Origin of the sequence: uncultured Brevundimonas sp. (assembly GCF_963977465.1) — a bacterium.
Taxonomy (GTDB): Bacteria; Pseudomonadota; Alphaproteobacteria; order Caulobacterales; family Caulobacteraceae; genus Brevundimonas.
This window is the reverse complement of record NZ_CAXBOQ010000008.1, coordinates 1-97,709: the sequence shown is the minus strand read 5'-3', so window position 1 is coordinate 97,709 and position 97,709 is coordinate 1. Positions and strand designations below refer to the sequence as shown.

Here is a 97,709-nt window from a genome sequence, read left to right as displayed (position 1 = left end):
GGAAGCCGCAGCGGAAGCCGAAGCCGAGGGCGGCGCTGGATTCCATCTCGAAGGTGAAGCTGGCGTCGTTGAGGCGCAGCCGGCCGATGGCGGCGCGCAGGTCCTCGAAATCGGCGGCGTCGACCGGGAACAGGCCGCAGAACACCACCGACTGCACGTCCTTGAAGCCCTTGAGCGGTTCGGCCGTGGGCTTCTTCTCGTCGGTGATGGTGTCGCCGACGGCGGCGTCGGCCACCTCCTTGATCTGGCCGGTGAAGAAGCCGATCTCGCCGGGGCCGAGCTGGTCGACCGGGGTGTTCTTGGGCAGGAAGACGCCGACGCGATCGATCAGATGGGTCGAGCCGTGCTGCATCATCTTGATGCGCTGGCCGGCCTTGAGCGTGCCGTCGAAGATGCGCACCAGCACGACCACGCCCAGATAGGGGTCGTACCAGGCGTCGACCAGCAGCGCCTTGAGCGGCGCATTGGGATCACCCTTGGGGGCCGGCAGGCGGGTGACGATAGCCTCCAGCACCTCCTCGATGCCGATGCCCGACTTGGCGGAGCACAGCACGGCGTCGGAGGCGTCGAGGCCGATCACATCCTCGATCTGCTGACGCACCCGCTCGGGCTCGGCCGCGGGCAGGTCGATCTTGTTCAGGACCGGGACGATTTCGTGGTTGTTGTCGATGGCCTGGTAGACATTGGCCAGGGTCTGGGCCTCGACGCCCTGCGACGCATCGACCACCAGCAGGCTGCCCTCGCAGGCCGCCAGCGAGCGCGAGACCTCATAGGCAAAGTCGACGTGACCGGGCGTGTCCATCAGGTTCAGGACGTAATCCAGCCCGTCCTTCGCCGTATAGTTCAGCCGCACCGTCTGCGCCTTGATGGTGATGCCCCGCTCTTTCTCGATATCCATCGAATCCAGAACCTGCGAGCTCATTTCCCGCGCGGTCAGCCCACCGGTGAATTGAATCAACCGGTCAGAAAGCGTTGATTTTCCGTGGTCTATGTGGGCGACGACGGAGAAGTTGCGAATTCGATCAATCGGGGGAGTCGGCATGGTCGCGCCGGTAGCACGGTGGGCCGCAAACGCCAATCCAGCCTGTGCCTGCGCAACTCCGCGCCGGCCGGGCGGTCAGCGCCAGATTACTTCGGCGTAAGAGAGCGCCTGATCGTTTGAGGCACCGCCCCGGACAGGCTATGAGCGGCCTCGCTAGACGTCTCTGTTGACCGGAGGCACGACAGGCTCGCCAGCTCACCCTGGCGGGTCCCGACAGGGAATTTTTGATTTTGGCCAACTCCAGAACGGCACTGCGCGCGGGACTGATCGTCGCGGCAGTTCTCAGCCTCGCTGCCTGCGGTGGCGACAAGACAGCCGAAACCGAAACCAAAGCCGGTGAAGGCGGCAGCAGCCAGACGGTCACCGTGGCCACCGCCGTGCTCGAAAACCTGCCGCGCACCGTCACCGCCTCCGGGACCATCTCGGCCTGGGAAGAGGTACCGGTCGGGGCCGAGACCGGCGGGCTGACCGCCACCGGGGTCTATGTCGATGAGGGGGCCTATGTCCGTCAGGGCCAGCGTCTGGTGCAGATGAACGACGACCTGCTGCGGGCCCAGTTGCGTCAACGTCAGGCGGCGCTGGAGACGGCACGAGCCAATGCGGCGCGCGACCAGGCGGCGCTGGGCCGGGCCCAGGACCTGAAGGAACGGGGCTACCTCAGCCAGGCCTCGCTGGACACGGCGCTGGCCAACCAGCGCGCTTCCAGCGCCAATGTGTCCGCCGCCGAGGCTTCACTGTCCGAGACCCAGACGCGTCTGTCGCAGGCCACGATCAAGGCGCCCGTCTCCGGCCTGGTCATCAGCCGCAGCGTCACGCGGGGCCAGATCATCTCGGCCGGGAGCGAGCTGTTCCGCATCGTCCGCGACGGCCGGCTGGAACTGGATGCCCAGGTGCCGGAGACCGATCTCGGTGCGATCCGCGCCGGACAGGGTGCCGTCGTCTCCTCGGATCAGGTGGGCGAGACCACCGGCCGCGTTCGCATCGTCACCCCCGAGGTCAATCCCCAGACGCGATTGGGTATCGCCCGTATCACCGTGACCGGCGGCGGCTTCCGACCCGGCATGTTCGCCCGTGCCCTTATCGACGTCGGGTCACAGCCCGCGGTGACCGTGCCGACGGCGGCGGTCCTGTACCGGGAGAATCGCTCGGGCGTCTTCATCCTCAGCAGTGACGGCCGCGCCCGCTTCCGGCCCGTGGTCATCGTGACGCGCAGCGCCGAGCGGACCGCCGTCACCGGCGTCGAGGCCGGGGCCCGCATCATCGTTTCCGGTGCCGGCTTCCTCGGCGAGGGCGATCGTGTGCGGGTCGCTCCGGCGACCCCTGCGGCGGCTGCACCGGCCGTCAAGGCCAACTGAGCATGAACAACATCTCCGCCTGGTCCATCCGGAACCCGATCCCGGTCATCCTGCTGTTTCTGGTCCTGACCATCGCGGGCGTGGTCGGATTCAGCACCATGGGGATCAACAACAACCCGGACGTCGAAGCCCCGATCATCTACGTCGGGGCCGGCCGTCCGGGTGCCGCACCGAGCGAGCTCGAGACGCAGGTCACGCGCCTGATCGAGGACGCCGTCGTCGGCCTGGGTGGCGTCAAGTCGATCGATTCGACGGTGGGCGACGGCTATTCAACGACGATTATCGAGTTCGAGCTGAGCACTGACGTCGAGCGGGCCACCAACGATGTGCGCAACGCCATGGCGCGGCTGCGCTCATCCCTGCCGCAGGACATGCAGGAGCCGACGGTCCAGAGGATCGACATCACCGGCGACAGCCTGATCACCTATGTGGTGCAGTCCCCGTCGTTAAGCCCGGAGCAGCTGAGCTGGTTCGTCGACAACGACGTCAGTCGGGCGCTGCTGGCGATTCCGGGGATCGGCGAGGTCAACCGCCGCGGCGGCGTCGACCGCGAAATCCGGGTCGAGATCGATCCCGACCGTCTGGCGGCGCGCGGCGTCACCGCGGCCCAGGTCAGCCAGTCGCTGGTCTCGGCCAACAGCGACCTGCCGGGCGGCCGTGTGACCGTGGCCGGGTCGGAGCGCGCCATCCGCGTGCCCGGTGCCGCGGATTCGCTGGAGGAGTTGCGCGACACCCGGATCACCCTGGCCGGCGGCAACAGCGTGCGGCTGGGCGACATCGGCAGGGTCGAGGACTCCTGGTCCGAGCCCCGCTCGTTCGCGCGCCACAACGGGCAGCAGGTCGTCACCTTCAACATGCTGCGGTCGCGCGGGGCCAGCGAAGTCAAGGTCGCAGAGCGGGTGCGGGAGGTCGTGGCCGAACTGGACGAAGCCCACCCGGAGGTGTCGATCCAGCAAATCACCTCGAACGTCGAAAATATCGAGGAGAGCTATCTCGCCTCGGTCGAAGCCCTGCTGATCGGGGCCGCGCTGGCGGTTCTGGTGGTGTTCCTGTTCCTGAGGGACCTGCGGGCGACGGCCATCGCCGCCGTGGCCCTGCCGCTGTCGCTGATCCCGGCCTTCGCGGTGCTGGCGGCGACCGGCCAGACCCTGAATGGCGTCACCCTGCTGGCGCTGTCGCTGGTCATCGGCATTCTGGTCGACGACGCCATCGTCGAGATCGAGAACATCGTCCGGCACATGCGCGACGGCAAGTCGCCCTATGACGCCGCGATAGAGGCAGCCGACGAGATCGGTCTGGCCGTGGTCGCCACCACCGCCACCATCATCGCCGTGTTCGCCCCGGTCGGTTTCATGCCCGGCATCATCGGCCAGTTCTTCATCGCCTTCGCCCTGGCGGCGTGCGTGGCGGTGTTCTTCTCGCTGGTCGTGGCGCGGATGCTGACGCCACTGATGGGCGCCTATCTGCTGCGTCATTCGAGCAAGCACCACGACGCCGACCCCTTCTGGATGGCCCCCTATCTGCGGGCACTGCGGATCTCGCTGGGGCACCGCTGGAAGGTGTTCGCGGCCGGCATCGTCATCTTCGCCGGCTCGATTTTCCTGGGCATGCAGGTGCCGGCGGAGCCGTTCCCGGCCGGCGATCAGGGCCGCGCCTCGTTCAGCGTCGAACTGCCGCCGGGCGCGACGCTGCAGGAAACCGACGCGATCGTCGAACGGGTGACGCAGGTGCTGACCCAGCGCCCCGAGGTCGAGTCGGTCTACAGTTCGATCAGCGTGGCCAGCGCCACGGTCATCGCCGACATGGTCGACAAGGGCGACCGCCGGTTGGGCCAGCAGGAATTCATCCGCCTGATGGTCGACCAGTTTCGTGACGTCCCCGGCGCGCGGATCGGCGCGGGCCGGGGCGGCGGCGGCGGCCCGGGCGACGGAACCCGCTTCAGCCTGTCGCTGCTGAGCGACAACGGCCCGGCGCTGGAGAGTGCGACGCGCGCGGTCGAAAACGAGATGCGCAACGTTCCCGGCCTGGCCAATGTGGTCAACACTGCCTCGATCGCACGGCCGGAAATCCTGGTTACGCCCAAGGCCGATCAGGCGGCCCTGATGGGCGTTTCGACCGGGGCCATCTCGCAGACAGTGCGGGTGGCGACCCTGGGGGATGTCGAGCAGAACCTGCCCAAATACAATCTCGGCGACCGGCAGATCCCGATCCGGTTGATGCTGAGCGAGGCGGCGCGCCAGGACCTGTCGGTGATCGAGACCCTGCGGGTGCCCACGTCGAGCGGGGCCGCTGTGCCCCTGGGCGCGGTGGCCGACATCACCTTCGGGGCCGGACCGTCCGAGATCAGTCGCCGCAATCGATCGCGCGTGGGCACGATTACCGCCGAACTGGACGGCATCACCGTCGGCGAGGCCGCCCAGCGCGTGCGGGCGCTGGAGTCGGTCAAGAACCTGCCGCCCGGCGTGCGCGAGGTGCCGTCCGGCGACAGCGAATTCCTGGCCGAGATGGTCTCCGGCTTCTCGATCGCCTTCGGGTCAGGTCTGCTGCTGATGTACGCGGTGCTGGTGTTGCTGTTCCGCAGCTTTGCCCTGCCGGTGACCATCATGGCCGCCCTGCCGCTAGCCATCGGCGGTGCCTTTATCGGCCTGCTGCTGGTCGGATCCGCCTTCTCGATCTCGTCGCTGATCGGGATTCTGATGCTGATGGGCATCGCGGCCAAGAACTCGATCCTGCTGGTCGACTATGTGATCATGGCCCGCAAGGGCGGCATGACCCGTTATGAGGCGCTGCTCGACGCGGCCCACAAGCGGGCGCGGCCGATCATCATGACCACCGTGGCCATGGGTGCCGGCATGATGCCGATCGCCGTCGGCCTCGGGGCCGACGTCGCTTTCCGTCAGCCAATGGCTATCGCCGTGATCGGCGGGCTGATCACCTCGACCTTCCTGTCGCTGCTCTACATCCCCGCCATCTTCACCATCGTCGACGACATCGCCGGCTTCTTTGTCCGGCGTATGCACAAGATGTTCGAGAGCCAGCGCCACACGCCGGAGAGCCCGAAGGTGCCGGCTGATCAGGTGGGGATGTAAACGGGTCAGATGGCCCGTTCTCCCGGTCGGCGGACGTTAGCCGTTGATTGCGCGCCGCTGAAGCAGGCGCAATCGCCCCATGCGTCTGTGCTATGGCAGCACTGCCTGTACCGCCCTGCTCGTGTGGGCACTATCGGCGTCGCTTTGATCGAAGCCTGCGGAAGACCTGTCGAGCAGAGCGCCTTCGACCTGTGAGCAGGCTGCAACCCTGCCAGGTTCGCGGCAGCCGACAACACCCCACCGTTCAACGCACATCCGCAGTCTGACTAATACTTCGGACAAGAAAAAGCCGGCCGGGGTTGCCCCCGGCCGGCCTTGTCGTTGCCTCGCGGCGTCTGGTCTAGAACTTGGCGCGCAGGGTCACGCCGTAGGTGCGCGGCTGGCCCAGGAAAGCATCATAGCTCTGGGTATCCGCCGCCGGGTTGTAGTAGGTGCCGTTGGGCTGGACCGTCTTCTGGAATGCCGAGCCCTGCAGTGGCGCATTGTAGGCGACCTGAACGTATTCCTCGTCGGTCAGGTTCTGGCCCCAGATTTCAACCGTCCAGCGCTCGTCGTCCGTGCCCAGCATGATACGGCCGTTGAGGAGCGTGAATGCATCCTGCTGCTTGTACGGCAGGAGGTCGGAACCGGTGTTGTATTCGGTCGAATATTTGGCGGCCAGGCTCATGCCGATGCGCAGGCCGTTACCGATCGACCGATCGAAATTCACGGACCCGGTTGCCGACCATTCCGGAGCGAACGAGGCGCGCGCACCCGGCAGCAGCGACAGCTGCGGGAAATTGCCCGGAGATGACAGGTCAGCCGCAGTGAAGTTGCCGTATTTCGCGTCGGTGTAGGTGACGCCACCCTGGAGGCTCAGGCCGTCGATCGGCGTGAACCACAGGAAGTCGGCATCGACACCGCGCGTGGTCAGCTCCGGGATCGACTCCACCACGAAGGCGGTGCCGAGGAAGGTGTTGAGCTGGAAGTCGGTGAAGGTCTGGTCGAAATAGGTCGCGTTCAGCAGGACAGACCGGTTGAACAGTGTGGTCTTGATGCCGGCTTCGTAGCTGTCGACCACTTCCGACGGGAACAGCAGCGACGCATTCGGCGTGATGCCACTCTGGGTCCGGTCCAGGTTGTAGCCGAAGCTCTTGTAGCCGCGAGCGTACGAGCCATAGACCATGACACTGTCGTTGAGGCGGTACGATGCCTTGATCGTGCCGCTCAGTTCGCCATCGTCGAACTCTTCGGCGACCGTGCGATTGTTAAAAAAGACGTTGGCCCATGGCAGGCAGATGGTGCCGGCGATCGTGTTAGCAGCGCCTGCCCCCAGGAGAGTGCCGGTAGCTGTGTTATTGGCCAAGGCGGCACCGCAGGTGTTGCCGTTGCCGTTAGTGTTGAGCTGCTGCCCGTCGAGGCTCTTGTCGTCCTGGGTATAACGCAGGCCCAGGGTGATATCGAACGCGTCGGTGACGTGCCAGCTGGTGTTGGTGAAGATGGCGAAGGAGGTCGACTCCTGCTGGTAGGCATCGCGATAGCCCTGACCGACGATAAAGCCGGGGCCCCCGCCGCCGACAGCACCCTGGGTTGTCAGGCAGGCACCCAGCCCCGCAGCCGTCTGACCCGCTGCCGTATAGCAGGGGATGGTGAACGGGCTGATCGGGAAGGGCGCGCCACCGGCGGCGAGACCGGCGCTGAGCAGGTACGACAGGAAGGGCGTGTAGTCCGCGCCGAAATACCAGCTGTCTTTCCGGTCGATCTCTTCCTTGGTCGCGAACAGGCCGACCAGCCAGTCAACGCGTTCCGTCGCGCCGGCCAGACGGAACTCCTGGGTCAGGTTCTTGACCCCGTAGCCATATTCGCCGTCGTTGTTGCGATAGACGATGTCGGCACCGGTGTAGTCGATGTCCATGCCGAGCGACGACGTCCACTCACGAGCCGACGTCACCGAGGTCAGGGTCGCGCCACCGAAACCCTCCAGGTCGACGTTGATCTCGAGCGAAACGCCCTTGTCCTCGATATCCTGACCGGTTTCGCGGTTGGCATAGGCCGTGCGCGAGAACGGCAGCGGACCGTTGCCGGCGGCCGGCGGGGCCTGGCCGGTACCAACGGAGAGACCGTCGATGAACGGATAGGTGTTGGCGGTGCGGATCTGCACGCCGACGCAGCAATATTCGCTGCGCTCGGCATAGTCGGCAATCAACCGCATCGAGATCGAGTCGGTGGGCAGCCACAGCAGCTGACCGCGAATGGTCGAGAAATTCTGGTTGGCGTCGTCGGTCGTGGTGCGCGGGCCGTCGCCGGTGTCGACGTTGTAGAAGCCGTCACGCTGGCGATGGGCGACGTACAGACGCGCGGCCAGGGTGTCGGTGAGCGGACCGGTCACCGAAGCCGACATGCCGATCTGGCCGTAGTTGCCCGACGTCAGTTCAGCGTTGAAGCCCGGAACAAATGACGGGGCCTCGGTGATGATGTTGATGACGCCGGCCGAGGTGTTCTTGCCGAACAGCGTGCCCTGCGGGCCCTTGAGGACCTCGATGCGTTGCATTTCGCCGAGGTCGCCGAAGCCGACCGAGTTGCGCGAACGGTACACGCCGTCGATCACCACGCCGACCGAGCTTTCCAGACCGGGGTTGTCACCGACCGTGCCCACGCCGCGGATACGGACGGTGGTCGAGGCTTCCGACTGGGTCGAGGTGACCGTCATGCCCGGGGTCAGAATCTGCAGATCCTTGATGTCGTGGACGCCGGCGTTCTGCAGCGACTCCTGCGACAGGGTCGTGACCACGATCGGCACGTCCTGGAGGTTCTGCTCGCGCTTCTGGGCGGTGACGATGATGTCATCGACCGTGGTCGGCCCGGACTGGGCGGAGGCGGCACCGGCGAAGCCGAAGGCGACGGCGCCCATGACTGCGGCTGAGGCAGTGCTGCGAAGAAGGTTATGAAGGCGCATCGACGGCTCCCGACTGTGAGGCCGGACCGGTTCACACGGTCTCGGCGTTTCCTGTTCCCTGAACCACGTCCTTCTTGGCGAGACGCGGGTGTTCAATAGATTCGGTAGTCCAACGCCGGGGAAGCGACAAGGAGCGTCAGCGTTAAGGGCCTGATTCCCGCCACTCCATCGACCAAACTGTGACGCGAAAGCGACAAAACAGCATGACGTAAGGTCAAGGTCCGGCCCGGCCCGGTATTGGTTCAGTCGCCGGACTTCCCGGAGCGGCGCGCACAAAGTGATCGCGATATATTCGAATGTCCGAAGACATTCGAACGCTTACTGACCGTCCTTCGCCGCGACCATGGCATTCTGGCGCTCGCGACGGCGCGTCGCCAACCCAAGTACCAGGGCGGCCACGATGCCCGACAACGCCGAACCACCCAACACACCCAGCTTCACCTCAACCTGTAGCGGCGAGTCGATGGCCCCCGGGAAGGCCAGAATGCCGATGAACAGACTCATGGTGAAGCCGACTCCGCAGAGCAGGCTGACGCCATAGAGCTCCAGCCAGGTCGCATCGGTCGGTCGACGGCCGATCTTAAACGCCGACGCCAGCCAGGCCGCGCCGAAGACGCCGATCTGTTTGCCGATGAACAGGCCCAGGGCGATTCCGAGCACCAGGGGGGCAAAGGCCTGTTCCAGCGTCAACCCGGAGAAACTGACCCCGGCCTTGGCAAAGGCGAACAACGGCAAAACCAGAAAGGCGACATAGGGGTGGAGGTCATTCATCGCCTCCTTCAACGGACTCTGGTCGTCAGACTTCCGTTCGTTGACCGGGACGATCAGGGCGAACAGGACTGCCGTCAGGGACGTGCTGAGGCCCGACAGAATCGTCAGGTACCAGATCAGGGCAAAGCCCAGCACCCAGAAGGCGGCAGAGACCTTTTTGGCCCGCACCACCATCGCTCCGATCGCCAGCAGTCCGGCGACGGCGATCAGCGGCTGATAGTTGACGCCGTCGCTGAACAGGATGGCGATCAGCCCGATGGCACCGAGGTCATCGACTATCGCCAGGGTCAGCAGGAATATCCGCAATGACGGCGGCAATTTGCTGGCGACCAGGGCGAAAATAGCGAGAGCAAAGGCGATGTCGGTGGCCAAAGGCACCGGCCAGCCGCGATGGGGACCATCCAGAAGGCCGGCCACCGCCAGATAGACCAGCGCCGGGGCGATCATGCCCCCGACGGCCGCCAGGATCGGCGTCGCCAGCTTCTTGGGATCGCTCAGTTCCCCGCGCACAATCTCGAATTTGATCTCGAGGCCGACGACCAGAAAGAAGATGGCCATCAGGCCTTCCTTGATCCAGTTGGAGATCGACTCCTCAAGCCGCAGCGGGCCGACCTGCAGGACGTGAACGCTCTTCAACCAGCCGAAATACAGATCGGACCATGGCGAATTGGCGAGGATCAGCGCCGCCATCGCGGCCAGGCCGAGAAACACGCCCGCGGCGGACTCGGTCTTGAGGAAGTCCAGCGTAGCCTTGCGCGAGACAAAGACGTCCGGAAGCGCCGCGGCGACGTCGGCCGTCAGGGCAGCGAGCTTGTTCTTGCGCGGCAAAGCAGGTCTCCAGGATCAAAAGACTGTTGTGACATCAGGTTATCGACTGACGTCGGACCGGGTTCACCCACCTCGCGGCAGCGCCGGCCTGGCCCCGTCGTCCGACCCGGCCAAAGGGCCGACGGTCGACTCAAGCCTGATCTCTGAACGACGCTATAGACGCCACGGTCTGGCGGCTCAACTCCCGCATGCGGAATCCGGAGTTGCGCTTCGGCCCAACAGGCAACATCTGCCCTCCATGCCCGTGTCCCCCAGCTATCGCCCCGACCCGCGTTTCCCCGACCTGGGCGGCGACTTTTCCGACCCGGTGGAGCCTGCGGACTTCCCCCGGACAATCCTGCGGTTTCGCAACGATCGGGCCGCAGCCGAGGTCGGGCTGGACGGCCTGAGCGATGCCGAATGGGTTGCCCATTTCGGCCGTTTTCAGCCCCTGCCCGGCCAGCCCGGTCCCGTGGCCATGCGCTATCACGGCCACCAGTTCCGCAGCTACAACGCCGACCTGGGCGACGGTCGCGGCTTCCTGGCGGCGCAGCTGCGGGAACGCCCTCAAGCAGCGAGCGCCCGCGGCGCGAGCGATGGAGCCAACAATGACGGCCGCCTGCTGGATCTCGGCACCAAGGGGTCCGGCACCACGCCCTGGTCGCGCGGTGGCGACGGGCGGCTGACGCTGAAGGGCGGGGTACGCGAGGTCTTGGCCGCGACCCTGCTGGAAACCCTCGGCGTGCCGACCAGTCGCGCCTTCAGCCTGATCGAAACCGGCGAGGCGCTGCAGCGCGGTGATGAACCCTCGCCCACCCGTTCGGCCGTTCTGGTGCGGTTGAGCCACAGCCATGTGCGGTTCGGGACCTTCCAGCGCGCGGCCTGGCACGAACGGCCGGATATGATCGCCACACTGGTCGAGCATGTTCGCGGCCTCTACCACCCCGGGGTCGCTGCCGGGGACGCGCCCGGCCTGTTGCGCGCCGTGGTCGAGGCCTCGGCCCGGCTGAGCGCCCGCTGGATCGCCGCCGGCTTCGTCCACGGTGTGCTCAACACCGACAATCTCAACGTCACCGGCGAGAGTTTTGACTACGGGCCGTGGCGTTTCCTGCCCCATTACGAACCCGGCTTCACCGCCGCCTATTTCGACCAGTTCGGACTCTATGCCTTCGCCCGGCAGCCTGAGGCTGTGTTCTGGAACCTGACCCAGCTGGCCGGATGCCTGAAGCTGGTGGCCGACGCCGAGCCCCTCACCGAAGCCCTGAACGGATTCGGGCCCGCCTATATCCGTGAACTGCGGGCCGCCTTCCTGATGCGGTTAGGCGTGTGCAGCGCCGGCGACGAGGCTGACCAGGTGCTGCTGGACGCGACCCTGGCCTTCCTGCGTGAATCCGGCGCGGCCCTGCGGTGGGAGCCGCTGTTCTTCGACTGGTTCGGCGGCTTTGCCTCCTCGGCGCGGGCCATGGCCAGCCCGAGGGCAGGCCTCTATCGCGGCGAGACCTTCGAAGCCTTCCGCGCCGCCCTGTTCAATCATGAGAGCGATCGACCCGAGCGGCTGGAGCATCCGGTCTTCTCCGCCGCCGATCCGGAGGAGATGTTGATCGATGAGGTCGAGGCCCTGTGGGCGGCGATCGCCGAGCGCGACGACTGGGAACCGTTCGCGGCCAAGCTGGCCCGACTGGAGGCATCGCGCCGCGCCTATGACCTGTTTTGTTAAGCGTGACCATTAACGGGACCGAGATTACAAAAGCGTATGCATACGGCCATGCTTCCGCCCCGTAGCTCGGGTCAGAGGCATCACAGAATGTTACGGCGGCGACCGCCCCCTTGCGGTTTCGATCCGACGATCTGATGTAGTGTCAGTTACAGTTCGCGTCTCCCATTCCCCTCCCGATCGACCCTCTGCAAGACCATGAACACACAGACCCTGACCCCCCGCCGCCGCGCCCAGGCGGATTTTCTGAACCTGACGCTGTGGACGCTGCAGGGCTGGCTGGCGATGTTCTTCGTCGGTGCCGGCTATGCCAAGCTGACCGAGCCGATGGCCAATCTGATCCAGCTGATGCGCTGGCCCGCCCTGGTCAGCGAAAATCTGGTGCGGGGCCTGGGTCTGGCCGAAGTCGTTCTGGCCGCTTTGATGCTGGTTCCGCTTCTGTCCTGGCGCGTCGGTCGCCCCCTGCTGGTGACCGCCGCCGCCGGCCTGGTCGCGCTGGAGAGCCTCATGCTGGCGCTTCACCTGATCGGGGCTGATTTCGGTCCCGCCATCACCAATGTCCTGCTGCTGGGCATCACCATCCCGGTGCTGTGGTTCCGCGCCCGCCCGGCGAGCTGACGGGAAAAACCTTCCCTTTACGTGCGCGTCAAGTTATGACTTGCGCATGGCGACCGCAGACGATCACCGCACCTATTCGATCCGGCAGCTCTGCCGCGAGTTCGGCGCGACGGCGCGGGCCCTGCGCTTCTATGAGGACAAGGGCCTGCTGACCCCGGCCCGCAAGGGTCAGACCCGGGTCTATGACGGCCGCGACCGGGCCCGACTGAAGCTGATCCTGCGCGGTCGCCGCATCGGCTTCTCCCTGCTCGAGATCCAGGAGATGCTGGACCTCTATGATCACGATGATCACAACGCCCACCAGATGGCCGTGGCCCTGCGCCGCCACAGGGCCCAGATCTCGGCCTTGAAACAGCAGCGCGAAGACCTCGATGCCGCCATCGAGACGGCCGAGGAGGCCTGCGCCGTGATGGAACGCAAGCTGGGCGAACATCGCCCCGACCTGCTGCCCGGTGCCGACGAATACGCCAATCTGCTCAAGGCCCGGCTCAACCCCGATCACGGGCCCGGCCACTCCCTGATCCAGCCCTTCAAAGCGAGAGCGTAATCCCATGGCCTACAAGGCGCCCGTCCGCGACCTGACCTTCATCCTGAACGACGTTCTGGATATCGACCGTTACGCCAACCAGCCGGGCTTCGCCGACGTCTCCTCGGATCTGGTCAACCAGATTCTGGAGGAGGGCGCGAAATTCGCCGAGGAAGTCATCGCCCCGTTGAACCGGGTCGGCGATCTGGAAGGCTGCAAATGGGATAACGGCAAGGTCACCGGCCCGACCGGCTGGAAGGAAGCGTATCAGCAGATGGTCGCCGCCGGCTGGCCCGCCCTGTCGGCCCTGCCCGAGCACGGGGGCCAGGGCATGCCCTCGGTCGTGGCCATGGCCTTTGGCCAGATGACCGCCGCCGCCAGCGCCGCCTTCTCGATGTATCCGGGCCTGACGGCCGGGGCCTATTGGGGCCTGAACGCCAACGGCTCGGATGAGCTGAAGGCCAGATACCTGCCCAAGATGGCCACCGGCGAATGGGGCGGGACCATGAACCTGACCGAGCCGCAGTGCGGCACGGACCTGGGCCTGATCCGCACCAAGGCTGTGCCGAATGACGACGGCAGTTTCAACATCACCGGCCAGAAGATCTGGATCAGCTCGGGCGAGCACGACTTCACCGACAACATCATCCATCTGGTGCTGGCCCGGATCGAGGGCGCCCCGGCCGGGATCAAGGGCATCAGCCTGTTCGTCGTCCCCAAGGTGTTCGTCAATGACGACGGCAGTCTCGGCGAGCGCAACAGCGGCGCGGGCTGCGGTGGCCTCGAGCACAAGATGGGCATCCACGGCAATTCCACCTGCGTGATGGACTACGACAACGCCAAAGGCTGGCTGGTCGGAACCGAGAACAAGGGCATGGCCGCCATGTTCGTGATGATGAACGAGGCCCGCCTCGGCACCGGCCTGCAGGGCCTGTCGATCGGCACTGCCGCCTATCAGGCTGCCGTCGAATTTGCTCAGGACCGTTTGCAGGGTCGCAGTCTGACCGGGCCGAAGAACCCGGACGGCCCCGCCGATCCGATCATGGTCCATCCGGACGTGCGTCGCATGCTGCTGGAAGCCAAGGCGTTCGTCGAGGGCGGCCAGGCCTTCATCCTGTGGACCGCCCTGCAGGCCGATCTGCAGCATTCCGACGATGAAGCCGAGGCTCAGAAGGCCAGCGACTACATGGGTCTGGTCACCCCGGTGCTGAAAGCCTACCTGACCGACAAGGGCTTCCACGTCGCCTCGCTGGCCATGCAGGTGCACGGCGGAAGTGGCTATACCGAGCATTTCCCGGCCAGTCAGTATCTGCGCGATGCGCGGATCACCATGATCTACGAGGGGGCCAACGGCATCCAGGCGTTGGATCTGGTCGGTCGCAAGCTGCCGTCCAAGGGCGGCCGGGCGATCATGAGCTGGTTCGCCGACATCGACGCCTTCGTCAGCGAGAACGACGGTGATACGCCCATCAAGCCGTTCGTCGACGGCCTGGCCGATGTGAAGAAGAAGCTGCAGGACGGCACGATGTGGCTGATGCAGAACGGCATGGCCAACCCCGACAACGCCGGGGCCGCCTCGACCGACTATCTGCACATCTTCGGCCTGACGGCGCTGGCCTATATGTGGGCCCAGATGGCCAAGGCCGCCCAGGCGAAAATCGACGCCGGCGATACTGACCCCTTCTATGTCACCAAGCTGCAGACCGGCCGCTATTTCGTCGAACGCATCCTGCCCGACGCCGAAGCCCATCTGGTCAAGATGAAGACCGGGGCCGAGGTGCTGATGGACATGCCTGCCGAGGCGTTCTGATCCAACCGATCCCTCTCCCGAGGGGAGAGGGAGGGGCCCGCTCGCGCCAGCGAGTGGGAGGGTGAGGGCGTCCGGCGGCGGACGTCCGGGCACCTTAACCCCTCACCCTTTCGCGCAAGGACGATCGCTGGCGCGATCGTGCGCTCAAGCCCTCTCCCGCCGGGAGAGGGATCAGTGAAGCGGATTTGACCATGAACGTCCTTCAGAGCCCCGAACCCGATTTCATGCAGGAAGAGGACATCACCCTCTTCGGCGACAGCGTCGGCAAATGGATCGACGAGCATGCGCCGCCCGAGACGGTCCAGGACTGGATCGCCAACTCCAGCGTCCCGCGCGCGCTGTGGACCCGGTCCGGCGAGGCCGGTCTGCTGGGCCTGTCCATGCCCGAGGCTGACGGCGGCATGGGTGGCGACTATCGCCACGAGGTGGTGCTGATGCGCCAGCTGGGCTGGAAGGGCGCGGACCATTTCGGCATCTCGCTGCACAATGCGATCGTCATGCCCTACATCTGGCACTACGGCACCGCCGAGCAGAAGGCGCGCTGGCTGCCCAAGCTGGCCTCGGGCGAGCTGGTCGGGGCCATCGCCATGACCGAGCCGGGCGCGGGCAGCGACCTGCAGGGCGTCAAGACGACGGCGCTCAAGAGCGGCAACCAGTATGTGGTCAACGGCTCCAAGACCTTCATTACCAATGGCCAGCTGGCCAATTTCATCATCGTCGTGGCCAAGACCGATCCGACTCTGGGGGCCAAGGGCACCAGTCTGATCGTGGTCGAAACCGACGGCACGGAGGGCTTTGAGCGCGGCCGCAACCTGCACAAGATCGGCATGGAGGGGAATGACACCTCCGAGCTGTTCTTCAACGAGGTGAAGATTCCCGGCGAGAATGTCATCGGTGGTACCGAGGGGCAGGGCTTCGTCCAGCTGATGCAGCAACTGCCGCAAGAACGGCTCAACATTGCCGTCCAGGGCGTGGCCGCGGCCGAGCGCGGGCTTCAGGAGACGCTGGCCTACGTCAAGGAACGCAAGGCGTTCGGCAAGCGGGTGATCGACTTCCAGAACACCCAATTCAAGCTGGCCGAGGTCAAGACCAAGCTGACGGTGGCCAAGGTGTTCGTCGACCACTGCATCGGCCTGCACCTGAAGGGTCAGCTGGACGCCGTGACCGCCTCAATGGCCAAATACTGGGTCAGCGACATTCAGGGCGAGACCATCGACGAAATGCTGCAGCTGCACGGCGGCTACGGCTATATGAACGAGTATCCGATCGCCCAGCTGTACAAGGACGCCCGCGTCCAGCGCATCTACGGCGGCACCAACGAAATCATGAAGCTGCTGATCGCCCGGTCGCTTTAGGGGACCGCCGTGCGCAAGACTGCCAAGCAACGTCTGGCCGAACGTGAGGCCCGGGGCCGGTCCGAGCTGATGGACAGTCTGTTCGACCCGTGGATCGGCGGGGCGGACAATGCCGCCACCCTCGAACGGCTCGGCGCGGTCGATCCGCTGGACGCGGCCCAGGTCACCGAGGCACTGCGCGCCGACATCGTGCCGGCACTGGCCGAGGTGACGCGCGAGACGCAGTCCCGCATTCGCGCCGCCCTGACCGTTCTGGCCCATAGCGACGGCGAGGAATTCCGCGCCTACTGGCTGGACCTGCGCGCGCCGTTCGGCACCACCGAGGCCGAAGCGGACGCCATCTTTCCGGTACTGGCAAAATCGCTCGGCGTGCGACTCCCCGAGACGTCGACCGGAGGCTAGGATCAGACGATGATCCGTCTCTTCGTCCGCGCCGACCTCGCCCCCGGCACCACCCTGACCCCCACGCCCGAGCAGACCCGGTATCTGACCGGAGTGATGCGGCTGTTTCTCGGCAGCGAACTGCTGCTGTTCAACGGTCGTGAAGGTGAGTGGCGCGCCACCATCGCCGAGGTGCTGAAGCGCGGCATCGTCCTGCGCGCCGAGGAACAGGTGCGCGCCCAGACCTTCGGTCCCGACCTCGAGCTGATCGTGGCCCTGGTCAAGAAGTCCCGCGTCGAGACCATCGTCGAGAAGGCCGCCGAACTTGGCGTGCGACGCGTGCGTCCGACCCTGACCCGGCGCACCAATGTCGAGAAGGTCCGGCTGGATCGGCTCGACGCCATCGCCGAGGAAGCCGCCGAACAGACCGGGCGACTCGATGTCCCGGCGGTCGACGACCCGATGAAACTCGATGCCATCCTCGACGGCTGGGACCCGGCGCGGCGGCTGATGTTCTGCGACGAGACCGGCGGCGCCCCCGCCTTTGCCGCACTGACGGCGGCCGGGCCCGGGCCCTGGGCCATATTGATCGGCCCGGAAGGCGGCTTTGCCCCCGAGGAGCGCGAGCGTCTGCTGGGCCTGCCCTTCACCACCGCCGTCTCTCTGGGACCGCGCATCCTGCGCGCCGACACCGCGGCCATCGCGGCGATGACCCTGTGGCAGGCGGCCGTGGGCGACTGGGAGCGCTGATCCGGCCGACTATGTCGCCCCTTGAGCCGCGCGTCTGCGATTCCCATCTAGCCACAACAGGCCGTACGCTCCCCGCGACGGACAAGGGATGCACTATGGTCGATCAGGAACCGCTTTCGCTCGCACAGCTGACGACCGTCATGTCCGACGGGGCCAAGCCGAAGGACCAATGGCGCATCGGGACCGAGCACGAGAAATTCGGCTTCAACCGCAATACCCTGCGACGCCCGGCCTATGAGGGCGACGATGGCATTCTGGCCATGCTGACCGGCCTGCAGCGCTTCGGCTGGAGCCCGGTCGAGGAGGCCGGGCATCTGATCGCCCTGGAGCGCAAGAACAATGAGGGCTTCTCGGCCTCGATCAGCCTCGAGCCAGGCGGTCAGTTCGAACTGTCGGGCGCGCCGTTGAAGGACGTTCACGACATCTGCAACGAGACCGGCCAGCACCTGATGGAGGTGAAGATGGTCGCCGACGAGATCGGTCTCGGCTTCCTCGGCACCGGGTTTGATCCGCTGTGGGCCCGTGAGGACATCCCGATCATGCCCAAGGGCCGCTATGAGATCATGCGCGCCTATATGCCGAAGAAAGGCACCCTCGGCCTCGACATGATGCTGCGCACCTGCACCATACAGGCCAATCTCGATTTCGATTCCGAGGCCGACATGGTGGCCAAATTTCGCACCAGCCTGGCCCTGCAGCCGATCGCCACCGCGCTGTTCGCCTGTTCGCCCTTCACCGAGGGCAAGCCCAACGGCTTCCTGTCGGCCCGCGCCAACGTCTGGACCGACACCGACCCAGACCGCACAGGTATGCTGGACTTCGTCTTCGCCGAGGGCTTCGGCTACGAGACCTATGCCAACTATGCCCTCGACACGCCGATGTATTTCGCCAAGCGCGGCGAACGCTATGTCGACGCCTCGGGCCAGTCGTTCCGCGACTTCCTCAGGGGTGAATTGCCGGCCCTGCCGGGCGAACTGCCGACGATGCAGGACTGGGGCGATCACCTGACCACCCTGTTCCCCGAGGTGCGGCTGAAATCCTATCTGGAGATGCGCGGGGCTGATGGCGGACCATGGAGCCGGATCTGTGGCCTGCCCGCCCTGTGGGCCGGCATCCTGTATGACGCCCCGTCGCTCGCCGCGGCCTGGGACCTGTGCAAGGACTGGGACATCGCCGACCACGAGCGGCTGCGCAGCGACGTCACCCGGCTGGGCCTGAAGGCCGAGGTCGCCGGTCGGTCGGTGCGCGACATCGCCGTCGACATGGTGGCCATCGCCCGCCAGGGCCTGAAGAACCGGGGCCGCTTCAGCGGCGGCATGGTCGACGAGCGTGGCTATCTGTCGGAACTGGAAGACATCGCCGACAGCGGCATCACCCCCGCCGACCGTCTGCTATCGCTCTATCACGGCGAATGGGAAGGTGACGTCACGCGCATGTACCGCGACTTCGCCTACTAGAGCCTGGGAGACGGGGGCCGGGAACACCTGGCCAGCTTGAGCATTGGCAATGGATGACCCATGAAACGCCCCCGCCTGATCACCCCACCGAGATGCCCGCCGATCACGACGCGCGCCTGTCGGACGGACCCGCCGTCAATGTAGACGACGTCAAACAGGGCCGCAGAGGTCTGCACATCCTGTGGGTTCTGCTGATTTCGCTGGGCCTGATCGTGGTCATCTTCGGCATAATCTACGTTGTCCAGGCCCCCGGCCTGAGCCAGACCCAGGTGGAGGCCGACGCTCGGTCGATGCCGGCGGAGCTGCAACCGCAACCCGACGCCCCCCGATAGTCCCCTACTCGCTATCGGCCTATCTGGCGGCGCTGACGATCTGAGGTCCGCGCCGCCATCCGGGGCTTTCAGCGCGCCGCGGCGTTGCACTGCGCCAGTTGTGCTTCGTCCAGGGCCACGCCGTCGCGTTCGTAACGGGTCACCTCGCCGAAACGGGCGACGAAGCGGCGGCATTCACGCAGGACCGGTTGCGAAGCACCTGTGCCACGCGCGACGCAGGACCCGTCGGGAGCACAGGTCCAGCGCCGGCCGTCGAGCAACTGGGTGACCGCGCGTGGCTGGCCGAGCTGGGCGGCCGCGTCGAGGGCGACGGCCGGAGCGGGTTGGGTGACGGCGAGGGTCGCCGATATCAGGGTCATGAGAAACATGGTGTTTCCTCCAGAAGGGCTTTCCAAAACGACCGGCCTGTGAGAAAGTGACCGTTCGTGCACCATTAAGTGACCGATCGGTTACTTCGAGTCAAGAGGGTTCTGAAACATGCCGCCCAAGGGCAAGGCCACCCACGCCAGACTGGTCGACGAGGCCATCGCCCAGGTGACGGTGCGCGGCCTCGCCGCCGTCAGCCTGCAGGACGTGGCCGGGGCCGCCGGCGTGTCCAAGAGCGCAGTGCTGAAGCATTTCCAGTCCAAGGAGACGCTGCAGGCCGAGATGGTCGAGGTCATGATCGAGCGGTTCGTCGCCGCCGTCTGGGCCCCAGCCGAGCCGCTGGAGCCCGGGCGGGCGCGGCTGGACCGCATCTTCCGGGCCGAGCTGGACTGGATCGACGGCCTCGACCGCCCCGGCGGCTGTCCGTTGCAGGCGACAGCGATCGAGCTGGACGACCAGCCCGGCCCGCTGCGCGAGACGCTGAAGGCCAGCCAGCTGCGCTGGGCCCGGGTGCTGAAGCGCGAGTTCCGGACCCTGTATCCCGAGGCCGACGACGGCGCGCTGGAGCTCAAGGCCTTCCAGTTTAAGGGACTGGTGCTGGCCTATGGTCATTCGCGCCGGCTGCTGGACGACGAGACGGCGCGCGGTCAGGCGCTGGCGGCCTATCAGGGGCTGGTCGCCGCCGCTTGATCCGGCGACGGCGCGGACCCAAGGTACGACGCGTCGGCTGAGACCGGGAGGACGACATGACGAAACTGCAGTTCGCGACGGCTATCCTGATGGGCACCGCCCTGACCGCCTGTGGGCCTGGACCGGCCGAACCCGCCCCTGCTGAGCCGGCTGCGGTGACAGCCGAGACACCGGACCCAGCGACCACCCCGGCGGGCTGGCGCACCGTGACCGAACCCGCCCTCGGCATCGCCTTTGACCTCGCCCCCGGACGCCGCACCGGTCCCTGCCCCGAGGCGTCGGAGGCGGGGAATTGCGTGGCCCTGTTCGAGGGCGATACCCATCTGATTTCCTTGCAGACCCACGCCGGGACCCTGGCCGCGGTCGCCGCCGCCGAAGCGGGCTTTGAGCGCAACGACAAGGGCGTGCTGATGACCACCTATGGCCGGTTCCAGCCGGTCCCGGTCGAGAGCTTTACCGGCCCCGGCTGGACGGGTCAGAAGGCCACCGTCACCTGTGGCATCAGCGACGCGGAGACCGGCTTTCATGCCGCCGGCGGCGAATGCCTTTGGGCGGTGGTCGGCGACGGCCGCCGCGCCGTGGTCGCCAACACCCAGGGCATCAACGGGCTGGACGCGGACACGACGGCCACGTTGATGAGTGTTCGTTTCATACCGGAGGCCTGATCATGGGCAACAGAATCCACATCGGGGTGGGCGGATGGACCTTTGAGCCGTGGCGGGGGGTCTTCTATCCCGAGGGTCTGGTGCAGAAGCGCGAACTGGAGTTCGCCGCGCGGGCGCTGACGTCGATCGAGCAGCAGTGCGGGGTTAGGCACCTCGTGAGCGCCGGATGACCACCTCGGCGAAAACCAAGATCTTCGGACTGCTGGCGGCTGCGCTGGTCGCTTGGGTGCTGACCGTTGTGTTTGACCTGGCTCCCATGATTTTGATCCCGGTGGGAGAACGCATTTTCGGAGCGGCGACACCTACCGGCATCGATCCGGTTCAGCTCAGAAACATCGTCACGCTCTACGCGGCATTCGGCCTGCCAATCGCCGTACCGTTCGTGCTGATTGCAGGGTTTCCAGTCTGGAAGCGGTGGGAAAGCCGTGGCCGTACGCAAAAGCGTGACGCGATCTGGTTAGGAGCGATTGTCGGGTTGCTGTTGGGACTGGCGTTTGCCGCTTACCTTTTCATCTACGGCTTACAGATGATGGCCAACCCAAACTCGAGCTTCAACTCCTGGAGTTACGGGCATCAGATGATTTCTGATGGCATGCCCACAGCTCTCGGGTGGACGTTTCAGCTGCTCGACATCGCGCTGACTGCCGTCACAGGGGCAGGGGCGGGACTAACCGCCTGGACGGTTGCATCGCTCATGGAAGCGAGAAGGAGGCCCGCGTGACTGGAAATATCTGCGTTGGCATCGGCGGCTGGACCTTTGAGCCGTGGCGCGGCGTCTTTTATCCGCCCGGTCTGGTGCAGAAGCGCGAGCTGGAGTTCGCCAGCCGGGCGCTGACCTCAATCGAGATCAACGGCACCTATTATTCGACCTTCAAGCCCGACAGCTGGATGAAGTGGCGCGACGAGACGCCGGAGGGGTTTGTGTTCGCGGTCAAGGCCAGCCGCTACTGCACCAACCGCAAGGTGCTGGCCGGGATGGGCGAGTCGATGGGGCGGTTCCTCGGTCAAGGGCTGAGCGCGCTGGGCGACAAGCTGGGGCCGATCAACTGGCAGTTCATGGGCACCAAGAAGTTCGACCCCGAGGATTTCGAGGCCTTCCTGAAGCTATTGCCGAAGGAACAGGACGGGGTGCGGCTGCGTCATGCGCTGGAGGTACGGCACCCCAGCTTCGATACGCAGGAATTCTACGATCTGGCGGCAAAATACGGAGCCGCCATCGTCTATGCCGTCGACGACGAGTCGCCCGACTGGCCGCGCATCGACCAGCCGACCGCCGACTTCACCTATGCCCGGCTGATGTCGAGCCGGGAGGACGAACCGACCGGCCTGACCGCTGCCGAGCTGGCGGCCGTCGCTAACCAGACCCGGACCTGGGCCGAACGGGGCGAGGTGTTCGCCTATTTCATCTCGGGGGCCAAGGTGCGCAATCCGGCGGCGGCGCAGGCGCTGATCGCGACACTGGGCTGAGGCGGCCCGGCTACGTCCGATTCTGAGACAGGGCCGTGCCATAAAGGGTTTGCGGCCGGGTCCGCACCGTCATCCCGGGGGTCAAGGTGGACTCAGTGGACCCAGTGGACCGTGTTTTTCGGGGTTCGGTTCGCCTTGCGGCGACCGGCTCCAGACCACATCTAAAGGCACTCGCCGCCAGATCGGAAACACCCCTCATGCCCATCGCCACACGCGCCTTCGCCGCGACTGCCGCCCATACGCCGCTGTCGCCCTACAGCTTTGACCGACGCGAGCCGGGCCCGGACGATGTGGCCATCGACATCCAGTTCTGCGGCGTCTGCCATTCGGACCTGCACGTCGCCAACAACGACCTCGGCAATACCCGCTACCCGATCGTGCCCGGCCATGAGATCGCCGGCGTCGTGTCGGCGGTCGGCTCGGATGTGACCCGCTTCAAGGTCGGCGACCGCGTCGGGGTCGGCTGTATGGTCGACAGCTGCCGCACCTGCGCGGCCTGCCGGGAGGGCGAGGAACAGTATTGCGTGCCGGGCATGACCCAGACCTATGGCTCACCCGACCCCAAGGGAGCCGCCGTCGGCCAGACCGTGACCCAGGGCGGCTATTCCGATCACATCACCGTCGACCAGAACTATGTGCTGTCGATCCCGGACTCGATCCCGCTGGACGCAGCCGCACCCCTGCTGTGCGCCGGCATCACCACCTATTCGCCGCTCAAGGAATGGAAGGTCGGGCCCGGCTCGAAGGTCGCGGTCATCGGTCTGGGCGGACTGGGTCACATGGCCGTCAAACAGGCGGCGGCCATGGGGGCCGAGGTCACTGTCCTGTCGACCTCGGATCGCAAGAAGGCCGACGCCGAGCGGATGGGGGCCAAGCATTTCCTGATCAACTCGGACAAGGCGGCCATGGCGGCGGCGGGCGAAAAGTTCGACCTGATCATCAACACCGTCTCGGCCACGCATGAGATCGCCAGCCACATCAACCTGCTGGCCCGCGACGGCACCATGGTCATGCTGGGCCTGTCGACAGAAGGCATGCCGGTCTATGCCCTGCCCCTGCTGTGGCGTCGCCGCCGCATCGCCGGCTCGTTGATCGGCGGCATCCGCGAGACCCAGGAGATGCTCGACTTCTGCGCCGAACACGGCATCGCCTGCGAGATCGAAGTGATCGCCCCTGACCGCATCAATGAGGCCTACACCCGCATGGAGAAATCCGACGTGCGGTACCGGTTCGTGCTGGATATGGCCAAGCTCTAGGCGATCCGCCCGATGCGTTCAGGTCCCGACCGGAACGCATCGGGCGGGGTTCTCGCGTCCCCGTCAAACGTCTAGGATCAGCGGGAACAAGGCTCCGCGTCAGACGGAGCCGTCAGGGACAAGGAAACGTACATGGCTCGAGTGGCACTGGTCACGGGTGGAACCCGCGGTATCGGCAAGGCGATCGTCCAGCGCCTCAAGGAAGACGGTATGGCCGTCGCGGCCGGCTATTCCGGCAATGTCGAGGCGGCCGAGGCCACGGCCCGGGAGCTGGGCGTAACCATCGTCAAGGGCAATGTCGGCTCGTTCGACGACTGCGCCCGTGCCGTGAAGGAGGTCGAGGACCAGCTCGGCCCGATCGAGGTGCTGGTCAACAACGCCGGCATCACCCGCGACGGCTTCTTCCACAAGATGAGCCATGACCAATGGTCCGACGTCATCCGCGTCAACATGGACAGCGTTTTCAACATGACGCGTCATGTCATCGTCGGCATGCGCGAGCGCGGCTTTGGCCGGATCGTCAACATCTCCTCGATCAACGGCCAGAAGGGCCAGGTCGGCCAAACCAACTATTCCGCCGCCAAGGCCGGGATGATCGGCTTCACCAAGGCGCTGGCGCTGGAGAACGCGCGCAAGGGCGTGACGGTGAACTGCATCGCCCCGGGCTATATCGACACCGAAATGGTCGGAGCCATGGATGAGAAGGTTCTGGCCAGCATCATCGCCCAGATCCCCGTGGGTCGTCTGGGCAAGGGCGAAGAGATCGCCGACATGGTTTCGTGGCTGTCCGGCGAGCGTGCCGGATATGTCACAGGCTGCACGCTCTCGCTGAACGGCGGTCAATACCTGGTCGGTTGAAGCCGGTCCTGCCTAAAATCCGCCGAGGTAAGGCTCCATCCTCCGCCGCATGATACTCACGGTCCAGGTCAGAACGGCGCAAACGCCGATCGCGACCACGCTGGCGCTCGCCATCGTGGTCGCGGGACTGACGATGGCCACGACCGCCCAGGCCCAGATCCGGGGCAATGCCCAGGCCGAGCAGAGTCAGTCCCTGCGCAATCAGGAGCGGCCCGACAGCCTGCCGGTCGCCGGTCGCTATGTCGCCGACAGTGGCGAGGCTTTCCTCCTCGGCGGCTCGGGCCGACAGGCCCTGCTGCGGTTCGAGCGCCGCGACGAAACCTGGGTGCTGCGTCCGACCCCGGCCCCGCGCGGTGACATCATCTATCGCAATGACGCCGGGGAGCAGGTGCTGCGGGTGACGCCGGACGGCGGCATGACCATCTTCACCCCGGTCGCCCGCGGCGGTTCGCCGGTCTCGTTCGCCGGGCCGGGACCGGCCCTCTCGCCGCCGTCGCTGGGTCCGTCGGAACTGTTCAATCTGATGGCCCGGCGCAGCGGCATGATCACCCAGGCCCTGGGGCGTCTGGTCGAGATCAATCTGGATACCGGCGAGGACTCCGAGGCCTTGGCCGTCGACGCCCTGATCATCTCGACCGATGCGGTGATGCGGATCGCGCGTTCGCCGTCGGCCCGGGCCAGCCTCAGCCGCCTGAGGCGCATCACAATCATCGAGGGGGATCGCGCCGCGGTCACCTATCTGGGCAGCGAGCTGCGGATCGTGGTGGCCCCCCGTCAGGGTCTGGCCGGTCGGCCATCATCGGCCCGCGTCATCCGCGCCTTCCTGCCGCAGGACTGATTCTAGCCGCGGAAATCGTCCTTGGCGGCCCGGCGCGCGGCGAAGTCGGCGGCGTCCACCGCCCGCAGGAACGGATTAAAGGCCCTTTCGGCGCCAATCGTCGTCGGCACCGTGGCCTCGCCCCGCGTCCGGGCGGCAAAGACGGCTTCGGCATGGGCGCGCATCTCCGGTCGATCATCCAGCGACAGGGCGAACCGGGCATTGGCGGCCGTGTATTCGTGAGCGCACCAGATCCGGGTTTCGGGCGGCCAGGCCGCCAACGACTGCAGGCTGTCCCACATCTGCTGCGGTGTCCCCTCGAACAGACGGCCACAACCCAGAGCGAACAGGGTATCCCCGACAAAAGCTTCGCCGTCGGCGGCTGAGCGATAGACCACATGGCCCAGGGTATGGCCCGGTGTGGCCGTGACCTGCAGCGGGGTCTGACCCAGATTCACGACGTCACCGCCGCTCACGATCCGGTCCAGCGGTGCGACACGCCCCACCTCGGCAGGGCCGACGATCTCGCAGTCGTACAGGGCCTTCAGTGCCGCGTTCCCGCCGGTATGGTCCGCATGCCAGTGAGTATTGAGGATCAGGTCCAGACGGCCCCATTCCAGCCGGTCCAGTTCGGACCGGATAGCGTCCGCGTCCGGTGTGTCGATCGTCGCCAACTGTCCGCTGGCGTCATCACGCACCAGCAGGCCGTAGTTGTCGTTGAGACAAGGAAACAGATGAACGCTCAGGGTCATGATCCCAGTCTAGCAGCGACGGCTCGCCCAAGCCTACAGCAGGGGCTATGTTCGCCCGATGCGACACAGCATCGAAGAGCTACGGGCCTTCTACGGTGAGCCTTCCGGGGCGCTGGTGCGACGATTGCTGGCGCGACGGCTGGACGACGCCTGGGGCGAGGCCACCGATTGCGATGTTCTTGGTATCGGCTACGCCACTCCCTGGCTGGACGCGTTCGTCGGCGCGCGACGCGTCGTGGCCGCCATGCCCGGCGGTCAGGGCGTCGAACACTGGCCCGCCGTGGGCCGCAACAGCTCCCTTCTCGTCGATGACCGGCGCTTGCCGTTCACGGCAGGGACCTTCGATCGCGTTCTCCTGATCCATGCCCTGGAAGAGGCCGACGACGCCCGCGCCCTGCTGGCCGAAGCCGTTCGGGCCATGGCTCCGGCCGGACGGATCATTCTGACGGCGGCAGCGCGGGGCGGGCTTTGGGCCCGCGCCGAGGCGACCCCGTTTGGACATGGCCGACCCTTCACCCGTGGCCAGCTGGAACGGCTGGTGCGCGAGGCTGGGCTTGAGCCGACCGCCTGGTCCCGGGCCGTGTACATGCCACCCTGGCCCCTCCTGCTGCCGCTCGCCGATGGATTCGAACAGGTCGGACGGCATCTGTTCCCGAGCGCCGCGGGCGTGATCATGCTGGAGGCGACGCGACAGGCCTACGCTCGTATACGGGTGCATGGCGCGACCCAGACGATCCGGCAGCGGGCACCAGGTCTCTTCCCGCAACCGGTCAACCAAATGCCGGGTCCCGGACCGAACGATCTGGATGGATCGACCAAACGACCCTAAAGGGCGCTGATGCACCGACTGATCCTGATGCGCCACGCCAGCGCCGAACGCGCCCCCGGTCCCGGGCGCGACCGCGACCGACCCCTGTCGGCCGCCGGCCGTCTCGATGCCGTCCGCATGGGCCGCGCCCTGGCCGCCAGGGGACTGCGACCCGACCGCGCCCTGGTCTCTTCGGCCACCCGCACCAAAGAGACCTGGGACCTGATGCATGACGCATTGGGCGATGTGGAGGTCCGGCATGAACCCGCGCTCTACAATGCCGAATCCGATGTGCTGCGGCGGTTCGTCGAAGCATCCGAGGACGAGGTCGGCTGCCTGATGGTGGTGGCCCACAATCCGGGCATCCATCTACTGGCCGTCGAGTACCTGATCGAGAGCGCGGCCTCGCCGTCGGTTCTCGACCGGCTGAGCGGCGGCTTTGACCCGGCCACCGTGGCCATTTTCACCGTGGACCCGGCCGGCCGCTGTACCTGGGAAGGCTTGCTGGAACCCGGGACTGTCGGAGACCCCGGATGACCCCCCCCACGGCCTTCAAGCTGATCGATGTCGCCGAATGGACGGCGGCCCTGGAGTCGGATCGCTATGACGGATCCGCTGTCGACCGGGCCGATGGCTATATCCATATGTCGACCGCGGCCCAGCTGGCCGAGACCGCCCGCCGTCACTATGCGGGCCGCAGCGGTCTGATGCTGCTGGCGGTGAAGACGGACGCCTTGGGCGCGGCGCTGCTGTGGGAACCCTCGCGGGGCGGCGACCTGTTTCCGCATCTGTATGGACCCCTGCCGGTCACGGCGGTCGGCGCTGTCCGCGTCCTGGCGGTGGACGACGACGGCCTCATGCGCTTCGACGACGGCGGAACCGCCCCGTGAGCGGCCTCGATCCCGGCACATGGCTGCTGCGGCGGCTGGACCCGGAGGTCGCCCACGGTCTGGCGATCAAGGCTCTGGCCTGGGCCCCGCTGCCCGCCCCTCCGGCCGATGACCCCATTCTGACGACCACGATCGCCGGATTGAAACTGGGTAATCCGGTCGGTCTCGCCGCCGGACTCGACAAGAATGGCGAGGTCCTGCGCGGTCTGTCGCGGCTGGGTTTCGGCTTCGTCGAATGCGGCTCGGTGACGCCGCGCCCGCAGGACGGCAATCCGAAGCCGCGCCTGTTCCGCCTGTCCGAAGACCGGGCCGTGATCAACCGGATGGGATTCAACAACGCCGGACTGGACGCTTTCGCCGACCGGTTGACGCACAGGCCAGCGCACGCCGTCGTCGGGGCCAATCTGGGGGCTAACAAGGACACGGAGGACAAGGCCGCCGACTACGTCGCCGGTCTGCGCCGCCTGGCCGGGCTGGCCGACTATTTCACCATCAACATCTCGTCGCCGAATACGCCCGGATTGCGGGCGCTGCAGGGTCGGGCCGCGCTGGACGACCTGCTGGGCCGGATCGCCGAAGCCCGGTCACCGGGCGGGGTGCCGGTCTTCCTGAAAGTCGCACCGGATCTGAGCGTCGCCGAGATCGGCATGATCGTCGAGGCGACCCTGGCCCACGGCATCGACGGCCTGATCGTGTCGAACACCACACTCGACCGGCCGGACAGCCTGCGATCCCCACAGAAGGACGAGGCCGGAGGCCTGTCCGGGGCCCCGCTGCAAACCCGGGCGAGACTCGCCCTCCAGGCCGCGGCCGAGGCCGGTGCCGGACGGCTGCCGTTGATTGCGGTCGGCGGCATCGATTCCGGGGCCGAGGCCTATGCCCGCATCAGGGCCGGGGCCGCAGCGGTTCAGCTCTATTCGGCCCTGATCTATGAGGGTCCCGGACTGGTTGCCAGGATCAAACGGGATCTCGCTGCACGGCTTCGCGCTGACGGGTTTTCCACAGTCCAGGAGGCGATTCAGGCCGGTCCGTTGACGGAGCGTTAGGGCTACCCCGGCATGGTCATTTCTCGGGCAAAGGTGCCCGCCTCGGGGAGCCGCATGTCAAAGGCCTACGCCGACACACCGTCTGACTGGACCGACGCCGTCCGCCAGCGCCGCAAGGCGCTGCTTCAGCGAGTCGGCCTGGGTGCGGCGTCTGCCCTGATTTTCAGCCCTCTGATCGGCTGGAATTTCAGCCTCCTGTGGGTGGTCGGCTATTTCGCTATCCAGCTGTTCGATATCTGGGCCTTCGAGCCGATCAACAGCGGCAAAACCAACCAGCTCCACGGCCCGCGACTGTTCGCCGGCGGCCTGCTGCTATTCTCCAACTCCCTGTATTTCGGCAGCCTTTCGATCCCGTTGTGGCTCGTTGGCGGCACGATGGGTGGCATCTGCGCGACGATCCTGCTGTCGGCCGGCATGATCTACAGCGTCGTCAATGCCCCCCGGTCTAAGGTCGTTCTGGCCCTGACCGTCATCCCGCATATGGCCTATCTGGCGGCCACGCCATTCTTCATGTCCGTGCTCGGAGCTTCGACGGCCTTTACCACCGCTACCGCGATCGCCGTCGTCGTCTACGTCTCCTATTGCCTGTCGACCTGGTCGCGCCTGAACGCGGCCCGCACGGCCGAAGCCCAGGCGCGCGTCGAGGCGGACCTCAAGCGGGTTGAAGCCGAACGGATCATGGAAAGCCGCAGCGCCTTCCTGGCCGCCGTCGGCCACGACCTGCGCACCCCGATCAGCGCCATCCTCACCGGAGCGGCGGAGCTGGAACGGGGGGCGGGAAACCACAACAGCCGGGCCCAGGCCCAGCTGATCACGGACGCGGGCGTGATGATGAAAGCCCTGCTGGACGACCTCCTCGATCACGCCAAGCTCGAAGCCGGGCACATGACGGTCGAGGCCAGCGATTTCGACCTCCGGGCCCTGCTGTCCCAGACCGTGCGCCTGTGGCGCGGCCCGGCCCACTCCAAGGGCCTCAAGCTGCGCGTCGAAGGCGCCGCCTCGATCCCGACGATGGTGCGGGGCGATCCGATGCGTCTACGTCAGGTGCTGAACAACCTATTGTCCAATGCCCTGAAATTCACCGAGACCGGGTCCGTGACCCTGAAGCTTCAGGCCTGGAATGATGAGCTGACCCGGCACGCCCTGCTGGTCGAGATCAAGGACACCGGCCCGGGCATGTCGCCGACCCAGATCAACCGCCTGTTTACGCCGTTCGATCAGACGGCCGAAGGCATCGGCAGCCGCTACGGCGGTTCCGGACTCGGCCTGGCGATCAGCCGCCAACTGGTGGAGTTGATGGGAGGACGGTTGACCGCCCGCAGCGTCAAAGGTGCGGGGTCCAGCTTCACCTTGGCACTCAGTCTCGCGGAAAGCCGGACGGCCGCGGCCCCACCGGAGGCCCTCGACCAGCAAAGCCGCAATGCCGTCGCCCAGGTGCTGAGCCAGCGTGCGGCCGTCGCCGCCCTGCCGTCGGCGCCCTCGATCCTCGAAGAGACTGCGGCCGATGACGGTGACGACGATGGTCGCCCGCTGCGGGTCCTGGTCGTCGACGATCACGACATCAACCGACGCGCGATCCAGCTGATCCTGCAGCCGCTGGGCTGCGATATCGCGACCGCCGCCGACGGGCTCGCCGCGCTGAAAATCTGTGAGGACGCCAGCTTCGACCTGATCTTCATGGACGTGCGCATGCCCGAGCTGGACGGACGCGAGACCACGCGTCGGTTGCGTTCGGGGAGTAGCGCCAATGCTGCCACCCCGGTCATCGCCGTCACCGCCGACACATCCGCCGAAGACATCGCCGCCTGTATGGACGCCGGCATGACCTATTTCGTACCGAAGCCGATCACACCGGCGCTGCTGCTGGGGGCCATCTCGCATACCCTCGCCGAAGCCGGGACGGCCGAAGACGAAACTGCCGCCGTGGCCTGAGCCCGGGCCGCCGAGGCGGCCCGGCGCGACTGGACCATTTTTGTTTCAGGTCGAATCGACCTGAACTCAAAAAAGTGGTCCAGATTCAAACTGGAGCGAAATCTGAGCCGGGCTGGACTTCGTCCAACTCAACCGATCTCGCTCTAGATCTGGGCCAGAAGGTGCTCGGCCGACGAGACCTTGAATTCACCGCCCTGCTCGATGTTCAGCTGATCGACCACGCCGTCCTTGACCAGCATCGAATAACGCTGCGAACGCTCGCCCATGCCGAAGCCCTTGGCGTCGAGCGCCAGGCCGACCTCACGGGTAAAGTCACCATTGCCGTCGGCCAGCATCACGATGTCGTCCGAACCGACGCCCTGGCTGTCGGCCCAGGCCCCCATGACGAAGGCGTCATTGACCGAGAGGCAGGCGACGGTGTCGACACCCTTGTCGGCCAGGACCTGGCGATTGTCCTTGAAGCCCGGCAGGTGCTGTGCCGAACAGGTCGGGGTGAAGGCTCCAGGCACCGCGAACAGGGCGACGGTCTTGCCTTTGAACAGGTCATCCGTGGTGACCGGGCGGGGCCCGTCCGGAGTCATGGTGTTCAGGGTTGCCGAGGGAATACGGTCGCCAATCTGGATGGTCATCGCAGGTCTCCGGTGTTCGGGATGGGGAAGCTGTCCCCGTCAGATAGATACCCGCCTCACCTTCTCCAAGGGGCAGCCCCCCGATCGTGTCCTCAGCAATTTCGCGAGACCCGCCTTGCGCAGCGCCCCGACGCTGCCAATGATAGCCGGATGACCGATTTCTCCTCCCTCGTCGGACGGCTGCTGGTGGCCATGCCTGGCATCGGCGACCCCCGGTTCGAGCACGCGGTGATCCTGATCTGCGTGCATGAGGCGGACCATGCCATGGGGCTGCGCCTCGACCGGCCGGCCCCGGGTGTCGATCTCAAGGCGGTATTGGCCCGGCTGGATACGCCAATCCCGGCCGTCGCCGCCGGACAGGCGGTGCTGCTGGGTGGCCCGGTCGAGCGGGAGCGCGGCTTCGTCCTGCATACCGACGACTGGATGGTGGAGGACGCCAGCCATGCCTTCGGCCACGGCCTGGCGATGACCGGCACCCGCGAGGCGTTGGTGGCCATGACCGATCCGCTGGCCGGCCCCCGGCGCTCAACCCTGCTTCTGGGCTATGCCGGCTGGGGCGAGGGTCAGTTGGAGGACGAGATCGGCGAGAATGTCTGGCTCACGGCTGATGCCGACGCCGACCTGATCTTCGACGACAGCCACGACACCAAATGGAGCCGGGCCGTCGCCGGGCTGGGCGTGGATCCGGGTCAATTGTCGGGTCAGTCCGGCCGGGCCTGAAGCCTCGTCCGACGAAACTCAGGCCGAACGGGTCTTGAGCGGGGCCGTACCATCGGCCAGCGACTCGTTCAGATAGACCTCGGCCTCCTGGGCCGGCAGGGCCTGTGCATAGCCGAAGCCCTGGCCGTAATGGCACTGGGCCTGCAGCAGCAGCCGCGCCAGATCCGCATTCTCGACGCCCTCGGCGACGACTTCCAGGGACAGGTCGCGGCCCAGGTTGACCACGGATTTGACGATCTTGGCCGAGCCCTCGTCCTTGTCCATCGTCAGGACGAAATAGCGGTCGATCTTCAGCGTATCGAACGGCAGCTTGGCCAGCCAGGCCAGCGACGAGAAGCCGGTGCCGAAGTCGTCCAGGGCCAGCGAGGCCCCGGCGGCCTTGAGCCGGGTCAGCACCTCGGCCGCCTGGGCCGTATCGCGCATGATGTCGCCCTCGGTGACCTCGAGCTTCAGCGCCCCCCGCGGCAGGCCGGTCTCGTCGATGATACGGGCGACGTCCTCCACCAAGTTGGCACGTTCGATCTCGCCGACCGACAGATTGACGCTGCAGAACAATTTGCCGGCCGCAGGATGGCGCTTCAGCCACTCTGCCAGTTGCCGGGCCGACCGGGTCATCATCAGCAGACCCAGTTCGTTCATCAGGCCCATTTCCTCGGTCAGGCCCAGGAAGTCGTCGGGCGGAACCAGGCCGCGCGTCGGGTGACGCCAGCGGGCAAGAGCCTCAAAGCCGGCGACGGCCCCGGTGTTCAGGTTGACGATCGGCTGGAAGAAGGGCTCGATCTCGCCGCGCAGGAAGGCATTGCGCAGGTCGGCCTCAAGACCGAGACGCGACAGGCTGTCGCTTTCCAGCGCCCGGCCATAGGCAGCGGCCCCGCCCCGTCCCGCGGTCTTGGCCTGCTCGACCGCCAGCTCCGCCCGGCGCAGCAGTTCGGCCACATCCGACGCATCCGGCCCGCCTTCGGCCGAGACCGCACCGATGGCCACGGTCGGATAGATGTCAAAACCGGCAATGCGCAACGGCTGTTCGACCGCCTGGCGCAGCCGCTCGGACGGATTGCCGGGTCCGCGGGGGATCAGCACGGCGAACTCGTCCTCGCCCACCCGGGCCGGCAGGACGTCCAGCGAAAAGGCCGCCGACAGACGTGAGCCCAGGGCGGCCAGCACCATGTCGGCGCGCTCGTGACCCAGGGCCTCATTGAGTCGGCGCAGGCGATCGACGTCGGCGACGATCAGGTCATACTCACCCGGCTGGGTCAGCATCTCGGCCGCCCGGTTCAGGAAGGTCCGGCGGTCCAGCAGGCCGGTCAGGCTGTCCAGGTTTCCCCCGGCGAATTTGGTCTCCAGCGCCACCACGCCGGCGGCCCTGAGCCCGTCCTCGAGCCAGACCCCCCGCCACAGGCAGGTTTCGGAATCGCGCATACGCAGGCGGATGGCGACTTCCGAGCCTTCGGCCTGGGGTTTGAGAATTCGTTCGGCCAGGGCCCGATCCTGGGGGATGGCCACGGCGGTGAATGCGGCACCGGAACATTCGGGTGCCAGCGGTCCCAGCCCCAGCGACCGGGTCGCCCCGGTGAAGCGCATCTGATCCTCGGCCGGTGTCCATATCCACAGCGCAGTATCGGCCGCGGCCAGAGCCTCGATGGCGGTCGTCGCGTCCCACGCCAGAGATCTGGGCCGAGTATTCAAAACGCTTGTCCGACCCCTGTCATGACGGCGTCTGGCCGTCGCTATGCTCCGCTGCGTCATTCACACAGCCGAACAGGAGATGATCTGCCCAGTCCCCGTTAATTTTAAGATAAGCCCGGGCCAATCCTTCGTGGATGAATCCCGCCTTTTCCAACACCCGGCGCGAGGCGAGGTTGTCGGGAACACAGGCAGCCTCGATCCGGTGCAGGTTCAGCGGCCCGAAGGCGAAGGCGACCAGCGCCTGCACCGCCGCTGTGGCATGGCCATGGCCGGCGAACGGCTCACCAACCCAGTAGCCGATCGTGCCCATATCGGCGACACCGCGACGGACGTTGGACAGGGTGACGGCCCCGACCAGATCCCCGGTCCCCACCGCGAAGATGAAAAACGGCCAGGCGTTGCCCAGTTCGATCTCACGCGAATAAATGATCATGCGACGGCGGTAGGCGGCCCGACTCAGATCGTCCTGGGGCCACAGTGGCTCCCACGGCTGGAGATAGTCACGCGAACCTGAACGCAGGCCCGACCAGGCCGCATAGTCACCGGGCCGGGGCGCGCGCAGGACCACGCCATCGCCTTCCAGCACCGTCCCGATCGGTTCGGGCATCCAGTCGAACAACGCCATGGTCGCAGACTAGCCCCGGATCGCTCAGCCGAACAGGGCGTCGCGGAACACCGTACCCGCGCGGGCGGCGGCACGTGGCCCCAGCACCGCACTGGCCGTCCGACCCGGCACCAGCAGGTCCCGGGCTACGGTCCGCACGTCATCGACCGTCTGGGCCAGCACCCGGTCGGCCATGGTCTGGGAGCCGATGGGGCCCCCGAAGATCAGGGTTTGCGCCGCGTGGCGGCCGGCCCGCCCCGCAGGGCTTTCGTCGGACATCCACAGTCCGGCGTTGAGCACAGCCTTGGCCCGGGCCAACTCGGCAGGGGTCGGACCATCGTCGGCCAGGGCGCGAATCTCGGTAGCGCAAACCCGGGCCAGCTCCTCGGCCCGGTCGGCGGAGGCTCCGGCAAAGATGCCCAGCACACCCTCGGTGTCATAGGGCTCGTGATAGGCGTCGATGGCATAGGCCAGGCCCCGCTCTTCACGCGCGCTCTGAAACAGGCGTGAGGCCATGCCCCCGCCGAGGATTTCGGCCATCAGCCGCACCGCCGAATAAGCCGGATCGCGGACGCCGGGAGCCGGCAGCTGGAACACCAGATTGGCCTGCTCGATGCGCCGGGACAATTTGGCCTCTCCGCCGGTGAAGACCGCGGGCGCGGGGGCATCGGCCGGGGTCGCCACCGCCGTGCCGAAGGTGCGCTCGGCCAAGGCCAGAAATTCGGCCTCGTCCACCGCGCCGGACACGGCGATCACCATCCGGTCCGGCGAATAGAGCCGCGTGCGCCAGGCCCCGATGCTGTCGCGGGTGACCGGGGCCAGGCTGGCCACCGAACCCAGGATGGGCCGGCCCAGAGACTGACCACTGAAGGCGCGGGTCTGGACCATCTCGAACACATGGTCGTCGGGGGTATCGAAGGCCTCGGCGATCTCCTGGGCGACGACGTCCTTCTCGCGCTCGATCTCGACCGGGTCCAGCGTCGGGCGAAACACCAGGTCGGCGATGACCTGCATGGCCAGCGGCAGGGAGCCGTCCAGGGCCCGGACCTCGAAACTGGTGCGCTCATAGCCGGTCGCGGCATTGATCGAGCCCCCCTCGGCCTCGATCCGCTCGACGATCTCGCGTGCGGCCATGTCACCGGCCCCCTTGAACACCAGGTGTTCGAGCAGGTGGGACCAGCCCGACTCGGCCTCAGTCTCCCATCGTGCCCCGCCCCGCACCGCCACGGTCAGGGCCAGGGTCCGCAGTCCGGGCATCGGGTCACAGACCAGCCGGATGCCGTTGGACAGGGTGTGCAGGGTTGCGGTCAGGATTTCAGCTTTCGACGGACCAGGGCGATGTAGAACCCGATCAGGACCAGGGCCAGACCGAACCAGGTCAGGGCATAGCCGAGGTGATTGTTGGCAAAGGCGACCGGCGGCACCGACGGGCGCAGCGCCGGCCAGTCCGGATTGGTCGAGGTGACGGCATACAGGGTTTCGGGCCCGACCAGACTTGTCACACCCAGGACCCGGGCCATGGCGGCATTGTCGCGGGCATAGAAATGTCTGCCTTCGGGCGGCAGGGCCATCAGCCCCGGCGTCGAGGCGGTCCGTATCACAGCGACGAGTCGAACCGGCGGGCCGTCGCGCGTCACCCGCGGGCGGGCCGACACGGATTCAGCGACAAAGCCGCGGTCGACCAGAAGCACCCCGGTCTCGGGCCGCCCGGGCGCGGCGGGCTCCGGACAGGCCGAGATCAGCCGCACCCCGGCCTCGCCGTCCAGGATCGACTGCAGTTCAACAAAGGGGGACATGGCCAGGCCGGGGCAATCGATGATGACCTGGCGAAACTCCCGATCACGGCCGGTCGGCAGCGCGGCGATCGGCACCGGGGCCAGGGCCGCTGCGGCGTCAGCCTGATCCATCAGGCCCACTTTCCAATGCAGGCGTTGAACCTGCCACACCCCGAGTCCGATCAGCAACGCCAGCATCAGGGCCGAAACGAGGGTCAGAACCCACGGAAACCGCGCCCGTCGAGATGTCTCAGAAATCGTCATTGTGGACCTGCGCGGCCTTGTTGCGCATCTGCAAGGCGACCATCACCCCCTTGGCCGGGCGCATCAGGCCCAGCGACAGTCCCGCCACCAGCGGCAGGGCAACCATCAGCATGGCCCAGATCGGCGGATTGTAGGCAACCTGAACGAACAGGGCTCCGAACACCACGATGCCGCCGGCAATCTGCATGACGAAGATTGCCGCGCCGTCGCCGGTGTTCATCCCGGTGAAATCATAGCCACAGACCGGACATTGGTCGGTCACGTTCAAAAACCCCTTGAACAGTTTGCCCTGCCCGCAGTGAGGGCAGCGGCAAAGCAGTCCGGCGCGGATCGGGAAGATCCGCGCCGGCGCGCGAGGCTTGAGAAGCGGGCCTTCCGTCACCCGAAGGTGACGTAGACGAAGACAAAGAGGAACAGCCAGACCACATCGACGAAATGCCAGTACCAGGCGGCCGCTTCGAAGCCGAAATGCTTCTCGGGGCTCATCTGCCCGGCCATCAGGCGCAGCAGGCAGACCAACAGGAAGATGGTGCCGACCAGGACGTGGAAGCCGTGGAAGCCCGTGGTCATGAAGAAGATCGAGCCGTAGAGGCCGGCGTTGGCGGCCTCGGCGTTGAAGAACAGGTTCTCATGCAGGATGTGCTGGTACTCATAGACCTGCACGCCGGTGAACAGCACACCCAGGACCACAGTGATCAGCAGGCCCAGCTTGGCCGCGCTGCGGTCACCGACCTGGAGCGCGTGGTGGGCCCACGTCACCGTCGTGCCGCTGAGCAGCAGGATCACGGTGTTCAGCAGTGGCAGTTGCCAGGCGTCCAGCGTCTCGACGCCCTTGGGCGGCCAGGTCGACCAGGCGGCGGCGGTGTCGGTCCAGCCGGCGACGGCTGGAATCTCGGTCCGCATTTCATTGAACACGGCCATGTCGAAGAACATCCAGAAGAAGGCCGCAAAGAACATCACCTCGGAGGCGATAAACAGCATCATACCGTAGCGCAGGCCGATCGAGACGACCGGGGTATGGTCGCCGCCGCGGCTTTCCTTCACCACATCAGCCCACCAGCCGAACATCGACAGCAGGACGCCGGCGAGACCGGCGAAGAACAGGGCGGCCTTGCCGGGCCCGAACAGGGCGGCCGTCACCGCGTCAGATTCGGCGGGCACGAGCCCTTTCATCCAGACGACGGCACCGATCATCATGGTCGTGACCGCGATGGACGACACCAGCGGCCAGGGGCTGGGGTTGACGAGGTGGTAGTCGTGGTGCGGAGCAGCGTGGGCGTCGGCCATCAGTGGGTCTCTTGAATCGTCGATAGTCGTTGTGTGGGCTATAGCGTCCGCTACCCGGCAGCGCCAGTGGCAGAAGCCAGGGAGGCCGTTTGCTCACCCTTGGTCGGGAAGAAGGTGTAGCTGAGCGTGATTTCCCGCACACCGCGGCCCTCGCGGTCCGTGGCGATCTCGGGGGCCACGAAATACTGGACCGCGAATTTCTGCGTCTCGCCGGGCGCGATCGTCTGGCTGTCGAAACAGAAGCACTGAAGCTTCTGGAAATAGGGACCGGCCCGCTCGGGCACGACATTGTAGGCGGCGGTGGCGTGGATCGGCTGGTCCGAGGTGTTGGTCACGTCAAAGTAGGCCAGACCGGTGTCACCGACCTGGACCCTCTGGGCCACCTGTTCGGCACGGAACTGCATCGGCAGGTCGCGAACATTGGTGTCGAAGCGAATCAGCAGGGTCTCATCCAGCACCGTTGTCGGGGCCTGTTCGGCCCGGCTAACTGTGCCGTTGAATCCGGTGACCTGGCAGAAGATCCGGTACAGGGGCACCGAGGCAAAGGCCGCGCCCACCATCAGCACCGCTGTCGCCGCACAGGCGAGGGCAACTCCATTGGTTCGGTTCACGGCGTCGCCACCACTGCAGCCGCATTCAATGCGGCGCTGGCCTCGACGTTGCGCTTCAGGTTCAGCACGGTGACCGTGAAGATCAGCACGATAAAGGCCACCAGCACGCCCGCGATGGCACCATTGCGCTTCTTGCGGGCGGAGAGTTGCTCAGGGCTCAGACGCATGGCTTAAAATCCCAGACCGGACAGCTTTTCGACCAGCAACGCCGCGAACAGCGCCATCAGGTACAGGATCGAGAAGGCGAACAGATTACGCGCAGGTTTGGCCTCCGCGCGCACATCATACAATGCGGCCTCTCGCCCCACCGCCTCGGCCTTGTCCGGTTGATCGCCCGCGCGCGAGCGCCACAGGCGCACCGCCAGACCCAGAAAGCCGAGCCCGCCGACGCCGGACACCACCAGATACAGGGTCCCGCCCAGACCCAGCAGGCCCGGAGCGATCGCCACCGGCACGAACACCAGACTGTAGATCAGGATCTGCAACCGGGTCGATTTCGCGCCCCGCGCCACCGGCATCATCGGAATGCCCGCCTTGGCGTAATCGCCGGCCGAATACAGGGCCAGGGCCCAGCTGTGCGGCGGGGTCCACAGGAAGATGATCAGGAACAGCAGCCAGGCCTGCCACGGAGCCTGACCGGTGGCCGCGGCCCAGCCGATCACCGGCGGAAAGGCCCCCGCCGCACCGCCGATGACGATGTTCTGCGGTGTCCGCCGCTTCAGCAGCAGGGTGTAGAAACCGGCGTAGTAGATGATGGTCAGCAGCAGCAGGCCGCCGGCCAGCCAGTTGGTCGCCATGCCCAGCAGCATGACCGAGAAGATCGACAGGACGACGCCGAAGGTCAGGGCGTCGTTGCGGTTGATCCGTCCGGCGGCGACAGGACGTCCGCGCGTGCGGCGCATCAGGGCGTCGGCTTCGCCTTCCAGGGCCATGTTCAGCGCCCCGGCCGCGCCGGCACCGACAGCGATGCACAGGATGGCGATGCCCGCCAGGATCGGGTCCAGATGCCCTCCGGCCGCGACCAGGCCTGTCACCGCCGTGAACACCACCAGCGACATGACGCGCGGTTTCAGCAGCTGGAAGAAATCCTCCGGCTGGGCGGTCGAGACGACGGGGACGGTGCTGCGGCTGGTCATGATCAGGTCTTCAAAAGGCAAGGGCCGCTCTTCCGGTATCGAAAGAGCGGCCCCTGGGTCTGGTATCCGTTCGGGATCAGTGCTCGTCCGACTTCACCACCGGCAGTTCATTGAACTGGTGATGCGGCGGCGGCGAGGACAGGGTCCACTCCAGGGTGGTGGCCCCTTCGCCCCAGGGATTGGCGACGCCCGGACGACGACGGATCGCCGCCTCGGCCAGCATGATCAGGAAGACGCCGACGCCGGCGATGGTGATCACATAGCCGACCGACGACACCTGGTTCCACAGGGTGAAGGCTTCCGGATAATCCACGTAGCGCCGCGGCATGCCCTGCAGGCCGAGGAAATGCTGCGGGAAGAACACCAGGTTCACACCGATGAACATGATCCAGAAATGGGCGGCTCCGAGGAACTCGTTGTATTTCACGCCGAACATCTTCTCGAACCAGTAGTAGAAGCCCGCGAAGATGGCGAACACGGCCCCGAGAGACAGCACATAGTGGAAGTGGGCCACGACGTAATAGGTGTCGTGCAGGCTGTAATCGATCGCCGCATTGGCCAGAACCACGCCGGTCACGCCGCCGATGGTGAACAGGAAGATGAAGCCGATCGCCCACAGCATGGGCGTCTTGAAGCTGATGGAGCCGCCCCACATGGTGGCAATCCAGCTGAATATCTTCACCCCCGTTGGCACCGCGATGATCATCGTGGCGGCGATGAAATAGGCGCGCAGGTTCACGCTCATGCCGACCGTATACATGTGGTGGGCCCACACGATGAAGCCGACGAAGCCGATGGCGACCATGGCGTAGGCCATAGCGAGATAGCCGAAGATGGGCTTGCGCGAGAAGGTCGAGACGATGTGGCTGATGATGCCGAACCCGGGCAGGATCAGGATGTAGACCTCCGGGTGACCGAAGAACCAGAACAGGTGCTGGAACATCACCGGATCGCCGCCACCGGCGGGGTCAAAGAAGCTGGTGCCGAAATTGCGGTCCGCCAGCAGCATGGTGATGGCCCCGGCCAGAACCGGCAGGGAGATCAGCAGCAGGAAGGCGGTAACCAGCACCGACCAGGCGAACAGAGGCATCCGGTGCAGGGTCATGCCCGGTGCCCGCATGTTGAAGATCGTGGTGATGAAGTTGATCGCACCGAGAATCGAGCTGGCGCCCGCCACGTGCACAGAGAAGATCACCAGGTCCATCGCCGGCCCGGTGTGTCCCGAGGTCGAGAGCGGCGGGTAGAGGGTCCAGCCGCCACCGAAACCCTGGCCGGGGCCACCGTCGACGAACATCGACATGACCAGCAGGACCCAGGCCGCGACCAGCAACCAGAAGGAGACGTTGTTCATGCGTGGGAAGGCCATGTCCGGCGCACCGATCATCAGCGGCACAAACCAGTTGCCGAAGCCGCCAATCATCGCCGGCATGACCATGAAGAAGATCATGATCAGGGCGTGGGCGGTGACGGTGACATTGTAACCGTGCTTGGACTGCTCAACGAGCCCCAGCAGCCAGATGCCCGACCCTTCCCGGAAGATCTGGATGCCCGGCTCTGCCAGCTCCCAGCGGATCAGGCCCGACAGGGCTCCACCCACGATGCCCGCCATGATGGCGAACAACAGGTACAGGGTGCCGATGTCCTTGTGATTGGTCGACAGGAACCAGCGGGTGAAGAAGCCCGGCTTGTGATCATGGTCGTCGTGACCGTGAGCGTCCGGGGTGAGAGTTGCGGTGGCCATGGTCTTTGGGGCTCTCGCGTAGCGTTACTGGGCAGCCGGCGCGGCGACAGCCGGCTCAGCAGCGGAAGGGGTCGCCGATGCGGCGGCCAGGGCGGGGGTCTCGGTCGGGGCAGCGGCGGCGAGCGGCGTCATCGAGCCCCCCTTGCCAACGACCCAGGCCGCAAACTCGGCCTCGGTGACGACATTGATCTGGATCGGCATGAAGGCGTGATCGACGCCGCACAGCTCCGAGCACTGACCATAGAAGTTGCCGGTACGCTCGGCCCGGAACCACGTCTCGTTGACCCGGCCCGGGACCGCGTCGGTCTTCAGGCCGAAGGCCGGCATGGCGAAGGCGTGGATCACGTCGGAGGCGGTGACCAGAACCCGGACCGTCTTGCCGACGGGCACGACCATCGGCTCGTTGGCGGCCAGGCGATACAGCTGCGGCGGCGACTCTTCCTCGGACATCATGGTCGAGATGAATTCTGCCACGCCCTGATCGGGATATTCATAGGCCCAGTTCCACTGGTTGCCGGTGACCTTCACCGTCAGATCGGGGTCCGGCATGTCCTCATAGGAAAACAGCAGGCGGAACGAGAACAGCGAGATGACCACCAGAATAAGCACCGGCAGCACAGTCCAGATGACCTCGATCGCCGTGTTGTGGCTCCAGCGCGCGGGCACCGGGTTCGCCTTCTTGTTGTAGCGGATGGCGATCCAGATGATCAGGCCCAGCACCAGCAGGCTGATGAAACCGATTGCCGGCATCAGGACCACATTGTGGAACCAGATCGCTTCATGCTTCAGCGGCGACGCGGCCGGTTGCAGGTCGATGCCGCCCGGCGTGGGCTGGCCCATGCGATCCTGCGCCCAGGCCGGCGACGCGGCGAATACGGCCAGGGTCATGGAGGCGAATGCGCCTCCGACCAGAGTCATCAACGACCCTCTGGCTCGCGTGCCCTTCCCCATTCGAGACTTCCTCATCAATTTGTTCTGCAGCAGACGCCTGCGACTGGGTCGCAGGTGAAGGCCGGGACGGAACGCCCACGACGGTTTCAAGGCCGGTCCATATCGGCTCACCTTCGTCTTGCCAAGCGATTGACGCGCCCATGACGCCGCACCGCCCCATTGTGCGATCGATTAATTCGCTGTCATGTTTGGATAGCTACCTTGTGAGACACGATACCTTGCGATAGACAAAAGATAACGCAGGAGACACCGATGTGACTGAAACCATCGAGATACAGCTTAAAAAGGGGGTGCTCAGCCTGTGTGTGCTGGCCCTCCTCGCCCGGGCGGACAGCTACGCCTATGAGATCGCCAGCCGACTCGCCGACGCCATCGATATGGGTGAAGGCACCATCTATCCGCTGATGCGCCGCATGCAGTCCGATGGACTGGTCGAGACCTATCTGGTCGAATCATCCAGCGGCCCGTCGCGGAAATACTACCGACTCACCGCCGCCGGCACTGATGCCCTGGCGACCCAGAGCGACGAATGGCGCGCCTTTGTCCGGGCCGTTGACGGCGTCCTTGCCGACACACCGCCCGCCAGGACCGCCCCCACCCCTTCAGAGACCGGAGACGCCCAATGACCCGTGCCGATTTCATGGCCCGGCTGAAGAGCGGGCTGGTTGGCCTGCCGACCTCCACAGCCGCCGAGATACTCAGCGACTATGACGCCCATTTTGACGACGGTGCCGCCGACGGACGCAGCGAGGCCGAGGTCGCCGCTGCCCTTGGGCATCCCGAGCGACTCGCCCGCGAACTGAAGGCTGAAGCCGGCATCCAGCGCTGGCAGCAGGAAAAAAACCCCTCGGCCGCGGCCGGGGCCGTTTTCGCCGTCCTCGGTCTGGGCGCGATCGACATCATCTTTCTGCTGCCCCTGTTGATGGGGGTGATCGGCACCCTGATCGGCTTCTTCATCGCCGTTATCGCCCTGTTCTTCGCCGGGGGTGTGCTGATCGTCGCCGGCCCGTTCGCCGGCCTGCCCGGCGGTGGTCTGGCAGCCCTGCTGGCCGGGCTCGGAACGATGGCCGGAGCCACTGCGGCGGGAGCCATTCTGGCGATCCTGACCGTACTGCTGGTCAACGCCCTCGTCTGGTTCGCCCGCCTCCACTACCGGCTGCTAAAGCCGGCGCTTGAGTCCAACACAGCCCAGAACCCGGGAGAGCCGGCATGATCCGCACCCTTCTCATCATCGCCGGGGCTGCCCTGGTGCTGGCCATCGCCAGCCTGTCCGGGGCCGCCGGTCTCGTGGCCCGTGACCTCGACCGCAACGGCGGCAGTTGGGTCTTCCAGGACGGCGACGACCTGATCCGTATCGAGAGCGTAACGGGCGAACGCAGCCCGGCCGTGACCCGCACCATGGCCTGGACCGGCGGCGACCGACTGTCGGTTAATCTTCCCGCCGACGTGACCTACGTCCAGGGCCCCGAGGCCGGGGTCGTCATCACCGGCTCCCAGACCATCGTCGACCGGGTCCAGATCAAGGACGGGCGTATCACGGCCGACGGCCCCGACGAGATCACCGTTCGCTGGCGGGCCGGAGGCTTCTCGGCCTGGAATGACCGCGACAACCTGAAGATCGTCGTTACTGCTCCCTCGGTCACCCGCTTCAATCTTGCCGGGTCCCAGTCCCTGACCATCCGGGACTATGACCAGCCGACCCTGTCGATCGACATCTCCGGCAGCGGCGACGTCACCGCCACCGGCAAGACCACAACTCTGGACCTCGACATCGCCGGCTCCGGTGAGGCCGATCTCTCGGACATGGTCACCACCGACGCCACTGTCGGCATTTCGGGCTCCGGCGAGGCCCGCGTCGGGCCCACCGGCACGGCACGACTGTCGATCGCCGGGTCGGGCGACATCACCCTGACCACCCGTCCGGCCAAGCTGGAAAGCAACGTCTCGGGCTCGGGCGACATTCACGAACGCTGATCCCGACCGGTCGCTCCGGAACGGACAGCTGAGGCGGCGACCGGTCCCGTGGTCGCCGCCTTTTTCGTGTCATCGGACCGGCGATTAGACGAGGGCGACCTCAGTCCCTACTTAGGGCCCATGACCGCATCTGTTTCACCGACCCCCATCCTTCAGGCCGCCGGCGTCGATCCCGACGAGGCCCTGTCCATCCTGCAAGGGGCTCTGCACGGAGCCGATGACGGCGAACTGTTCCTCGAACGCTCCGAGAGCGAATCACTGGTGTTCGACGACGGCCGGCTCAAGGCCGCCGCCTATGACGCCACCGAAGGCTTCGGCCTGCGCGTGGTGGCCGGGGAAACTGCCGGCTATGCCCACGCCAACGAGATCAGCGCCGCCGCCCTGCGCCGGGCCGCCGACAGCGCCGCCCTGGCCAAACAGGGTCACGCCGCTGTCGTCGCCGAGGGGCCGCGCGCCACCAACCAGCAACTCTATGATGCGATCGATCCGCTCGCCGCGCCGGTGTTCTCTGACAAGATCGCCCTGCTCAGTGAGATTGACGCCTGGGCCCGCGCCCGCGACCCACGCGTGGTCCAGGTCTCGGCCTCGATCGTCGGCGAACGGCGCACCATCGAGATCCTGCGCGCCGACGCCCTGACCGTGCGCGACATCCGCCCGCTGGTCCGGCTCAACGTCTCGATCACGGTCGAGAAGGACGGTCGCCGCGAGAGCGCCTCGTCCGGCGCGGGCGGCCGGGCCGGATTCGAGACCTGGATCGCCCCCGAGCGCTGGCAGGGTCAGGTCGACGAGGCTCTGCGCCAGGCCCTGACCAACCTCGAGGCGGTCGACTGTCCCGCGGGCGAGATGGATGTGGTGCTGGGGGCCGGCTGGCCCGGCGTGCTGCTGCACGAGGCCGTCGGTCACGGCTTCGAGGGCGACTTCCACCGCAAGGGCTCGTCGGTGTTCAGCGGCAAGATGGGCCAGCGCGTCGCCGCCCCGGGCGTCACCGTGGTCGACGACGGCTCGATCCCCGGACGCCGTGGCTCGCTATCGGTCGATGACGAGGGCACCCCGACCTCGCGCACGGTGCTGATCGAGGACGGCATCATGGTCGGGCTGATGAACGACCGGCTCAGCGCCCGTCAGCTGGGACAGCGCGCCACCGGCAACGGCCGGCGCCAGTCGTTCGCGCACATGCCGATGCCGCGGATGACCAACACCTTCATGGAAGGCGGCTCCGCCTCACAGGCGGATATGATCGCCTCGACCAAGCGCGGTCTCTATGCGGCCAATTTCGGCGGCGGCCAGGTCGACATCACCAACGGCAAATTCGTGTTCCAGTGCACCGAGGCCTATCTGATCGAGGACGGGAAGATCACCGCCCCGGTGCGCGGCGCGACCCTGATCGGCGACGGGGCCACGGCCCTGACCAACATCACCATGATCGGTGACGACTTCGCCTTCGACCCCGGCGTCGGCGTGTGCGGCAAGGGCGGCCAGGGCGTGCCCGTCGGCATCGGCCAGCCCAGCCTCAAGATCGGCGGCCTGACCGTCGGCGGGACGGCGGTTTAGAATACCCGACCGCACCTCGACAGGCTGGCGAATTAGAACAACGCCGCGCTGCAGTTAAGTATTACCATCTTCAGCTGCACATTATGGCGAAATAATGTTCGGGATTACTGTTCGGAAATATGACCGTTCTGTAATCATGTCGTCGATTTAATCCACCTTTCCGCCTTGTAACTAGAACTCCCTGCGTCGTGACGTCACACCAGCCCTCGTTCGATGAGGGAAATTCCACGATGACCAAATCCTTGCTGCTGGCGACCACGGCGATCCTGTTCAGCGGAGGCGTGGCCCTCGCCCAGGCTCCGGCCGGCGGGCCCGCTCCCACGGCAGCGAGCGCCGCCACCCCGGACCCCGCCGGCACCGGCGTCCTGGTCTTCACGCCCGACTTCTTCGCCGAGCAGCAACCCAATACTGCCCTGGACATGGTCAACCGGGTCCCCGGCTTCTCGGTCGATGACGGTTCGGGCAGCCGCGGCTTCGAAGGGTCGGTCGGCAATGTCCTGATCAACGGCGCGCGTCCGGCCTCCAAGAACGACACCGGATCCAACGTGCTGTCGCGGACCACCGCCAGCCAGGTCGAGCGTATCGAACTGATCCGCGGCGGTTCCCCCGGCATCGACATGCAGGGCTATTCGGTCGTCGCCAATGTGATCCTCAAGTCCGAAAGCTCGCGACAACATATCCTGACCACCTACGCCAGCCTGTACGACGGTGGTCAGGACCTGTTCGGAGCCAACTATCAGTTCACTGCCAGCGAAGGTGACCGCAGCTGGGGCCTGACCCTCAGCGACGGCATCGGGTCGAGCGATTCAAACGGCACCGGCCGGGTCGTGCGTACCGACGCCAATGGCGCGGTGCTCCGCGACGAAAGCATCTACACCGACGGCTACGGCGGTGGTGACTCAATCCGCGGCAACTATTCGGGGCCACTGGCCGGGGGCAAGATCGATCTGACCGCCCGCTATGGCATCAACGACTGGCACGGCCAGCAGCTGCAGACCTCGGCGGTGGCCCGTCGCGAAAGCTTTGACAACGAGGACAGCGACAACGGCGAGTTCGGGGTCGTCTACACCCGGCCGCTCAGCGAGCGCTGGAAACTCGAAACCCGCTTCATCCACCAGTTCAGGAGTTTCAGCGGCACGTCGTCCTATCGCCAGAGCCTGAATGGCGTCGACAGCCCCGACAAGGTCTTCGGCTACGATGGAAATACTTCTGAAACGATCCTGCGCGGACTGCTCCGCTTTGAACGCTCGCCCCGGCTGACCTTCGAAACGGGCGGAGAGCTGGCCTACAATATGCTGGAGATCGACCAGGCGTTCACCGTCGGCGGCGTAGCGGTCCCGCTACCCTCAGCCTCGGTCACGGTCGAGGAGACGCGCGGCGAGGCCTTCGGCAAGGCGACGTTCCGCCTCAACCACCAATTGACGCTGGAGGGCGGACTGCGTCTGGAGGGCTCGACCATCAGCCAGTCCGGCGACGCCGACCAGGAGAAGAGCCTGTTCTTCGCCAAACCCCGCTTCCTCGCCACCTGGACGCCGATGGAGAACAACCAGTTCCGCTTCCGCTTCGAACGCGAGCTCGGCCAGCTGGATTTCAGTGATTTCGCCGCCTCCGCCGACCTGAACAACGGCAATGTTTTCGGGGGCAACGTCGATCTTGAGCCCGAACAACGCTGGATCAGCGAACTGACCTGGGAGCGCCGCTTCTGGGAAGAGGGGATCGTCAGCGTCGGCCTCAGGCACGACGAGATCATCGACGTGCTCGACGTCATACCCCTGCCGGGCGGCCTGTCCGCCACCGGCAATATCGGCGACGGGACGCTGGACCAGCTGGCGGTCTCAGCCACGATTCCGACGACCAAACTCGGTCTGTCCGGCGGTCTGTTCACCGTATCGAATACCTGGAACCACACCGAGGTCACCGACCCAACCACCGGCGAGACCCGGCCGATCTCGCGGGTCCGACCCAGCCAGGTCGTGATCGAGTTCCGGCAGGACATCACCAGCCTGAAGGCCCAGTGGGGTTTCAACTTCCTGCCGGCGTTTGACCAGCCCACCTACGATCCTGACCAGAAACGAACCTTCCTGTTGCGCGACTATTTCGAGGCCTGGGCCGAGTACAAGCCGACCGCGAGCCTGTCGATCCGCGCCCAGGTCAACATCTGGAACGACTCGACCTTTGAGCAGATCGTCTATGCCGACCGCACCACCCGGGCGATCGCCTACGTGGATCGCCAGCTGATCGACCCGCGCACCTTCTTCCAGATCCGGGTGCGCAAGACCTTCTAGGGACAACCAGCGGCTAGTTATTCGTCTTGTAACCTGTGATTGACGGTTCAGGCGGTATGGGTGGTCGCGTCCAGGGGAGGCGATATGAGAACCACTGTCTGGCTGGCGGGCGCAGTCACGAGCGCCCTCTGCCTGGGGCTGTCCACACCCGTTGTGGCCCAGGACAATGGCCCGGGAGCCGGCATCGTGGCTCGACAGGACCCGGAGCGCCCCGGGGTGCTGATCTTTGATCCCGCCTTCTTTGCCGACCTTCGCCCGCGGACGGCGCTGGACATGATCCAGCGCCTGCCCGGCTTCGTCCTGAACAGCGGCAGTTCGGGCACGCGGGGCCTGGCCGGAACGTCCGGTAATGCACTGATCGACGGACGTCACCCCTCAACCAAGAGCGAGGGCCTGGACAATCTGCTCGAAAGGATTTCAGCCGACAGCGTCGAACACATCGAACTGATCCAGGGCGGTGCCCCGGGCATCGATATGCAGGGACGTTCGGTCGTCGCCAATGTGGTGCTGAAGACCAGTGTCACGGTCGAACGGGTTCTGGCCCTCGATACCTACGTCTATAAGGACGGCTATATCGGTCCGATCGTCCGGGCCGAATATTCGCGCCGTGCGGGTGACAACCAGATCGAGGGTGCCATCAGCGCCACGGTTGATCGCACGGACGGCACCAACCAGGGCCGCCGACAACGGTTCAATCCGTCCGGCTCCCTTGTCCAGGACGCCGGGATCGACGCCTGGGACCGGTTCCGCAATGTACGGGCATCGGGGGCGATCCAGCGTCCGCAGGGCGGGGGTCTGCTGCGGCTGACGGCGGTCGCATCCTTCTTCGGCAGTGATCGGGAACAGGCCGTGACCATCCTGTCGGGTGCGGGCGACGACGATCAAAGTCAGTCGGCCGTCGAGTCCCTGAACGGTGAGTTCGGCGCGCGCTGGACCCGGTCTCTGGGTCCGGACATCGAGCTGGAGCTGAACGGTCTGCAGCGTCTGGAGAGCGGATCGGTCGAATCCGGCTTTGCCCGCACGGGACGGACAGGACTGTTCACCAGCGACTCCACCTCGGGCGAGACGATCGGACGGGGGGTGGTTCGGTATCGGCGCAATGATCGCTGGTCCTACGAGGGCGGGGGCGAAATCGCCTACAACTTCCTCGACACGGCAAGCGCCTATGAGGAAAACGGCCTGCCCGTCGCCCTGCCGGGGGCCTCCGTGCTGGTCGAGGAACTGCGGGGAGAGGCTTTTGGCCAGACCACCTGGCAGCCAACGCCGAAGCTGACGGTCGAAGGGAGTCTGCGGGTCGAGGTCTCGGAGATTCGCCAGTCGGGTGACACCGACACGGCCAAGTCCTTTGTCTATCCCAAGCCGCGCCTTCTGGTGACCTGGATCCCCGCGCCACAGCATCAGTTCCGCTTCCGTATCGAACGCGAGGTGGGCCAGTTGGATTTTGACGACTTTGCCGCTTCGGCAGAGGTCGATCTGGGGCAGGTCGAGGCCGGAAACGCCGATCTGGAGCCCGACAAGACCACCTATTACGAAGCCATCTACGAACGCCGGTTCTGGGACGAAGGGGCATTCAGTGCGCGGCTGACCCATGCCGTGGTCGAGGACTATATCGACATCATTCCGCTGATCGGGGGGTTCGAGGCCCTGGGCAATATCGGCACCGGCACCCAGACCGAGTTCGAGGTCCGCCTGACCCTGCCGGTCGACCGGATCGGCGTACCCGGCGGGCGTCTGGTGGCGAGGGTCGCGGTTCGGGAAACCGACATTGAGGACCCGCTGACCGGTGAGTCCCGGCGCTTCTCGGGCGACGACGGTTTCGGCTGCGGTGTGACCTTCACCCAGGACCTCGACGGGGGGCGATGGGCGTGGGGCATGAACCACGGCTGCGATCTGGACGCCGGCACCAGCTATCGCGTGCGGGAGTTGCGGATCAACGAATCGGGACCCCGGTTCAACGCCTTCATCCAGTGGAAGCCCTCGAACGACCTGAGCATCCGTCTGGACGTCAACAATCTGACCGATGCCGAGTCCCGCCGTCAGCGGGACATCCATTCCGGACCGCGCGACAGCACGCCGCTGGCCTATCGCGAGACCGACGTCCGGTCCCGGGGGTCGTGGTTGTTCCTGCAGATTCGCAAGTCACTCTGAGCGCGGGATTCCTCACAAAAAAGGGGGCGGAGCCGTTCGGCTCCGCCCCCTCTTTTTGCCAGAGGTCTGACGTCAGGTCTGTTCAGGCCTGGCGATGTTCGCATCCTCCTGACCGCGATCGGTCAGACTCGGTCCGGGATGGTTGTCACCACCGACGGCATGCGCCCAGCCCTTGATCAGGAAACTGATCAGGATGAAGCCGATACCGATGCCGACGCCCCATTTGCCGAGGGTGTCGAAGCCCTGCAGCGAGGTGGCCAGAGCCCCCTGGGGATCCAGAACCTGACCCCCGACGGTCTCTGTACCCATCAGGCCGGCGATCTTGCCGCCGACAAACTGGGCGATGGAGCTGGCCAGGAACCACACGGCCATCATGAAGCTGACCACCGAAGGCATCGACAGCTTGGTGATCTCCGACAGGCCTACCGGCGACAGGAACAGCTCACCGGTCGTATGCAGCATGTAGAGCAGCGCCAGGATCATCAACGGCATCTGGAAGGTAGGGCTGACCATGCCCGAACCAGCCGCCCAGACCACGACGAGGAAGCCGAGGCCGACCTGGACCAGACCGAGACCGAATTTCATGGTCGGGTTCGGATCCATCTTCTTGCTGGCCAGCCAGGCCCACAGCGCCGCGAAGATCGGGGCGAAGATCAGGATGAAGCCGGCGTTGAACGACTGCACCTGGGCCGCCGTGATGGTGGCGTCGATCCAGAAGCCCGACGGGGTGATGCCCGCCGCCGCGATCTGCGCCGGCGTGCCGATGGTGATGCCGAGGAACTGCATGGCCACCGGGCTGATGGTCAGGTCGACGTTACGGTCGGCGAACAGGTTCAGCGAGGTACCGGCCTGCTCGAACAGGGTGAAGAAGACCACCGCGCCGAAGATCAGCACCAGGGCCAGCATCATGCGCTGACGCTGGACCCAGGTCTTGCAGACCCCGACGATGATCCAGATGATCGCGGCCAGCGACAGCACGGTCGACGCCAGCAGCACATTGCCGACCAGGGCGTTGCGCTGCACCATGAACCAGACCACGGCGACACCGAGAACGGCGAGAATGTAGATCAACCATTCGCGGTTGATCGGACCGATCAGCGGCCGCTTCAGAAGTTCAGGGTTCGGCGGTTCGCCATGACCCTGCAGCAGCGGCTTGCCGAGCACGAAGACCACCCAGCCCAGCGCCATGCCGATGCCGGCCAGGCCGAAGCCTGCCCACCAGCCCACGGTCTGGCCGAGATAGCCACACAGTACCGCAGCCCAGAAGGCGCCGAGGTTGATGCCGTAATAATAGAGGGTGAAACCGGAGTCCCGCAGCGGATCACCCTCGGGATAGAGCTGGCCGACGATGCTGGAGATGTTCGGCTTCAGGAAGCCAACCCCCATGATGATCAGCGACAGCGCCAGGTAGAAGATGTTGATGTCATTCGTATTCCGCGTCTGTGTCATCTGGTAGGAGCCGTCCGCCAGCGTGGCCGGCAGGCTGGCCCCGGCAGGCATTCCGGCGATGGCGATGCCGCCACCCTCCGCTGCGCCGAAGCTGTATTTTTCACCGTCGATCACGATGGCGACGTCACGGTTGGCACCACGACCTTCGGCCGCGACCTCATAGGCGGTGCCGCCGTAGGTCAGGGTTTCGGTGGCGGGACTGCCTTCGAGGGCCATCATGCCGTGACCGGCGACCAGCAGCAGGGCCCCGAAAGCGATGGCCTTGCGGGTGCCGATATAGCGGTCGGCCAGGATGCCGCCCACCAGCGGCAGCAGATAGACCAGCGAGGTGTAGGACCCGTAGGTCGACCCCGCCATCGCATCATCGAACAGAAAATGCTGGGTCAGGAAGAAGATAAGGATGCCGCGCATCCCGTAGTAGGAGAACCGCTCCCACATCTCGGCGAAGAACAGGATGATGAGGCCCCGTGGATGGTGCTTCAGCATCTGCAGCAGCACCGGCACGCCGGTGACAAGGGTTATGAGTATACCCAGAATGATGACGATATTCATGCCGACCCTTTGGATGGCGGACCCCCGGGGATCCGTATGAGTTGCGGAATGAGCCTGCGATCCCCTCGCGACCCGCCTCCCCGACGAAGCGGCGATAGGACCACCAGGATCGACGTTTTACAAGTCGTAACCTGTCGTGAAGCGGCGCGGTGGTTCTGCCCGTGCTGTGCCGATATTCTGTGTCGGTCGGGTCAACCGGCTCTCCCCCCTCAGTGAAAGTCGCGCGACCCCGGCAACACCCGCACGTCACGGGGATGCTGCCCCCGTCCCGGTGCCACCGGGCCTGACGGCCCGTCGCCGGTCAGATGACCCAGCATCGGGGTCCAGTCCTCCAGATCCTCGACCACCAGATGGGTCACGCCGTCGGCCTGCTGCACCCGCCCGCGGGCCAGCACCATCCGCGCGCCCATGGCCATCGGTCGCAGGCGTTCGAACACATCGGCCCACAGCACCAGATTGGCCCCGCCGGTCTCGTCCTCCAGCGTCAGGAACACCACCCCCTTGGCCGTGCCGGGGCGCTGGCGCACCAGCACCACCCCGGCGACGGTGACCCGACGGCGGTCCGGCACCCCGGCCATCGCCGCCGCCGTCATCGCTCCCGCCGCGGTCAGTCGCTCGCGCAGGAAGGCGACCGGATGACCCTTCAGGGACAGGCGGATCGTCTGGTAGTCGCCGACCACCTCCTCCGAGGCGCTGAGCCGGGGCAAGGCCTCGGGTGGGGGCCCGTCGTTCTCGGTCAGGCCCATGGCCTCGAACAGTGGCGCGCTGGACGTCGGCGGAGCGCCCCGGGCCGCCCACAGACCCTGACGTCGCGGCAGGTCCAGCGAACCACAGGCATCGGCTTCGGCCAGCCGATCCAGCGCCGGCGGCGGCAATCGCGTCCGGCGTCGCAGGTCTTCCAGATCGGTAAAGGGCCCGTCCTGCCGGGCTTCAACCAGCACCCGGGCCCAGTCCTGACGAAAGCCGCCGATGGTCCGCAGACCCAGGCGCAGGGCGTGGTGGGAACGGTCAGGGACCGGCTCCAGACCACTGTCCCACCCGCTGGCATTCACATCCGGATGTCGGACCTCGATGTCATGCTGACGCGCGTCGCGCACGATCTGGGCCGGGGCGTAGAAGCCCATCGGCTGGCTGTTCAGCAGGGCGGCGGCGAAGACATCCGGGTACCAGCATTTCACCCAGGCCGAGACGTAGACGAGGTGGGCGAACGAGGCGGCATGGCTCTCGGGAAAGCCGTATTCGCCGAAGCCCTTGATCTGGTTGAAACAGTTCTGGGCGAACTCCGGATCGTATCCGCGCCGCACCATCCCCTGAACCAGCTTGTCCTCATAGGCTGGCATGGTGCCCAGATGGCGGAAGGTGGCCATGGCCCGGCGCAGGCCGTTGGCCTCGGCTCCGGTGAAGGCGGCCGCGACCATGGCGATGCTCATCGCCTGTTCCTGGAACAGGGGCACGCCCAGGGTTCGCCCCAGCACCGTCTCCAGCTCGTCGGGACGGCCGATGCCCGGGGCCGGGTGCGGGAAATCGACCCGGAAGGCCGCCCCCTTCTCGCGCCGTTCGGCCCGCCGCTTCAGATAAGGATGGACCATCTTGCCCTGGATCGGGCCCGGCCGGACGATGGCCACCTGGACCACCAGATCATAAAAGGTCTCGGGTCGCAGCCGCGGCAGCATGGCCATCTGCGCCCGGCTCTCGACCTGGAAGACGCCCACGGAGTCGGCCTTCTGCAGCATGGCATAGACGGCCGGGCATTCGCGCGGCACCGTGTGCAGGTCCAGGTCCCGGCCATGGCTGTCGGCGATCATGCCGAACGCCCGCTTCAGCGCTGTCAGCATGCCCAGCGCCAGCACATCGACCTTCATCAGCCCCAGATGATCGATGTCGTCCTTGTCCCATTCGATAAAGGTCCGCCGGTCCATCGCCGCATTGCCGATCGGCACGGTTTCGGTCAGCAGGCCGCGCGTCAGGACGAAGCCGCCGACGTGCTGCGACAGGTGGCGGGGGAAACGGATCAGCTCGGCGGTCAGGTCCAGCGCCAGCTTCAGGCGCGGGTCGTCGCGACCCAGCCCGGCCCGGTCGACGTGCTCGTCCCGGACCTCGCTGCCGTGCGAGCCCCAGACCGTGTCGGCCAGCCGGGCGGTGACGTCCTCGCTGAGCCCCAGCGCCTTGCCCACGTCGCGGATCGCCGACCGGGGGCGGTAGTGGATGACCGTGGCGACGATGGCGGCGCGGTCGCGACCGTACCGATCATAGATATACTGGATCACCTCCTCGCGGCGTTCATGCTCGAAATCGACGTCGATGTCGGGCGGTTCGCGGCGCTCGGCCGAGATGAAGCGTTCGATCAGCATGGCCTGCTGGGCCGGATCGACATTGGTGATGGCCAGACAGTAGCAGATCACCGAATTGGCCGCCGAGCCCCGCCCCTGGCACAAGATTCGTCGCGGTTCGGCCCGGGCCCAGCGGACGATGTCGTGCACGGTGAGGAAATAGGGCGCGTAGCCCAGCATCCGGACCAGCCTCAGCTCCTTGACGATGGTGGCGACCACATCGGCCGGCACGCCCGGTGGCCAGCGCTCGCGCGCGCCCCGGAAGGTCAGCCGGATCAGATAGCGGTGCGGCGAATATCCGGGGGCCACGGGTTCTTCGGGGTATTCATACTGCAACTCGCGCAGGGAGAAGCTGCAGGCCCTGACCACCTCCATGGTGCGTTCCAGCGCCGCCTCATGCCCCCGGAACAGACGCGCCATCCCTGCCGGTGACTTCAGATGGCGTTCGGCGCTGGCCTGCAGGCGTCGCCCGGCCCGGTCGATGGTCGTGCCCTCGCGGATACAGGTCAGAACGTCCTGCAACGGACGGCGGTCGGGATGGTGATAGAGGACGGCATTGGTGGCGATCAGCGGCGCGCCGGTCCGCTCTGCCATGGCCGCCAGACGGTTCAACCGCGCCCGGTCCCGTCCGTCCCACAGGGGCTGGACCGCCAGATAAAGGGTGTTGGGCCAGGCCCGCCGCCAACCGGCCAGCCGGACCTCAAAGGCGACGTCGGGCCGGGCCGGGGCCACGGCCAGGGCGATCATCCCCTCGCCCAAGATACAGGCATTGTCGAAGGTCAGCCGTGTTTCACCCTTGATGATCCGCTCATCCTCCCCGTCGTCGGGTGCCTGAGGCGAAACGATCTCGCTCTTGCCGAGAGACAGCAGGCGGCACAGCCGTCCATAGGCGGCGCGGTGACGCGGAAACACGATCAGTTCGCTGCCGTCGGTGAAGACCAGACGGCAGCCGACCACAAGGCGAAGATCCTGAGTCTCCGCCGCCATCAGGGCCCGCACCACCCCGGCCAGGGTGTTGACGTCCGCCACACCGATCGCGGCCAGACCGAGGGCCTTGGCCTGTTCGACCAGTTCAGCCGGATGCGAGGCTCCCTCCAGAAAGCTGAAATTGGTCCGGACCCCGAGCTCGGCATAGTCGCCGCTCCAGCCGGTCGCCCGGACCGTCACGCGAACATCCCGTGCATCCACCACGATGGCGCGCGCTCATCGTCATGGCCGGCGTATTCACGGCCATACAGACCCTCGCGGAACAGCCAGTAGCGGTGCCCCCCGTCGTCCTCGACGCAGTAGTAGTCGCGGGTGCGGACCTGACGCCCGTCGGGACGCGGTCGCCACCATTCGGGCGACAGCCGCTCGGGTCCATCAGCCCGTTTTACCCGCCGCGACACCCGCCGCCAGGTGAAGCGGGCCGGGGCCCCGTCCGGCAGTTCGGCGAGGGCCTCGATCGGCTCCGGGGGATCGAACATCAGGACCGGACGCCGCCGCCCGTCGCCGCTATCGGCCAGGGGCGTGACATGACCCAGGGCCGGACGCAGCCGCTCGGCCCGTTCCGGAATCCAGCTGTCGACCGGCTCGGGCCTGAGCACCCGTCCCTCTCCCAGCCGGGCCGACAGCCGGTCGATCAGCGGGGCCAGGGCCGCGGCGCGGTCGTCAGCGACCTGCGCCGTCATCTCCGTCTGCCTGGCCGTCACCGGCTCGGTCAGATCGGCGCTCAGCATCAGGGCGTCGATACCGAAGCCGGGGTCGATCCGCTCCAACCCTTTTTCCCGAAACAGCCTCAGCCAGACGACCGGGTCACGATCAGGACGGCTCATCCGTACTGACAGTCCGCTAACCGTGCCGTCCGTGCGAAAGCCGCTCAGGGTCAGGGTCCGCGCGCCCTGACCGTCCCGTTCCAGCGCCGCGACCAGATCGGCGGCCAGACCGGGCAGGCGGGCGGTGATCCCGTCGGTCTCGGTCAACGGCTCGGCATGGGCTTCCCAGACGCGATAGCGCGGCGCGGCGCGGACCGGCACCAGAGCCTCGGCACTGAGGCCCAGAGCCTGATCCAGCCGCCGCACCAGATCGACTCCGTCGCCATCGCGAAACCGCCGCGCCAGCCCGGCGCGGGGCATCGGATAGAGGTCGCCGATCCGCTTCAGCCCGAACCGGCGCGCCTCGACCGTGGTGTCCGTGCCGATGCGCAGGGCCTCGACCGGCAGACCGGCCAGGCTGGCTCTCAGGCTGTCGTCATCCACGGACAGGGTCCGGCGCTCGGGATCGCCATACCGGGCCAGGGCCCAGGCCGCCCCGGTCGTCGGAGCCACGGCAACCCGCGCGGCGATCCCGGCCTCGGCCAGCCGCGCGCCGATCCGGTCCGGCAGGGCGGCCGTTCCGCCGAACAGATGCGCGGCCCCGGTCATGTCGAAACAGATCCCGTCCAGCCCGTCATCCGACGCCGACAGACTGACCGCCGGAGACCAGCGCTCGGCCCAGAGCGCCAGGCTCTCCAGGGCGCTTCGGTCGGCCTCAAGGTCGGCCGGACGACAGGTCAGGGCCGGGATCATGGCCAGGGCGTCGGCCTGGGTCTGGCCGCGATGCAGGCCGGCAGCCCGGGCGGCCGGATTCAGGGCGTGGATCACCGCTCCCCGCGCCGTCTTGCGGATCAGGGCCAGAGGCACGGCCGGGGCCAGGGCCGGGTCAGGCGGCGAGGTTCGTCCGGCCGATCGCGCCCAGACCGTCACCGGCCAGTCGATCAGCCAGACGGAGACGATGCGTCTCATCAGCCTGCTCCAGCATCCACATGCCCGGCCGCTCGCTGCGGCTGCGCACCAGTTCGGCCCACAGACGCCCTGCCCCCGGGGCCCGGACGTCGGCGGGTTGGGCTGCACTGGCCGCGGGCGCGATGCGCCAGCGCCGTCGGGCCGCGCTGAGCCCGCCGCCGCGCAGCCGCAGCATCACCCCGACCGATCCACCCTCGTGCGCGGCAAACCCCAGCCTGCGGGTCTGGGCCAGGCTGGCCTCCTCGATCCCGCCCAAAGCTATCGTCACCGCCCCGGATCGCAACGCCTGCTCCATCGCCCACAATCCCTCGGTCCCGGTCGACGTCGCCGCCAGGATCAGATCGACCCCCGGCAGACCTCGCCCATAAGGTCGACCGTGCTCCGCCAGCCAGGCTCGAGGGGCGGCGAGAAACACCACGGGACGCACCGCTTCGGGCGCGCGCGACAGGGCGAAGGCGAAGGCCGTCGCCAAGTCACCGGGTGCCGTCGCGCACACCTCTTCCAGCGCCGCCGGCTCGGCGGGATAGGGCGCATTCGAGAAAAGCGGTGGCGGGTCCATGAGCATCCAGAAACTGAATGTTCACTCTTTGTTCTGATCCAGTCCGGAGTCAAATGCGAAATGGGCTCGGGCAGTCAGGTCTCTAGGTGAAAAAAGAGCCGGGCCTCAGCCCTTGGGGCGAGCTTTCAGCGCATCGCGAATTTCGGTCAGCAGGGCCTCGGTCGGGGTCGGGACTGCCGGAGCCGCCTCAGGCTCGGCCGCCTGCTGACGACGCAGACGGTTGATGCCCTTGACCATCAGGAAGACCACGAAGGCCACGATCACGAACTGGACCAGGGTATTGATGAAGGCCCCGTAACGGATGGCGACCTCCTCAATCGCTTCCGTCGCCGGGTTTTCCGGTGCCAGAACCCATTTCAACCTGGAAAAATCGACGCCACCCAGCAACAGACCAATCGGCGGCATGATCACCTGCTCGACCAGGCTGGTGACGATCTTGCCGAACGAGGCCCCGATGATGACCCCGACGGCCAGATCGACGACACTGCCCCTAACGGCGAATTCCTTGAACTCTTTCAGCAGACCCACGCGGGCGTATCCCTGTCTCAGGCGTCGCCCGACGCATTCAGCCGCTCACGCAGTTCCTTGCCGCTCTTGAAGAAAGGCACGGCCTTGGCCGGAACGTCGACGGCCTCGCCGGTGCGGGGATTGCGACCGGCCCGCGCCGGTCGGCTGCGAACCGAAAAGGCTCCAAAGCCCCGGATCTCGACTCGCCCGCCATCGCCCAGGGAATCGATCATCTGGCCCAGAACGATGTTCACGACCCGCTCAACCTCGGCGTGGGTCAGGTGGACATTTTCCGCCGCAAGTTTCTCGATCAGCTCGGATTTGATCATCATCAGCCCCCTGCCCAATTCCGCCGATTCAGAGCTGCGTCAGATGCAACCCAACCGCACGATCGCTCCACCCTAGCCTTCGCGCGTCGGGGGAAAAAGGGGTTCTGCGTCATTTGACGGCAAATAGGTGGTTAACCGCCAGCAACCGTACACAAATCGTTAGTCCAGACCACATGCCAACGACTTGCGCGCATGAAAAAGGCGGCCGGATCGCTCCGGCCGCCTCGTTTCATCTACCGGGATGAAGGCCTATTCCTTCGAGTCCTTCGAACCGGCCTTTTCGCGCAGGGCGGCACCGAGGATATCGCCCAGGGACGCGCCGGAATCCGACGAACCGAACTGTTCGATGGCCGAGGCCTCGTCCTTCATTTCCAGAGCCTTGATCGACACCGAGACGCGGCGCGTGGCCTTGTCGATGCCGGTGATCATGGCGTCGACGCGGTCACCCACGGCGTAACGCTCGGGGCGCTGTTCGGCCCGGTCACGCGACAGGTCGGACTTGCGAACGAAGGCCGAAACCGGCGCATCGTCTTCACCGAATTTGACTTCGATGCCGCCGGTCTCGATCGAGGTGACGGTGACGGTGACCTGCTGGTTCTTCTTGTAGGGGTCGCCTTCCATCGGATCGCCGCCGAGCTGCTTGATGCCCAGCGAGACGCGTTCCTTCTCGACGTCGACGTCCAGAACCTTGGCCTTGACGGTTTCGCCCTTGCGATAGCGCTGGATGGCTTCCTCGCCCGAGACATTCCAGTCGAGGTCCGACAGGTGGACCATGCCGTCGATGTCGTTGTCGAGGCCGATGAACAGACCGAATTCGGTGGCGTTCTTGACCTCGCCCTCGACGGTCGAACCGATCGGGTTGGCAGCCACGAAGGCATCCCACGGATTGTCCTGGGCCTGCTTCAGGCCCAGCGAGATGCGGCGCTTGGAAGCGTCGACATCCAGAACCACGACGTCGACTTCCTGCGAGGTCGAGACGATCTTGCCGGGGTGGACGTTCTTCTTGGTCCAGGACATTTCCGAGACGTGGACCAGGCCTTCAACGCCGGCTTCCAGCTCAACGAATGCGCCGTAGTCGGTGATGTTGGTGATGCGGCCCGTATATTTGGCGCCGACCGGGTATTTGGCTTCGACACCATCCCACGGATCCGACTGCAGCTGCTTCATGCCGAGGCTGATGCGCTGGGTGTCCGGGTTGATCTTGACGATCTGGACCTTGACGGTGTCGCCCACGGCCAGGACCTGGCTCGGGTGCGAAACGCGCTTCCACGACATGTCGGTGACGTGCAGCAGGCCGTCGATGCCGCCGAGGTCCACGAACGCGCCGTAGTCGGTGATGTTCTTGACCACGCCTTCGCGGACTTCACCCTCTTGCAACTGACCAACCAGCTCGGTGCGCTGTTCGGCGCGGGCTTCTTCGAGGATGGCACGACGCGAAACGACGATGTTGCCGCGCGGACGGTCCATTTTCAGGATGGCGAAGGGCTGTTCCTTGCCCATCAGCGGGGCGACGTCGCGCACGGGGCGGATGTCGACCTGCGAACCCGGCAGGAAGGCGGACGCGCCGCCGAGGTCGACGGTGAAACCACCCTTCACGCGGCCGACGATGGCACCCATGACCGGCTGACCTTCGGCGAATACCAGTTCCAGACGGGTCCAGGCTTCTTCGCGGCGAGCCTTGTCGCGGCTGATGACAGCTTCACCGAGGGCGTTCTCGACGCGCTCCAGATAGACCTCGACGTTGTCGCCGACCTTGGGCAGGGCCGTGCCGTCGCCCTGGCCGAATTCGCGCATCGCGATACGGCCTTCGGTCTTCAGGCCGACGTCGATGATGACGACGTCTTTTTCGATGCCGACGACGAGACCGTGGATGACCTGGCCTTCGCCAAGGTCGCGGCCCTGCAGTTGTTCGTCGAGCAGCGCGGCGAAGTCGTCACGCGAGGGGGTGAAGGATTGTGTGTCAGTCATGGAGTTATGGGGTTTCTGAATGGGTTGTGGCGCGTGACCGAACGGCCCCGCGCGAGGTGAAGAAAAATGGGAAGCAAGTCGTATCGACGCGAGGCGGTAGTCAGCCAGAACGCCCGCGGAAGCCGAGAAGGACGCGTTGGATTTGTCCGCAGCCCTTACAGGCCGTGTCGGACGCGCGCCGCCTCGACGATACGGCGGGCCGCATCGAAGGCCGTCTCTATATCCATATCGGTCGTATCCAGCAAGACGGCGTCATCTGCCTGGATCATCGGGGCCGCCCCACGCCCGGCATCACGCTCATCGCGACGGATGATGTCGGCCAGCATCTCCTCATAGGCGATGGCTTCACCCCGACCGGTCAACTGCAGCCAACGCCGCCGCGCCCGCACCTCGGGGGTGGCGGTGACGAACAGCTTGGCGGTCGCATGCGGGGCAATGACGGTGCCGATGTCGCGTCCGTCCAGCACAGATCCACTGGTCTGAGCGGCAAAGGTACGCTGGAACTCGAGCAGGGCGGCGCGCACGCCGGGATAGCCGGCGACGCGACTGGCCGCCTCGCCTGCGCCCCGACTGGTCAGCCGTTCGGTATCGCTGAGATCGCTGACATCCAGCGCCGCCGCCACGGTCCCGGCCAGGGCTGCGTCCTCCAGGGCACCGCCCCGATCCAGCAGCCCCATGCCGACCGCGCGGTACAGCAGACCGGTGTCGAGGTGCGGCAGGCCATAGGTCGTCGCCAGCCGGGCGGCGATCGTGCCCTTGCCCGAAGCGGCGGGGCCGTCGACGGCGATGATCAGGGGAGTTTTCATTCAGACGCCGCGATATCGGCCCCGAGGCCGCACATCAACTCCACAAACCCCGGAAAGCTCGTGGCGATCATGCCCGGTTCGTCGGCGGTGACAGGTTCGATCGCAGCAAGGCCGAGCACCAGATGGCTCATGGCGATGCGATGATCGCCATGGGTGGTCACGGCCCCACCGCCCCGGACCGGGCCGCCGGTCACGGTGAAGCCCTCAGGCTCTTCCTCGACCGTGACGCCACAGGCGGTCAGGCCAGCGGCCATCAGGGCGATGCGATCGCTCTCCTTGACCCGCATCTCGCCGATGCCGCGCATGACGGTACGCCCCCGGGCAAAGGCGGCAGTCGCGGCCAGCACCGGATATTCGTCGATCATCGATGCGGCCCGTGCGGGTGGCACGATCACGCCGTTCAGGGTCGAATGCCGCGCGGTGATGTCGCCGACCTCTTCACCGCCCGCCATACGGCGATTGGTGACGGTCAGGTCCGCGCCCATCTCGATCCAGGTGTCGAACAGGCCGGTACGCAGCGGGTTCAGCATCACACCTTCGACCGTGACCCCAGAGCCGGGCACGATCAGACCGGCGGCCAGCGGGAAGGCGGCGGAAGACGGGTCTCCGGGGACGGCCACTGCGGTCCCGGTCAACGACTGACCGCCCTGCAGACGCACGCGCCAGCCTGACCCGCTTTCTTCGACAGCCACCTCTGCACCGAAGGTGCGCAGCATCCGTTCAGTGTGATCACGGCTCTTCACCGGCTCGGACACCGTCGTAACGCCGTCGGCGTTGAAGCCGGCCAACAGGATCGCCGACTTGACCTGGGCCGAGGCGACCGTCTGGACATAGTCGAGGGCCGAAAGGGTGCCGCCCGTCTGGCTGACGGGCAGACAATCACCGTCGCAGCGGGCTCCCATGGCCCTGAGCGGGTCCATGACGCGACCCATCGGTCGTTTACGCAGGCTCTCATCCCCATCGAAGGTCACGGTGATGGGATAGCCGGCCGCCGCGCCCATCAGCAGCCGCACGCCGGTGCCGGCGTTGCCGCAGTCGATGACGCCGGCGGGTTGTCTGAACCCGCCCCGCCCCGTGACGCGCCAGTGCCCCTCGCCGAGACGGTCGACGGTCGCACCGAAAGCCGCGACGGCCCGCGCGGTCGCCAGAATGTCATCGCTCTCCAGCAAGCCCTCGATTTCGGTCACACCGGTGGCCATCGCCCCCAGGATCAGGGCCCGGTGCGAGATCGACTTGTCGCCCGGCGCACGGACGGCACCCGCCAGCGGCGGGCTCGGTCGGGCGGTCAATTTCAAGGGCGTGGACACCCGCAGCGCTCTCTTATCGTGGACGGACGACCATGGCCCGGAGGCGGCGGCGCGAAGATGGCTTTTGACAGCGGGGCTCCGGAGTGGCAAGGGACGCGCCCGAATTCCAACCCCCTGCCAAAGGTATCATCCGTGGCCAATCCCGAACTGGGTGCCAAGCAGGTCTGCCCGAGCTGCCAGGCCAAATTCTACGATCTCGGTCGCCGTCCGGCGCACTGTCCCAAATGCGCTCACGAATTCGACCCCGAGGAGGCGCTGAAGCTGCGCAGCCGTCGTGGTCGTCCGGGTGGCTATCCGGCCGACGACGCCGAGACCGAAGAGGTCGTCGTCAAGAAGCCCGCGACCGACGATGATGACGAGGACGATACGGTCGCGACGCCGGAAATCGATCAGGAAGGCCACGAGCCGATCGTGACCCCCGACGATGACGACGATACGGCCGCTGATGCCTCGGAAGAGGCCGGCATGAACACGACCGACGGCGACGACGACGTGCTCGATGACGACGATGAGGAGGACGATTCCGTGCCTTTCATCGAGGATGAGGACGACGACGCCTTCGAGGGCGCAGTCGCCAAACCGGTCAAGGACGAAGACTGATTTCAGGCCCCGTTCAACCCGTGCGACACGGGTTTGAACGGGGGCGAAAATAAATGGCGGAACCGGGCTTGATCCCTGAAAGGCCCTGACATAGGTTCCGCCGCCTCGCCGCACCCCATCCCTTCGGGATACGGCGCACCGACCGAAAGGTTCGGGGCTTTAGCTCAGCTGGTAGAGCGCTTGCATGGCATGCAAGAGGTCAGCGGTTCGACTCCGCTAAGCTCCACCATCGAAGGCCCTGCGGGACACCGCGGGGCCTTCGTCCTTTCCGGGACCGGTTGACCTGCCCCGCCCCCCTCACCATCTAGGATGTGCAGCCGGTGCCTCGCCGATTTCCGGGGGGCGCAGGGCTGAGGTCGCTTCTGCGAGGGCCTTGATATGACGACACGCACAATCCTGTTCGACAGCCCCTTCCTGCTGGGTTTCGATCATACCCGGGCCCTGATCGACCGGGCCGCCCGGGCCGCGGCCGAGAGCTATCCGCCGTACAATGTCGAACAGCGGGACGAGGATTCGGTTCGAATCAGCCTGGCCGTCGCCGGGTTTGCGCCTGACGACCTGAGCATCACGCTCGAAGGCCGGCAGCTAACCATCACCGGCAAGCGCGAGGACCCGGGCAAGGCCGAACCGGCCTTTCTGCACCGGGGGATCGCCGGACGCGGCTTTGTTCGCAGTTTCGTGCTGGCGGACGGCCTCGAGGTCGAGGAGGCCCGACTGGAGCACGGCCTGCTGCACGTCGACCTGCGCCGGCCCGACGACGCCGTCGTGGTGCAACGTATTCCGATTGTGGCGGGCTGAACCCCGTCGAACCTCGACAGTGACGGCCCACCGTCGAACCGCCCGCGTTCGCGAGCGTTCAATCTATCGTAAGGAGGCGCACGGATGACGCCGATACTGATGACCAAGGAAGATTTTGCCGGACTGGGCGCGCCCGATCTCGTCTATGTGCGCGAGATCAAGGCTGCTGACATCCTGGCCAACACCCCGATCACCGAGATCAAGGGCCTCGATATCCAGCCCGACCAGATTCTGTTCGCCGTGCACGGTGCCGACGGCGAGCGTCTGGCCGTAATGATAGACCGCGAGACCGCCTTTGCGGCGGCGGTCGCCCATGAACTGGAGCCGGTCTCGGTCCACTGACCGCAAGCGGCACCCCGTTATCCCGTAAACAGGCCTGAACCGGCCACTGATCGACAGGACCGCTCCGACGAGACCCAACCGCCGCGCGGGGGCCGGGTCGCGTCAGGCCGCCGTTGCCGGGGCTTCGCGGACGAACAGGGCGTGAATGGCATCCGGCGTGCGCGCCTTGCGCAGATGTTCGCGCAGCTCCGGTGACCGCAGGGCCCGCGAAACGGCCGCCAAGGCCCGCAGATGCTCGGCTCCGTCACGGGGTGGAGCAAAAAGGGCAAACAGCAGGTCGACCGGGCGATCATCCACCGCGCCGAAGGCTACCGGCGTATCGAGGCGGACAAAGACCGCCAGGACGCGGTCCAGGCCCTCGATCCGGGCGTGTGGCACCGCCACACCGGATCCCAGCCCCGTCGATCCGAGCGCTTCGCGCTCAAGCAGGGCCTCCATGACCCGCGCCTCGGGCAGGCCAAGCGCCACGGCGGCAGCCTCAGCCACCACATGCAGAGCCTGTCGCTTGGACGACGCTCCGCTGCGCAAGACGACACCGTCCCGGGCAAGCAACTCACCGATATCCATCGAAACCCCGACTCTTACGCAATCAATTCCCCGAAGGGCGGGCGCCGTTTAGACGCTCTGCCCCATAAGGGAAAGCACTATGATCCAGAACCGTTTACCGAACGGTGTCCGTTGACGGCCCGGGTTCGCTCAGGATCGATCCAGCCGACGTTGCCGTCCGGCCGGCGATAGACCACCGACAGACCACCGTGGGCGGCGTTACGAAACAGCACGACCGGATAGCCGGTCATGTCCAGTTCCAGCACGGCCCTACCGACCGTCAGCGTTCGAATTTCGGCCTCGGTTTCGGCGATGACCATGCCCACGGGCGGCAGTTCGTCGGCGCGGCTGGAATCGCCGAAATCCTCATCCTCGACCGAGTCCGGATCCCGGAACACGGTCATCGACGCCACTTCGCGGGCGGCGTTTTCAGACTTCTCGGGCGACAGGCCCCTGGGACCCGCATGATGGTTCTTCAGACGGCGCTTGTATCGCCGAACACGCTTTTCGAGCTTTTCGAGACTGTCAGTGAAGGCCGCCTGGGCGTCGCCGCCCTGGCCCGAGGTGACGATGACCTCGCCGGAGGCCAGGCGAACCCAGCAATCGACCTTGAAGCCGTAGCCGTCCTTGGACACCACAACCTCGGCCTTTGAGCCGCCGCGTTCGAAATATTTGCCGACTCCATCCTGGAGTTCGAGGGTGATGCGCGAGCCTAACGCTTCGCCGACATCTACGTGTTTGCCGCTAACCTGTACCTGCATGCCCATACAACGCGGCGGACCGCGTTTGGTGTCAACGCTGATCACTAATTTGTGGTCGCCCCGATGGGGCTGTTTCAGCCGGTCCGCGCCATCCGCTTGCGTTCGACCGACGATGGAATCCGCAAGGCCTCGCGGTATTTGGCGACGGTGCGCCGGGCGATGTCGATTCCGGCCTCGCTGAGGATCTCGACGATGCGATCGTCGGAGAGGATATCCCCGTCCCCACACTCCGCGTCGATCATCGTCTTGATGCGATGGCGGACCGCCTCGGCGGAATGCAGGGCCCCGCCGTCCGACGACTGGATGGCGGCGGTGAAAAAGAATTTCAGCTCGAATACGCCGCGCGGGGTCGAGACATATTTGTTCGAGGTAACCCGGCTGACCGTGGATTCATGCATGCCGATCGCCTCGGCCACGGTCTTCAGGTTCAGTGGGCGCAGAAATTCGACGCCGAAGGCCAGGAAGGCGTCCTGCTGGCGCACGATCTCGGACGAGACCTTGAGGATGGTTCTGGCCCGCTGGTCCAGCGACTTGACCAGCCAGCTGGCCTGGGCGGCGCAGTCGGCGACGAAGGCTTTCTCGGTCTCGGAGCGAGCGCCGGCGGCGACCACCCCGTGATAGCGCTTGTCCATCAGCAGACGCGGCAGGCTGTCGGCATTGAGCTCGACCCGCCAGCCACCGGCCGGATCGGGCCGCACGTGCACGTCGGGGATCACCGTCTGGGCCGGATCACCGCCGAAGCCGGCCCCCGGTCGGGGGGTCAGGGCCTTCAGCTCCGAGATCATCTCGGCCATGTCCTCGGAATCGACGCCGCAGGCCTTGCGCAGGGCTGACAGGTCATGACGGGCCAGAAGCTGGAGGTTGTCGAGCAGGGCCGCCATCGCCGGGTCGAAGCGGTTGCGCTCGACCAGCTGCAACTTCAGGCATTCGGGAACCGAGCGGGCCATCACCCCAGTCGGCTCGAAGCCCTGGCACAGAACCAGCACGGTCTCGATACGTTCGGCACCGCAGCCCAGTCGTTCGGCGATCTCCTCCAGGTCGGCGCGCAGATAGCCCCCCTCGTCGACTCCGTCGATCAGGGCCAGGGCGATGGCGTGGTCGGTGGTGTCGAAGCCGGCCGACGAGGCCTGGGCCTGCAAATGCTCCCACAGGGTAAGTTCGCGACGATCGGGCCGTTCTCCACCTTCGCCGTCGGCGATGGAGCCACCCTTGCCGGCGCGGGACCAGTCGGACAGGCCCGGCTGGGCCTCGTCAGCCATGCGGTCGGTGGCGCGCTCGCCCTGGGTGGCGTCGCCATAGACGTCGTCCTCACGGGCATCCAGCGTGCGTTCGCCGTCCTGGGCCCGGCCATCCTCAAAACTCAGCTCGGCCCCGTCGGTGGAGACGGGTTCGGCAGGGGCGTCGGGCGTGTCGGCTTCGGTTTCCTCGCGCTGCAGCAGGGGATTGCGCTCGATCTCGGCCTCGACGAAGGCGTCGAGCTCCTGGTTCGACAGCTGCAACAGCTTGATCGCCTGCTGCAGCTGGGGCGTGATGACCAGTCCCTGGCCCTGCCGTACCTCAAGCCTCTGACCGATCACTTCGGATTGCCCCCACAGCCTCGTTGTCGGGCGTGGCCCGAAACTTGCTGAAGGCAGAATGCCGGGAAGCGGTTAACGAGCGGCGAACACGCGATCGTTCAGCCGTACATGTCGCCCAGATAGACCCGCCGAACCTCGGGATCGCGGATGATGTCCTGGGCCGCGCCCTTGAACAGCACCGCCCCGCCCGAGATGATCGTGGCGTGGTCGATAATCTCCAGCGTCTCGCGAACATTGTGATCTGTGATCAACACGCCGATGCCCTGACCGGACAGATAGCGGATCACCTGACGGATGTCGGCGATGGCCAGCGGGTCGATACCGGCAAACGGTTCGTCCAGCAGCATGAAGGACGGCCGCCCGGCCAGGGCCCGGGCGATCTCGACCCGTCGACGCTCGCCGCCCGACAGGCCCGCCGCCGGGGCGTGCCGCAGGTGGTCTATGCGCAGCTCTTCCAGCAGGCGAGAGGTTTCGACGGCGACGGCCGCGGCCCCTGACTGGTGCAGTTCCGCGACCGCGCGGATGTTCTGTTCGACGGTCATGCCCCGGAAGATCGACGGCTCCTGGGCCAGATAGCCCAGCCCCATGCGGGCGCGCTGATACATCGGCTGGGCCGTGATGTCCTCGCCGTCCAGCCAGATGGTGCCTGAGTCCGGCGGGATCAGGCCGGTGATCATGTAAAAACAGGTGGTTTTGCCCGCCCCGTTAGGGCCCAGCAGGCCGGCGACCTCGCCGCGCTGCAGGGTCAGGGAGACGTCGCGCACAACCTGGCGCGCGCCGAAAGAGCGGGCGATATGCTCGACACGCAGCCCGGTCGCGCGCGCCGGCTCAACCGGTGTCCCGGCGGCCGGGGCCTCGTCAAGATTCAGGGCGGAGAGTTCCTTGCGCGCCACGGATTCAGGTCCGGCCGGCCCGGGGGCTCAGTTCCGGGTCCCTTCCGGATAGAAGACACCCTGGATGCGACTGCCCGTGCCGCCTTCCATCTGGGCCGCGCCCGTATCGATATTGTAGGTCAGCCGTCCGCCCGTCAGGACGTTGCGCCCTTGGGTCAGGATCACGTCGCCGGTCACCACGATACTGCTCGTGCTCACCGTATAAACGGCGCGGTCGCCGCGAATCGTCTCGGTCGGCGTGACATAGTAGACATTGCCCGACGCCGTGACCTGGCTGATGCCGCCAGAATCGCCGCCTGCGCCCTGGACCCGGTCGGCCCGCAGGCGATTGTCGCCCTGCAGCACCTCGGCCCGACCACTCAGGGAAAAGCCGGTCGTGGTGCGTTCCACATGATCGGCCCCGATCATGATCGGCTGGTCGCTGGCCACCGCACGGGACTGGGCCGTCGCCGCACCCGTCGGTGCCGCCAGAACGATGCCGAGCGCCGCAACGCCCGCGAGGATTGATCTGATCATGGTCTTCTCATCCGCCCGACCGCGTCGTGTTGAACACGCCGCGAACCTTGTTCTCACCAGAGCCGCTGAACACCACCCGTTCGCCCTGGTCATAGATCGCATAGGACGAAGCCGAGATGGTTCCAAGAGGACCGTGTCCCTCTACACCCTTCGAACCGGTCACAATACCGGTTGCCGTATCGACCACAGCCTCCGGCGTGGTCAGGGTGAAACCCGAGCCGCCGTCGGTGATCTTGACGTTCGGACCGATGGTCACAGTCCGGGCCGCTTCGCTGTAGACACCGGCGTCCGCGGTCATCTCGGTGACCTTGCGCCCGCCCAGGTTCAATCGCATCACCGGGCCGATCAGGCGGAAGAAGCCGGTCTGCGGATCGCGGACCGCGCCCTCGGCCCCGATCATGAAGGACCGGCCCTGGGCGTCCTGACCCCGGAACATCGGATTGTCGAGGCGCACCTCCTGGGTCTGGCTGGCCTTGCGTTCGACGCCGGACATGACACTGCGGACCACCGTCCAGGTCACCGTTCCACCGGCCAGCAGCAGAATTACGACCGGCAGAACACGCCGCAACAGACGCACCCGCTTCGACCGCGCGCGCCAGTGCGCGCTCTCGGTGGCGACACGGGCCTCGTCGGCGCGCATTCTCGTCTCTGACGGATCAGGCGGGGTCATCCGGGGTCAGGCATGGGCGAAGATGTCGACTTCGTCCCAGCCGGCGAGGTCGAGGCGGGCCCGGACGGGCAGGAAGTCGAAACAGGCGCGGGCCAGTTCGGTCCGACCCTCGCGCTCCAGCATCATGTCGAGTTTCGCCTTGATGGCGTGGAGGTACAGCACATCGGAGGCGGCGTATTCCAGCTGGGCCGGGCTGAGTTCCGCCGCGCCCCAGTCCGAGCTCTGCTGGGCCTTGGACAGGTCGATACCCGCGAGTTCGCGCGCGACGTCCTTGAGGCCGTGACGGTCGGTGTAGGTGCGCGCCAGCTTGGAGGCGATCTTGGTGCAGTAGACCGGCCGGGTCTCGATCCCGAGGTGTAACTGGACCATGCCGATGTCGAACCGGCCGAAATGGAAGATCTTCAGCACGGCCGGATCGGCCAGCAGCCGCTTCAGGTTCGGGCAGTCGTAGGCCGGGCGGTTCAGACGCACCACGTGGGCGTCGCCGTCGCCGGAAGACAGCTGGACCACGCACAGCGGATCGCGCCGCAGGCGCAGGCCCATGGTTTCGGAATCGATCGCGACCTCGGGTCCGAGGTCGAGGGAATCGGGCAGGTCGCCCTCGTGCAGGTAGACGGTCATGAGGTCTGGGCTTTCATCACAACGATACTAGAGCATTTTCCGACAGAAATGCGCCAGAGCGCGCGCCGGCGCGATCTGGCGGGAAAATCGGCGCGGCAGGGTCCGGGGCAGATAAACGAACGGCGCCGCATCACCAGGATGCAGCGCCGCCGAAAATATGGTGCCCAGGAGAGGACTCGAACCTCCACGACATTTCTATCACTGGCACCTGAAGCCAGCGCGTCTACCAATTCCGCCACCTGGGCCCAGACGTTTCCGTCTGGAAGGCGCGGACCCTTAAGGCAGCCCATCGGACGGGTCAACAATCCTTTTCCCGTCTTTGCGTTGCCGGGGGCAAAAGCATCGTCTATCCCGCCCCGGTCAGCCCGTGTTCCGGGCGGCGCAGACTTTCTTCTGGAGCACGTCATGAGTGAGTTCAGCCCGGGCCTGGTCACAGTTTTCGGCGGCTCCGGTTTCGTCGGGGCCCAGGTGGTTCGCGCTCTCGCCAAACGCGGCTGGCGCGTGCGGGTCGCGGTCCGTCGGCCGGGCCAGGCCTATGACCTCAAGCCGCTGGGCGACGTCGGCCAGATCCAGCCGGTCCTCTGTGACATCACCCGCGAGGCCGACGTGGTCGACGCCCTGCGCGGCGCGACCGCTGCCGTGAATCTGGTCGGCATCCTGTACGAGACCCCGTCACGTAAATTTCAGGCTCTGCATGTCGATGGGGCGCGCCATATCGCCGAGGCCTGTGCGGCTGCCGGGATCGACCGTCTGGTCCAGGTGTCGGCCATCGGGGCCAATCCGGAGAGCAACGCCGCCTATGCCCGGACCAAGGCCGAGGCCGAACTGGCCGTTCGCAACGTCAAGCCCGATGCCGTGGTGGTTCGCCCGTCGATCGTGTTCGGTGCCGGGGACGACTTCCTGAACCGGTTCGCTGCCATGGCAGCCATCGCCCCCGCCCTGCCGCTGATCGGCGGCGGCCAGACGCGATTCCAGCCGGTCTATGTCGGCGACGTGGCCGAGGCCATCGCCCGGGCCGTGGTCCGCATCGACGCGGCCGGCCGCACCTTCGAGCTGGGTGGACCGGCCGTGATGACCTTTGAGGCTGTGCTGAAGCTGGTCCTGCGGGAAACCAATCGCAGTCGCCCGCTGATTCCCCTGCCCTTCCCGGTTGCCCGGATCATCGGCAAGCTGGCCCAGTTGACCGCCCTTGTCGGCATCGCCCCGGCCCTGACCGCCGACCAGGTGGAAATGCTGAAGGTCGATACGATCGTCAGTCCGGATGCCGAAGGTCTGGAGGCGCTCGACATCCAGCCGACCGGCGTCGAAGCCATCGCCCCCGCCTATCTGTGGCGCTATCGCCGCGGCGGTCAGTTCGCCGAAAACCCGGCGATGCCGGACGCCGTCGCTACGGCGTAATGACCCGGGGTTCGCCCCCGGACCCTTCTTGTTCGCTCTAGATCACTCCGCCCCAGACCAGTCCCAGGCCGATCACGCCGACGACGATCCGCCACCAGGCGAAGGGCGTGAAGCCGTGCCGGGCGACGAAGTCGACCATCGCCTTGACCACGACCCAGCCGCTCACAAATGACACGACAAAGCCGATCGCAATGATTTCGCCGAAACTCCAGTCAATCGCCGCCCCACTCTGAACGATGTCCCAGGTCGAAGCCGCGACCATGGTCGGGATGGCCAGAAAGAAGGAAAATTCAGCGGCTGCACGCTTGTCGAGACCCAGGGTCAGGCCGCCGGCAATGGTCGCCCCTGAGCGGGACACGCCCGGGACAACTGACAAACATTGAAACAGGCCGACTCCCAGGGAGCGTTTCCAGGACAGGCTCATGGCGTCGTCCGCGCTCGGTACCGGAGCGAACCGTTCAAGAATTATCAGTCCGAAGCCGCCCACAATCAGCGACACACAGATCACCGTCACGCTGTCGAACAACACCAGCTTGATGAAATCGTACAGAAGCAGACCGACCAGCACGGACGGCAGAAAGGCGATCAGCACGCTGATGGCGAAATGGCGCGCTTTCGGATCGGTCGGCAGCCCGATCAGCACCTTCCACAGTCGGGCAAAATACAGGGCGACGACCGCCAGTATGGCCCCCATCTGGATCAGCACGATGAACGAGGTCCAGCGCGGATCCGTCAAGCCAAGCAGCTTCTGGGTCAACAACAGGTGACCCGTAGAGGACACCGGGATGAATTCGGTCAGCCCCTCCACGAGGCCGAGAATGATTGCCGCCAGCCAGTCCGCCATGAACGCTCCGATAGAGTCTGGCGGAATCAATTCGCGCCGGGTTCAGGCCCCACATAGCGCAGCCGTGCCCGGATAGGCGAGCCGTTCGTCGCCTGATCAAGAGCATGGCCCAGCAAGCCGGTCAGACGACCGAGCATGAACAGGTCCGCCGCCCCCTGGCGCGGCAACTCCAGGCGTCGAGCGATAATGGCCAGCGCCATGGCAAAGGTCGGCTGACCGCCACCGATGTCCTCGCCGGCCCGTTGAACGGCCAGAAGATCGGCCGGCAGGTCGGCGGCCGACAGAAGCGCGGCGGCCCGTCCGGCGTCATGGGTTCCGGCTGCGGCCGTGAAGCCCGGCAGACTGCCGGTCTCCTGCAGACGGCGTCGACTGGCCTCTACCGGGCCACGCCGCGCCTCCACGACCCAGGCTGAAGCGTCTGTCAGGTCCCGCAAGACCGTCGAACCGACCAGGGTGGTGATTCCGCCCAGGGCGGCTCCGGCGAGCGGTGCCCCGCCGCCGACGGCGGCGCGAACCGCCAGAACCGCCGAGTCCAGTTCGTCGTCGGCGGCCAGCACCAGCGCCCGCCGGATCATGTGGGAATCGCGATCGATCGTCTTCCACGCCCGGGCCAGTCGTTGGTGAAAATGCAGCCGGGGGCCCGGCCCGGAGGCGGCGTCGATGGTTTCGTTGAGAATGCAGGCCGCCTGGGTTTTCAGCGTCTCCGCATCGCAGGCTCGCGACGTGACGTCTTCTTCAGCCCGGCGGGACAGGATGGCGAAGGTCCGCGCCCGGATCGAGACACCGATGACGCCGTCCAGCCGCGGCTTGATGCCGGTAAACAGATGGGCGTCGCGCAATCCCCACAGCCGGCAGGCGATTTCCTCCAGCGTGGCCTGCTGTGACAGCTGAACCGCATCGAGGCCGCGATAGAACAGCCGTCCATCCGCCACGACGCTGAGCGAAGAGGCAATATCCGCCTCGCCCCGAACACAACTCCGGTCCGGCGCAGCGACCGGGCGCAGCGCGGGGCCTTCGCCCCGACTCAGACGGTCGATGTCCTCGGCGTCGTAGAGGCTGCGCCGTGAATCCAGGGGGTCGGGGCGGGCAATGATCCGCCCGCGACTGACATAGGCATAGAGGGTCTGGGTCTTGACCCCGAGACGATCGAGCGCCTCGTTGCGTCCGATCCAGCGTCGCGTGACGTCTTCGATTGTCTGCAAGCCGCCCTCCACGTCCGGGTCTGATCCCAGTACCCGCCCATGATGCGGCCGTTTGGTGACGGTAAGCCTAACAGATCGATAAAAGTCATCGGTCTGTCCCCGGTCCTGCCATTGGCAAGGCGGCGGCTATCGGCGACAAGGCGTCAATGACCTCTCCTGCCCCCTCGTCGACCCCGTTGCGCACGGACGCCGAAACCGCCGCACGTAACGTCACCCGCCTGTCGGTCGGCGTGGCGGTCATATTGATCGTCCTCAAGGCCTTTGCCCTGGGCGCATCCGGCTCGGTGTCGATCCTGGCCTCGCTGGCGGACTCCGCACTCGACCTCGTGGCCTCGCTGGTGACCTTCGTCGCCGTACGCTGGGCCGCCGCGCCGGGCGGCGAGCAGCACCGCTTCGGGCGCGGCAAGGGCGAGGCCCTGGCCGCCCTGGTCCAGGCCGGGCTGGTGTTTGCCTCGGCCACCTTCATCGGCTGGGAGGCGATCCAGCGGATCTTTGACCCACGCCCCGTCACCGCCGGTGGCTGGAGCGTGAGCGTCATCCTGATTTCGACCATCCTGACCCTGGGGCTGGTGTGGATGCAGTCACGAGCCATGCGGCAAACCCCGTCGATGGCCATCGCCGCCGACCGGGCCCATTACACCGCCGACCTTGCGGCCAATGCGGTGGTTCTGATCGGAGTGATCTCGGGCGCGTTTCTGGCCGCACCCGGCCTCGACGCGGCTGCCGGTCTGGTGGTCTCGGTCTGGCTGTTCTGGGGCGCGCTGGGCCTGTTGAGGGGCGCGGCCGACCATCTGCTGGACCGGGCGGTGCCCGACAGCGACCGGATCACCGTGACCACGGCCGTGCTGTCCGACCCGCGGATTTACGGCGTCCATCAGCTGCGGACCCGGATGGCCGGATCGGTGATGATGATCCAGATGCACGTCGACATGGACCCGGCTCTGACGCTCGAGGCGGCGCATGCGATCATCGTCGAGGCCGAGAACCGGCTGCTGGCGGCCTTTCCCATGGCGGACATCCTAATCCACCCGGACCCCCACGGTCGCGCCGAACCCGAAGCGGTTGCGCCCGCCGGACCCACCGCGGAAGAGCCCGATGCGGACGCCGCGCCGGAAATCGATACCGGCCCCCGCGGCCCGTGGTCCTGACCGTCACAATGGCGTTGTCACTAACGAGCGATTAACGCCCACTGGCGCATGGATTTGGCATGTCGGCCTGCGTCCTTTTTCATTTTCCCTTCGACCCCGGCTCGCGCACGGCGCGCCTTGCCCTGGGCGAGGCCCGGGTGGAGTGGACCGAAGTCCTGGTCCGTCCGTGGGAAGCGGGCTGTCCGCTGGGCGAGCTCAACCCGTCAGGCATGCCGCCGGTGGTCCAGACCTCCGAGGTCGGCAAGGCCCTGACACTGTGCGAACCGGCCGCGGTGCTGGGCTGGCTGGAAGATCGCTCAAAAACACCGTTCCTGCTGCCGGTGGATCCCGTCGAACGCGCCGAGGCCCGCCGGCTGGTGACCTGGTTTGATCGCCGGTTCACGGATGAGGTCGACGCCGTTCTGCTGCATGAGCGGATGGAAAAACCCCTGCTGCGTCTGGGTCCGCCCGAGGCCCGGGCCCTGCGCGAAGGTCGCGAGGCCCTGCGTGCTCACCTGGCGATGCTGGAGGATCTGGCGGCACAGCGCGACTGGCTCGCCGGTCGTCGCCTCAGCCAGGCCGACATCGTCGCCGCTGCCCATCTGTCGGTGCTGGACTATTTCGGCGAGATCGCCTGGAAGACCTATCCGGCGCTGAAGACCTGGTACATGAAGCTGAAGTCACGCCCCTGTTTCCGCCCCCTGCTGTCGGACCGGTTCCAAGGTCTGCAGCCGTCGGCCCACTATACCGACCTCGACTTCTAGGGCGCGGCGCGTCAAACGACGCCCATGGCGACCGACCTCCGTCAATCCATCCGCGACAGCGCCGACGCCCTGGGCTTCGACGCCTGCCGGTTCGCCTCGGCGACCGAGCCGTGGAGCGCGGGCGAACGGCTGGCGCATTTCGTCGAGGCCGGACGGCACGGCGACATGGGCTGGATGGAGACGACGCTCGAGCGCCGCAGCCATCCAACCGCCATGTGGACCGAGGCCCGCACGGCCATTGTGCTCGGCCTCAACTACGGCCCTGACCACGACCCCCTGCCCGAACTGGACGACCGCTCGGCCGGCTATGTCTCGGTCTATGCCCGGGGCGACGACTATCACGAGCTGATCAAGGGGCGGCTGAAGACCCTGGCCGGGCAGATCGCGGCCAAGACCGGCGAGGACGTCAAGGTGTTCGTCGACACGGCCCCGGTGATGGAAAAGCCGCTGGCCCAGCGGGCGGGGTTGGGCTGGCAGGGCAAACACACCAATCTGCTGTCGCGTGAGCATGGCAACTGGCTGTTCCTCGGCGTCATCCTCAGCGCTGCCGACATCCCGGCTGACGCGGCCGAGAGCGAGCATTGCGGCAGTTGCACCGCCTGTCTCGACATCTGCCCGACCCGGGCCTTCCCGGCCCCGTTCCAGCTCGATGCCCGCCGCTGCCTGTCCTATCTGACCATAGAATTCCCCGGTCCGTGGCCGATCGAGTTCCGCGCGGCGACCGGCAGCCGCATCTATGGCTGTGACGATTGTCTGGCGGTGTGTCCGTGGAACAAGTTCGCGGCGGCGTCACGCGAAGCCCGGCTGCAGGCCCGTGAGGGCCTGAGCGGCCCCCGGCTGGCCGAGCTGGCCGAGCTGGACGACGCCGCCTTCCGCACCCTGTTCTCCAAGAGCCCGGTCAAACGCATCGGGCGCGACCGATTCCTGCGCAATGTCCTGTACGCGATCGGCAACAGCGGGGACGATGCCCTGATCCCCGTGGCGACACGGCTCATCGATGACCCGGCACCGCTGGTGCGCGGCGCGGCCGTCTGGGCCCTGTCCTGCCTGATGCCGGACGAGGACTTTGCTGTTCTGGCTGCAGAACGGAGCACCGCGGAAGACGACCCCGACGTCAGGGCCGAGTGGACCGGTCCCCTCGGTCGCTAGCCCATGGCCGCGCCAACACCGGTACCGCCGCCGGGCGTATGGGCCACGTCCAGCAGCTTGATGCGGAACACCAGCACAGCATTGCCCGGGATTTTCGGCGGGCCGCCACGCTCGCCATAGCCGAGGGCCGGCGGGACATAGAGCAGCCATTCGTCGCCGACCTTCATCCGCTGCAGCGCCTCGGTCCAGCCGGGGACCACGTCCGCCGGCGTAGTCACATAGGGGGTGCCCCGGGCGAACGAGCTGTCGAAGATGGTCCCGTCGGTCAGGCTGCCCTCATAGTCGACCCGGACCAGATCGTTGCCGTCCGGACTCTGCCCGTCGGCCGGACCCGATTCGATCACCTTGTACTGAAGGCCGGACGGCAGGGTCTGGACCCCCTCCGCGCGGGCGTTGTTCTCGAGGAAGAATTCGGCCGCCCGGGCGTTGGCGGCCAGATCGGCATCCGGTGCCGCATCGCCGCCGCAGGCCGCGACCACAAGTCCCAGTGAAAGGACCGCAGCCCTACCCCATCCGAAGCGCATAACCCTTGTCCTTCAAGGCCTCACCGATCGCGTCGGCATGGGCGCTATCGCGCGTTTCGACCATGATGTCGAACTCCGCGCCCTTGGCCGGAACATCCAGCGCCAGACGGTTGTGAACGACGTCGATGATGTTGCCGCCGACGTCCCCGATCACTGCCGCCATCGTCGACAGAATGCCGGGCCGGTCGTCGCTGAGAATACGGAATACGACCAGTCGCCGCTCGCGCACCATCTCGCGGTTCAGGACCACGGCCAGCATTCGGGCGTCGATATTACCACCGCACAGCACCAGTCCGACCTTCTTGCCGCGGAAGCGTTCCGGGTGGGCCAGCAGGGCGGCCAGACCCCCGGCCCCCGCGCCCTCGGCGACGGTCTTCTCCAGCGTCGCATACAGAGCCACGGCCTTTTCGAAATCCTCTTCCTCACAGACCAGCACATCCTCGACCAGCGGGTCGGCCAGGGCGAAGGTAATGTCACCCACGGCCTTGATGGCGATGCCCTCGGCGATGGTGGCACCACCGCATTTCGGAGTTTCGCCGTTCCGGCGGGCGCTGAACGACGGATACATGGCCGCCTCGACGCCGAAGATGCGGATGTCCGGCTTGATCGCCTTGGCCGCGATCGAACATCCGGCAATCAGCCCGCCGCCGCCGATTGGAATGATCAGGACATCGAGATCCGGCGCATCCTCGAGGAACTCGATGGCGCAGACCCCCTGACCGGCGACAATACCCTCATCGTCGAAGGCCGAGACAAAGACATGGCCGTTCTCTGCCTGCAGTCGCCGGGCCTCCTCGGACGAGGCCGTGAAGTCGGCCCCGTGGATCACCACCGTGGCCCCGTGGGCGCGGGTCCCGTCGACCTTGGTGAAGGGCGTCCCTACGGGCATGACGATGGTCACGGGGATGCCCAGTCGACCGCCGTGATAGGCTAGGGCCTGGGCATGGTTGCCGGCCGAGGCCGCGACCACGCCGCGTCGGCGTTCGTCGGGCGTCAGCTGGCTGAGCCGGTTCAGCGCCCCGCGCTCCTTGAACGAGCCGGTAAAATGCAGGTTGTCGTATTTGACCCAGACCTCGGCCCCGGTCAGTTGGGACAGCCGCCGGGAATGGCGGACCGGAGTGCGGTCGACCTGACCGGCGATACGTTGCTGGGCGGCCTGGATGTCGGCGAAGGTGACGGGCATGAACGATCCTGACGCTTCCGGTGCCGAACCTCGTCCGGTCATGGCCGCGGTTTTGGCCCACAGAGACAGACCTCGCAACCTTGACCTTGGCCACCGCGTTAGGCGTGATGAAGATATAGACTGCCAGACGAATTACCGGAGTCCGCCCCATGTCGATCCGCCCCCTGCTCGCCCTCGCCGCCGTTGCCGTTCTTGGCGCGGCCTGCGCACCGACCACCGGCTCGACGCCCTATGGACCTCCGGTGTCCACCGCCTTCAATGCCGAGGCGTTTGCCTGGTCGGCGTTTTCGGGTCAGGCCGCGATCAACGGACGCGTCGACTACCGTCGCGACGGCCAGGCCTATGACTGCACCGGCTCGGTCGCCCTGACGCCGGACACCCCCTATACCCGGAACCGATTCAGCATCCTGTACGGATCGATCGACCGGGCCGCCGTGCCCGAGGCGATCGTGCGCGCCCGTACGGTGTCCGATCCCAACGCCGACTACCGATCCTTTGTGCGGTCGACGACCTGTAACGACGGCCGGTTCAGCTTTACCGGCCTGCCGGACGGCGGCTGGTTCGTCATCACCCCGGTCAGCGCCGGAGGCGAGCGGGTCGTGTTGATGCGCCGCGTCGAAACGCGCGGCGGCCGAACCGTGAATATCACCCTCTAGACAGTGTCCGTGCGTTCAACCGGGCCCTCCCGATCAGGACGGGCCATCTCCGGGAGTTAACCATGCGTCGCCCCGCCCTGTTGCCCGCCGCCCTGGCCGTCACCGCCCTGACGCTGGCCGCTACCCCGGCCGCGGCCCAGTATTACGATACCGGGTCCCGTGATTACGGGCGGGACTACAGTCGGGACTATGGCCGCGATTACGGCCGCGATTACGATCGGGACTACAGTCGGGGCTACGATCAGGACTACGGTCGGGACTATGGGCACACCCGCACACACCGGAGGTCGACCTCGGCCACCGCCGGCTGGCGCAGCCAGCTGGACCGGCCGGGCGACTATCGCTGTGACGCCTTCTGGGACGCGGGCCGCACCGACTGCGCGGCACCGTGGCGCGATCAGCGTCGCTCCCAGGGCTATGGCTATGGCTGGAACAATGCCGGCTATGGTCAGACTGGCCGGTATTCAGGCTATGGCCATACCGATCCCTACTATGGTCGTTCGGCATCCTATGGCGGCAGCCAGTATGGCTATTCGTCCAGCCGGCGCGGCTATGGCCACGCCCCCCTAAACACCGGCAGGGGCGAGGCCTGGCACGGAGCTTACGGCCGTCCGGATCTGGTCTATTCGAACAACGACTACCGGGACGGCCGGGACCCGCGCAGGGTGGCCTGGTGCCGATCCAGCTATCGCTCCTACGATCCGTCCAGTGGCTATTATCGCGCCTACAGCGGTCGTTTGGTCTATTGTGGCTAGGCCATCTTGTTTCCGGTCGAATCGACCTGAACCCAAAAAGTAATCCAGATTCAAACTGGAGCGAAATCCCGGCCGGGTTGGACCTTCGTCCAATTCAGCCGGTTTCGCTCTAGGCTGCGCCGGACTCCCGGCGTAGGACCAGACGGCCAAGGCGATCACAGAACTGTTGGCGACCGTCGTTCGCCATCCTTTGGCCGTATCGGCCCCGCCTTTGGGGTCACTCTCCCCGTCGGGGATTCAGTTTATCGGGAGGCGTCCATGTCCCAGCACAATATCTCGGGTTCCGAGGCCTTTGACCGCACCCCGCAGGTGATGATCCGGTCCGTAAAGACCGGTGGTCTGCGCCGGCGTCGTGCCCGCATGGCCGGGGCCTTTATCGCCGGTGCCATCGCCACGGTGATCGGTGTGGCCATCGCCGCCGCCGCCGTATTCAGCCCGGCCCTGTTCGGCTAGAGCGAAACGGGTCCTGATTGACGCGGTCAGTCAGAACCCGGAGTTCGCTCCCCCTATAATCCGCTGCATTTTCCGGGTTCAGGCCGCTTCGACCTGAAACAGGAATGATCTAGGCCAGCCACACCATCCGGCGGATATCGGTCTCGGCGTCGCGGGCCCGACTGAACGCCCGACGGACCTCACCGGTGTACAGAAAGCCCGCCTTTTCCAGCACCCGGCCCGAGGCCGGATTGTCCGGAAAATGGCCGGCGACCAGCGCCCGACGCTTCCAGTGACGGCCGGCCCAGACCAGGGCCCCCTCCAGCGCCTCGGTGGCGAAACCCCGCCCCCAGAACGGCCGGCCGATCCAGTAACCCGTCTCGGGCGCGGGATCGGCGTCCTCGAACAGACCGATGACGCCGACAGGCCCCAGGTCCTCATGATCGATCACAAAGGTCGCGCCGCGCCGGGGGTCCTGCCCCTGGATCGAGTCGATAAAGCCTTCGGCGTCACCGACGGCATACGGGTGCGGCATGCGCAGCGTCATGCGCGCGACATCGATGTCATTGGCCAGGGCGGCCAGACGCGAGGCGTCCTGTACGCGGGGCGCGCGCAGCACCAGACGCCGTGTCTCGACGACAGGAGAGATTTCGATCACGCACATGGGCGCCTCGTGAAGTGTGCGCCGCCGTCCTTGGATCAGGGCTCGGGCGGGCATCGAGGCGGGGAAACGCAAACGGGGAGCCTGGTTGACCCAGACTCCCCGCGGAAAAATTCCCTGGTCCGGATCGCAGCTCTTCGAGCCATGCGCGATCCGGGAGATATCCGTTTCGCGTTACTCGGCGGCCATCGCCACAGTGTCGTTGGCCGGCATAATGGAGACGTAACAACGGCCGCCACGTTTGGTGGTGAATTTCACCGCGCCGTGGGCAAGGGCGAACAGGGTGTGGTCGCGACCGAGGCCGACGTTGTCACCCGGGTGGAAGGTGGTGCCACGCTGGCGCACGAGAATGTTGCCGGCCAGCACGCGCTCGCCGCCGAACTTCTTCACGCCGAGGCGCTTCGACTCGGAGTCGCGACCGTTACGCGACGAACCACCGGATTTTTTGTGAGCCATAGGTCTGCTCCGTCACTCTTCAGTTTGCGCCTGCGCGCGTCGCACCGTCTGCGGTGCGGGTTGAACTCGGATTAGGCGTCGTCGCCGGCCTTGTCCGCCTTTTTGGCGGGGGCCTTCTTGGCGGGAGCCTTCTTGGCTTCAGCCTTGGGTGCATCCGCCTTCTTGGCGGGAGCGGCCTTGGCTTCGGTCTTCTCGGTCGCGGGCGCTGCAGCCTTCTTGGCAGGCGCGGCGGCCTTGGCCGGAGCAGCCTTCTTGGCGGGCTTGGCTTCGGTCTCGTCGACGCGAGGGGCCAGGCCACGGGCACGAAGGTTCATCTCGGCCTTGGTCATCAGGTCGACCGTGCCGTCCCATTTGGCGGTCTCGCCGGCACCGGCGATGCCGGTGATGCGCAGGACCGATTCCATCTGGCGATGGCCGTTGGTCCGGCGATAGCCTTGGCGACGGGTCTTCTTGAAGATCTTGATCTTCTCACCCTTGCGGGTTTCCACCAGGGTCGCGGCGACCGAAGCGCCGGAGATCAGGGGAGCGCCAAGGGTCACACCCTTGTCACCGCCCAGCATGAGCACGTCGCCGAACGACATCTCGGCACCCGCATCACCATCCAGCTTTTCGACGACGATAACGTCGCCCGGTTGGACCCGGTACTGCTTGCCGCCGGTCTTGATCACCGCGTACATCTTGAAGCCTCAGCGTAAACGCAAAAAAGAATGGCCCGCCGGGCAAACCCCGCGGGCGAAGAGCGGCGACATATACGGACGAGGCTCGCGGAGTCAACGTGAAACGGGGCCGAAAGGCCGCGAAACCCGCGAATTCGCCTGATGACCTAGCCGGTTTTCCGCCGTCGTGCCAAATCTGGATGCGAACCGAGGAACATCACACCTTATGACGGACGGAGCGGATCGCCGCATTCAGGCCGCGCGGACGGTCATCGCCCATGTCGCCGGTCATCTGCAGGCCGACCTGTCGGTCCGGCTGTGGGACGGTCAGGTGCTGCCGCTGGGGCCGGGCGCGCGCAGCGACATCCAGATCGTGATTTCCGGCCCCGCCGTCATCCGACGTCTGCTGCTGAAGCCAGGGTTGATGACCCTGTTTGAGCTGTTCGCGACCGGCGGTCTGGCTATCGAGGGCGGCAGTCCGCTGGAAGCGGCCGATCGCTGGGACCACGGACGCGCCGTTCATCTGGCCCGCCGCGTCGACAAATGGCTGATGGCCCGGCAGGCCCTGCCCTTTCTGTTGCGGCGGGATCGGGCGGAGCGGGCACCGGCTGCCTTTGATGACACCGGGCGCGAGGGGATCGGCGCGGAACAGGCCGGACGTCGGGACCAGGACTTCATCCGCTTCCACTATGATGTCTCCAACGACTTCTACGCCCTGTTCCTCGATCCGGGCCTGACCTATTCCAGCGCCTATTTCACCCGCCCGGACGCCACGCTCGAACAGGCCCAGGCCGAGAAGCTGGACCGGATCTGTCGCAAGCTTCGACTGGCTCCCGGACAGACGCTGCTGGACGTCGGTTGCGGCTGGGGCGGTCTGGCCTGCTGGGCTGCACAGAAATATGGCGTCGAGGTGCACGGCGTGACCCTGTCCCAGGCCCAGCTCGACCATGGACGCGCCCGGGTCAGCGCCCTCGGCCTCGAGCATCTGGTCACGCTGGAGCTGAAGGACTATCGCGAGATCGACCCCGCGGTGACCTATGACGCCATTTCCCAGGTCGAGATGTTCGAACACGTCGGCCTGGCCAACCACGAGCGGCATTTCGCCGAAATGCACCGGCTGTTGAAGCCGGGCGGTCTCTATTTCCATCAGGCCTCGGTGCGGCGCGGCGGGCGCGGCCCGATTCGCCCGACACCGACGACCCGGGTCATCACCCGCTTCATCTTCCCCGGCGGCGAGTTGGACACCATCGGCATGACCGTCACCAACCTCGGCCGGTCGGGCTTCGAGACCCTGGACGTGGAGAATCTGCGCGAGCATTTCGAACTGACCCTGCGCGAATGGTCACACCGCCTCTACCTGGCCCGTGATCAGGCCCGCGATCTCGTCGGGGACGCCCGGACCCGGTTGTGGCTGATCTATTTTACCCTGTTCGCCAAGGGATTCGAGCGCGGATCGGTGCTGGTCTATCAGACCGTGGCGCGCCGGCGTCGACCGGGGTCATCCGGCCTGCCGCTGGACCGACGCAGCCTTCATTCGTGATGAAAAACCCTCGACCGTTATAAAGTAACAGGTTATGCAGCCGCCGATGTCGCCGCCCGATCTGCAGCCCCCGGTCCTTCTGTCGCTGCTCGGCGGCGGATTTGTCGCGGCCTTTCTGCATGCCGCCCTGCCGACCCACTGGCTGCCCTTTGTTCTGGTCGGTCGGGCGCAGGGCTGGAGCGCGCAGCGATCCCTCGCCACCGTCACCGCCGCCGGCCTGGCCCATATCGCCTCGACGGCCCTGTTCGGCCTGCTGATCGTGGTCGCCGCCCTGGCGCTGGACTCCTGGGTGCGCGGCCTGCTGCCCAATCTGTCGGCCGGCCTGCTGCTGATGTTCGGCCTGTTCTATCTGGGGCGATCGCTGTGGATCCACGCGGTGACCCCGGACGACCCGAGCCTGCGCACGCCATCGCCCGCCGTCTCTGACCGGACCGCCATGCTGGGCCTCATCACCATGATGGCCCTCTCGCCCGGCGAGGTCCTGCTGCCCCTGTATCTCCATTCCGCCACGGCGGGCCTGCCGACCCTGGCCCTGCTGACCCTGGTGTTGGCGCTGGGAACGGTGCTGGGCATGGCCGTCTTCACCAGCCTGGCCCGGGCCGGGGCCTCGCTGTTGAAGCTGGAACGCTGGGCCCGCTATGAAGGCGCGGTGCTGGGGCTGGTCCTGATCGGGCTGGCCGTAATCATTTTCCTCTACCGGCACTAGGGATGATTCCCTCTCTGAAGATCTGGCTCTAGAGTCCGACGCATGGCCGCTTTGCACGATCATCACGACCACGACCACGGCCCTGCCCGCGGGCACAGCCATGGCCACGGCGGTCATAACCACGGACCGGTCGACACCGGCGACTGGCGCTACGCCGTCGGTCTGATCATCAACCTCGCCTTCGTCGCCGTCGAGTTCGGGGCCGGGGTGTTCAGCGGCTCGACCGCCCTGATGGCCGACGCGGGGCACAATCTGTCGGACGTGCTGGGTCTGGCCATGGCGGGGGGGGCGGCCTGGCTGGCGCGCCGGGCCGGCGGGTCGCGCAAGACCTATGGCTACGGCAAGGCCACGGTGCTGGCCGCGCTGGGCAACGCCCTGCTGCTGATCTTCGCGTCCGGGGCCATTGCCTTCGAGGCCGTCCGGCGGCTGGCCGAACCGGCACCGGTGATGAGCGGTCTGATCATGATCGTCGCCGGCATCGGCTTCGTTATCAATCTGGCGACTGCCCTGCTGTTCATGCGTGACCAGCATTCGGACCTGAACGCGCGCGGAGCCTATCTGCATATGATGGCCGACGCCGCCATCTCGATCGGGGTGGTCATCGCCGGCGCGGTGATCTGGATCACCGGCTGGTCGATCATCGACCCCCTCGTCAGCGTGGCCATTGTCGCCATCATCCTGATCGGCACCTGGGGCCTGTTGAAGGACTCGGTCAATCTGGCGTTGGACGCCGCGCCTTCGGGTGTTGACGTCGACGCGGTGCGCAGCGCCCTCGGCGACCTGCCCGGCGTCACCGCCGTGCACGACCTGCACGTCTGGGGCCTGTCGACCACCGAGACCGCCCTGACCGCCCACATCTGCCATGATCGCGGGGACTCCGCCGCCCTGTTAACGGAGGCCCACGCCCTGATCCGGTCCCGGTTCGGCATCGGCCATTCGACGATCCAGCTGGAAACCGAACCCTCGGCGGACTGCCCGACCTGCTGACCCCCTTCCCATCCGGCGTCGCAGCGGCCATCTAGCGGTCCATGACTGACACCGCTTCCGCCAAAATCCCCGTCACCGTCCTGACCGGCTACCTCGGTGCCGGCAAGACGACCCTGCTGAACCGCATCCTCACCGGCGACCACGGCAAACGCTATGCCGTCATCGTCAATGAGTTCGGCGAGATCGGCATCGACAACGATCTGGTGGTCGGGGCCGACGAGGACGTGTTCGAGATGAACAACGGCTGCGTCTGCTGCACGGTGCGCGGCGACCTGATCCGCGTCGTCTCCGGCCTGATGAAGCGCCAGAAACCCGGTGCCCCCGCCTTTGACGCCATCATCGTCGAGACCACCGGTCTGGCTGACCCCGGCCCCGTGGCCCAGACCTTCTTCGTCGACGAGGACGTCAAGGCCAAGACGCAGCTGGACAGCGTTACCTGCCTGGTCGACGCCAAACATGTTATGGCCCGGCTCGACGACTCGAAGGAAGCCCGCGAACAGGTGGCCTTCGCCGACCGCATCATCCTCAACAAGGTCGACCTGGCCAACGAGGTCGAACTGGCCGTCGTCGAGGCGCGGTTGCGCAGGCTGAACCCGCTGGCCCCGATCACCCGCGCCGAACGCGCCGAGGTGCCGCTGGACCAGATCCTCGGTCTGGGCGGGTTCGATCTCGATCGTATCCTCGACATCAATCCCGAGTTCGCGAATCCGGCCCATGGCGAGGCCGGCCATGTCCATGACGAACACTGCGGTCATGACCACGACCACGGGCATGATCACGGCCACGACCATCACGGGCACGGCCATGGGGCCCGCGGCCACGCCCATGAGGACGACATCAAGGGCATCTCCCTGTCGGTCGACGGACCGATGAACGGCGCGAAATTTACCGCCTGGCTGGACCGGCTGCTGGGCGAGCAGGGTCAGAACATCCTGCGCGCCAAGGGCATCATCGACGTCCAGGGTGAGGACCGGCGGCTGGTGTTCCAGGCCGTGCACATGATCCTCGAAGGCGACCTGCAACGGGAATGGGGAGCCGACGAACGGCGCTGGAGCCGTGCGGTCTTCATCGGTCGCGATCTGGACGAGGCGGCGCTGAAAGCCGGGTTCGAAGCGTGCGCGGCGTGACCGGTTTCGTCGATCCGACCCGCGAGGCCATGGCGGCCTTTCGCGACCTGCCCGCCGATCAGCCGATCGCCATGATCAATCTGGTGCGCTTTCGTGAGACGGCGGCCTATCCCGCCGACCATGCGAACCACGTCGCCGCCCGGACCGGAGCCGAGGCCTATGCCGCCTATGGCCGCGCCGCCGCCGCGCCATTCGCCCGCTCCGGTGGCCGCCAAGTCTGGCTGGGGCGGCCCGAACTGACCCTGATCGGCCCCGCGGACGAAGCCTGGGACCTGGCCTTCATCGTCCAGTACGAGACGGCGGAAGCCTTCATCACCATGGTTCGCGATCCCGAATACCAGCTGGCGGTCGTCCATCGGCAGGCGGCCGTGGCCGACTCGCGGCTGATCCGCTGCCAGCCGCGCGTCGCCGGCTCCGGCTTCGGCGAGGGCTAGAACCATGTCGACCACTTTCACCTTCGACGCCCAGGTCACTGCGGCTCTGTTCGACCGGACCGGCGCGGTCTTCGCCCTCGGAGACGGTTCGGTCCGCTTCGCCGGCGGCGAACGGTTCGAGGTCCATGACGGGGCCGTGCTCAGCGCGGCGGTGCATCCGTCCGGGGACGGCGTAGTCACCGGTGGCGACGACGGCAAGGTTGCCTGGACCCGCCGCGACGGCAGCCAGGTCCTGGTCGAGACGCCGGGCCAGTGGATTGACGCGCTCGACACCGCCGCCACTACCGGACTGATCGCCTTTGCCGCCGGTCGCACCCTGTCGGTGATCGACGCCGCCGACCCGGCCTTCCGCCGCGACTTCACCCACGAGCGCACCGTCTCGGGCGTCGCCTTCGACCCCAAGGGCCGCCGCATCGCCACCTCGACCTACGGCGGCGCGGCCCTGTGGCTGGCGCGGATCGCCCAGCAGAAGCCGACCCTGCTGAAATGGGCCGGCTCGCACACCGGCGTGGCCTTCTCGCCCGACGGTGCCTTTGTCGTCACCGCCATGCAGGACAACCAGCTGCACGGCTGGCGGCTGAAGGACGCCAAGAACATGCGCATGGGCGGCTATCCGTCAAAGGTACGGTCGCTGGCCTTCCTGTCCAACGGCCAGCTGCTGGCCACGGCCGGGGCCCAGGGTGTGGTGCTGTGGCCCTTCACCGGCAGCAACGGGCCGATGGGCCGCGAGGCGACCGAGATCGGCTTCGACGAGTCCAGCCTGGTGACGATGGTGGCGGCACGGGCGGATCGCGGCAGTCTGGTCGCGGGGCTGAACGACGGGCGGGTCTGGGTCGCCGACCCCGCCGGTCGCGGCCTCAATTTCGTTCGATCCGACACGGGCGGAGCCATCACCGCCCTGGCCATGCGGGCGGACGGCGGGGCCGCCGCCTGGGCCGGTGAAGACGGACAGGCCGGGGTCGTCGACCTCTGACGCCTTGCGTCGCGCGACAGGATCGCGATCATGGCGCGAACGACGGGGACGTCTGACACCATGAAATTCGGTCGAACGCTGCTGATCCTGCTGTTGGCGCTGGCTATGTTGCCGATCGGTGGCGTGTTGATCCACGCGGTCGTGCCGCCGCTGACCACCCTGCTGATGGTCAGCCAGGCTGCGACCGGCAAGGGACTCGCCTACCGCTGGCGTTCGCTCAATCACATTTCCCCGCGCCTGGTCGAAGCGGTGATCGCGTCCGAGGACGCGCAATTTTGTGCCCACGACGGCTTCGATTTCGCGGCGATCGAAAAGGCGATGGACAATAATGCCCGGGGTCGCCGGGTGCGCGGTGCCTCGACCATCAGCCAGCAGACGGCCAAGAACGTCTTCCTGTGGCCGGGCCGCAGCTGGGTCCGCAAGGGACTGGAAGCCGGCTATACGGTGCTGATCGAGACCGTCTGGTCCAAGCGCCGGATCATGGAGGTCTATCTCAACGTCGCGGAGTGGGCCCCGGGGGTCTATGGGGCCGAGGCGGCGGCGCGCCACTGGTACGGCAAGAGCGCCGACGCCCTGACCGCCCGCGAGGCCGCCCGGCTGGCCGCCATCCTGCCCAGCCCGCGCCGCTACAGCGCCAGCGCGCCCGGTCCCTATGTCCGTCGCCGGGCCTCGCGGGTGCAGGCGGCGATGGGCACGGTGCGCAACGATGGACTGGCCGCCTGCGTGCTTCGCTGAACGGCCAAGCTTGACGCGACAGACCCTCTTGTCGCCAATGGCGCTTCAATTCAGCCGGGGATCGTAACCCCGGCGAACCGGAGGACACCCCCATGAAGCGCCAGTTGATGACGGCCGCCGCCGCCTGCACCCTCGCCATCGCCGCCGTCGGCTGCGCAGGCATGACCGGCGCGACGGTTCCCACGACCGGCCCGCAGGGGGCTGCCCCCGCCACCGCCGAAACCTTCCCCGTCACCGCCGCCGGAGCGACCGCCTTCGTCGCCGACGCCGAGGCCAAACTGGCTGACCTGTTTGAATATGCCGCACGGGTGCAGTGGGTGCGCGCTACCAACATCACCTTCGACACCATGTGGCTGGAATCGCGGGCCAACGCCCAGGTCACCGAGCTTCAGGTCCAGCTGGCCACGGAAGCCGCACGCTTCAATGACGTCCGGGTGCCCGAAGACGTGCGCCGCAAGCTGAACCTGCTGCGCCTCGGCATCGTCCTGCCGGCCCCCAACCGGCCGGGAGCCGCCACGGAACTGGCCGAGATCACCACCCGGCTGGACTCGACCTATGCCACCGGCAAATTCAACTATCAGGGTCGGGAGATCACCCTCGACGACGCCTCGGACATGCTGGCCGAGAGCCGCGATCCGGCCGTAACCAAGGCCCTGTACGAGGGCTGGCGCACCATCTCGCCGGTCATGCGCGACGACTATGCCCGCATGGTCGATATCGCCAACGAAGGCTCACGCGACCTGGGCTTTGCCGACACCGGGGCGATGTGGCGCGCGGGCTACGACATGGAACCGGACGCCTTCGCCGCCGAGACCGACCGTCTGTGGGAGCAGGTCAAACCCTTCTACGAGAACCTGCACTGCTATGTACGCAGTCGCCTGAATGCGAAATACGGCGATGCTGTCCAGCCCGACAGCGGACCGATCCGCGCCGATCTGCTGGGCAATATGTGGTCGCAGCAGTGGGGCAACATCTATGACGTCGTAGCCCCGACCACCGGCGGCACGTCCAGCTATGACATGACCGAACTGCTGACCCGCGCCGACTATGACGCGACGAAGATGGTCCGCACGGGTGAGGGCTTCTACACTTCGCTGGGTCTTGATCCCCTGCCCGACAGCTTCTGGGAGCGCAGCCAGATCACCCGGCCGCGTGACCGCGAGGTGGTCTGTCACGCCTCGGCCTGGGACGTCGACAACCGCGACGATCTCCGCATCAAGATGTGCACCCAGGTCAACGCCGATGACTTCTACACCGTGCACCACGAGCTGGGTCACAACTACTATCAGCGCGCCTACAAGGATCAGCCCTTCCTGTTCAAGAACGGGGCAAACGACGGCTTCCACGAGGCGATCGGCGATTTCGTCGGTCTGTCGGCCCTGACCCCGACCTATCTGAACCAGATCGGTCTGCTGGATACGGTGCCGGGCGCATCCGAGGACATCCCGTTCCTGCTGAAGATGGCGCTCGACAAAATCGCCTTCCTGCCGTTCGGCCTGATGGTCGACCGCTGGCGCTGGGACGTGTTCAGCGGCAAGACCGACCCGGCCCACTACAACGACGCCTGGTCGGCCGACATGCTGAAATACCAGGGCCTGGTGCCGCCGGGACCGCGTCCGGCCGGAGCGTTCGACCCGGGAGCCAAATATCACATCCCCGGAAACACGCCCTACACCCGCTATTTCCTGGCCCACATCTACCAGTTCCAGTTCCAGCGCGCCGCCTGCAAACAGGCCGGCTGGACCGGGCCGCTGCACCGCTGCTCGATCTACGGCAATGAAGAGGTCGGCCAACGCTTCAACGCGATGATGGAGATGGGCCAGTCGCGCCCGTGGCCGGAAGCCATGGCCGCCTTCACCGGCGAAAGCCGCAACGATGCCTCGGCGGTGACAGAGTATTTCGCCCCGCTCAACGTCTGGCTGACCGAACAGAACCGCGGCAAGTCCTGCGGCTGGGAGACCTGACAACTTGACGGCTGAGCTGACGGCCACGGCGCATTAACCGTTCCCGATATCGGTTCCTTTAACCGAAACACGCCATCCTGCGGCCAATACGGGTCGCTGTGTGCCCGTGAACGGGGCGTACGACCAGATCATGGGCGTCTTCAACTGGATCCGTTCCTGCGGCCGGGCCACCCGGGACTTCGCTGCCCGCTTCCAGCGTGAGACGCGCGGCAATGTCGCCATGATCTTCAGCCTCAGCCTGCCTGTTCTGGTGCTGATGACCGTGGGCGGCGTGGACATTCACCGCGCCTCAACCGTTCGCATCAATCTGCAGGACGCGCTGGACGCCGCCACCCTGGCCGCCGCGCGATCGCCCTATACGACAGACACGGACCTGTCCCGGGTCGGACTGGCGGCCCTGCGGGCCAACCTCCAGGCCTATCCGGACATCATCCTGCGGGAAGACCTGACCACCTTCACCATGACCAGCGACAGCGTGGTGATTGCCAATTCCAAGGTCGATGTGAAGACCCTGGTCGCCAACATCATCCTGCCGCCCTATGGCAAATTCATGGACGACTACCTGCCGGTCGGGGCCCACTCCGAGGTCAATCGCTCGTCCAAGAACCTTGAGGTCGCCCTCGTCCTGGACATCACCGGATCCATGGGCGGCCAGCGACTGACCGACCTCAAGATCGCAGCGAAGGATCTGGTCGATCTCGTCGTCCAGCCGGTGCAGACCCCCTTCTACTCCCGGATGTCGGTTATTCCCTATGCCGTGGGGGTGAACCTGGGTTCCTACGCCAACAGTGCCCGCGGAACCCCGACCTCCTACCGCAGCATTACCGGAGCCACGTGGACGACCGGATCATCCAGGTCGATTTCGGGAATCACCCGCGCCAGCCCCGGCGTGGTGACATCCAGCTCGCACGGCTTCGCCACCGGCGACTGGGTCTGGGTCAGTGGGGTCAAGGGCATGACCCAGATCAACGACCGCGCGTTCCAGGTGGTGAAAATCAATAACAGTTCCTATTCGCTGCAAGCTTGGAACGGGTCCAGTTGGTCGACGGTCAACACCACCTCGGGCAATGGCTACAGCAGCTACAGTTCGGCGGGCATCGCCCGCAAATGCCTGCTCTCGGACTGTTCGGTCATTGTCACGGCCAGTGGTCACGGCCTGTCGACCAACGATTACGTCTACATATCCAACGTCAGCGGCATGACCGGGATCAATGGTTCCGGCTATCAGGTGACCGAACTCACGAGCAACACCTATTCCATCCGGGAGAACGGCGCGGACTGGGGCAGCTACAGCTCCGGGGGCCGGTCCTACTGTGGCCAGTACGGCTGTGAGTACCGGGTGTTCCGCAATCCCTCGAACGCCATTCGCGCCCTGCCGGCGAGTACCTGCGTCAGCGAACGCATCGGGGCCCAGGCCTATACCGACGCATCGCCGGGGTCGGCGCGGGTCGGCTTCAACTACGCCAACAGCAGCAACACCTGCCCGACGGCGTCGATCCTGCCGCTGTCCAGCAACACCTCGACGATCAAGAACCTGATCAACAGCCTGTCGGATGACGGGTCCACCGCGGGCCATATCGGCACCGCCTGGGGCTGGTACACGGTCTCGCCCAATTTCAATGCGCTCTGGCCGTCCAGCGGCGCGGGTGTTCGCAACGAGCGCGATCTGTTGAAGGCCGTCATCATCATGACCGACGGCGATTACAACACCCCCTATTGTTCGGGCGTGATCGCCCAGAATGCGTTGTCAGGGTCGGGGGGCTCGACGGACAAGATCAACTGCAACGCCACCAATGGCCACTCATTCGATCAGGCCAGGGCCCTGTGCGACGGCATGAAGGCGCAGGGCATCATCGTCTATACCGTAGGGTTCCAGGTGTCGTCCGGTAGCAGCGCGGCCGCCATTCTGGCCCAGTGCGCGACCAGTGCGAACCATGCCTATCTGCCCGCCAGCGGTGCCGATCTGAGCGATTCCTTCAAGGCCATCGGCCGCGACATCACGCGCCTCAGAATCTCGAAATAGCGGCGCGTCACCAAACGCCGCTCCCTGCAGATCACCGGGGATCATCAAGCCTTAACCGCGCAGCCCCATGCTTGCGCGCTTATAGCCGGGCCATCCTGCCCGGCGACATGGCTGGATTCACGACCATGGCAGACCGAAGTGACCGCCCGTTCCTTTCCGGCCTGAAGGCTTTCGTCCGCCGGCTGCGATCTGACGTGCGCGGCAATGTCGCCATGATCTTCAGTCTCACCTTGCCTGTGCTGGTGCTGATGACGCTCGGCGGGGTTGATATCCACCGCGCCTCGACGGTTCGGGTCAATCTGCAAGATGCCCTGGACGCCGCCACCCTGGCCGCCGCGCGATCGCCCTATACGACAGACACGGACCTGTCCCGGGTCGGACTGGCGGCCCTGCGGGCCAACCTCCAGGCCTATCCGGACATCATCCTGCGGGAAGACCTGACCACCTTCACCATGACCAGCGACAGCGTGGTGATTGCCAATTCCAAGGTCGATGTGAAGACCCTGGTCGCCAACATCATCCTGCCGCCCTATGGCAAATTCATGGACGACTACCTGCCGGTCGGGGCCCATTCCGAGGTCGACCGGTCGTCCCGGAACATCGAGGTCGCCCTGGTCCTGGACATGTCCGGCTCCATGAGAGGCCAGAAGCTGTGGGACCTGAAGGCTGCGGCCAAGGACCTGGTGGATCTGATCGTGCAGCCCGTCCAGACGCCCTACTACTCAAGGGTGGCCCTGGTGCCCTGGTCCTATTCGGTCAATCCGGGGCGTTATCTGAACGCGGTGCGCGGCACCGTCATCGGCTCGACCAGGATCACCGATATCGGAATGAACCTCACCGGCCCGCAACAGAGCATCAGGAAGGCCACGAGGGAGCGACCCGTCGAGATAACCTCCCGGGGGCACGGCTTTGCCAACGGCGATGTAGTCTGGATCTCGAACGTCAGCGGCATGACCCAGATCAACAACAGGGCTTTCGTGGTCGCGGACCGGAGCAACAACACCTTCGAGCTGAACGATCAGAACGGAAATCGTATCGACGGTCGCAACTACGGCAGACTCTCCGGGAGATCAGGACGGGTCCAGAAATGCGGGAACAATGATTGTTCCCTCACCGTCACCTCGGCCCGACACGGCCTGCGCAACAACGATCGCGTCTACATCACGGGCGTCTCCGGGATGACCCAGGTCAACGACCGGATTCATCTGGTCGGAAACGCGACGACCGATACCTACACCATCGATATGGATGCGACCGAGCTGTCACCCTACCGGTCCGGCGGCGAGTCGTGGTGCGCCCGGCAGGGCTGCACCTGGTTCGCCTTCGAGAACGAGTACCGGAACCTCACCACCCACAGGATCAGCGACTGCGTCACAGAACGAACCGGCACAGAGGCCTATACCGACGCGGCCCCAACCAGTTCCGCCCGGGTCGGCCGCAACTATCCGGACACGCGCGGCACCTGCATGGAAAGCACCATCCAGCCGCTGTCGAGCAGCATCAACGGGATCAAGGCGAACATCGATGATCTGTCGGTCAGCGGCTCGACCGCCGGTCAGATCGGCATCGCCTGGGGCTGGTATATGGTGTCGCCGAATTTCGGCTCGCTGTGGCCGTCGTCGGCGGGGGCCGCCTACAACACCGCCGAGACCCTGAAGGCCGTGATCATCATGACCGACGGCGAGTTCAATGCCCCCTACTGCGAGGGGGTGATGGCCCGGGGCTACAATGCGCCCAACGCCCAAAGCAACAACTGTGACCCGGACAATGGCGAACCCTATGCCCAGAGCCGGGCCCTGTGCGACTCGATGAAGGCCCAGGGCATCGTCGTCTATACGGTCGGCTTCCAGATCGGGAACAGCGGCAACGCCAAGGCCCTGCTCCAGTACTGTGCCTCGTCCGCCAGCGGCTTCTATGACGCCGGCAGCGGCACCGAACTGTCCGAGGCCTTCAACGCCATCGGACGGGACATCACCAAGCTAAGGATCTCCCGCTAGACCGTCAGATCAGCCGGATCTCGCGCAGGCGTTCCATCAGGAAGTCCTCGGCCATGATCGCCTTGCCGGCATAACGGTCCGGATTCCCGTCTGTCACCATCGACGGCAGGGTTTCGATCACGAAATCCGGATTGAAATGCAGGAAGAACGGCGTCGAATATCGCGCAAAGCTGCGGCGTTCGGGGGCCGGATTGACCACCCGGTGCGTCGTCGACGGCAGGACGTGATTGGTCAATCGCTGCAGCATGTCGCCGATATTGACCACCAGGGCTCCAGGCGGCGGCGCGATATCCAGCCATTCGCCGTCGGCGTCCTTGAGCTGGAGTCCGGCTTCCTCGGCTCCGAGCAGCAGGGTGATCACATTGATGTCCTCATGGGCCCCGGCCCGGACACCCGGGGCGTCAGCCGGAACCGGCGGATAGTGCAGCATCCGCAGGACGCTGTTGCCCAGCTGGACCTTGTCCTCAAAGAAACCGTCGCCGAGTTGCAGATAGCGGGCGATCGCCTTCAGGATCTTGCGGCCCAGCTGATCCATCGCGTCGAACATGCCGTACAGATGCGGCTGAAAGCCCTCGATCTCGGCCGGCCACAGATTGGCTCGCATGTATCGACGATAGGGATGCCCTTCCGGCAGCTCACGGCCGACGTGCCAGAACTCCTTCAGGTCGACCGCGCTGGCGTCCTTGGCGGCCTCGACACCAAAGGGCGTCAGGCCGCGCGCGCCGCCGGTGCCCGGCAAATGGTAGGTACGTTTGACCGCTTCCGGCAGGGCGAAAAAGGCCTTGGCGTCCGCGATGGCCGCCTCGATCGTCGCTTCGTCCAGTCCGTGATCCGAAAGCACGGCGAACCCGTAGCGTTTGAACGATGCCCCGAGGGCGTCTGCAAAACTCTGGAAGTCGGCATCATACAGGGCCATCGAGACCGGCGCGATCGACCCGCGCTTGGCGGCTCCTGCGGTAGAGGCGTTCAGGGACGTACTCACGGTCGTGACCTTTGATATCGGCGGGAGGTATTCCCATACGCCCCATTGTCCGAACTTGGCAAAGTTGGCAGCCGACCAGCCATTCATCCACGGTACAGAATGGAACCTTCACTGTGAGCTGACGTTTTCGCGGCTGAAGATTCCCCGAACCCAAAGGACATCCACCATGCGCTCCAAGCTTTATCTGACCGCTGCCAGCGTCGCCATTCTGCTCGGCGGCGCGGCCTGCACGACCATGGACCCCTACAGCTCGACGCCGCGGCGCAATAATACGGCGACGGGCGCGATCGGTGGAGCCATCGGCGGGGCCCTGCTGGGCTATCTGACCAACACCTCCAACAGCGAACAGGGCCGCAAGAATGCCCTGATCGGTGCTGGTATCGGCGCGCTCGGTGGCGCGGCCGTCGGGGCCTATATGGACCGTCAACAGCGCGAGCTGGAAGCCGAACTGTCCGGATCCGGCGTTGGCGTCGCCCGCCAGGGCGACAACCTGGTCTTGCGCATGCCGTCGGACGTCACCTTCGCCTCGAACCAGTCGGACGTGACCCCGCGCTTCTATGCCACGCTCGACGATGTGGCCGGCGTCCTGAACCGGTATGATCAGTCGACCATCGACATCATCGGCCATGCCGATTCCGACGGGGCCGATGACTATAACCTCGACCTGTCGCGTCGCCGGGCCTCTTCGGTCGCCCAGTACCTGGTTAACCGCAGTGTTCTGGCCGATCGCCTCTATGTCGACGGCCGCGGTGAAAATGAACCCGTGGCCTCCAATGCCACGGCCGAGGGCAAGTCGCTGAACCGTCGTGTGGAAATCGTGATCCGTCCGTTCCGCGGCTAGGGCTTCCCACGTTCGATCAATGCAGGGCGGGGCGGCACCAAGGTGCCGCCCGCCCTTGCAATTGGGCGACCTGAGCGCGCCCTCCCCGACCGCACGCTGTTCCGTGATTTGCGAATCACGCGACCTCATGCTCCGTGTGTCAGACTATCGATCCGGGGGACTGCGGTGCGGCCTGACCACAAGGAATTCATCAACGGCGTCAAGCTGGCGGCGATTGCCATCGCCGCCGCCGCCCTGACGGCGACCCTGGTGATCGGGGCCGGCCGGGCGGTCCTCGATCAATCACCCGGTGAGTCCGGGGAGCACACAACCAGCCTGATCCGGACAGCCGCCCGCTAGTCCATTTCTGGATTCAGATTCAAACCGGAGCGAAATGCGAGCCGGGTTGGCCCTCGTCCAACGCAACCGATTTCGCTCTAGCCCCGGCCGATCGACGTATAGGCGAAGCCACGGGCCTGCATGTCGTCCGGGCGGTACACATTGCGCAGATCGACCATCACCGGCTTCCGCATCAGCAATTTGACGCGATCGAGGTCCAGGGCGCGAAACTGGTTCCATTCGGTCAGAATGACGACCACGTCCGCCCCGGCGACCGCTTCATAGGGGCCATCCTTGAACTGGACATCATCCAGCAATCGGGCCGCCTCCTCCATACCCTCGGGATCGAAAGCCTGAACGGTGGCCCCGCGGGCAATAAGCGCCGGGATGACGTCCAGCGCCGGGGAGTCCCGCATGTCGTCGGTATTGGGTTTGAAGGTCAGGCCCAGCAGGGCCACGGTCTTGCCCGCAAGCTCGCCGCCAAGCGCCAGAGCGACGCGATCGGCCATGGCCTTCTTGCGCGCGTCGTTGACCTGAACCGTGGTCTCGACCAGCCGGACAGGGCTGCCGGCATCGGTGGCGGTGCGCACCAGGGCCAGCGTGTCCTTGGGAAAGCAGGACCCGCCATAGCCCGGGCCGGCGTTCAGGAATTTCGAGCCGATCCGCTTGTCCAGACCGATGCCGCGCGCAACCTGCTGCACATCCGCTCCGACCGCCTCGCACAGGTCCGCCATCTCATTGATGAAGGTGATCTTCAGCGCCAGGAAGGCATTGGCCGCATATTTGATCAGTTCGCTGGTCCGGCGACCCGTGAACAGGATCGGCGTCTCGTTCAGGCTCAGAGGCCGGTAAATCTCGGTCATGACGACGCGGGCCCGGTCGTCCTCGGTCCCGACCACGACCCGGTCAGGCCGTTTGAAGTCCTCGATCGCGGCCCCTTCGCGCAGGAACTCGGGATTGGAGACCACCGCGAACTCGGCATCGAGACGGCGCGCCCGGATGATACGTTCGATTTCGTCGCCTGTGCCGACCGGAACGGTCGATTTTGTAACGATGACGGTGAAGCCGTCGATCAGACCGGCGATCTCCTCGGCAGCGGCATAGACATAGGATAGGTCGGCATGGCCATCGCCACGGCGCGAAGGCGTTCCCACGGCAATGAAGACCGCGTCCGCCGTCCGGATCGCCTCGGCTCCGTCAATGGCGAAGCTCAAACGGCCGTCCCGCACGTTGCTGGCCACCAGGTCGTCCAGACCGGGTTCAAAGATCGGTATCTGACCTTGGTTCAGACGGTCAATTTTCGCCGGATCCTTGTCGACACAGCAAACCGTATGGCCGAAATCGGCGAAACAGGCCCCCGACACCAGGCCGACATAGCCGGTTCCGATCATTGCGACGCGCATTCAGGATCCCTTCAGTAACAGGCGGTCGGGATAGCCGCCCTCCCCGACTTTGACCAGCCACCCGCCCTGATCCCAAACGAAAACCGCCGGCCTCCTTGCGGGGGCCGGCGGTTCAATCGTGTGTCGGG

General features: G+C 66.2%; 94 protein-coding genes, 2 tRNA genes and 1 pseudogene. 54 read left to right on the top strand and 43 right to left on the bottom strand.

Annotation, left to right across the window (positions count from 1 at the left end):
* Window positions 1-1,042: translation elongation factor 4 (gene lepA / locus AAC067_RS15595; RefSeq protein ID WP_339933773.1), on the bottom strand; the 1,042-nt coding region annotated here is incomplete at its 3' end.
* Between the two features lie 230 nt (window positions 1,043-1,272).
* Between lepA and AAC067_RS15590 the strand changes: the two genes are divergently transcribed.
* Window positions 1,273-2,397 carry an efflux RND transporter periplasmic adaptor subunit gene (locus AAC067_RS15590; RefSeq protein WP_339933772.1) on the top strand — a complete coding sequence of 375 codons (1,125 nt, stop codon included), beginning with the start codon at window positions 1,273-1,275 and terminating at the stop codon, window positions 2,395-2,397.
* Between the two features lie 2 nt (window positions 2,398-2,399).
* A complete protein-coding gene (locus tag AAC067_RS15585) occupies window positions 2,400-5,486 on the top strand; it encodes an efflux RND transporter permease subunit (RefSeq protein WP_339933771.1) in 3,087 nt (1,028 codons plus the stop codon).
* Between the two features lie 340 nt (window positions 5,487-5,826).
* Here the strand turns inward: AAC067_RS15585 and AAC067_RS15580 are convergent, their stop codons facing one another.
* On the bottom strand, window positions 5,827-8,421 hold the full coding sequence (locus AAC067_RS15580; protein ID WP_339933770.1) for a TonB-dependent receptor: 2,595 nt from the start codon (window positions 8,419-8,421) through the stop codon (window positions 5,827-5,829).
* Window positions 8,422-8,739: 318 nt separating this feature from the next.
* On the bottom strand, window positions 8,740-10,020 hold the full coding sequence (nhaA, locus tag AAC067_RS15575; RefSeq protein ID WP_339933769.1) for a Na+/H+ antiporter NhaA: 1,281 nt from the start codon (window positions 10,018-10,020) through the stop codon (window positions 8,740-8,742).
* Between the two features lie 238 nt (window positions 10,021-10,258).
* Here nhaA and AAC067_RS15570 point away from each other — a divergent pair, with 238 nt between their 5' ends.
* The 9 genes from AAC067_RS15570 (at window position 10,259) to AAC067_RS15530 (ending at window position 18,942) form a co-directional block, all read left to right on the top strand.
* Window positions 10,259-11,716: a YdiU family protein gene (locus AAC067_RS15570; RefSeq protein ID WP_339933768.1), complete on the top strand. Its 1,458-nt coding sequence runs from the start codon at window positions 10,259-10,261 to the stop codon at window positions 11,714-11,716.
* Between the two features lie 195 nt (window positions 11,717-11,911).
* The gene (locus AAC067_RS15565) at window positions 11,912-12,331 is read left to right on the top strand and encodes a DoxX family protein (RefSeq protein ID WP_339933767.1); all 420 of its coding nucleotides are present in this window, start codon (window positions 11,912-11,914) and stop codon (window positions 12,329-12,331) included.
* Between the two features lie 46 nt (window positions 12,332-12,377).
* Complete coding sequence (locus AAC067_RS15560) at window positions 12,378-12,878, top strand: MerR family DNA-binding transcriptional regulator (RefSeq protein ID WP_339933766.1); 501 nt, start codon at window positions 12,378-12,380, stop codon at window positions 12,876-12,878.
* A 4-nt stretch (window positions 12,879-12,882) separates the two neighbouring features.
* Complete coding sequence (locus tag AAC067_RS15555) at window positions 12,883-14,667, top strand: acyl-CoA dehydrogenase C-terminal domain-containing protein (RefSeq protein WP_339933765.1); 1,785 nt, start codon at window positions 12,883-12,885, stop codon at window positions 14,665-14,667.
* 191 nt (window positions 14,668-14,858) lie between these two features.
* Window positions 14,859-16,022 carry an acyl-CoA dehydrogenase family protein gene (locus tag AAC067_RS15550; protein WP_339933764.1) on the top strand — a complete coding sequence of 388 codons (1,164 nt, stop codon included), beginning with the start codon at window positions 14,859-14,861 and terminating at the stop codon, window positions 16,020-16,022.
* A gap of 9 nt (window positions 16,023-16,031) precedes the next feature.
* Complete coding sequence (locus AAC067_RS15545; RefSeq protein ID WP_339933763.1) at window positions 16,032-16,424, top strand: hypothetical protein; 393 nt, start codon at window positions 16,032-16,034, stop codon at window positions 16,422-16,424.
* A 9-nt stretch (window positions 16,425-16,433) separates the two neighbouring features.
* Window positions 16,434-17,153 carry a 16S rRNA (uracil(1498)-N(3))-methyltransferase gene (locus AAC067_RS15540; RefSeq protein WP_339933762.1) on the top strand — a complete coding sequence of 240 codons (720 nt, stop codon included), beginning with the start codon at window positions 16,434-16,436 and terminating at the stop codon, window positions 17,151-17,153.
* Between the two features lie 95 nt (window positions 17,154-17,248).
* On the top strand, window positions 17,249-18,610 hold the full coding sequence (locus tag AAC067_RS15535; protein ID WP_339933761.1) for a glutamate--cysteine ligase: 1,362 nt from the start codon (window positions 17,249-17,251) through the stop codon (window positions 18,608-18,610).
* A gap of 53 nt (window positions 18,611-18,663) precedes the next feature.
* Window positions 18,664-18,942, top strand: coding sequence for a hypothetical protein (locus AAC067_RS15530; RefSeq protein ID WP_339933760.1), 279 nt, complete (start codon window positions 18,664-18,666; stop codon window positions 18,940-18,942).
* 68 nt (window positions 18,943-19,010) lie between these two features.
* On the opposite strand, the gene AAC067_RS15525 is transcribed toward AAC067_RS15530, so the two are convergent.
* Window positions 19,011-19,310, bottom strand: coding sequence for a hypothetical protein (locus AAC067_RS15525; RefSeq protein WP_339933759.1), 300 nt, complete (start codon window positions 19,308-19,310; stop codon window positions 19,011-19,013).
* Between the two features lie 109 nt (window positions 19,311-19,419).
* Between AAC067_RS15525 and AAC067_RS15520 the strand changes: the two genes are divergently transcribed.
* The 8 genes and pseudogenes from AAC067_RS15520 to AAC067_RS15485 all read left to right on the top strand — a co-directional run bounded on the left by AAC067_RS15520 (window position 19,420) and on the right by AAC067_RS15485 (window position 25,082).
* Window positions 19,420-19,998: a TetR family transcriptional regulator gene (locus tag AAC067_RS15520; RefSeq protein WP_339933758.1), complete on the top strand. Its 579-nt coding sequence runs from the start codon at window positions 19,420-19,422 to the stop codon at window positions 19,996-19,998.
* Between the two features lie 56 nt (window positions 19,999-20,054).
* A complete protein-coding gene (locus AAC067_RS15515) occupies window positions 20,055-20,663 on the top strand; it encodes a hypothetical protein (RefSeq protein ID WP_339933757.1) in 609 nt (202 codons plus the stop codon).
* A 2-nt stretch (window positions 20,664-20,665) separates the two neighbouring features.
* Window positions 20,666-20,794 (top strand): annotated as a pseudogene (locus tag AAC067_RS15510) (DUF72 domain-containing protein); the annotation flags it as partial.
* A gap of 35 nt (window positions 20,795-20,829) precedes the next feature.
* A complete protein-coding gene (locus tag AAC067_RS15505) occupies window positions 20,830-21,384 on the top strand; it encodes a hypothetical protein (protein ID WP_339933756.1) in 555 nt (184 codons plus the stop codon).
* Complete coding sequence (locus AAC067_RS15500) at window positions 21,381-22,130, top strand: DUF72 domain-containing protein (protein WP_339933755.1); 750 nt, start codon at window positions 21,381-21,383, stop codon at window positions 22,128-22,130. The genes AAC067_RS15505 and AAC067_RS15500 overlap by 4 nt, the downstream gene beginning before the upstream one ends.
* A gap of 197 nt (window positions 22,131-22,327) precedes the next feature.
* A complete protein-coding gene (locus AAC067_RS15495; RefSeq protein WP_339933754.1) occupies window positions 22,328-23,386 on the top strand; it encodes an NAD(P)-dependent alcohol dehydrogenase in 1,059 nt (352 codons plus the stop codon).
* Between the two features lie 132 nt (window positions 23,387-23,518).
* Window positions 23,519-24,244, top strand: coding sequence for an acetoacetyl-CoA reductase (gene phbB / locus AAC067_RS15490; protein WP_339933753.1), 726 nt, complete (start codon window positions 23,519-23,521; stop codon window positions 24,242-24,244).
* Between the two features lie 49 nt (window positions 24,245-24,293).
* Window positions 24,294-25,082, top strand: coding sequence for a DUF4908 domain-containing protein (locus tag AAC067_RS15485; RefSeq protein WP_339933752.1), 789 nt, complete (start codon window positions 24,294-24,296; stop codon window positions 25,080-25,082).
* 2 nt (window positions 25,083-25,084) lie between these two features.
* Here AAC067_RS15485 and gloB read toward each other — a convergent pair whose 3' ends face one another.
* A complete protein-coding gene (gene gloB, locus AAC067_RS15480) occupies window positions 25,085-25,813 on the bottom strand; it encodes a hydroxyacylglutathione hydrolase (RefSeq protein WP_339933751.1) in 729 nt (242 codons plus the stop codon).
* 58 nt (window positions 25,814-25,871) lie between these two features.
* On the opposite strand from gloB, the gene AAC067_RS15475 reads away from it, so the two are divergent.
* From AAC067_RS15475 to AAC067_RS15455, 5 genes are read left to right on the top strand one after another with little or no spacing between them, the layout of a single operon-like run.
* Complete coding sequence (locus AAC067_RS15475; protein WP_339933750.1) at window positions 25,872-26,642, top strand: methyltransferase domain-containing protein; 771 nt, start codon at window positions 25,872-25,874, stop codon at window positions 26,640-26,642.
* 9 nt (window positions 26,643-26,651) lie between these two features.
* A complete protein-coding gene (locus tag AAC067_RS15470) occupies window positions 26,652-27,158 on the top strand; it encodes a histidine phosphatase family protein (RefSeq protein WP_339933749.1) in 507 nt (168 codons plus the stop codon).
* Window positions 27,155-27,511: a DUF952 domain-containing protein gene (locus AAC067_RS15465; protein ID WP_339933748.1), complete on the top strand. Its 357-nt coding sequence runs from the start codon at window positions 27,155-27,157 to the stop codon at window positions 27,509-27,511. Before AAC067_RS15470 ends, AAC067_RS15465 begins: the two co-directional genes overlap by 4 nt.
* Window positions 27,508-28,557: a quinone-dependent dihydroorotate dehydrogenase gene (locus AAC067_RS15460; protein ID WP_339933747.1), complete on the top strand. Its 1,050-nt coding sequence runs from the start codon at window positions 27,508-27,510 to the stop codon at window positions 28,555-28,557. The genes AAC067_RS15465 and AAC067_RS15460 overlap by 4 nt, the downstream gene beginning before the upstream one ends.
* A gap of 54 nt (window positions 28,558-28,611) precedes the next feature.
* A complete protein-coding gene (locus AAC067_RS15455; RefSeq protein ID WP_339933746.1) occupies window positions 28,612-30,489 on the top strand; it encodes an ATP-binding protein in 1,878 nt (625 codons plus the stop codon).
* 143 nt (window positions 30,490-30,632) lie between these two features.
* On the opposite strand, the gene AAC067_RS15450 is transcribed toward AAC067_RS15455, so the two are convergent.
* A complete protein-coding gene (locus AAC067_RS15450; RefSeq protein WP_339933745.1) occupies window positions 30,633-31,118 on the bottom strand; it encodes a peroxiredoxin in 486 nt (161 codons plus the stop codon).
* A gap of 150 nt (window positions 31,119-31,268) precedes the next feature.
* Here AAC067_RS15450 and AAC067_RS15445 point away from each other — a divergent pair, with 150 nt between their 5' ends.
* Window positions 31,269-31,838 carry a YqgE/AlgH family protein gene (locus tag AAC067_RS15445; protein WP_339933744.1) on the top strand — a complete coding sequence of 190 codons (570 nt, stop codon included), beginning with the start codon at window positions 31,269-31,271 and terminating at the stop codon, window positions 31,836-31,838.
* An 18-nt stretch (window positions 31,839-31,856) separates the two neighbouring features.
* Here AAC067_RS15445 and AAC067_RS15440 read toward each other — a convergent pair whose 3' ends face one another.
* From AAC067_RS15440 to coxB, 11 genes are all read right to left on the bottom strand, one after another.
* Window positions 31,857-33,524 carry a bifunctional diguanylate cyclase/phosphodiesterase gene (locus AAC067_RS15440; RefSeq protein ID WP_339933743.1) on the bottom strand — a complete coding sequence of 556 codons (1,668 nt, stop codon included), beginning with the start codon at window positions 33,522-33,524 and terminating at the stop codon, window positions 31,857-31,859.
* 19 nt (window positions 33,525-33,543) lie between these two features.
* Window positions 33,544-34,149: a GNAT family protein gene (locus AAC067_RS15435; RefSeq protein ID WP_339933742.1), complete on the bottom strand. Its 606-nt coding sequence runs from the start codon at window positions 34,147-34,149 to the stop codon at window positions 33,544-33,546.
* Between the two features lie 24 nt (window positions 34,150-34,173).
* Complete coding sequence (locus AAC067_RS15430) at window positions 34,174-35,385, bottom strand: pitrilysin family protein (RefSeq protein WP_339933741.1); 1,212 nt, start codon at window positions 35,383-35,385, stop codon at window positions 34,174-34,176.
* Between the two features lie 50 nt (window positions 35,386-35,435).
* The gene (locus AAC067_RS15425) at window positions 35,436-36,167 is read right to left on the bottom strand and encodes an SURF1 family cytochrome oxidase biogenesis protein (protein ID WP_339933740.1); all 732 of its coding nucleotides are present in this window, start codon (window positions 36,165-36,167) and stop codon (window positions 35,436-35,438) included.
* Window positions 36,154-36,450, bottom strand: a complete 297-nt coding sequence (locus AAC067_RS15420) for a DUF983 domain-containing protein (protein WP_339933777.1) — start codon at window positions 36,448-36,450, stop codon at window positions 36,154-36,156. The genes AAC067_RS15425 and AAC067_RS15420 overlap by 14 nt, the downstream gene beginning before the upstream one ends.
* 95 nt (window positions 36,451-36,545) lie before the next feature.
* On the bottom strand, window positions 36,546-37,454 hold the full coding sequence (locus AAC067_RS15415; RefSeq protein WP_339933739.1) for a cytochrome c oxidase subunit 3: 909 nt from the start codon (window positions 37,452-37,454) through the stop codon (window positions 36,546-36,548).
* Between the two features lie 50 nt (window positions 37,455-37,504).
* Window positions 37,505-38,065, bottom strand: a complete 561-nt coding sequence (locus tag AAC067_RS15410) for a cytochrome c oxidase assembly protein (protein ID WP_339933738.1) — start codon at window positions 38,063-38,065, stop codon at window positions 37,505-37,507.
* Window positions 38,062-38,232, bottom strand: coding sequence for a hypothetical protein (locus AAC067_RS15405; RefSeq protein WP_339933737.1), 171 nt, complete (start codon window positions 38,230-38,232; stop codon window positions 38,062-38,064). The genes AAC067_RS15410 and AAC067_RS15405 overlap by 4 nt, the downstream gene beginning before the upstream one ends.
* Before the next feature lie 3 nt (window positions 38,233-38,235).
* The gene (gene cyoE, locus AAC067_RS15400; RefSeq protein WP_339933736.1) at window positions 38,236-39,201 is read right to left on the bottom strand and encodes a heme o synthase; all 966 of its coding nucleotides are present in this window, start codon (window positions 39,199-39,201) and stop codon (window positions 38,236-38,238) included.
* A 76-nt stretch (window positions 39,202-39,277) separates the two neighbouring features.
* Window positions 39,278-40,942, bottom strand: a complete 1,665-nt coding sequence (gene ctaD, locus AAC067_RS15395) for a cytochrome c oxidase subunit I (protein WP_339933735.1) — start codon at window positions 40,940-40,942, stop codon at window positions 39,278-39,280.
* A gap of 24 nt (window positions 40,943-40,966) precedes the next feature.
* Window positions 40,967-41,860 (bottom strand): cytochrome c oxidase subunit II, encoded by an 894-nt coding sequence (gene coxB / locus AAC067_RS15390; protein ID WP_339933734.1) that lies wholly within the window; start codon window positions 41,858-41,860, stop codon window positions 40,967-40,969.
* A 287-nt stretch (window positions 41,861-42,147) separates the two neighbouring features.
* Between coxB and AAC067_RS15385 the strand changes: the two genes are divergently transcribed.
* The 6 genes from AAC067_RS15385 to AAC067_RS15360 all read left to right on the top strand — a co-directional run bounded on the left by AAC067_RS15385 (window position 42,148) and on the right by AAC067_RS15360 (window position 49,851).
* Window positions 42,148-42,519 carry a PadR family transcriptional regulator gene (locus AAC067_RS15385; protein WP_339933733.1) on the top strand — a complete coding sequence of 124 codons (372 nt, stop codon included), beginning with the start codon at window positions 42,148-42,150 and terminating at the stop codon, window positions 42,517-42,519.
* The gene (locus AAC067_RS15380) at window positions 42,516-43,106 is read left to right on the top strand and encodes a DUF1700 domain-containing protein (protein WP_339933732.1); all 591 of its coding nucleotides are present in this window, start codon (window positions 42,516-42,518) and stop codon (window positions 43,104-43,106) included. The genes AAC067_RS15385 and AAC067_RS15380 overlap by 4 nt, the downstream gene beginning before the upstream one ends.
* Window positions 43,103-43,867, top strand: a complete 765-nt coding sequence (locus AAC067_RS15375) for a DUF2807 domain-containing protein (RefSeq protein WP_339933731.1) — start codon at window positions 43,103-43,105, stop codon at window positions 43,865-43,867. The genes AAC067_RS15380 and AAC067_RS15375 overlap by 4 nt, the downstream gene beginning before the upstream one ends.
* A gap of 120 nt (window positions 43,868-43,987) precedes the next feature.
* Entirely contained in the window at window positions 43,988-45,418 is a 1,431-nt protein-coding gene (gene tldD, locus AAC067_RS15370) for a metalloprotease TldD (RefSeq protein WP_339933730.1), read from the top strand.
* A gap of 230 nt (window positions 45,419-45,648) precedes the next feature.
* Window positions 45,649-47,703, top strand: a complete 2,055-nt coding sequence (locus AAC067_RS15365) for a TonB-dependent receptor (protein ID WP_339933729.1) — start codon at window positions 45,649-45,651, stop codon at window positions 47,701-47,703.
* An 84-nt stretch (window positions 47,704-47,787) separates the two neighbouring features.
* Window positions 47,788-49,851 carry a TonB-dependent receptor gene (locus tag AAC067_RS15360; protein ID WP_339933728.1) on the top strand — a complete coding sequence of 688 codons (2,064 nt, stop codon included), beginning with the start codon at window positions 47,788-47,790 and terminating at the stop codon, window positions 49,849-49,851.
* 72 nt (window positions 49,852-49,923) lie between these two features.
* Here AAC067_RS15360 and AAC067_RS15355 read toward each other — a convergent pair whose 3' ends face one another.
* The 9 genes from AAC067_RS15355 to aroA form a co-directional block, all read right to left on the bottom strand.
* Window positions 49,924-51,852 (bottom strand): oligopeptide:H+ symporter, encoded by a 1,929-nt coding sequence (locus AAC067_RS15355; RefSeq protein WP_339933727.1) that lies wholly within the window; start codon window positions 51,850-51,852, stop codon window positions 49,924-49,926.
* 209 nt (window positions 51,853-52,061) lie between these two features.
* Complete coding sequence (locus AAC067_RS15350) at window positions 52,062-55,349, bottom strand: error-prone DNA polymerase (RefSeq protein ID WP_339933726.1); 3,288 nt, start codon at window positions 55,347-55,349, stop codon at window positions 52,062-52,064.
* Complete coding sequence (locus AAC067_RS15345) at window positions 55,346-56,944, bottom strand: DNA polymerase Y family protein (RefSeq protein ID WP_339933725.1); 1,599 nt, start codon at window positions 56,942-56,944, stop codon at window positions 55,346-55,348. Before AAC067_RS15345 ends, AAC067_RS15350 begins: the two co-directional genes overlap by 4 nt.
* Window positions 56,862-57,503: a hypothetical protein gene (locus AAC067_RS15340; protein WP_339933724.1), complete on the bottom strand. Its 642-nt coding sequence runs from the start codon at window positions 57,501-57,503 to the stop codon at window positions 56,862-56,864. Before AAC067_RS15340 ends, AAC067_RS15345 begins: the two co-directional genes overlap by 83 nt.
* Before the next feature lie 105 nt (window positions 57,504-57,608).
* Entirely contained in the window at window positions 57,609-58,031 is a 423-nt protein-coding gene (gene mscL, locus AAC067_RS15335; protein ID WP_339933723.1) for a large-conductance mechanosensitive channel protein MscL, read from the bottom strand.
* A gap of 17 nt (window positions 58,032-58,048) precedes the next feature.
* Entirely contained in the window at window positions 58,049-58,339 is a 291-nt protein-coding gene (locus tag AAC067_RS15330; RefSeq protein WP_339933776.1) for an integration host factor subunit beta, read from the bottom strand.
* A 249-nt stretch (window positions 58,340-58,588) separates the two neighbouring features.
* Window positions 58,589-60,307 carry a 30S ribosomal protein S1 gene (rpsA, locus tag AAC067_RS15325; RefSeq protein ID WP_339933722.1) on the bottom strand — a complete coding sequence of 573 codons (1,719 nt, stop codon included), beginning with the start codon at window positions 60,305-60,307 and terminating at the stop codon, window positions 58,589-58,591.
* Between the two features lie 155 nt (window positions 60,308-60,462).
* Window positions 60,463-61,113 (bottom strand): (d)CMP kinase, encoded by a 651-nt coding sequence (gene cmk, locus AAC067_RS15320; protein ID WP_339933721.1) that lies wholly within the window; start codon window positions 61,111-61,113, stop codon window positions 60,463-60,465.
* Entirely contained in the window at window positions 61,110-62,402 is a 1,293-nt protein-coding gene (gene aroA / locus AAC067_RS15315) for a 3-phosphoshikimate 1-carboxyvinyltransferase (protein WP_339933775.1), read from the bottom strand. The genes cmk and aroA overlap by 4 nt, the downstream gene beginning before the upstream one ends.
* Window positions 62,403-62,552: 150 nt before the next feature.
* Between aroA and AAC067_RS15310 the strand changes: the two genes are divergently transcribed.
* From AAC067_RS15310 to AAC067_RS15295, 4 genes are all read left to right on the top strand, one after another.
* Window positions 62,553-63,020, top strand: a complete 468-nt coding sequence (locus AAC067_RS15310; RefSeq protein ID WP_339933720.1) for a TIGR02300 family protein — start codon at window positions 62,553-62,555, stop codon at window positions 63,018-63,020.
* A gap of 153 nt (window positions 63,021-63,173) precedes the next feature.
* Window positions 63,174-63,249, top strand: a tRNA-Ala gene (locus tag AAC067_RS15305).
* A gap of 149 nt (window positions 63,250-63,398) precedes the next feature.
* A complete protein-coding gene (locus AAC067_RS15300; protein ID WP_339933719.1) occupies window positions 63,399-63,818 on the top strand; it encodes an Hsp20 family protein in 420 nt (139 codons plus the stop codon).
* An 84-nt stretch (window positions 63,819-63,902) separates the two neighbouring features.
* Window positions 63,903-64,160, top strand: a complete 258-nt coding sequence (locus AAC067_RS15295; protein WP_339933718.1) for a DUF1150 domain-containing protein — start codon at window positions 63,903-63,905, stop codon at window positions 64,158-64,160.
* Window positions 64,161-64,262: 102 nt separating this feature from the next.
* On the opposite strand, the gene AAC067_RS15290 is transcribed toward AAC067_RS15295, so the two are convergent.
* The 8 genes from AAC067_RS15290 to AAC067_RS15255 all read right to left on the bottom strand — a co-directional run bounded on the left by AAC067_RS15290 (window position 64,263) and on the right by AAC067_RS15255 (window position 69,989).
* Window positions 64,263-64,727, bottom strand: a complete 465-nt coding sequence (locus AAC067_RS15290; protein ID WP_339933717.1) for a PTS sugar transporter subunit IIA — start codon at window positions 64,725-64,727, stop codon at window positions 64,263-64,265.
* A gap of 77 nt (window positions 64,728-64,804) precedes the next feature.
* Window positions 64,805-65,467 (bottom strand): ribosome-associated translation inhibitor RaiA, encoded by a 663-nt coding sequence (raiA, locus tag AAC067_RS15285; RefSeq protein ID WP_339933716.1) that lies wholly within the window; start codon window positions 65,465-65,467, stop codon window positions 64,805-64,807.
* Window positions 65,468-65,541: 74 nt separating this feature from the next.
* Window positions 65,542-67,044: an RNA polymerase factor sigma-54 gene (rpoN, locus tag AAC067_RS15280; RefSeq protein WP_339933715.1), complete on the bottom strand. Its 1,503-nt coding sequence runs from the start codon at window positions 67,042-67,044 to the stop codon at window positions 65,542-65,544.
* Between the two features lie 98 nt (window positions 67,045-67,142).
* Entirely contained in the window at window positions 67,143-67,937 is a 795-nt protein-coding gene (gene lptB / locus AAC067_RS15275) for an LPS export ABC transporter ATP-binding protein (protein WP_339933714.1), read from the bottom strand.
* A gap of 27 nt (window positions 67,938-67,964) precedes the next feature.
* Window positions 67,965-68,453, bottom strand: coding sequence for an LptA/OstA family protein (locus AAC067_RS15270; protein ID WP_339933713.1), 489 nt, complete (start codon window positions 68,451-68,453; stop codon window positions 67,965-67,967).
* A gap of 7 nt (window positions 68,454-68,460) precedes the next feature.
* Window positions 68,461-69,093 carry an LPS export ABC transporter periplasmic protein LptC gene (lptC, locus tag AAC067_RS15265; protein ID WP_339933712.1) on the bottom strand — a complete coding sequence of 211 codons (633 nt, stop codon included), beginning with the start codon at window positions 69,091-69,093 and terminating at the stop codon, window positions 68,461-68,463.
* Window positions 69,094-69,129: 36 nt separating this feature from the next.
* Complete coding sequence (locus tag AAC067_RS15260) at window positions 69,130-69,744, bottom strand: ribonuclease D (protein WP_339933711.1); 615 nt, start codon at window positions 69,742-69,744, stop codon at window positions 69,130-69,132.
* Window positions 69,745-69,902: 158 nt separating this feature from the next.
* Window positions 69,903-69,989, bottom strand: a tRNA-Leu gene (locus AAC067_RS15255).
* Window positions 69,990-70,149: 160 nt separating this feature from the next.
* On the opposite strand from AAC067_RS15255, the gene AAC067_RS15250 reads away from it, so the two are divergent.
* On the top strand, window positions 70,150-71,142 hold the full coding sequence (locus tag AAC067_RS15250; protein WP_339933710.1) for a complex I NDUFA9 subunit family protein: 993 nt from the start codon (window positions 70,150-70,152) through the stop codon (window positions 71,140-71,142).
* A 37-nt stretch (window positions 71,143-71,179) separates the two neighbouring features.
* On the opposite strand, the gene AAC067_RS15245 is transcribed toward AAC067_RS15250, so the two are convergent.
* Both AAC067_RS15245 and AAC067_RS15240 read right to left on the bottom strand, forming a co-directional pair.
* A complete protein-coding gene (locus AAC067_RS15245; RefSeq protein ID WP_339933709.1) occupies window positions 71,180-71,986 on the bottom strand; it encodes an undecaprenyl-diphosphate phosphatase in 807 nt (268 codons plus the stop codon).
* 26 nt (window positions 71,987-72,012) lie between these two features.
* A complete protein-coding gene (locus AAC067_RS15240) occupies window positions 72,013-73,188 on the bottom strand; it encodes a citrate/2-methylcitrate synthase (protein WP_339933708.1) in 1,176 nt (391 codons plus the stop codon).
* Between the two features lie 146 nt (window positions 73,189-73,334).
* Between AAC067_RS15240 and AAC067_RS15235 the strand changes: the two genes are divergently transcribed.
* From AAC067_RS15235 to queG, 3 genes are read left to right on the top strand one after another with little or no spacing between them, the layout of a single operon-like run.
* A complete protein-coding gene (locus tag AAC067_RS15235; RefSeq protein WP_339933707.1) occupies window positions 73,335-74,336 on the top strand; it encodes a cation diffusion facilitator family transporter in 1,002 nt (333 codons plus the stop codon).
* Between the two features lie 59 nt (window positions 74,337-74,395).
* The gene (locus AAC067_RS15230; protein ID WP_339933706.1) at window positions 74,396-75,079 is read left to right on the top strand and encodes a glutathione S-transferase family protein; all 684 of its coding nucleotides are present in this window, start codon (window positions 74,396-74,398) and stop codon (window positions 75,077-75,079) included.
* Between the two features lie 24 nt (window positions 75,080-75,103).
* Window positions 75,104-76,228: a tRNA epoxyqueuosine(34) reductase QueG gene (gene queG, locus AAC067_RS15225; RefSeq protein WP_339933705.1), complete on the top strand. Its 1,125-nt coding sequence runs from the start codon at window positions 75,104-75,106 to the stop codon at window positions 76,226-76,228.
* Here the strand turns inward: queG and AAC067_RS15220 are convergent.
* Window positions 76,225-76,752: an FKBP-type peptidyl-prolyl cis-trans isomerase gene (locus AAC067_RS15220; protein WP_339933704.1), complete on the bottom strand. Its 528-nt coding sequence runs from the start codon at window positions 76,750-76,752 to the stop codon at window positions 76,225-76,227. The two genes, queG and AAC067_RS15220, sit on opposite strands and share 4 nt — an antisense overlap.
* The gene (locus tag AAC067_RS15215) at window positions 76,733-77,935 is read right to left on the bottom strand and encodes a threonine ammonia-lyase (RefSeq protein WP_339933703.1); all 1,203 of its coding nucleotides are present in this window, start codon (window positions 77,933-77,935) and stop codon (window positions 76,733-76,735) included. The genes AAC067_RS15220 and AAC067_RS15215 overlap by 20 nt, the downstream gene beginning before the upstream one ends.
* 149 nt (window positions 77,936-78,084) lie before the next feature.
* Between AAC067_RS15215 and AAC067_RS15210 the strand changes: the two genes are divergently transcribed.
* The 3 genes from AAC067_RS15210 (at window position 78,085) to AAC067_RS15200 (ending at window position 79,799) form a co-directional block, all read left to right on the top strand.
* On the top strand, window positions 78,085-78,591 hold the full coding sequence (locus AAC067_RS15210) for a hypothetical protein (RefSeq protein WP_339933702.1): 507 nt from the start codon (window positions 78,085-78,087) through the stop codon (window positions 78,589-78,591).
* Between the two features lie 62 nt (window positions 78,592-78,653).
* Window positions 78,654-79,346, top strand: a complete 693-nt coding sequence (locus tag AAC067_RS15205; protein ID WP_339933701.1) for a hypothetical protein — start codon at window positions 78,654-78,656, stop codon at window positions 79,344-79,346.
* A gap of 258 nt (window positions 79,347-79,604) precedes the next feature.
* Window positions 79,605-79,799, top strand: coding sequence for a hypothetical protein (locus tag AAC067_RS15200; protein ID WP_339933700.1), 195 nt, complete (start codon window positions 79,605-79,607; stop codon window positions 79,797-79,799).
* A gap of 109 nt (window positions 79,800-79,908) precedes the next feature.
* On the opposite strand, the gene AAC067_RS15195 is transcribed toward AAC067_RS15200, so the two are convergent.
* The 3 genes from AAC067_RS15195 to rplU form a co-directional block, all read right to left on the bottom strand.
* A complete protein-coding gene (locus tag AAC067_RS15195) occupies window positions 79,909-80,442 on the bottom strand; it encodes a GNAT family N-acetyltransferase (protein WP_339933699.1) in 534 nt (177 codons plus the stop codon).
* 171 nt (window positions 80,443-80,613) lie between these two features.
* Window positions 80,614-80,895, bottom strand: coding sequence for a 50S ribosomal protein L27 (gene rpmA, locus AAC067_RS15190; protein ID WP_339873168.1), 282 nt, complete (start codon window positions 80,893-80,895; stop codon window positions 80,614-80,616).
* A gap of 71 nt (window positions 80,896-80,966) precedes the next feature.
* Entirely contained in the window at window positions 80,967-81,572 is a 606-nt protein-coding gene (gene rplU, locus AAC067_RS15185; RefSeq protein ID WP_339933698.1) for a 50S ribosomal protein L21, read from the bottom strand.
* A 205-nt stretch (window positions 81,573-81,777) separates the two neighbouring features.
* Between rplU and AAC067_RS15180 the strand changes: the two genes are divergently transcribed.
* From AAC067_RS15180 to AAC067_RS15135, 10 genes are all read left to right on the top strand, one after another.
* Complete coding sequence (locus tag AAC067_RS15180) at window positions 81,778-83,091, top strand: cyclopropane-fatty-acyl-phospholipid synthase family protein (RefSeq protein ID WP_339933697.1); 1,314 nt, start codon at window positions 81,778-81,780, stop codon at window positions 83,089-83,091.
* Between the two features lie 46 nt (window positions 83,092-83,137).
* Window positions 83,138-83,797, top strand: a complete 660-nt coding sequence (locus AAC067_RS15175; RefSeq protein ID WP_339933696.1) for a hypothetical protein — start codon at window positions 83,138-83,140, stop codon at window positions 83,795-83,797.
* 42 nt (window positions 83,798-83,839) lie between these two features.
* Window positions 83,840-84,784: a cation diffusion facilitator family transporter gene (locus tag AAC067_RS15170; protein ID WP_339933695.1), complete on the top strand. Its 945-nt coding sequence runs from the start codon at window positions 83,840-83,842 to the stop codon at window positions 84,782-84,784.
* A gap of 41 nt (window positions 84,785-84,825) precedes the next feature.
* Window positions 84,826-85,911 carry a GTP-binding protein gene (locus AAC067_RS15165; RefSeq protein WP_339933694.1) on the top strand — a complete coding sequence of 362 codons (1,086 nt, stop codon included), beginning with the start codon at window positions 84,826-84,828 and terminating at the stop codon, window positions 85,909-85,911.
* Window positions 85,908-86,345 carry a DUF1330 domain-containing protein gene (locus AAC067_RS15160; RefSeq protein ID WP_339933693.1) on the top strand — a complete coding sequence of 146 codons (438 nt, stop codon included), beginning with the start codon at window positions 85,908-85,910 and terminating at the stop codon, window positions 86,343-86,345. Before AAC067_RS15165 ends, AAC067_RS15160 begins: the two co-directional genes overlap by 4 nt.
* A gap of 4 nt (window positions 86,346-86,349) precedes the next feature.
* Entirely contained in the window at window positions 86,350-87,318 is a 969-nt protein-coding gene (locus AAC067_RS15155; protein WP_339933692.1) for a WD40 repeat domain-containing protein, read from the top strand.
* A gap of 30 nt (window positions 87,319-87,348) precedes the next feature.
* On the top strand, window positions 87,349-88,053 hold the full coding sequence (mtgA, locus tag AAC067_RS15150) for a monofunctional biosynthetic peptidoglycan transglycosylase (RefSeq protein ID WP_339933691.1): 705 nt from the start codon (window positions 87,349-87,351) through the stop codon (window positions 88,051-88,053).
* A 92-nt stretch (window positions 88,054-88,145) separates the two neighbouring features.
* On the top strand, window positions 88,146-90,017 hold the full coding sequence (locus AAC067_RS15145; protein ID WP_339933690.1) for a M2 family metallopeptidase: 1,872 nt from the start codon (window positions 88,146-88,148) through the stop codon (window positions 90,015-90,017).
* A gap of 106 nt (window positions 90,018-90,123) precedes the next feature.
* On the top strand, window positions 90,124-92,040 hold the full coding sequence (locus AAC067_RS15140) for a ubiquitin-activating E1 FCCH domain-containing protein (RefSeq protein WP_339933689.1): 1,917 nt from the start codon (window positions 90,124-90,126) through the stop codon (window positions 92,038-92,040).
* A gap of 125 nt (window positions 92,041-92,165) precedes the next feature.
* The gene (locus AAC067_RS15135; RefSeq protein ID WP_339933688.1) at window positions 92,166-94,037 is read left to right on the top strand and encodes a ubiquitin-activating E1 FCCH domain-containing protein; all 1,872 of its coding nucleotides are present in this window, start codon (window positions 92,166-92,168) and stop codon (window positions 94,035-94,037) included.
* Between the two features lie 4 nt (window positions 94,038-94,041).
* Here the strand turns inward: AAC067_RS15135 and AAC067_RS15130 are convergent, their stop codons facing one another.
* Window positions 94,042-94,953, bottom strand: coding sequence for a 2-oxoglutarate and iron-dependent oxygenase domain-containing protein (locus tag AAC067_RS15130; protein WP_339933774.1), 912 nt, complete (start codon window positions 94,951-94,953; stop codon window positions 94,042-94,044).
* A 232-nt stretch (window positions 94,954-95,185) separates the two neighbouring features.
* Here AAC067_RS15130 and AAC067_RS15125 point away from each other — a divergent pair, with 232 nt between their 5' ends.
* Together AAC067_RS15125 and AAC067_RS15120 are read left to right on the top strand one after the other, a co-directional pair.
* Entirely contained in the window at window positions 95,186-95,860 is a 675-nt protein-coding gene (locus AAC067_RS15125; protein WP_339933687.1) for an OmpA family protein, read from the top strand.
* A 165-nt stretch (window positions 95,861-96,025) separates the two neighbouring features.
* Entirely contained in the window at window positions 96,026-96,199 is a 174-nt protein-coding gene (locus tag AAC067_RS15120; RefSeq protein ID WP_339933686.1) for a hypothetical protein, read from the top strand.
* A 77-nt stretch (window positions 96,200-96,276) separates the two neighbouring features.
* Here the strand turns inward: AAC067_RS15120 and AAC067_RS15115 are convergent, their stop codons facing one another.
* The gene (locus AAC067_RS15115; RefSeq protein ID WP_339933685.1) at window positions 96,277-97,581 is read right to left on the bottom strand and encodes a UDP-glucose/GDP-mannose dehydrogenase family protein; all 1,305 of its coding nucleotides are present in this window, start codon (window positions 97,579-97,581) and stop codon (window positions 96,277-96,279) included.
* Window positions 97,582-97,709 lie beyond the last annotated feature (128 nt).

Coding starts and splice junctions, on each gene's coding strand:
- AAC067_RS15585 (WP_339933771.1), top strand. CDS start 2,400: ATGAACAACATCTCCGCCTGGTCCATCCGGAACCCGATCCCGGTCATC.
- AAC067_RS15580 (WP_339933770.1), bottom strand. CDS start 8,421: ATGCGCCTTCATAACCTTCTTCGCAGCACTGCCTCAGCCGCAGTCATG.
- AAC067_RS15570 (WP_339933768.1), top strand. CDS start 10,259: ATGCCCGTGTCCCCCAGCTATCGCCCCGACCCGCGTTTCCCCGACCTG.
- AAC067_RS15565 (WP_339933767.1), top strand. CDS start 11,912: ATGAACACACAGACCCTGACCCCCCGCCGCCGCGCCCAGGCGGATTTT.
- AAC067_RS15560 (WP_339933766.1), top strand. CDS start 12,378: ATGGCGACCGCAGACGATCACCGCACCTATTCGATCCGGCAGCTCTGC.
- AAC067_RS15555 (WP_339933765.1), top strand. CDS start 12,883: ATGGCCTACAAGGCGCCCGTCCGCGACCTGACCTTCATCCTGAACGAC.
- AAC067_RS15550 (WP_339933764.1), top strand. CDS start 14,859: ATGAACGTCCTTCAGAGCCCCGAACCCGATTTCATGCAGGAAGAGGAC.
- AAC067_RS15540 (WP_339933762.1), top strand. CDS start 16,434: ATGATCCGTCTCTTCGTCCGCGCCGACCTCGCCCCCGGCACCACCCTG.
- AAC067_RS15535 (WP_339933761.1), top strand. CDS start 17,249: ATGGTCGATCAGGAACCGCTTTCGCTCGCACAGCTGACGACCGTCATG.
- AAC067_RS15530 (WP_339933760.1), top strand. CDS start 18,664: ATGACCCATGAAACGCCCCCGCCTGATCACCCCACCGAGATGCCCGCC.
- AAC067_RS15525 (WP_339933759.1), bottom strand. CDS start 19,310: ATGTTTCTCATGACCCTGATATCGGCGACCCTCGCCGTCACCCAACCC.
- AAC067_RS15520 (WP_339933758.1), top strand. CDS start 19,420: ATGCCGCCCAAGGGCAAGGCCACCCACGCCAGACTGGTCGACGAGGCC.
- AAC067_RS15515 (WP_339933757.1), top strand. CDS start 20,055: ATGACGAAACTGCAGTTCGCGACGGCTATCCTGATGGGCACCGCCCTG.
- AAC067_RS15505 (WP_339933756.1), top strand. CDS start 20,830: ATGACCACCTCGGCGAAAACCAAGATCTTCGGACTGCTGGCGGCTGCG.
- AAC067_RS15495 (WP_339933754.1), top strand. CDS start 22,328: ATGCCCATCGCCACACGCGCCTTCGCCGCGACTGCCGCCCATACGCCG.
- phbB (WP_339933753.1), top strand. CDS start 23,519: ATGGCTCGAGTGGCACTGGTCACGGGTGGAACCCGCGGTATCGGCAAG.
- AAC067_RS15485 (WP_339933752.1), top strand. CDS start 24,294: ATGATACTCACGGTCCAGGTCAGAACGGCGCAAACGCCGATCGCGACC.
- gloB (WP_339933751.1), bottom strand. CDS start 25,813: ATGACCCTGAGCGTTCATCTGTTTCCTTGTCTCAACGACAACTACGGC.
- AAC067_RS15475 (WP_339933750.1), top strand. CDS start 25,872: ATGCGACACAGCATCGAAGAGCTACGGGCCTTCTACGGTGAGCCTTCC.
- AAC067_RS15470 (WP_339933749.1), top strand. CDS start 26,652: ATGCACCGACTGATCCTGATGCGCCACGCCAGCGCCGAACGCGCCCCC.
- AAC067_RS15465 (WP_339933748.1), top strand. CDS start 27,155: ATGACCCCCCCCACGGCCTTCAAGCTGATCGATGTCGCCGAATGGACG.
- AAC067_RS15455 (WP_339933746.1), top strand. CDS start 28,612: ATGTCAAAGGCCTACGCCGACACACCGTCTGACTGGACCGACGCCGTC.
- AAC067_RS15450 (WP_339933745.1), bottom strand. CDS start 31,118: ATGACCATCCAGATTGGCGACCGTATTCCCTCGGCAACCCTGAACACC.
- AAC067_RS15445 (WP_339933744.1), top strand. CDS start 31,269: ATGACCGATTTCTCCTCCCTCGTCGGACGGCTGCTGGTGGCCATGCCT.
- AAC067_RS15435 (WP_339933742.1), bottom strand. CDS start 34,149: ATGGCGTTGTTCGACTGGATGCCCGAACCGATCGGGACGGTGCTGGAA.
- AAC067_RS15430 (WP_339933741.1), bottom strand. CDS start 35,385: ATGCCCGGACTGCGGACCCTGGCCCTGACCGTGGCGGTGCGGGGCGGG.
- AAC067_RS15425 (WP_339933740.1), bottom strand. CDS start 36,167: ATGACGATTTCTGAGACATCTCGACGGGCGCGGTTTCCGTGGGTTCTG.
- AAC067_RS15415 (WP_339933739.1), bottom strand. CDS start 37,454: ATGGCCGACGCCCACGCTGCTCCGCACCACGACTACCACCTCGTCAAC.
- AAC067_RS15405 (WP_339933737.1), bottom strand. CDS start 38,232: ATGCGTCTGAGCCCTGAGCAACTCTCCGCCCGCAAGAAGCGCAATGGT.
- cyoE (WP_339933736.1), bottom strand. CDS start 39,201: ATGACCAGCCGCAGCACCGTCCCCGTCGTCTCGACCGCCCAGCCGGAG.
- ctaD (WP_339933735.1), bottom strand. CDS start 40,942: ATGGCCACCGCAACTCTCACCCCGGACGCTCACGGTCACGACGACCAT.
- coxB (WP_339933734.1), bottom strand. CDS start 41,860: ATGACTCTGGTCGGAGGCGCATTCGCCTCCATGACCCTGGCCGTATTC.
- AAC067_RS15380 (WP_339933732.1), top strand. CDS start 42,516: ATGACCCGTGCCGATTTCATGGCCCGGCTGAAGAGCGGGCTGGTTGGC.
- AAC067_RS15375 (WP_339933731.1), top strand. CDS start 43,103: ATGATCCGCACCCTTCTCATCATCGCCGGGGCTGCCCTGGTGCTGGCC.
- tldD (WP_339933730.1), top strand. CDS start 43,988: ATGACCGCATCTGTTTCACCGACCCCCATCCTTCAGGCCGCCGGCGTC.
- AAC067_RS15365 (WP_339933729.1), top strand. CDS start 45,649: ATGACCAAATCCTTGCTGCTGGCGACCACGGCGATCCTGTTCAGCGGA.
- AAC067_RS15360 (WP_339933728.1), top strand. CDS start 47,788: ATGAGAACCACTGTCTGGCTGGCGGGCGCAGTCACGAGCGCCCTCTGC.
- AAC067_RS15355 (WP_339933727.1), bottom strand. CDS start 51,852: ATGAATATCGTCATCATTCTGGGTATACTCATAACCCTTGTCACCGGC.
- AAC067_RS15345 (WP_339933725.1), bottom strand. CDS start 56,944: ATGAGACGCATCGTCTCCGTCTGGCTGATCGACTGGCCGGTGACGGTC.
- AAC067_RS15340 (WP_339933724.1), bottom strand. CDS start 57,503: ATGGACCCGCCACCGCTTTTCTCGAATGCGCCCTATCCCGCCGAGCCG.
- AAC067_RS15330 (WP_339933776.1), bottom strand. CDS start 58,339: ATGATCAAATCCGAGCTGATCGAGAAACTTGCGGCGGAAAATGTCCAC.
- rpsA (WP_339933722.1), bottom strand. CDS start 60,307: ATGACTGACACACAATCCTTCACCCCCTCGCGTGACGACTTCGCCGCG.
- cmk (WP_339933721.1), bottom strand. CDS start 61,113: ATGAAAACTCCCCTGATCATCGCCGTCGACGGCCCCGCCGCTTCGGGC.
- AAC067_RS15300 (WP_339933719.1), top strand. CDS start 63,399: ATGACGACACGCACAATCCTGTTCGACAGCCCCTTCCTGCTGGGTTTC.
- AAC067_RS15295 (WP_339933718.1), top strand. CDS start 63,903: ATGACGCCGATACTGATGACCAAGGAAGATTTTGCCGGACTGGGCGCG.
- AAC067_RS15290 (WP_339933717.1), bottom strand. CDS start 64,727: ATGGATATCGGTGAGTTGCTTGCCCGGGACGGTGTCGTCTTGCGCAGC.
- raiA (WP_339933716.1), bottom strand. CDS start 65,467: ATGCAGGTACAGGTTAGCGGCAAACACGTAGATGTCGGCGAAGCGTTA.
- AAC067_RS15270 (WP_339933713.1), bottom strand. CDS start 68,453: ATGATCAGATCAATCCTCGCGGGCGTTGCGGCGCTCGGCATCGTTCTG.
- lptC (WP_339933712.1), bottom strand. CDS start 69,093: ATGCGCGCCGACGAGGCCCGTGTCGCCACCGAGAGCGCGCACTGGCGC.
- AAC067_RS15260 (WP_339933711.1), bottom strand. CDS start 69,744: ATGACCGTCTACCTGCACGAGGGCGACCTGCCCGATTCCCTCGACCTC.
- AAC067_RS15250 (WP_339933710.1), top strand. CDS start 70,150: ATGAGTGAGTTCAGCCCGGGCCTGGTCACAGTTTTCGGCGGCTCCGGT.
- AAC067_RS15245 (WP_339933709.1), bottom strand. CDS start 71,986: ATGGCGGACTGGCTGGCGGCAATCATTCTCGGCCTCGTGGAGGGGCTG.
- AAC067_RS15235 (WP_339933707.1), top strand. CDS start 73,335: ATGACCTCTCCTGCCCCCTCGTCGACCCCGTTGCGCACGGACGCCGAA.
- AAC067_RS15230 (WP_339933706.1), top strand. CDS start 74,396: ATGTCGGCCTGCGTCCTTTTTCATTTTCCCTTCGACCCCGGCTCGCGC.
- queG (WP_339933705.1), top strand. CDS start 75,104: ATGGCGACCGACCTCCGTCAATCCATCCGCGACAGCGCCGACGCCCTG.
- AAC067_RS15220 (WP_339933704.1), bottom strand. CDS start 76,752: ATGCGCTTCGGATGGGGTAGGGCTGCGGTCCTTTCACTGGGACTTGTG.
- AAC067_RS15215 (WP_339933703.1), bottom strand. CDS start 77,935: ATGCCCGTCACCTTCGCCGACATCCAGGCCGCCCAGCAACGTATCGCC.
- AAC067_RS15210 (WP_339933702.1), top strand. CDS start 78,085: ATGTCGATCCGCCCCCTGCTCGCCCTCGCCGCCGTTGCCGTTCTTGGC.
- AAC067_RS15205 (WP_339933701.1), top strand. CDS start 78,654: ATGCGTCGCCCCGCCCTGTTGCCCGCCGCCCTGGCCGTCACCGCCCTG.
- AAC067_RS15200 (WP_339933700.1), top strand. CDS start 79,605: ATGTCCCAGCACAATATCTCGGGTTCCGAGGCCTTTGACCGCACCCCG.
- AAC067_RS15195 (WP_339933699.1), bottom strand. CDS start 80,442: ATGTGCGTGATCGAAATCTCTCCTGTCGTCGAGACACGGCGTCTGGTG.
- rpmA (WP_339873168.1), bottom strand. CDS start 80,895: ATGGCTCACAAAAAATCCGGTGGTTCGTCGCGTAACGGTCGCGACTCC.
- rplU (WP_339933698.1), bottom strand. CDS start 81,572: ATGTACGCGGTGATCAAGACCGGCGGCAAGCAGTACCGGGTCCAACCG.
- AAC067_RS15180 (WP_339933697.1), top strand. CDS start 81,778: ATGACGGACGGAGCGGATCGCCGCATTCAGGCCGCGCGGACGGTCATC.
- AAC067_RS15175 (WP_339933696.1), top strand. CDS start 83,138: ATGTCGCCGCCCGATCTGCAGCCCCCGGTCCTTCTGTCGCTGCTCGGC.
- AAC067_RS15170 (WP_339933695.1), top strand. CDS start 83,840: ATGGCCGCTTTGCACGATCATCACGACCACGACCACGGCCCTGCCCGC.
- AAC067_RS15165 (WP_339933694.1), top strand. CDS start 84,826: ATGACTGACACCGCTTCCGCCAAAATCCCCGTCACCGTCCTGACCGGC.
- AAC067_RS15155 (WP_339933692.1), top strand. CDS start 86,350: ATGTCGACCACTTTCACCTTCGACGCCCAGGTCACTGCGGCTCTGTTC.
- mtgA (WP_339933691.1), top strand. CDS start 87,349: ATGGCGCGAACGACGGGGACGTCTGACACCATGAAATTCGGTCGAACG.
- AAC067_RS15145 (WP_339933690.1), top strand. CDS start 88,146: ATGAAGCGCCAGTTGATGACGGCCGCCGCCGCCTGCACCCTCGCCATC.
- AAC067_RS15135 (WP_339933688.1), top strand. CDS start 92,166: ATGGCAGACCGAAGTGACCGCCCGTTCCTTTCCGGCCTGAAGGCTTTC.
- AAC067_RS15130 (WP_339933774.1), bottom strand. CDS start 94,953: ATGGCCCTGTATGATGCCGACTTCCAGAGTTTTGCAGACGCCCTCGGG.
- AAC067_RS15125 (WP_339933687.1), top strand. CDS start 95,186: ATGCGCTCCAAGCTTTATCTGACCGCTGCCAGCGTCGCCATTCTGCTC.
- AAC067_RS15115 (WP_339933685.1), bottom strand. CDS start 97,581: ATGCGCGTCGCAATGATCGGAACCGGCTATGTCGGCCTGGTGTCGGGG.